Raw genomic sequence first — 112,463 nt, forward strand, 5'->3', positions numbered from 1 at the left:
TGCTCTCAATGGCCTGGCGCATCTTTTCGCTGCGCGTCTCGGCCCCGCAGATCATTTTGCGCAGGCGTATATGGTCGCGCAGGCCGGCGCGCTCCACTTCCTCGGCCAGCAGCAGGGCCATGGAGGCCGTGGCGCCAAAGCAGGTGGCGCCCATGTCCCTGAGCAGCTGCAAGTGCATTTCCAGGTTGCCCGGCCCCACGGGGATGGTCAGCATGCCAAACAGCTCGCTGCCCAGCTGAAAGCCCGCGCCGGCGGTCCACAGGCCGTAGCCTGTGGCCACCTGCATGCGGTCTTCCACCGTGAGCCCGGCCAGCTCGTAGCAACGGGCCATCTGAAGGCTGAACGTCTCGATGTCGGCACGGCTGTAAGCCAGAATCTTGCGCTTGCCCGTGGTGCCGCTGGAAGCGTGAATGCGCGTCACCTCTTTTTCCGGCACGCAGAGCAGCGGCAGAGGATAGCCCTCGCGCAGGTCTTCCACATCCACAGTGGGCAGCAGACGCAAATCGTCCAGGCCGCGGATATCCTCGGCCCGCGCGCCGCACGCGTCCAAGCGCGCCCGATACTGCGGCGAGTTGCGGGCCTGTCGCAGGGTATAGCGCAGACCGTCCAGCTGAATCTGCCTGATCTGCTCGTCCGTGAGCCGGGGGATAAAGCGATGGTCGCGACCGGACATGGGCTCTCCTTGATTTTCTTGCGTTGTCCGCCTTATGTCCCCTGCGGCAAAGCCCTGTCAATACGCTCTGCCGGTGGCGGAACCGCCCTGGCGTAGACGGCGCAGCCGATCCAGCCGTAATTTTTCTTCCTGTCTATGGGAATTTCAGCCACGCGGACATAAAGGCCGCTCTTTTCGACCGCATCATGCAATGCTTCTGTAAAAACAGCCGAATGCTCGTCATGGGTTTCGCCAATCACCAGGACATCAGGAGGATTCTCGCGCAATGCTCTCTCAAAACGCGACGGATCATAGCCCGTCAGAATGAACGTACGGCTCAGGTCGCTCATGGCCGGGCTGGAAGGGAGCGCCCCTGTCACGGGATAGAGAAAATACATGAAGCCGCTGACGCTCAGGCTTCCATTGGGCGGCAAAACCCTGCCGACAGCGCGCCCGGCCAGCAGGGTGTTGGATTCTGGAATATAGCTCTCCGGCCAGACGGGGGAAGGAAAGGCGCGCAACACGTCCAGCGTCATGCGCGCCTGCGCCGCCCCGGGCAAGGCCACAAGCATAACGCCCCAGGCCAGACACAAGGCGACGGCGCCGCCCCGTCGCAGACGGGGAGAAACGCGCAGAACCCCGCCCCAGGTGAGGGCGCACAAGCCCGCGCAGCCCGGCAGAGCAACCGCGAAGTGGTAAACGAATCCGATTTTGCTCAACGGCTCCAGCAAGGGCAGCAGCGCCAGCGTCAGCCAGAACCACCCCCGCCCGCGCGCGCCCCTGGCCGTTTGACGCCAGAACAATATTGCCGCGCCGACTGTCAGAAGCAGCAAAGGCCAGAATGCCCGCAACGCCTCCTGCCCGTTGCTGACGAATTTGTGCCAGGTGCGCCCGGCTTCCGGCCCAAAAATGGCTCCGGCCTGTATATAGGACTGAATCAGCTCGGTCACGCCGCCACGCAGCAAAACCGTCAGCGCTAGCAGCAGAAGCCCGCCGCACAGTCCGCCCGCGACATAACGCCAAAAAGCGCGGGGGCCGCGCCCCAACCAGACGGCCGCGGAGCCCGCCACGGCGAAAACGGCAAAAGGCTCGCGCAGCAAGACGCCTAGGGCGGTCAGCGCCCCCGCGACGAACCAGCGCGGGCTGCGCGGGTTCTGCTCCCGCGCCTGATCCAGCGCCAGAAACAGGGGAATGTACGCGGCAAAAATACTGTTCTTGAAGCCGGCCTGAATGACCGCCGGCGCATTCATGGCCGTGAGAAAGGCCAGCGCCAGCAGCATGCCCCCCACCGCGCTGCCGCTTTCGCGTTCCAGCAGGCGGCAGAACAGCCACCCGGCCCAGGCGGCCGCCAGCATATCCGCCAGACGCAGCCAGATAAGCGCATTCCCCGGCAGGGCGCACAACCAGGAAAGCAGCAGAGGGTACAGCATGAAACCCCCGGCGTCGGGCGCCCCCCGCCCCTGGGCCAGACTTTGATGGATGAACTGAGCCCAGTACGCGTAAAAACCTTCGTCCATGTATGGGAAGGAACCCAGAAAAAGCATTCTGGGGCAAATCGTGCTGGCGAACACCACCAGCAGCCTCCACCTCCACAGATGAAGCCGGCAGGCCTCTTGCCCGGCGCACAGGGCAGCTTGCCCCGTTGCGGAAAAGCGCGCGCTGTCGTGTGACATGGGAATCAGCGGCGCAATGCCGTGGACAGCGTTTCGACAACCTTTTCCTGTGCGGCGCGCGGCAAGCCATACCAGAGAGGAAGACGAATCAGGCGGACCGACAGGCTGTCGGTCCGGCTCATGGCGCCATGAGCGCGTCCGTAGCGCCGCCCGGCGGGCGCGGAATGCAACGGCACATAATGAAAGACCGCGTGGACGCCCTGTTTTTTGAGTTCATCCAGCACCGGCTGTCGGTCAATGCCCGGCGCAAGCAGAATATAGTACATATGGGCGTTGTGAAGACAATGGGCCGGAATTGACGGTCTGCGCAGGAGACCTTCTTTTTCCAGAGGTTCCAGCATGTCGTGGTACCGTCGCCAGCGCGCCATGCGGTTTTCGGTAATCTCGCCGGCCTCTTCCAGTTGCGCCCACAGAAAGGCGGCAATGAGTTCGCCCGGCAGGTAGGAGGAACCCGCCTCCTGCCAGGTGTATTTATCCACTTCTCCACGAAAGAAACGGCTGCGGTCAGTGCCTTTTTCACGAATGATCTCGGCGCGCTGCGCCATTTCAGGATCATTGACCAGCAGCGCGCCCCCCTCGCCGGAAATGACGTTTTTAGTTTCATGAAAGCTGTACGCGCCCAAATGGCCGATGCCGCCCAGCGCCCGCCCCTTGTAGGTGGACATGAAGCCCTGGGCCGCATCCTCCACAACCTTGAGGGCATGGCGTTGCGCGATGTCCATGATGGCGTCCATTTCGCATCCGACGCCCGCATAATGCACGGGCGCGATGGCGCGGGTGCGCGGAGTGACGGCGTCCTCAATAAGCCTTTCATCAATGTTCAGCGTATCCTCGCGGATGTCCACAAACACGGGCACGCCGCCGCGCAGCGCCACGGCATTGGCGGTGGAGACAAACGTATAGGACGGCATGATCACTTCATCGCCGGGCCGGATATCCAGCAACAGGGCCTGCATTTCCAGAGCCGCCGTGCAGGAATGGGTCAGCAGGGCCTTGCGGCAGCCGCTCAGTTTTTCCAGCCAGTGATGACAGCGCTTGGTGTACGGGCCGTCTCCGGCCAGTTTGCCGTTAAAATGGGCCTCGGCGATATAATAGAGTTCCTTGCCGGTCATGTGCGGCCAGTTGAAAGGAATATGCTCGGGCATGTGACGGCCTCCGGTTAAGACGATTGCCGGGCCGACGCGGGCCGGGTCGCAAACACGTAGAATTTGAGCGCCAGAAACAAAAAGACGGCGCAGACGAAGATGGCCGCGAGCTGCACAAGCTGGTGCGGATAGCCGAACCTGTCCACACAGACATAAAGCATGCCCAGATTGATGCCGTAACTGCAGGCGTGAGCCAGCAAAAACCGCCCCCCCGCGCCTGCCGCGCCGCCTTTATGATCAAACGTATACTTTTTGTTGCCCAAAAAAGAAACCAGCATGGCAAGCGGATAAGATACGCCTACCACCAGCTTGGGGTCCGCGCCCAGCCATGTGAAAAAAAGATAAACGCCGTATCCCACGGCATTCTGGGCAACGCCCACAATGCCGTAACGCATGAGCTGGCGCAGGGAGCGCCCGCCCGACAGGCGGCACGGCAATTTCGCCATGGAGAAGGACATCTTTGCCATCAGCGGACAGCCAGCTTTTTCAACGCCTGGCGATCCACCTTGCCATTGGCGTTTTTGGGCAGGGACTCCATAAGGTTCAGACGGCTCGGAATCATGTAGGAAGGCAGGATTTCCCCCAGGCGACGCAACAGGGTTTTGTCGTCTTCGCCCCCCTCATAGGCGACAAAGCCAAAAATTTTGCCGTAAGCGTCAGCCTGTCGAAGGTAGACGGCCGCAGCCTGACTTACACCCGGCAGACGCATGAGACCGCTCTCGATTTCTTCCAACTCGATGCGATAGCCCATATGCTTAATCTGATTATCCCTGCGGCCCTGAAAATAGAGCTTGCCGTCCACTTCACAGACAAGATCGCCCGTGCGATAGGCCCGCTTCATAAAGCGCCGGGGCTCGTTCAGGGTCAGAAACGCGGCAGATGTGCGCTCCGCGTCATTAAAATAGCCTGCCGACACATTGGGCCCCGCCAGCACAAGCTCGCCTTCCGTCCCTCTGTTGCCGTCCGCGCCTTCAATGAAATAATCGAAATTCTGATTCAGCCGTCCCAGGGGGGGCAGTCCTTTCAGATCCTCAAAGTCCGCGTCGCCCAGCCGGTATGCGCTGCAAATGCAGGTGCATTCAGTGGGCCCATAGACATTGACGATACACGCCTGCGGCGCGAAAAGATCATAGAGTTTTTTCAACTCCGCTTTGGGGTAGCCTTCGCCGCCAAAAGAAATAGAGCGCAAGGCGGGCAGAAAACGGGGCTGCATGGCTTTCATGGCCATGACATAGATGAGCAGCGAGGGCACGGAAAACCAGACCGTGCAGGCCATTTTCCCCACATGCGCCACAAGATCATAAGGTTTGGCCAGCAGTTCGCGAGGCACCGGGGCCAGGGATGCCCCGGAAAAGAGCGCTATGTAGAAATCAAAGACGGAATTGTCAAAATACATGGGGCTGAGATTGGCGAAAATATCCTTCTCGCACACTTCAAAACAGCGGGCTCCCCATTGGATGAAGTGCAAAATATTCTGATGCGTCACAGCCACGCCCTTGGGCACGCCTGTGGAACCGGAGGTAAACATAATATACGCCAGGGTGGAGCCGTCCACATCCCGGGTGCGGGTATGCAGTTCCTCCAACTGCCCGGCGTCGCATTCCGGCAATATCGCCTCGTCAAGGAAAAGACAGGGCACGCCGCACTCTTCGGCCAGACGACGCATGGCCTCTTCATAAAAGGCGTCATCATAGAAAAGCAGGCGCGGCTGGGCCGTGGCCATGATTTTTGCCGTGCGGGCTACCGGCGAAGCCGCGTCGATAATCACATACGGGACGCCAAGGCGCAGAGCCGCCAGCATCAGCGCATACGACAACGGATGCTTGTTATGGGCGATAGCTATGACATCGCCGCGCCCACAGCCCTTCCGCATCAGCACTGCCGCCAGACGGCGGGCAATGTCGGTCAGCCGGTCATAGGCATACTGACTGTCGACATAGCGCAGAGCGACGTTCTGTCCCCAGCGGGCCGCCGCTTCATCACAGAGAGTTCCAAGATTGTAGTGATGCATGGCTACCTGGCGATGGTAAAAAATTCATACGGCGCGGCGCAGTCCAGAAAACCCAAGCGCTCACGCAAGGCCATCGAACCGGCGTTATTGGTGAAACAGTCCCATAACGGCTCCACGCCATGAGCCAGGCAATCATCCACAAAGCGAACGGCAGCCATCATGGCAAATCCTTTACCGCGATATTCAGGCCGTGTAAAAATATCGACTTCCGCCCTGCCGTTTTCCAAGGCCGCGGCATAGCAAATCGCCGCAGCTTCACCGGCATGACAGATCACCTGTGCGCGGGCATGCGCTACGAAGGCTGCGGCGTTAGGCCAGAAACGCGACACCAGGCCAAATGCACTCTCCACGCGACTCACAGTTTCTGTTGTCACGGACAATACGACACAGTCCGCAGCACTCCTGGACAACAGGCGCGCGCGGGTCTCTGCATAGACTTCTGTGCGCAGGAAAAAACGCTGACGCTCGGCGCGAACTGCCTGCATTGGTTCACAGATATGAAAAGCCGGGAGTAGCGGCGTGTACAATCGCACTTTTGGGGCGGCAAACGCCTTGTCGATCAATAAATATTTTTGCAGCTCCGCCTCAAAACCAGGCGTCGATTCACCTAAAAGCTGGGCGAAACCAAAAGCGTGCTCCACATAGATTTGCCGAGGCGCTTCCACACTGTCAGCATATGCCGCGCCACATTGCGCGCCGGACAACACGGCGGCAATCAGAGGGAAAAAGGCGCTATTCGCGGCATACGCGGTATAGGCTCTGGCACGAGCTTCCAGAGAAAGAGCAAACATCAAAAGCTCAAACCTCCGTTCACATCCAGCACCGCGCCATTGATGAAATCATTTTCAGCCAGCGCGCATACAGCCAGCGCCACTTCCTGCGCTTCGCCCAAACGACGCAGCGGCGTGCTGCTCACAATGTGCTTAATATGCGCATCCTGCAGAGCCGCATAGGTCGACGGCGTGCCGATGAAGCCCGGAGCCACGGCATTGCAGCGGATGCCGAGACGCCCCAGCTCCTTGGACCAGGTGACGGTCATGGCATTGACGCCCGCCTTGGCGGCAGCGTAACTGGTCTGCCCCTCGTTGCCGCGCGCGCTGATGGAGCTGATGTTGACGACACAGCCGCGCGTGCGACGGCGCACCATCTGCTCCACCACAGCCGACGTGACGATAAAGACGGAATCCAGATTGATTTTCACATCTTCACGAAAGCTGTCATAGGAAAGCATCATCTGATCGGGCGACATGATATTTACAAAAGGCGCGCTCACGATGCGGCCCGCGCAATTGACCAGCAGATGAATGGCCCCGTATTCTTCCGCCACATCAGCCGCGACCCTGCGGGCCTGATCGGGATTGGCAACATCCAGCAGAGTGCGCCCGAAGCTTTCGGGCAATTCCGCCAACGCCTCCGGGTTACAGTCCGCTGCTACGACACGGGCTCCGCGCTCCGCCAGCATGTCGGCAATGGAGCGACCGAGGCCGCCGCAGCCGCCCGTGACCAAGGCCACGCTTCCGCTAATCTTCAAGATGCGCTCCTTTGTCACGCAGAACCTGCGCAATGGCCGCCACCGAAGTCATGGCCACGATATCCTGGATATCCAAGGTCAGCTCATAGGCGCGTTCCAGCGACATGACCAAATCCATCTGCTTGAGGGAGTCCCAGCTCTCCACATCGTCCTTGACGGTTTCAGGCGTGATTTCCGATTCGCGCACGCCAAAAACATCCGCCAGCAGGCTCTGCAATTCTTTATCCATTCTACACTCCGAAATATTGGGCATATTCCTCAGCCGTGCAGCGGAACGGCTCGCCAGAACGGGCCAGATGCACGGCATTGGGTTTGGTGCATTTGGAGATGAAGGCGGCTCCGCCCACGATATTGCGCTCGCCCACCTCCACCTTGTTGGCGATGGCGGCGTTGACGCCCACGAATGAACCGCGCCCCACCCTGGCCATGCCCGAAACCACAGCCCCGGCGGCCAACCAGCAGTGATCTTCCACCGCGGCATCATGAGCCACTACCACATTGCCCCAGATCAGGCAGTCCGCTCCCACGGTCGCCCCCGGCTCAATGAGCGCGCCGGGCATGATCAGGCTCCCCTCGCCCAGTGGATTCTTGGTAAGCACGTTGGCCCTGGGATGAACATACGTTTCCATGACGTACCCCAAGGCTTTAAGACGCTCAAACATGCCCTGGCGCACCGCATTTACCTGATCATAGCCTGCGGCCATGATGACACGGACTTCCGCCGGAGAAAAGCGCTCGACCACGCTTGATATCCCCACGCAAGGCACGGCGGTAAAGCTGCCGGATGCCGCGTAGGCGTCATCCACCACACAGCCGACAACAGCATATCGGATATCATCCTCAAGATACGCATAAATAATATGAGCGGTAACGGCATTCCCCGCCAGAATAATTTTTTGCATATATTGTTCTCACTGTATAAATTATAGCGATATCGCGCATTACGCATCTTCAAGTACGGCAATACCAAATCCTGTCTTGCCGTATCCATTGCCATTATAAAGCATATACCGTCTTTCTTTATAATCAAATACATATGGATAGCATATCATCTCACTATCCCAGCCGCTTTTCGAAACATCAAAAGAGCGCATTTTCTCATCCATACGCGTCCAATACACCCCGTCTGCGGATTCTGCATAGCCAATACGATAGGTGGCTATGCCGGGCTGAGCACGGTATGAATACCACATTTTATAGTCGCCAGGCCCATCTTTGAGAACACGCGGAGTTGAAATAGCGTACTCATCTCTGTTTTTAAATTCAATAACAGGCTCTTTTTTCCGATTCCAGTTGATACCATCCTGTGACTCCGCGTAACGAATATTATAAAAATGCTCCGGCTTTTGCTCACCTTCTCGCAACTTCCACTCAAGACAAGACAGATACCACGTTCTGAACAAACCATTCTCAAACATGACATCGTTAACAGCCACAAACTGGAAATCATTTTTATCTCTATCAATAACTGCGCCCTTAAAAGGTTTTGTAAAGGTCTTACCTCCATCATGGCTTTCAGCAAGGCCAATGGCACAAGTAAATGGAATTTTTACATGAATGTTCCAGCCACAGAAATAAAGCAATTTTCTCCCGTCGACATTGACGATACAACAAGGAGTCACTCCGTTATCGTCAAAAGCGCCGAGATTTTCTCCAAAATCTAAAATGGGCGTATGCTCTATCTGCTCAATAGCCAAGGATGACATGTTCAACTTCGCTCTGAAGATGCGCTCCCTGTTCGTTTCATCCCGTGAACCAAAATAAACTGCGTAGATATCGCCCTCAAGATGATCAAGCACGGGAATACGGGCATATCCACGCATGAGCGGCGATAGATTATCCGGAGCAAAAAGGCAACCTAATTTTTTCCATCGCATGATGGGTACCTCAATACTTGGCGTATAACGACATAGGGGCGGGCCTTAACCTCTTCAAAAATTTTAGAGAGATATATTCCTATAGTTCCAAGAGCCATCATAGTAAGCCCAAAAAACAGACTGGTGATGACAAAAAGACTGGTCCATCCTTCCACCGTAGTTCCCATTAGAATACGACGCGCCACAAGAAAAGTTAGTATAAAAAATGAAATAAGCATAGTAGCTCCGCCAAACCAGAAAAAGAAATAGAGAGGCTTAGCACTAAAACTTGTTATAGAATCAACACATTGGGCAAGTTTACGCCTAAACGTATATGTAGTAGTGGGCTTACTTTTTTTGACACAGAGCACTGGAACCTGAGAAAAACCAGTGAGAGCGATAAGCCCTCCCAAAAAAATAGTGCGCTCCTGATGTTTCAGCAGCGCGTCAGCAAATCGACGGGTCATCAGTTTTGCAATAATAGTATTTTTGGGAATAGTAGTATGAGACAATACATTGAAGAGACCATAAAACAATCCGCCGCTCCACCGCTCAAACCAGCCGCCTTTACGGCTTTTTTGAACACCGTACACAAGATCGACAGCCTGCTTTTCCATGGTACGCCAAAATGCATGCAAGAGCTCTGGTTCTTCCTCAAGGTCTACGTCAATGACAAATACCTTTTCTCCGAAGGTCTGGCCAACACCCGCCATGATGGCTTTATGATGACCAAAATTACGCGACAGATCCACCACCACCATATGCGGATCGCTCTTTGTCAGGGCAATGGCCACATCCACGGCATTATCCGGCGAACCGTCATTAACCATGACAATTTCATAATCCTCACCCACAAGCTGCCGCGCGACGGCGGACACCCTGCGATGAAACTCTTCCACATAAGGCGCGGAACAATACAAGGTGGTGACAATGGAAAGCTTCATTCCACATACCTCATATAACGCGAACTATTTTTACCGCAGTTAAAAAGGAGGTCAAGAATACTCACAAAATGCGTAAATTCCCCCCAGAGCTGGGGATACTCGGGATACCCTTCATAATCGAACCATGTCAGTTTAATGCCGCAGTCTGTAAAAATCTGTTCGTCAATATAATCCTTTGCAGCGGGACCGGAAACATATTCCGTACCGCCGGCCTGCCGGCAGAGATCGGCCAGGCGCTTGGTTTTACCGTCAGCAAGCGTATAATCCCAAGAGTTGCTGATTTTGGTATGAATGCTCAGATAACGGCATATGGCTTCCAGTAAAGTTCGGTTGAGTATGGAAATATGGCTATAGATTCTATCCATATAGAGGGGTTCCAGCCATTTTTGGATTTCCTTAAAATACGGTGCTCTGGCGTAGTGTTGCGCGAGACTTTTCCAATGTGTTGCGGCCCAAGAGAAACCATCAATTTCTGTATCCCGAATTTTTTGAAAATACTGTCCTTTTACTTTGACCGGAACCGTCAGCCAGACCGTGCCCTGCGGTGTTTTTATTTTGTTGCGGTTGCGCCAGTCGCGCCGGGTATACTGCATGTCATCATATAAAATAAATTCGTCCACAGCGGCTATCATGTCAAAATAGCCTTTCCATGGAATATAGTTTGACTGAAGAATGGCAACTTTTTTCATACACCCGGCTCCAAGCACCAAACAATTTATCCGCAGTGTAACGCAAAAAGCCTTCTAAATGCCAGAGCGGCGGCGGGCCTGACCCAAATCGAATCTTCCCTTTCGCACCGGCAGCGGCCCGCCCAGCTCCACGCCGCGCGGGCTGACCTCGGCCCTGTAAGGGTATATCTCCACCCCGCGGGCCATTGCCTCGTAAAACAGCTCGGCATAAAGCGGGTCAATAAATTCCGCCGGGGCGAAGCAGTGTCCGTCGGGGCGCTGCACCAGGTAGAACATGGCCGCGCGTTCGCCCGAACTAACAATATCCATGAGCTCGCGCAAGTGTTTTTGGCCGCGCTCGCTGGCCGCATCAGGGAAGCAGGCCGCGTCGTCCTCCACCATCGTCACGTTTTTGCATTCCACCCAGAGCGGCGGCAGGCCCGGCCCGGCAAGCAGACCATCCAGACGGCTTTGGCCGCGCCTGGCCTCGCGGGTCAGGCTGGCGTAACCCGCCGCGAAGTCCAGCCGTCCGGCTTTGAACGCCGCTTCCAGCATGCGGTTGGGCACGCTGGTGTTGACTCCCACCCAGAAGCCGCGTTCGCCCCCCGGCCCGGGACCTGCCGGGCCGCAGGGCACGGCGCATTCCCTCACCCAGACGCATTCCTGGGTATACTTGAGCTTTCGGGCCGGGTTCAGGGCCGGCGAGGCCAGCACCGGCGAACCGGGACGGGTCAGCCCCAGCATGCTGCCCGAATTGTTGCTGTGCACCCAGATGGATGCGCCGTTCAACAGCAGCTCCACACTGAAACGCTTGCGCCTTTGCACAAAAGCGCCGGTCACGCAGTCTGGCGGCAACGGCAGCAAGGGCTTTTCCGGTTCGGCCCGCGCAGCGTCTTCAGAGACTTCCCGCATTTACACCCCTCTGTGAACCTGCTAAAAACATCACAGGTTTTTACTTTTTCCAGCCGCGTCCGCACGCATAACGTGAAGGAGCCTTCCATGCAGATTTCCGACCGCTTGCGCAGCATCAAACCTTCTCTGACTCTCAGTGTCAACAGCCGGGCCCTTGAGCTCAAGGCCCAGGGCGTGGACGTGACCAGCCTGGCCGTGGGCGAGCCGGACTTTCCCACCCCACGGCATATCTGCGACGCGGCCAAGGCGGCCATTGACGCCAACTTCTGCCGTTATACCGCCGTGCCCGGCATTCCTGAACTGCGCAGGGCCGCGGGCGGCTATTTTCAGCGAAACTACGGCGTTTCCGTGCCTGTGGAGTCCATTGTCATCGGCGCTGGCGGCAAGCATTGTCTTTATAACTTTATGCAGGCCACCATCAACCCCGGCGACGAGGTGCTGATCCCCGCGCCCTACTGGCTGAGCTATCCCGACATGGTTGAGCTGGCGGGCGGCGTGCCCGTGACCGTGCATGCCGGGCCGGAACGCGGATTCAAGGTCTCCCCCCCCATGCTTGAGGAAAAGGCCACGGATAAAACCCGCCTGCTGATTCTCAATTCGCCCAGCAACCCTACCGGCGCGGTTTATTCGGATCGGGAGTTCACGGAAATCATGCGCTGGGCTCTGGCACGGAATATCTTTGTGCTGGCGGACGAAATTTACGATCAGTTGGTATTCCCGCCCGCGCGGATGACCAGCGCCATCACCTGGTTTGAGCGTTGCCCCGAGCTGGTGGCCGTGCTCAACGGCCTGTCAAAAAGCTACGCCATGACCGGCTGGCGCGTGGGTTTTCTGGCCGCGCACCCGGATCTGATCAAAAAAATATCCTCCATGCAGGGGCACAGCACCTCCAGCATTTGTTCCATATCCCAAAAGGCCGCCCTGGCCGCCCTGGAAGGCCCCGTGGATTGCGTGGCCGAAATGCGCGAGGCATTCATGCGACGCCGCGACCTGGCCCTGAAAATCATCGGCGGCTGGCCGTGGGCCGTCTGCCCCAAACCCGACGGGGCCTTTTATCTCTTTGTGGATGTGCATCAATGTTACGGCGATCAGGCGCGCAACTCCACAGAGCTGTGCACCTGCCTGCTGGACAAGGCCCATGTGGCGCTGGTGCCGGGCGCGGCCTTCGGCGACGACAACTGCATCCGCCTTTCTTACGCGGTGGCGGACGACGTGCTGGCCGACGCCCTGACCCGGGTGGGCGAAACTCTGAACCAACTGGCGACAAACGCCCGCCGTTGAGCAAAAAACAACAACTTGAAAAAATATCCCAAAAAATATTGACAGCATCCGCCCTTTCGGGCAGTATGCCTCTTGCCGTGGGGCTGTAGCTCAGTTGGGAGAGCGCTTGAATGGCATTCAAGAGGCCGTCAGTTCAATTCTGTCCAGCTCCACCACAATTTTTCAGGGGTTACGGTGTTTGCCGTAACCCCTTTCGTTTTGCAGACATGGGGCGAAGGGTTCAAGCCTTTCGTTACAGCTAGATGTGAAAATGCCAAAAAGGAACCTGAATTTTTAAGTTTCCTTTTTTTATTTTTAAATCACAAAGAGTAAAATATTTAATAATATAATTTTGACATAATTATTCATGATTTTGCTCTTGTCATACTATGTTTTATTGATGGTAATCAAGAAAAACATTAGTTTTTAAACTGATACAGTTCTCCTCAGACTGAGTTCTATACATGGAAAAGCAATGTCCAAAAATAAACTCTCATATTCCGCAATGGCAATTGTCCTGTTTCTGTCTATTTCCAGTCCGCAGGCGATAGCATCTGAAAAAGAGGAACTCGCCCCAGGCTATGATGAGTGCATGAAAAAGGTTGAATCATTCGCGGATGAAGTTGAATGCAATATCGCAGCCAAAAAGTATCAGGCCAAAAGACTGGAAGAAAATTATACGCGAGCACGCAAGCTATGTGATAAAGCCGAAAATCCTAAATTATGTAAAAGCGAATTGAAAAAGCTGGAATTAGCCTGGTTGGATTTTGAAAACCGGGTTTACTCATATTTATTCAATGGGGGCATCTTTGGCCCTTACCAGTATAAGGACTATAATTCTGACGATACCATTCCAAGAGAACAAAGAAACGCCGAACATTTTGAGGCTGTGGAAACGAAACGCCAGGCTGATAGAATGGATTTATTCTATAGACTTTATGAAAGATGGCAATAGCGTCAGTACGTCAATTTTTCTTCTCACGCCGTGAAAGACCGCAATGTGATAAATACTTTCAATAAATTACATAGGGCCATGACTAGCAGAGAGCCAGTAAAAAGGCTAAAAGATGGACATGGCAATCAGAAACAAGCATTCCCGCCGTTCGAAGATTTCAGAAACGGAAATTCGGCAAATCGCCAGGCTTTTTACCATTGCCACACGATATGCCGAAAATATTCTTCATTCCTGGCGGCAGTCCGTATCAGGCGCATGGCCATTTGGACTAAAATCAAATGATGACGCTCTCTAAAGCTTTTGGTCGTCAGTCCGAAAAGAGGATGAGAACCAGGAAAAAGCGCCGCCGGAGGGCGGCCGGAGGATGTCATGGATGACGTGCAGATGGGTGTGAGTGTGGCCGTGACCAAGGAAGCCATGGATTTCCAGGCCAGCATGAGCGCGAACCTCATCAACGGCTCGCTGGAAAAGGGCGCGGAAATGCAGCAGACCCTCGCCCGTAGCGCGGGACTCGCTGCCGAGGGCATTGGCGGCAAACTCGATGTGGTGGCCTGAGGGCATGCGCCCGGGGAAATGAAGAGGACAGGGCCGCGCAGGGAACTCCCCTGCGCGGCCCTGCGGATCAGGCGTTGAGTTCCGAGCGGAATTTGCGGGAAAGCCGATTCCACCATTTGTGCAGAGTTGGACGCGAAGCTCCACAACGCCGGCAAACAAGACCGGCGTCTCCAGATTCCTCATAAAATTTAATCCATTGAAGGCGTTGCCGAGCTTATTTTTCCATGGGGAAGAGTATCGATAGATTGAAATGACGGCTATGAATCACACACCCTTTGGCCGTTGGGACCTGGGCTGACAGTTCTGTCCGGCTCACCACATCTTTCAGGGGTTACGGCGAATTGCCGTAACCCCTTTTGTGTTGCGCGGCATGGGCGAAGGGTTCAATCCTTTCATCCGACCAGCTGCGCAAAACCAGCCCGCGATCCCTGAACCTGGACGCGCCCGCCCTGAAGGCGGTCGGCTTTCGTGTTGCGCGGTGAAGCAAGTATGCGTATAGTGCGCTGATATGGCGGGGTTGGAGCTTCGCCGCGCCGCTGAAAAATACTCCAAGGAGTACGGGATGAAACTTGCCATGCGATTGTCCTTGACGGTCTGCCTGCTGACGCTTGCCCTGGGCCTGGCCCAGAGCGTTTCGGCCGCGCCGAAAAGCTTTGTGCTGCTGCCCTTTACGGTGAACGCGCCGCAGAGCTACGCCTATTTGTCCAAAGCCGTGCCGGCCACCATGCAGGCCCGGCTCAACCGACCCGGCATGCTGGAGGGGCGCAGCGCGCAGGCCAGGGCGACCTCCGCCACGGAGGCCCGCAAGGCCATGAACGGCGCGGATTACGCTGTGTGGGGCACTGTGAGCGTTATGGGCAATGAATGCACCATTGAAGTTCACAGCGTGGACAAGGCCGGCAAAACCTGGAGCAAAACCGCCCAGGGGCCGTTGAGCGGCCTGACCGCCACAGTGCAGCAGTTGAGTTCCGCGCTGGGCGGCGAGGTTTTTGGCGTGACCGTGGCGGCGCGGCCCGCTTTCATGACGCCGGGCAAGGGGCAGCCGGTCAACCAGATGAACTCGGATATTCTGGTCAATGAGACGGGCCAGCAACAGGTTTACCTGAACCCGCAGTTTCGCTATCAGGGCGCCGGGGCGAGCGACGGTTCGCGCCTGCGCAGCCAGCGCCTCAAGGACAATATGGTGGACATGGCCGTGGGCGACTTCAATGGCGACGGCAAAAACGAAGTGGCCGTGCTCGGCGATCACAAGCTGACCATCTACGTCTGGCACACTGACGGAAAGCTCAGGGAATTGGGCTCCACCCTGATTTCACAGTCCAACCTCAATTTCTCCATGCGGGCCATTGACCTGAACCGCGACGGCGCTCAGGAACTGGTTGTGGCCACCTTTGAGGAAGACGAGAACCGCCCCTACTCCTACTTCTATTCCTTCAAGGGCAACAAGCTGAGCCAGTACGCCGAGCGCATTCCCTATTTCGCCAGCGTCATCAGAACGCCGCCCACCTTCACGCCCACGCTGGTGGGCCAGGGCTGGGATTCGCTCAAGCTCTTCTCCCCCGGCGTGCATGTGATGGTCAAAAGCGGCAACAGGTTTTCCCTGGGCTCCCGCCTGAGCCTGCCCACCGGCGCCACGGTGTTCAACGTGGCCTGGCTGCCCGCCGGCAAGGACAATCATGGCGCCCAGCTGGTCATGCTCACGGACGATGAACGCATCAAGGTTTTCCAGGGCAACGGCAATACCCTGATCCACACCACGATGGAGCGTTTTTCCGGTTCCGCCACGGGTATGGATCACTACAAGGGCATGCCGGGCCTGGGTGTCGACCGCAACTATCAGCTGCCCAGCAAGTATTACGCGCCCATGCGCATGATCTCGGCGGATCTGGGCCGCACCGGCGAATATGTGCTGCTGCTCAACAAGCCCATTTCCACCGCTTCGCAGCTTTTTGACCGCTACCGTTTTTTCCCCCAGGGCGAAATTCACGCCCTGTACTGGGACGGCGTGGGCCTGGGCCTGAAGTGGAAAACCCGGCGCATCCGCGGCTCCGTGGCTGAGATTGATCTGGCTGACGTGAACAATGACGGCATTCTGGATTTGGTGGTGGGCCTGAACACCTCGCCGGATCTGGGCATTGGCAGCCGCCAGAGCATGATCACCGCCTATCCGCTGGATGTGTCCCAGACTGACCCGAACATGCCCGCCGACCTCAGCGATTTTGAGGTGAACCCCAACTAGCGTCTGCTTGCAAAAGCGGACGCTACAAAACCCGCAAGGGTTTTGCGGCGGCGTGGCCGGGTTCATTCGCGAAAAACCATGTTTTTTCACGAATGAACCCGCAAAGATTCTTCGCGGAATTCCGCGCGGAATTTTTGCAATCAGGCCAGCCTTCCGCGCATGCGGCCCTGCGGGGCGCGCGTTGCGGCGACTTTCATCCGCCGTCCGCAGGGCGATGCGTGAAGGCGTTTCGGAATCGTATGACAATCCGGCCCTCCGCCCGGCGGGCGGAGGGCCTTTTTTCATCCACCATCAGCACAAAAGGAGAGCAAGGTGCGCATCCTTGTGATCGGTTCCGGCGGGCGTGAGCACGCCCTGGTCTGGAAATTGCGCCAGAGCCCGCGGGTCAGTGATATTTTCGTGGCGCCCGGCAACGGCGGCACATGCGGGGAAGGCGCGACCAACGTGCCGGTGGCCGTTGACGATCTGGACGCTCTTGTGGCCCTGGCCCGCCGGGAAAAGATTGACCTGGTGGTTCCCGGCCCCGAATTGCCGCTGACGCTGGGCATTGTGGACCGCATGCGCGAGGCCGGCATAGCCTGTTTCGGCCCGGACGCCTACGGCGCGCGCCTGGAGGGCAGCAAGGCCTTTGCCAAGGAAATCATGCGGCGGGCCGGCGTGCCCACGGCCCGTTGCGCTGTGTTCAGCGATGCGGCAATGGCCAGGCAATATGTGGCCGAGGTGGGCGCGCCCCTGGTAATCAAGGCTGACGGCCTGGCCGCCGGCAAGGGCGTGGTGGTTGCCGAAAGTTCGCGGGAAGCCCTTCAGGCCATAAGCGAAATCATGGACGACAGGGCCTTTGGCGCGGCGGGCGACCGCGTGGTGCTGGAGGAACGCCTGGTGGGGGAGGAGGCATCCTTCCTCTGCTTCTGCGACGGCGAACGGGCCGTGCCTCTGCCTTCGGCCCAGGATCACAAGGCCGCCTGGGACGGCGACAAGGGGCCCAATACCGGCGGCATGGGAGCCTACAGCCCCGCGCCGGTATTGTCCGACGAGCAACTGGAGCGCATGGCCGACCTGACCATACGACCCGTTCTCAGAGAGCTGGCCGGGGACGGCCACCCCTTTGTGGGCGTGCTCTATGCGGGCCTGATGCTCACCGCTGACGGCCCCAGGGTGCTGGAGTACAACGTCCGTTTCGGCGATCCGGAATGCCAGCCCCTGCTGGCCCGTCTGGAAGGCGATCTGGCGCAGGTCATGCTGGATTGCGTCAACGGCGGGCTGAACCCGGCCAGCTTCGGCCACAGCGCGCGTACCGCGCTGGGCGTGGTGCTCACGGCCAGGGGCTATCCGCGCGAGTACCCCAAGGGCCTGACCATCACGGGCATTGAAGCGGCGGAGGCTCTGCCCGGCGTCAAGGTTTTTCACAGCGGCACGACCATCAGGGAGCAAACGCTGGTTTCCAGCGGCGGGCGGGTGCTCTGCGTCACGGCTTTGGGCGACGACCTGCCCGCCGCCCAGAAGGCCGCGTATGCCGCTCTGGAAAAAATCAGCATGCCGGACGGCTTTTACCGCACGGATATCGGCGACAAGGGCATTCGCCGTCTGACAGGGCGGCCCGAAACGCCGGGCGCCGCCGGCAAGTAGGTTCCCGTTCGGGGAAAACAGCGAGGAAAGGGAGAAGTATGGCTCATGTCGTTATTTTGATGGGGTCCAAATCTGACGAGGAAAAGGTCAGCCCCTGTGTGGATGTTCTGAAAAGCTTGGGTATTGAGTATGTGTTTACCGTGAGTTCGGCCCATCGCACGCCGGAACGCACTGAAGCCCTGGTGCGCGACGAAGAGGCCAGGGGCGCGCGGGTTTTCATCTGCGCCGCCGGCATGGCCGCGCACCTGGCCGGGGCCGTGGCCGCGCGCACCAGCAGGCCGGTGATCGGCATTCCGGTGTCCGGCGGCGGGCTGGCCGGCATGGACGCGCTTTTCTCCACCGTGCAGATGCCCCCCGGCTTTCCGGTGGCCACGGTGGCTCTGGACAAGGCCGGGGCGCGTAATGCGGCATGGCTGGCCGCCCAGATTCTGGCTGTGGCCGATCCCGCTCTGCACAAAAAAATTGAGGCGGCCCGCGCCGGCATGCGCGCCGATGTGGAAAGGGCCGGGGAAGAAATCAGCAAAAAGTACGCCTGAACGCAAGACGCCGGCGTACATGAAAACCCGCGGAGAGCGCGCTCTCCGCGGGTGAGGCTGTCATGCGGGAGGGCTTCAGGCCGTGCCGTAGTGCGGGGGGCGGCGCGTTTCCGCCCCGGCGCTGACCCGAAAAATCTGAACAGTGTACTGCCCTTTGGCGCCGCACATGGGGCAGCCGTCCGTAACCAGCAGGCAGGAGGCGTCCAGCTCCAGAGGGTCTATGCCCGCCTGTTCCAGAATGCGGGTGGCCCGGCCCTGCTCCCACATGACGGGGGAACCGCAGCGGCCGCATTCCACATAGAGCAGTTCGGGGTCATAGCCCCTGGGGGCGAAAGCTCCGGCTTCGACAGGCGTGATGGTTGAATCTGTAGTGCGCATGCTTTTCTCCCGGCGGGCGGCGCGCGCGAGTGCGCGTGTGATCTGGCGCAATTTCCGCCTGCCCTTTTCAAAATAAGCACGCCGCGCCGCAAGGCAAGAGCGCGAAACCGGTCGCCGGGGCGGCTTGCGTTGCGTGGATGAGCCGACTACACTGGCTTCATGTCTGAAAATATGCGTCATATCCGTTTATTACCGCCTGAGTTGCGCAATCAGATCGCGGCCGGCGAAGTGGTGGAGCGCCCGGCCAGCGTGCTCAAGGAACTGGTGGAAAACAGCCTGGACGCCGATGCCCTTCGCGTGGACGTGCGCCTGGACAACGGCGGACAGAGCCTGATCCGCGTGCAGGACGACGGCTGCGGCATTGCCGCCGAAGAGCTGGAGCTTTCCGTTACACGCCATGCCACCAGCAAGATCGCCAGTCTGGAAGACCTGGAGCGCATCCGCTCTTACGGTTTCCGGGGCGAGGCCCTGCCCAGCATAGCCTCGGTCTCCCGCTTCCGCATGGTGTCGGCCTGCGGGGGCGCGGCCCAGGCTGTGCAAGTGGAGCACGGTCGCCTGTTGTCGTCAAGCCCGGCGGCGCTGCACAAGGGCACCATTGTGGAGGTGCGCGATCTTTTTTCCAATATACCCGCCCGCCTCAAATTTTTGAAGACCCCGGCCACGGAGTTCAAGCGCGCCCAGGACTGGCTGGCGCGCCTGGCCCTGGCCCGCGCCGATGTGGGCTTTGGCCTGCATTCCGGCGAGCGTGAGGCGCTGCGCTTTCTGCCGGGGCAGAGCCTGCTCGACCGCCTGGCCCTGCTCTGGCCCCGTCTGATTGTGGAGGCCCTGCGGCCTTTTGACGCCGAGCGCCACGGCATTCGCGCGCACGGGCTGGCGGCCCTGCCCACGGTGAGCCAGCCGCGCGGAGACCGCATCCTGCTTTTCGTCAACAGCCGCCCGGTGGCGGACAAGCGCCTGCTGGCCGCGGTGCGCGAAGCCTACAAGGGGCGTCTGACCAGCCGCGATTATCCGCAGGTGGTCCTTTTTGTGGATATGGATCCGAGCGAGGTGGACGTCAATGTGCATCCCGCCAAGTCTGAAGTGCGTTTCCGGGATGAATCCGCGGTTTTTTCCGCCTGTCTGCACGCCGTGCAAAGCGCGCTGACCACATCCTTCACATCCGCTCTGGCTGAGCCCGCCCCTGATGCCGACGCGTTCGCGGCGGAAGCGCCCTTGCCCGCCGGGCAGGCGGCGTCCCGGCCGCTGGGCTTCTGGGGGCGTCTGGACAATCCGCCGCTGCTGGCGCGCCCGAAAAGCCCGAATGTCGCGGAAGATTCGCCGGAAAGCTGGCGGGTAAGCGCGTCCTCCGGCCTGGGCGCGGCCCCGCGCGTGTTCGCCCCCGCCGGGGAGGACGCCGCGCCGTATGGGGCCTGCGCGCCGCGCCGCTTCCCGCCCGACATGGAAATGGAAGATGCCGCTTCACCGCCGGATGCGGACTGGCCCGCGCCGGAAGCGGCCACGCCCCATGCTGGGCCTGAAAGCGCGTTTGCGACGCGAGAGCGCGCGCCCCTGCGCGTCGGCGTTTTTGCGTATCTGGGGCAGGTGGCCAACACCTATCTGATTTTGCGCGACGACGAGGGCGCGCTGCTTCTGCTGGATCAGCACGCCGCGCACGAGCGGGTGCTGTATGCGCGCCTGCGCCGGGGCGGATTTGCGGGCACGGGCCAGTGCCTGGCGCTGCCTCTGGAGCTCGCGCTGCACCCGGCCGAGCTGGAGCGCTTTCAGGAATTGCGAGATCGTCTGGAACATCTGGGCTTCACGCTGGAGCGCGCGGGCAATGCGCTGCTGGCGCGGGCCATACCGCCCCTGCTTTCGCGCGCCGAGGCCCGCGACTTTCTGCGCGAGGCTCTGGCCGGGCGCAAGGACGATCTGGCGGGCATGTTCATTTCCATGTCCTGCAAGGGGGCCATCAAGGCCGGGCAACGCCTTACGGACGATGAGGCCGCCGGCCTGCTGCGCCAGTGGCTGGACGCGCCGGAGCGGGAATATTGTCCGCACGGCCGCCCCTGCGTCCTGCGTTGGGACGCGGCGGCACTGGAAAAGCTTTTCAAGCGCCGCCAGTGAGCCCGGCTGGCGCTCAATGCCCGGAATAGTCCAGCACATTGTTCAGCGGCGCCGCGCTGCGACGGATGCGGCCCCGCTCGAAAACATGGCGGACAAGCCGCCAGTTTTCCATATCCAGCACGTCCAGCTTGCCCTGATGCTCCGGCCGCAGATGCCGGCCCAGGGCTTCCAGCGTTTCATCCACGGGAAAATAGACGCCCTCAAAGGAAATGCGGAGCATATCCCCTTCACGGCAGAGCACGGGCTCGTCCGTGTCGTCGGGCATGGCCCCGGCGCAGGCGGCCTCAAGGTCGGCCTGAAAGGCGTCTGAAACAGGATAGACGTGACCATAAACCTTGAGCAGGGGCGCGCGGTTCATGGGGCGGCCTCTGCGGACGGGGCGCTTGCGCGAGAGTCGGCTCCCCCGGAGGCGGCGGGGCGTTTGCCGACGGGCGCGGCAAGAAAGGATCGCGGCAGGGTGGCGGGCGCGGGCCGCGCCGGGGCCGCCGCCTCCCCTGCGCGACAGTAGTTCTGCGCGCGGGCCACCGCCAGGCCCTCGCAGTCGCCCAGGCCGCAGGCTTCCGTGAAGTCCGCGCACATGCCCCGATAGTCGCGGCGCAGCATGCGCACCGCGCCTCGCGCCCGCAGCCTCCGGGCCAGCTCCGCGCCCTGGGGGGCCGGGCCGGCGCGGACGTTGAGCGCCGCGTCAAGGTCGCCCTCGGCCAGCGCCAGTTGTTGCAGCCGCCAATGCGCCAGAGCGCGGATGTAGCGTGCTCTGCTCAGGCCGGGGGAGAGCCGCAGGGCCTCGGTGCAGGATTCCACGCTTTGCTGGGGCAGGTCGCGCTGCAACTGGGCTTCGGCCAGAAGCAGACGAACCGTGGCGCTGCGCGGCGCGCGCGCGGCCGCCTGCTCCAGAGCGCCCAGGGCGGCGGCCTCGGTCAGCCAGCCTTCGGGGCTGAGATCAAGGGCGGCCTGGGCCCGCCAGAGCCCGTCCAGGCGCGCGCCCATCCGTTCCCACTCTCCGGCGCGCCAGAAAGTTTCTTCCTTGTCGGGGGGGGCGTCTGGCGTCGCCGGCGTCGCGTTGTCGGGCCCGACCGCGCCATCCTCCTCAAGACCGCCGGGCCAGTGGCGGCCCATGATGTTCAGCGCCTCTCCGGTTTCGCTGATAAGGGCGTGACGCAGGGACAGCAATTCGGGGTTGCGCAACGCCCGAAGTAGTTCCTCCCCGGCGCTGGGCCGGGGCGTCAGGCTGAGGGGCACATGCAGGCGGGCGTTGCCGGCCTGATTGTCCGTCGCGGCGGCGGGCGGCGGCGCGGCGGCGCGGTAAAGCTGCGCGGCCAGGGCCTGGCGCTGCGCCGGGAACACGCCCATGCGGATTTCACGCCGCTGGGGCAGGCCGGCGGCGGCGCGCCGCAGGGCCTTAAGCCAGGCCGTGGCGCGGGCGTGCGCCCAGGCCGTGTCGCGCGACACCGGCGGAACCACGCGGCGCGTCTCCACCTCGGTAATGGTCTTCAGCGCCAGCGTCGGCGCGGCCGGCGCGGACGCCGGCGCTTCCGCGACAGGCTCAGACCACGCGCGGGGCGGCGTCCAGAAGCACAGAAGCAGCGCGAGGCCCGCAATCCCGAAACGCGGGGCCGTCATGGCCGCCTATTTTTTACCCTGGATGGTCTGCACGATCTTCTGGGCCATGGGCTTCACAAGGTCCCGCAGAGTTTCCAGCATGAGATTGTCCGCGGCGGCGCCCGATGGCAGGCCGGTGCGGCTCTGGCTGGCGTTGAGCGATTCGTGCATCATGCGCCCCTGGCGGTTGGCCAGCGCATAACTGACCCGCAGGTGGGTGGATATGTCCGTGGCCGAGACCTCGCGCAGCCAGGCCTCCTCCACCTGGCCGGTAACCAGGTAGTCGGGGTTGCCGCTGCGCGCCTGATTCACATTGAGGGCAAAGGTGACCTGCATGCCGTTGCGGGCCAGCTCGTCGGCCAGCGCCCGGCTGATCCACTGGGAAACGTCGTCGCTGGTCACAAAGGCGCTCTTGTCGCGGCGCACGCCCAGAGCGGACTGATCCTGCCGCTTATCGACAAAAGTCACCACACTGATGCGCGGGGCGTTGGGCGCCGGCAGCACAGAGGCGTCCAGCGGCGGCGGAGGCAGCAGACGCACATTGTTGCTGGGGCCACAGGCCGAAAGCAGCAGGGTTGTCAGCAGAACGGCCAGCGGCGCGAAGATGACGTTATGGCGGGAATGTTTCATGGCGGCCTCGCGGGTTCAAAAAAGTTTCAAATTTTTTTTGGATATTTTTTAGATATATCCGGAAAACGCTCGTCTTGCAAGGCAATGCTCCCCATGCTACAGCCTTTGTCGGAGTGTCGCGCGCGGCGTTTTTGCCGGGCTTGCTGATTTGACGCGCCCCAAGGGCGCGGCGCAGGAGCGCTTATGATTGATCTCAAACTGGTGCAGAAACAGCCGGAAGTGCTGGCCAAAGCCCTGGCCGATCGGCATTCGGAACTGGATGTCAATGAATTTTTGAGTCTGGACGCCCGCCGTCGCGCCCTGCTCGCGGAAGTGGAGGCCCTCAAAAGCCGGCGCAACACCGCTTCCGGCCAGGTGGCGGCTCTGAAGCGCGAGGGCGGGGACGCCGCCCCCCTGCTGGCCGAGCTGGGCGGCCTTTCGGATCGCATCAAGGAGCTGGACGGGCAGACCGCGCAGGCCAGGGCTGATGTGGAGGCCTGGCTCATGCGCGTTCCCAACATTCCAGACGCCTCCGTGCCCGTGGGCCTGGACGAGACGGAAAACGTCGAGGTGGCCCGCTGGGGAACGCCGCGCGCCTTTGACTTTCCGGCGCGGGAGCATGGCGACCTGGGCACGGCTTTGGGCGGGCTGGATTTTGAACGCGCCGCGCGCCTGACGGGCAGCCGTTTTGTGGTTTCCCTGGGCTGGGCCGCGCGTCTGGAACGGGCGCTGGTCAACTTTTTTCTGGACCGGCACACAAGACATGGGGGCTATATCGAAGTCAGCCCGCCCTATATGGTCAACAGGGCCGCCATGACCGGCACGGGCCAGTTGCCCAAGTTTGAGGAAGACCTCTTCAGGCTGCGCGACTGGGAGTATTATCTGATTCCCACCGCCGAGGTGCCGCTGACCAATCTGCACGCGGGGGAGGTGCTGGACGAGGCCGACCTGCCGCGCGCCTACTGCGCGGCCACGCCCTGTTTTCGTTCCGAGGCGGGCAGCGCCGGCAAGGACACGCGCGGCATCATCCGCATGCACCAGTTCACCAAGGTCGAGATGGTTCGCTTTGCCCATCCAGATGACAGCTTCAACCAGCTGGAGCTGATGTGCGGCCATGCCCGGCAACTGCTGGAGCTGCTGGAGCTGCCCCACCGGGTCATCACGCTCTGCACCGGCGATATGGGCTTCGGCTCGGCCAAAACCTATGACGTGGAAGTGTGGCTGCCCGCGCAGAACACCTATCGCGAAATTTCCTCCTGCTCCAACTGCATTGATTTTCAGGCCCGGCGCGCGGACATCCGCTTCAGGCCCAGGGGAGGCAGGACGGCCTTTGTCCACACCCTGAACGGTTCCGGCCTGCCCACGGGCCGCACCATCGCCGCCATTCTGGAGAACGGCCAGCAGAAGGACGGCAGCGTGGTTCTGCCCAAAGCGCTGAGGCCCTACATGGACGGGGTGGAGGTGATTGAGCCGCGTTGAACGCCGTAACGGGCCTGGTGCCCGAGTGCAAAAATTCCGCGCGGAATTCCGCGAAGAACTTTTGAGGGATCGCAAATGAACCCGGCCAGGCCGCCGCTGAACCTTGCGGGTTTGGTGTCCACTTTTGCAAGCAGACACCAGGCCAAAGGCGCGAACCGGCTTGGCGGACGCGCCCGCCGCGGGCCCGCTCTTGCATTTTGACTTCGCAAAAAGCCAAAGCAACCTTGTGACATGAATACACGCACCGCGCCAAAAGCCCTGACAGTCTGGTCACTGAGTCTGGGATGCCCCAAAAACCGGGTGGACAGCGAACGCCTGCTCGGTTCTCTGGGTACGCCTGTCAAAAGCGTGACCCAGATGGGCCGGGCGCGTTTGGTTTTTATCAATACCTGCGGTTTTATCGCTCCGGCCGTGCGTGAATCCGTGCGGGCCGTGCTGGACGCCGCGCACCGTCTGGCCCGCTGCAAGAACAGGCCCCTGCTGGCCGTGGCCGGTTGCCTGGTGGGCCGCTACGGCGTACGGGAGCTGGCCCGCGAACTGCCAGAGGTGGACCTCTGGCTGCCCACGAAAGACCTGGCGAACTGGCCGGAGCTCTTGGCGCGCGCCCTGCGCCTGCCGGCCCCCCCGCCAAAGATCGCGGACGGCAGGGGCCGCCTGCTCTCCACCGGGCCGTCCTACGCCTGGCTTAAGATTGGCGAGGGCTGCCGCCACAAATGCGCCTTTTGCACCATCCCTTCCATACGCGGCGGGCTTCGCTCCGAAAGTGGCGAGGTTCTGCTGGCCGAGGCCCGCGCCCTGCTGGGACAAGGGGTGCGCGAACTGGCGCTGGTGGCCCAGGATGTCACCGCCTGGGGCGGCGAATCGGGTGGGGGAAAAGCCCTTCCCCACCTGCTGGAACAACTGATGGGGCTGGACGGCCTGACCTGGCTGCGCCTGCTCTATCTCTACCCCAGCGGCGTCACGCCGGAGCTTTTGCGTTTCATCAAAGAGACGGGCGCGCCCCTGCTGCCCTATCTTGACATTCCCTTGCAGCACGCCCACCCGGATGTGCTGGCCCGCATGGGGCGGCCTTTTGCCGGCGACCCCCGGCGCGTGCTGGATCGGGTGCGCGACATCCTGCCCGAAGCCGCCGTGCGCACCACATTCATTGTGGGATATCCCGGCGAAAGCGAAGCGCATTTTGACAGCCTTTGCCGCTTTGTGGAGGAAAGTCGCTTCCGGCATCTGGGGGTCTTCGCCTATCAGGCCGAGGAGGGCACCCCGGCCGCCGCGCTGCCTGATCAGCTGCCGGACGAAATCAAGGAACGCCGCCGCGCCACGCTTATGGAAATTCAGGCGGGCATCAGCGAAAGCCTGCTGGAAGCCGAGGTGGGCCGCCGCCTGCCTGTGCTGGTGGACGCGCCGCATTCGGAATGGCCGGGCCTGCACAGCGGGCGGGTCTGGTTTCAGGCGCCGGAGGTGGACGGCATGACCTATGTCAGCGGCCCCGGCGTGGTTCCCGGCGCGCTGGTGGAATGCGATATCGTGGAGAATACGGCCTACGATCTGACCGCGCTGGCCTGAAGTGCGGTCTTGTTCCGGTTGGTCTTTCGCATGTTCGGCCTGTGCCGCGGCATGACCGGGCGGCGCAGGCTTTCGCAAAACGCCGCGCATCCCCGGCGGCGGGCCGCATAAAAATATCCCCGGAGGGTCGCCCCTCCGGGGATATTTGGTCTGTGCGCGCGAAGCACGCCCTCAACCAGGATCAGCCAATGAGCTGCATGGCCATCTGCGGCATGCTGTTGGCCTGCGAAAGCATGGCCACGGCCGACTGGGTGAGGATCTGGTTGCGGACAAACTGCGTCATTTCCGTGGCCACGTCCACATCGGAAATGCGCGATTCAGCCGCCTGCAGGTTTTCGGCTTGTGTGGTAAGGTTGGAAATGGTGTTCTCCAGACGGTTTTGCAACGCGCCCAGATGCGCCCGAATCTTGTCCTTGGAAACCACGGCGTTGGTCAGACCCACCAAGGCCTTCTGCGCGGCTTCCTGCGTGGAAACCGTGTAGGCGGCGGAGGAGGAGTCGGCCTCATTGCCCACACCCAGGGCCGAGGCGGTGCTCGTGCCGATCTGGATGTAGTAATAGTCTTCCGCCGAGTCGTTGGCCGTGCCGAAGTGAACCTTCAGCTTGCCGGTGGCGGTCATGCCGCTGCCGTCGTGCGTGCTGCTTGACAGATTGCCGTCCAGCAGCTTGATGCCGTTGAAGTCCGTGGCGTTGGCGATACGGGTGATTTCCGACGCCATGGCCTGGTACTCGGACTCAATCATCAGACGCTGGGTGGAATCGTAAGTGCCGGTGGCCGCCTGTTCGGCCAGTTCCTTCATGCGGGTCAGCTTTTCGTCGATGACGCCCAGGGCGCCGTCGGCGGTCTGAATGAGGGAAATGGCGTCGTTGGCGTTACGCACGCCCTGTTGCAGAGCAGCGATGTCGGTGCGCATCAGTTCGCGGATGGCCAGGCCGGCGGCGTCGTCAGCCGCGGAATTGACGCGCAGGCCCGAAGACAGGCGCTGGGTTGAGGTCTGCAAGTTGCCGTAATGGCTGGTCAGGGTGTTGGCGACATTGGTGGCCATTTGGTTGTGATTGATATACATGACATTCCTCCATGAATGTGCTGTCTGCCCGGCGGTGCACTATGCGCGCCCGCTTCCTTGCGGACTGCCGCCGCACAATGCCTGCGTTCGCAGGGTTGATGCTGTTGTGTCCGATACGCCCGCCTGTTTTTTTCGGCAGATTGGCCAAAAACATCAGGGGGCGGCCCCTGCCTTTCCCCTGACTCGTGGCGTCAGAGGGGGCAAAAATTGCCTGAAAAACCTGCACCCAGCCTTAAGCATGATTCGTGCCAAAATCAGCGTCGGAAGTTCGGCGCGCCAGCGTGGGGCCGCACGCGATCAGGCGACTTTTCCACAGGCTATTGACATAATAACTATGGTGAATATTTCAATGATAGAACAATTTTCACAGGAGAATCCACCATGAGTAATATGCATTTTTCCCCTCGCCGCTGGTTTGCGCCTCGCGAGACTGCCCCCCGCCGGGGCGATATGCCGGCCACGCCCGCGCGCGACGAAATAGACAGCTTTTTCCAGAGCATGTTCAACGGCATGGTGACGCCGTGGGAAGCCATGAACGAATTTTTGCCCTTCTGGCGGCATCAGCGCGCCGAGGCCGACATTCTGCCAAGTCTGGATCTGACCAGCGATGAGAAGGCTTATGCCCTGAGCATTGAGCTGCCCGGCGTTGCGCCGGAAAACGTCAGCCTGGAAGTGCGCGACGCCGCCCTGATCATTGCCGGCGAAAAAAAGTGCGAGCGCGCGGACGACAAAAAAAGCTGTCATGTGCTGGAGCGTATCTACGGTTCCTTTCAGCGGGTGCTGGCCCTGCCGGATGATGCGGATGTGGACGCCATCACGGCGGCGCACAAAAACGGCGTGCTGACCGTCATTATTCCGCGCAAGGCCCCGGCCCGGCCCCAGGCCAAAACCATTGAGATAACCAGGGAATAAAGGCCCCGATCGGGGCGCGTGAAAGCGCGCCGGGGCTGCTGACAAAGGTCAGCAGCCCCGGAAATCAGGAGCAGGTCGCGGCTTCGCCGCGCCGCAAGCGACTGATTTTCGTGTCTTTCAATCCGCTCAAGCGGCCTGAGGGGCCGTAAACGCCGCAAAGCGTGCCTTGTCAATAGTCTGGCCGCGTGAAAGCGCGTCTTGTCTCAAAAATGCAGAAGCCCGGTTCGCTGTTACGAACCGGGCTTTTTTCGCATCGTTGCGGCCATGCGGCACTCCCCTGCCGCGCGGTCGATTAGGGGTTGGCTCCCTCCACCACGAAGTTTTTCCTAGCCGATGAGCTGCATGGCCATCTGCTGCATGCTGTTGGCCTGCGAAAGCATGGCCACGGCCGACTGGGTGAGAATCTGGTTACGGACGAACTGCGTCATTTCCGTGGCCACGTCCACGTCGGAAATGCGCGATTCAGCCGCCTGCAGATTTTCCGCCTGGGTGGTCAGGTTGGAAATGGTGTTTTCCAGACGGTTCTGCATCGCGCCCAGGTGCGCCCGAATCTTGTCCTTGGAAATCACGGCGTTGTTCAGACCCACCAGGGCCTTCTGCGCGGCCGCCTGCGTGGAAATGGAATAGGCGGCGGACGAGGAGTCGGCCTGGTTGCCCACCCCCAGGGCCGAGGCGGTGCTCGTGCCGATCTGGATGTAATAATAGTCTTCCGCCGAATCGTTGGCCGTGCCGAAATGCACCTTCAGCTTGCCGGTGGGGCTCATCCCACCGCCGTTGTGCGTGCTGGTCGACAGATTGCCGTCCAGCAGCTTGATGCCGTTGAAGTCCGTGGCGTTGGCGATACGGGTGATTTCCGACGCCATGGCCTGGTACTCGGACTCAATCATCAGACGCTGGGTGGAATCGTAGGTGCCGGTGGCCGCCTGTTCGGCCAGTTCCTTCATGCGGGTCAGCTTTTCGTCGATGACGCCCAGGGCGCCGTCGGCGGTCTGAATGAGGGAAATGGCGTCGTTGGCGTTGCGCACGCCCTGTTGCAGGGAGGCAATGTCGGTGCGCATCAGTTCGCGGATGGCCAGGCCGGCGGCGTCGTCAGCCGCGGAATTGACGCGCAGGCCCGAAGACAGGCGCTGGGTTGAGGTTTGCAGGTTGCCGTAATGGCTGGTCAGGGTGTTGGCCACGTTGGAGGCCATCGAATTGTGGTTGATATACATACATTCCTCCATGAATGCTGTATGTCCCGGGCGGGGCCCAATGCCGACGCGTCCATGCGTCCTTCCGCTCCTGTAATCCTATCGGCGTTCCGGCGCGATGCATTAGGGCCGGCAGGAAAATTTTTCCTGCCTTCAACATATTGCAATATATGAATTTTTTGAAAAAAAGAGACAAGGGAAGCGCTTTTCATACCTTTTGCGCGGCAAAATTTTCCCGCTGGCGCGCGACGCCCGGCGCAGAAAAAGCCCCGCCTGTATATGACAGACGGGGCTTCGACCCGGGGCCTTCATCCCTCCGCGGGCGCTGTCTGATGCAGCCCCGCCGCCAGCCGGGAAAACAGAACGCGAATCAGCAGTCCTTGCCCACCATGCGCAAAAGCCGCAGCAGCTGGTTGGTGAAACCGGCCTCGTTATCGTACCAGAGCAGCAGCTTGACCATGCTCTGATCCAGCACCTGGGTGGACAGGGCGTCCACCACGCCGCCGCAGGCGCTGCCCCTGTAGTCGATGGAAACCAGAGGCTCTTCGGAAAAGCCCATATGGCCGCCGAGCGCCCCCTGGCTGGCCGCCTTGAGCGCGGCGTTGACGGCCTCGGCGTCGCAGGGCTTTTCCACTTCACAGGTCAGGTCGACCAGCGAACAGTCAAAGGTGGGCACGCGTACGGACATGCCGTTGATTTTGCCCGCCAGCTCCGGCATGACCACCCCCACGGCCTTGGCCGCGCCCGTGCTGGACGGCACCATGGAGACGCCCGCGGAGCGACCGCGCCGCCAGTCCTTGTGCGAACCGTCCAGAATGCGCTGGCTCATGGTGTAGGAATGGATGGTGGTCATCAGGCCGTGACGGAAGCCGAAGTTCTCGTGTATGACCTTGACCGCCGGGGCCAGGCAGTTGGTGGTGCAGGAGGCGGCGGAGATGATGGCGTGCTTGGCCGGGTCGTAGACGCCATGGTTGACGCCCATGACGATCATGGCGTCCACGCCCTTGCCCGGCGCGGAGATGACCACTTTTTTTGCGCCGCAGTCCAGATGCCGGGAAAGGCCCTCGCGCTCCTTGATGGCGCCCGTGGTCTCCACGGCCAGGCTTACGCCCAGCCGCCCCCATTCCCACTCGCCCGCCTTGTGGCGGGTCACCGTGATATGGCGGCCGTTGACAATAATGCCGTCGTCATCGTGCCCCACCTCGCCGGGAAAAACGCCATAGGTGGAGTCGTATTTGAACAGATAGGCCAGGGCGGCGTTATCCGCGCGGGCGTTGACGGCCGCGATCTGGAGTTCCTGATCGTCGGCCAGCAGGCGCAGCAGGTAGCGTCCGATGCGGCCGAAGCCGTTCATTCCCAGTTTGACGGGCATGGTTGCACTCCTTGTGTGCGAAAAGGGTTATGCTTTGCCGGAAGATCCCATGACGTTGCGAATCTTGTGCGCCACCATGTTTTTGACGGCCTCGCGGGCCGGGGCCAGGTAGGAGCGCGGGTCAAACTGCTCCGGATGTTCGGTCAGGAACTGGCGGATGGAGGCGGTGAGCGCCAGGCGGATGTCCGTATCCACATTGATCTTGCACACGCCCATGCTCGCGGCCTTGCGCAGCATCTCTTCCGGCACGCCCCTGGCACCGCCCACCTGGCCGCCATACTGGTTGCACAGTGCCACAAATTCCTGAGGCACGCTGGAAGCGCCGTGCAGCACCAGCGGATAGTCGGGCAGCCGGGCGCTGATGGACTCCAGACGCATGAAGTCAAGTTTGGCCTCGCCCTTGAACTTGTAGGCCCCGTGGCTGGTGCCGATGGCCACGGCCAGAGAGTCGCAGCCCGTGCGGCGGACAAAGTCCACGGCCTCGCCCGGGTCGGTATAGACATGCTCGGCGGAGCTGACATGCTCTTCCACACCGGCCAGCTTGCCCAGTTCGGCCTCCACCCAGACGCCCCTGGGATGGGCATAATCCACCACCTGTTTGGTTAGGGCGATATTTTCCTCATAGGGCAGGTGCGAACCGTCGATCATCACCGAGGTGAAGCCGCCGTCAATGCAGTCTCTGCACATTTCAAAACTGGGACCGTGATCCAGGTGCACCACCACGGGCACGGACGGGTCGTCGGCCAGTGCGGCCTCCACCAGCTTCATGATGTAGGCCTGTCCCGCGTATTTGCGGGCCCCGGCGGACACCTGAAGAATCACCGGGGATTTCTCCTCCGAGGCGGCCCGCATGATGCCCTGGACAATTTCCATGTTGTTGACGTTGAACGCGCCCACGGCGTAGCGCCCGGCGTAGGCGGCGGCAAACATTTCCCTGGGGCCCATAAGAGGCATGGCTTCCTCCTTTTTTTGCTTGCGGTATGGCCGGAGAACGTCTCGCCGGCCGAAAAATGGTCGGAACTACCATATATCCCATATGGGGGAAAAGCGCAAAGGGGAAGGCCGGGGCAACAGACGCCGGGCCTTCAGGCCAGCCCCATGCCTTCCAGTTCTTTCAGGCCCGCCTGATCCGTGAACTCAAAGCGCAGCGGCGTCACGGTGATGTAGCCCCGGTTGAGCAGATCCTTGTCAGAACCGGCGTTGATGGTATGGGCCGGAATTTCGCCTTCCAGCCACCAGTAGGGCGCGCCGCGCGGGTCAAGGCGCTCCAGATAGACGTTTTTCCAGACGGCGCTGGTCTGCGGGCAGACCCGCAAACCCTTGGCCTGATCCAGCGCGCCCGCCGGATAGTTGAGATTGACGACCCGGCGCGGGCCCAGGCGCGTCCAGTCGATGCGCTCCGCCAGGGCCACGGCGTGCCGGGCCTGGGGCAGCAGGTCAGCGCAGCCCGCGCGGTCGTCATACGAGACGGCCAGACTGGGCAGCTCCTCATGGGCCGCTTCCGTGGCGGCGCCCACCGTGCCGGAGTAGAGAATGTCCGGCCCCACGTTGGGCCCGGCGTTAATGCCGGAGATGACCATGTCCGGCCTGCGCGGCAGCAGGCGGCCCAGGGCCAGCTTGACGCAGTCCGTGGGGGTGCCGTAAATGCCCGTGCCCGTGAAGCCGGGCTCTTCAAACTCCATGGCCCGCAACGGTTCAAAAACCGTGAGGGAGTGCCCCACGCCGGATTGCTGGCGCATGGGAGCCACCACGCGCACGCTGTGCCCGGCTTCCCGCAGGGCCGCGTACATGGCCCGAAGGCCCGCCGCGCGAATGCCGTCGTCATTGGTCAGCAGAACATCCATTTGACAACACCTCGCAAAGAAGGGAATCTGCGAAAAAAGCCATGCCTGAGCCGGAAAGCGCGTTTTGGGGCTCATGGCCTTCATGCTTCAGCCGCTGTCTGAGGCATGAAGACGGCTGAAGACATGCCGTCCCGCGCGGGCCGGGACGCGCGGAAACAACTCTCATTCGGCGCGCCGCCCCGAACCACGAGCAGCAGACGACTCGGGGCCAGTCGCGCGACAGCGGATACTATATGGAAAAAGGCAGCTACGTCAAAGATATCGGCCCCGCTTCCGAGGCGCGCGGGCTGTTTGTGGTCAGCCAGGCGGCCCAGGGCCAGTCGCGCAACGGGCCGTACTGGCGGCTGACCCTAGCCGACGCCAGCGGCAGCCTGGAGGCCAAGATATGGCATCCGCTCAGCGCGGAGTTCAGCGATATTCCCGTGGGTTCCGTGGTCTGGGCCGAGGGGCGCGCCGGGCTGTACCGGGATCAGATTCAGCTCACGGTGGAGCAGCTGCGCCAGCTCTCCGGGGAAGAGCGCGCGGCGGTGGACCAGGCCGCCCTGATGCCCGCCAGCCCCTTTTCCCTGGACGACATGCTGGACGAACTGCTGACCCTCTGCAAAGAGGAATTCCGCCACCCGCCCTGGCGCAAGCTGGCGCTCTCGGCGCTCAGCAATCAGGAATTGCGCGCCGCTTTCCGGGTCTGCCCGGCGGCCAAGGGCGTGCATCATGCCTATGTGGGCGGCCTGCTGGAGCATACCCTGAGCGTGTTCAGGCTCTGTCGCCGCATCGCGGACCAGTATCCCCAACTGGATCGCCAGACCCTGCTGGCCGGGGCCCTGTTTCATGATTTCGGAAAAATTCGCGAATTTTCCGGCGGTCTGGCCAATGATTACACGGATGAGGGCCGTCTGTTGGGGCATCTCGTGCTGGGCGTGGAAATGCTGAACCCGCATCTGGAGAAGTCCGGCCTGGACGAGGGCCTGCAACGCCACCTGAAGCACCTCATCCTGAGCCATCACGGCGAATTGCAGTTCGGCGCGGTGCGCCAGCCGCACACGGCCGAGGCCATGGCCCTGCACTATGCCGACAATCTGGACGCCAAAATGGCCCAGTGCCGGAGCCTGTTCGAGCAGTTGGGAGAGGAAGGGCAGGACTGGACCCCCTGGCAGGCCACCCTGGGGCGGCCGCTGTACCGGGCCGCGCGCACTCCGGAATCTCCCGCGTCTTCACGCGCGGGGGCTTCAGCCAGGGGCCGCAAAAACGCGGTGAGGGAAGAATGTTTATCTCTTTTGAAGGTATAGAAGGTTCGGGCAAGTCCACAGCCCAGCGTCTGCTGGCCGAACACCTGCAAAAGCTCGGGCATGACCCCCTGCTCACCCGTGAGCCGGGCGGTTGCGTTCTGGGCCGCAGCCTGCGGCCCATCCTGCTGGACGCCCGCACGCGCGGTCTTTCCGCCCGGGCTGAGCTGTATCTGTTTCTGGCGGACCGCGCCCAGCATGTGGCCGAGGTCATCCGCCCGGCGCTGGAGGCCGGGCAGACCGTGCTGTGCGACCGCTATGCGGACTCCACCCTGGCTTACCAGGGCTATGGGCGCGGGCTTGACCCGGAGCGTCTGCGCCATGTCAACGACATGGCCACCGGCGGCCTCATGCCCGATCTGACCCTGCTGCTGGATCTGCCCGTGCATTGCGGGCTGGAGCGGGCGGGCCTGCGCAACAGGCGGGAAGGCACCGTGCTTTCCGAGGGGCGCTTTGACGCAGAAAGTCTGGAGTTTCATGAGCGCGTGCGCGGTGGCTACCGGAGCATGGCCGCCGAGGAGCCTGAGCGCTTCGCCATCATTGACGCGGCCCAGCCGCCCGAAGACGTGATGCTGCAATGCCTTTCGGCGGTGGAGGCCTCGCTGCGGCGGCGGGGCAGAGGGCTGGACTGAAAAAGCTGACCGTTGGGAATCGTGAGGAGCACGGCATGAGCGAAATGTACACCATTCACGCGGAGGGAACGCGCCTGCGTTTTGAACCGCGCCAGGACGACGCGCTGGCGGATGCCGCGGCGCGGGGGGCGCGGCGCGACGGCTATGAGACCGTCAGCCGCATGGGCGATCCCGGCTTGCTGCATTGCGCGGTTTTTCGCCGGGCTGGCGGCGACGGCGGCCTTTTTGCCCTCCACGATCAGGACGGTCTTTTGTTTGCCGCCGTGGCTGAAAGCAACCTGGCCTATGCCCTGGCCCAGGGTTTTTTCGGCAGAATGGTTTCCGAGGCCCGTTATGGGGCCGACATTTTTGAAAATATGGATGATTGCGATGAGCGCTGAGCCTCTTGCGGCCGCCCGCCGTCTGGGGGTGGTCTTTTTTCCGGCTTTTGACTGGGCCATTTCAGCCACGCACCCGGAGCGTGAGGAACGCCTGCTCTACACCCGCGACCAGTTGCAGGAAGAAGGGCTTTTCGATATCCCCGGCATCAGCGAATACCGCCCCTCTTTCGCCAGCCGCGCCCAGCTGGCGCGCGCCCATTTCTGTCTGCCCTCGGTGGGCGCGGTGAGCACTGATTCCCATCTGGCCGCGGCCGGCGGGGCCATCACCGCCGCGCGTCTGGTGCTGGAGAAAAAAGAAGACAGGGCCTTCGCCCTGGTGCGCCCGCCCGGCCATCACGCCATGCGCGTGGTTCACGGCAATCGCGGCTTCTGCAACATCAATAATGAAGCCGTGATGGTGGAGTACATTCGCGATCACTACCCCCATCCCGACGGGCGGCCCCTGCGCATCGCCATTGTGGATACGGACGTGCACCACGGCGACGGCAGCCAGGACGTGTTCTGGAACGACCCGCACACCCTGTTCATCTCTCTGCATCAGGACGGCCGCACCCTCTATCCCGGCACGGGTTTTCCGCAGGAATGCGGCGGCCCTGCGGCTCTGGGCCGAACCATCAACATCCCTCTGCCGCCCGAGACGGCGGATGAGGGCTATCTGTACGCCATTGAACATGCCGTGCTGCCCATCCTGGCCGAGTTCAAGCCTGACCTGGTCATCAATTCCGCCGGGCAGGACAATCATTTTACCGACCCGCTGGCCAATATGCGTCTTTCGGCCCAGGGCTATGCGGCGCTCAACGCGGCCCTGAACCCGGACATCGCCGTGCTGGAAGGCGGCTATTCCATCCGGGGCGCGCTGCCTTACGTCAATCTGGCCATCTGCCTGGCCCTGGCCGGGCTGTCTGCCGAAGACATCAGCGAGCCGGGCCGCACCCCGGCCTCCACCCGCCAGCGGGCCGAAACGGGCCGCTACATCGCCGAACTCTGCGATCAGATGGTGAAACTCTACCGGCATCCCCCGGCGCAACCCGCGGAAGGCCGGGAAGAGGACGGCTGGTGGGCACGGCGCAAGCACATTTTTTACGATACGGACATGCTGCGCGAAAGCCAGTGCGAAGCCTGGCGCCTTTGCGGCGACTGTTCCGGCCTGGGGCGGATAGAAAGCAGCTCGGAACGGGTGGAGCGCTCTCTCTGCCTGCTGATTCCCCGCCATGCCTGCCCGCGCTGCCGGCAGGAGGGCGCGGCGCTGGCGGAGCGGGCCCGCAAAAGCGGTCGTTATGCGCATGTGCTGGCGCTGGACGGGGATTGCCCCGGCGATGACGCGGCTGACGCGTGACGGAGTGGCGCTTGCCAGCGCGAAAAATTCCCGCCTTTTTGGCTTGTTGTGGCGACAGCCCCACCCTTCGCTCCGCTTCGGGCGGCGAGCGGAGCAATCTCCCTTTTTACCGACAAGCAAAAGCCATAAAATGTATTTTTAATGAGCTTTGAGCCTAACAATCTCCATTCATTGCCTGATCAACCGGCACTCGGCGAAAGGGGGGCAAAGCCGCCAGCGCCGTAAAGCCGGTTCTGACGGAGCAGCACGACAAAGCGCGAACAGCCAGGGCACGAACGAGATGCGCCCGCCCTCCTCTGCCCCTGTCGCGTCAGGGAGGGGCGGTTCTTATCTGCGCCGGCGCATGCGGCGTTTGCCGCCGCGGCGGTATGAGCGCGATTCGCGGTCTGCCGGCGAGCCGCCGGCCGCTCTTACGAGGCCATGTCTTCAGCCTGCGCCTTGAGGGCCTCGGTCTGCGCCGCCGTGGACAGGGCGTCAAACAGCGGCGTCAGCTCGCCTTCCATGATCCGGTCCAGAGAATACAGGGTCAGGTTGATGCGGTGATCCGTGCAACGGCCCTGCGGGAAATTGTAGGTGCGGATGCGCTCCGAGCGGTCGCCCGAACCCACCTGCGCCTTGCGGTCGGCGGAAAGCTCCGCGTTCTGGCGCTCGCGCTCGGCGGCCAGAATGCGCGAGGCCAGCACTTTCATGGCGCGGGCCTTGTTTTTGTGCTGCGAGCGCTCGTCCTGGCAGGTTACAACGGTATTGGTGGGCAAATGGGTGATGCGCACGGCGGATTCCGTCTTGTTGACGTGCTGCCCGCCCGCGCCGGATGCGCGGTAAATATCAATGCGCAAGTCTTCGGGCCGTATCTCCACATCCACTTCCTCGGCTTCGGGCATCACGGCCACCGTGGCCGCCGACGTGTGGATGCGCCCCTGTGTTTCGGTGGCGGGCACGCGCTGCACGCGATGGGCGCCGGCCTCGAATTTGAGGCGGCTGTAAACCCGGTCGCCGGAAATCAGGCAGATGACTTCCTTGTAACCGCCCGATTCTGAAGGCGATTCGCTCATCAGCTCCACCTTCCAGCCCTGAAGCTCGGCATAGCGGGTATACATACGAAAGATATCCGCCGCGAACAGCGCCGCCTCCTCGCCGCCGGCGCCGGCCCGGATTTCAAGAATGGTATTCTTTTCGTCCAGCGGGTCCGTGGGCAGCAGGGCCACTTTGAGAGCCTGCTCGATGCGGGGCAGTTCCTCCTCGGCCCGACGAACCTCCTCATGCGCCATTTCGCGTATGCCGGGGTCTTCGTCGTGCAGCAGCTGCTTGTTATCCTCCAGCTCCCGCTGCAGCGCCCGGTACTTGCGGAACAGCTCCACAATTTCACGCAAATCGGCGTGCGCCTTGGTCAGTTTGCGGTAGTGCTCCTGATCATTGAACACGTCGGGCTGGGCCAGGGCCTCTTCCAGCTCCATATATTTTTTTTCAAGACCTTCCAGTTTGGCGAACATATGCGAACTCCGGCACGCAAGCGCGCAAAAGATGAAAAAAACGGAAACAGCCGCCACGGACGCCCCTCAGGCGGGGACGGCCCGGATGGCCCGGCCAACCGGGCAAGGCTCAACCCTCGGAATAGGGCACGGTGTGGATTCTCGCCCCGGCATCCGGGCCCAGAGCCTCGCGCAGCGCCACTATGGCCACGTCCAGCTGATTCTGATCCGGCTCACAGGTGGTCAGGCGTTGCAGGGCCAGCCCCGGCGCGCGCAGCAGCGTGGCCCAGAAACCGTCGGGCATGCGCGCCGCGTAGCGGATCAGCTCGTAGGCCAGGGCGCTGATGGGCGCCATAAGCAGAAACTTGAAGGACACGGTCAGGGCATGCTTGGCCGCCATGCTCTGCGGCGTGTGGATCATCAGCAGCAAGGGCACCAGCACCGCGTGCAAAATAATGGAAATGCAGATCACAAACAGCAAGAAAGTGGTGCCGCAACGGGGGTGCAGGCGGCTCATGCCCGCCGCGCGGGCCGCGCTGACCTCGCCGCCGGCTTCAAAGGCGTGAATGGTCTTGTGCTCGGCCCCGTGATACTGAAACACGCGCCGGATATCCGGCACATGGGATATGAGGCGAATGTAACCCATGAAAATGCAGCACTTGAAAAAGCCGTCCCAGATGTGAAAGGACAGCCCTTCCACATCGCCGCCCAGATGCAGCCAGAGCATGACCAGCGAAAGCAGGTGCGGGGCCACCACAAAAAGGGCGACGGCCATGAGCAGGGCCAGGCCCAGGCTCAGGGCCAGGCTCCAGCCGGACAGCTCTTCCTCCGCGCTCTGGGCCGCGGCCTCCACCGAACGGTTCAACGCCTGGATGCCGTTGACCAGGGTTTCCAGCAGAATGGGAAAACCGCGCACAAAAGGCTTTTTGAGCCAGGCGCGACGGGTCAGGGAAAACCAGGGCAAACGCTGGGCGCGGATGACGCCGTCCGGGCGGCGCACGGCCAGACCGTACACATCGCCGTTGCGCATCATCACGCCCTCCATGACGGCCTGACCACCCACAGAAGGGCAGTCGGCCGTCAGGCGGGGCAAAAGAGCCAGCAACCCTGGCGCGAGCCCCGGCGGCGGGGCCAGGCGCGGGCGACCGATCAGGCTGCGCTTACTTCTGTTCAAACTTGGCGTACTTTTTACGGAAGCGGTCAATGCGGCCGGCCGTATCCAGAAAGCGCTGCTTGCCGGTGAAAAAGGGGTGGCAGGAGGAGCAGACTTCCACATGAATCTGTTCGCCCTTGGTGGAGAGCACCTGCTCTTCATGGCCGCAGGCGCAGGTGATGGTAGCCTTGAACACTTTGGGATGGATGTCTTTTTTCATGACAAAACCTCGTCGCGGTCGGCCGGACCCGGTTTTCAGCGGCCCTGTCGCCGGTTTGACCGGCAGGGCCTGACCTTTACGGACGCCGCGCAATTTTTTTCCCGGCCTGAAAGGAATATCAGACAGGGACGGCCTATATAGCCGTCTTTGCCGGCTTTGGCAAGAGCGGCGGGCCGCGGCGACGGACGGCTTGGGGCGGCGGTTTTATTTATGCGATTCTTCGCGCCGCCACGCCTCCCGATGTTTTCATGCGTTTGCCCGGGGCCGGGGGCGGGCATTGACCCGTGAGACAGCTTGTCGTAATTTTGTCAATTCAATGTATTACCCTTGCATGGAGAGCGCTATGGCCCCCACCGGCAACCCGGACACGATGCAGATCGGCAGCGACGCCACGGCCCCTGAACCGGCCCGGCCCGGCGTTGATTTTATCCGCGCCCGCATTCAGGAGGATAACGCCTCCGGCCGTTTCGGCGGCCGGGTTCACACGCGTTTTCCGCCTGAGCCCAACGGCTACCTGCATCTCGGACACGCCAAGTCCATCTGTCTCAACTTTGGCGTGGCGCGTGAATTCGGCGGCATGTGCAATCTGCGTTTTGACGACACCAATCCCACCAAGGAAGAAAGCGAGTATGTGGAGTCCATCCGCGAGGATGTGCGCTGGCTGGGCGGCGACTGGCAGGAGCGGGAGTTTTACGCCTCCAATTATTTTGAGCGCCTGTACGACTATGCCGAGCAGCTGATCCGCATGGGCAAAGCCTATGTGGATGACCTCTCGGCCGACGAAATACGCGAATATCGCGGCACGCTCACCGAGCCCGGCCGCGAGAGCCCGTACCGCAACCGCGGTGTGGAGGAAAATCTGGATCTCTTTCGCCGCATGCGCGCCGGAGAGTTCCCGGACGGAACGCGCGTGCTGCGCGCCAGGATCGACATGGCCTCGCCCAATCTGGTCATGCGCGACCCCACGCTTTACCGCATCCGCCATGCCAGTCACCACCGCACGGGCACCGCCTGGTGCGTCTATCCCATGTATGACTTTACGCACTGCCTGTCCGACTCGCTGGAGGGCATCACGCATTCGCTCTGCACGCTGGAATTTGTGAACAATCGCGAGCTGTACGACTGGGTGCTGGACACTCTGGGCGTGTACCATCCGCAACAGATCGAATTTGCCCGCCTGAACCTGACCCATACCGTGCTTTCCAAGCGCAAGCTGATCCAGCTGGTCAGAGAGGGGCATGTCCGGGGATGGGACGACCCGCGTATGCCTACGCTCAGCGGCCTGCGCCGCCGGGGCGTTCCGGCGGCGGCCCTGCGCGAGTTCTGCGCCCGTATCGGCCTGGCCCGCGCCGACTCCATGGTGGATTACTCCATGCTGGAATTTTGCGTTCGCGAGCACCTCAACGCGCATGCCCCGCGCGCCATGGCCGTGCTGGACCCCATCAAGGTGGTTATCGAAAATTATCCGAAAGACCAGGTGGAGGAATTTGAAATGCCCTACCACCCGGAAGACCCCTCCTATGGCAGCCGCAAGGCGCCGTTCTCGCGCGAGCTGTATATTGAGCGTGACGACTTCCGCCTGGAGCCGCCCAAGAAGTTCCATCGCCTTTCGCCCGGCGCGGAAGTGCGCCTGCGCTACGCCTATTTCATCACCTGCCGCGAGGCCGTGCTGGATGAGAACGGCAATGTGCTGGAACTGCGCTGCGTATACGACCCCCAGAGCCGGGGCGGCCAGAGCCCGGACGGGCGCAGGGTCAAGGGCGCCATCCACTGGGTGTCGGCGGCGCACGCCCTCCCGGCGGAGGTACGCCTGTACGAGCATCTCTTTGCGGCGGAAAACCCCAATGCCGTACCCGAGGGCAAAACCTTTCTGGACAACCTCAACCCCCAGTCCCTGCGTGTGACGCGCGGCCTGCTGGAACCGGCCCTGGCCAACTGCGAAATCGGCCGAACCCTGCAATTTGAGCGCCTGGGCTATTTCTGCAAAGACAAGGACAGCTCGCCGGAGCTGGCCGTGTTCAATCGCACGGCCACGCTGCGGGATACCTGGGCCAAACTGGAGAAAAAGGGAGCGTAAAGCGCCCATCACGGATCACAGACTCTTGCCGACCGCCCGGAATCAGAATCACCCGTATAGCGGGTGGTTCTGATTCATCAGCCAAGATTAGGAAGATTGAATATCCATCTCAACCAACCAAGAACGGAACTTGCTCGCCTCCCTATTGTAGTTTCGTTGTCTCCACAGACGTTCAACACACGCATCTTATCACAGACTTGTTGTTTGGTGGGCAACTCTCCGTTGCTTTCTATCACATGATCAAAGAAAATGGCAAATATCTGATGCTCAACCATCAAGCTAACCAACTTTAATTGGCGCTCCTTATAGGTCATACGGCACAACAATTCACCAATTCTAGTTAGCTTGACTATTCTACTTCTTATTACTCGCTCAAAGATTCCAAGATAGATACCAGCACTTACATAGTAATCATATTGACGCTCTACGAACTCCATCAATTCCATAATTTGCTCTTTCGTCATCGGATTGTTTTCCATATTTTCTAACAACGATATGAGCCGATTCACGGAATCTGCCTGTATGAACGGAATATCGGTTTCTTCAATATTATCGCTCTTCGTAACAACGGTATTTCTCCGAACACCCATCAAATCTTCATGAGAAATATGTATGTCCTGTAATGAATAATTTTTTGTTTGTATTAATTCTATGGATGAATAGTCTTCAAGCGTATTAAATCTGTACTCAAACAAACGATATATCATATTGGAATAGACAGATAATATTAGCCGTATAGGCTTATTGACTTTCTCCTTCCACAATCTGTATGGATAATACAACTGCCTGACGTGAAAATCTTTGTGTAACACGTTCTTCGCTTCTAATATTACCACGTTATTACTATTCTCAAAGCCACCATCTATCTCGCATTGTGCGTTATTTACGCTAATTCTACGCTTTATGTTTCTATGAGTATCCACTTCAAAATTAAAGTATCCAGTACCCATACGACCATTAAAAGTTACTACTGTATTGGATGCTTCAAGGAAGTCATCTAAAATTCCAGACAGAACGAGAACATTAATTGCATTTGCCTCGGAAGTGATGTTGTTAACATCTATGGTTTCATATTCTCCAAGTTGAACTTGCGTCATTTGTTCAACTCGTTCTGTCAATTCAGGAATTTCCTGATACAGAATAAAGTCGCCAATAACGTAAGAACCTCTACTATCAGGAAGGATGTTCAGATTGTTCGTCTTTAAAGAAGATGGCAAACTTTCGGAACTATCCCACTTCGCCATTATCCTAGGTTCTTTGTATTCCTTAATTTGGGCGGCTGTGATGTGAAATATTCCATTTTGCTCAACCTCATGAACGATGTTGTACCGACTCAGTAATGCACACCAAGCCTGTTCAGCGTTCATTTCTCTGGAAGTTTCATCAAGCATATATCAAAACCTCATTGACATCTCCACGCTTTGCAGAGTTGCTATTGATAGCACGTTTCGCTTGAACAGTCTTAATCGTATACTCTTTGTAAAGTTCACGAATTTCAGTACAGTCAGAGTTGGATTGAGCAAACTTAATACCTTTCTCTCTCAGCTTGTCGCATTCCTTTTTCAACTCTTGCTGTTGCTTGTATCCGAAGCCATTCTCCGTATAACCTGTAAAGTTCGCAGAACTTGAAATCGGCATATAGGGCGGGTCAAGATAAACGAAACTTCCCCTTCTTGCTTTTTTCAATGCTTCTTTGTAATCTCCTTGAAGCAAAGTAATTTCATTGTCGTTGAAATACTTTGACATCGCCCTTATTACAGGAATATTCACTATATTAGGATTCTTATATCTTCCATACGGAGAATTAAAATAACCTGAAGAATTTACCCTATACAATCCATTGTAACAAGTCTTATTCAGGTAAATTATTCTTGAAGCTTTTTCAATCATAGACATTAATTTATATTTTTCTGTTCTATCCAGTTCTCTTATTTCATAGAAATATTCCTCAGAGTTATTAACATAATGAACTTGTAATGATTTAATAAGCTGTTCTGGATTATTCTTCACAACTTTATAAACATTCATTAATTCGGAATTGTAGTCATTTACAATAGCCTTCTTTGGCTGATGAGCGAACAAAACAGCACCACCACCAAGAAAAGGTTCTATATACGTTCCCTTGGATTGAATTAACGGGAGAATGTCATTTAAGAGCTGCCTCTTACCACCAACCCATTTCAAGATAGGTGAGAGAAGTATATTTTTAGCCATTTTGAGTCTCCTGAAGCCGATACCAAATACTTATTTCATACGTTATATTATTGGGATAATCAAGTAAAATTTTCTTTTATGATTGATTTTGTCAACTTTAGATTGATTGTCAACAAAACTTTCTTTAATTGTCTTATTGCTTCATAGTAGCGAAATCCCTTTGTGTGGTCTCTTTTCATACCACGCAAGGGGATTCTTAGTTTGAATATGTTACCCCTGATAGTTATAATTAACTTCAACATTGAACAATCCACCGACTAAAGCCGGTGGATTTACCTATGGCTTTAGCCAGTCGAAGGCGCATAGTGCCTAAGACAATAAACCATCCGCTATGCGGGTGCGCGACAGAAAGTTTTACAAAAAAAGCACCTTTCAGTTACGATAGAGGTGTTCAAGCCCATCGTAACCTTCAGAAAAGGTGCTTAATATGGGAGCCAAGACTCAAAGTTTAGCTCATACCCGTTGGCTGTGCAAATACCATATCGTATTTACACCCAAGTATCGAAGAAAAATTATTTTCACACAACTATGCGAAAATATTGGATATATTCTTAAAAATCTGTGCAAATACAAAGGCGTGGAAATTTTGGAAGGGCATATCATGCCAGATCATGTCCATATGCTGGTCAGTATCCCACCCAAAATCAGCGTATCAAGCTTTATGGGTTACCTGAAGGGGAAAAGTTCACTGATGATCTTCGATAAGCATACGAATTTGAAGTATAAGTTTGGCAACCGTAAGTTTTGGGTAGAAGGCTATTACGTCAGCACAGTAGGACTGAACGAAGCCACCATCCGAAAATACATTCAGCAACAGGAGCAACATGACATCATGTAAGACAAACTGACTACAAGGGAATATCAAGACCCCTTCAAGGGGTAGGCCAAAGCGGTAATGGCATTGGGCTTGAATGAAGTGAAAGCCAGCGTCTTTAGGTGTTGGCCGGTAACAAGCCCTTATAGGGCTAGAGCAAATCACCCGCTATGCGGGTGGTTCTGATTTGGCGACTAAAGTCGCGTTCCGGGTAAAGCCGGTATGGCCCCTGCTGAAGCAGGCTGAAGTCATTCCCCCCTCAATTCGGAAGGTTTCATCGGCATCTTCCTGTTGTGCAATGTATTGCTTGATCACCTCATCGGTCACATTGCCGCTGCTGCAACAGAAATAGCCGCGCGCCCACATATGGCGTCCCCAATACTGGCGGTGCAACAAGGGAAATTCGTTTATCAAGGCATGGGAGGTCCGACCTTTCAGTTGCCGCATCAGCCCGCTCACAGCAAGGTTTGGAGGAATTGAAACGAAAAGGTGGATATGGTCGGGAGCCATATGCCCTTTGAGCATTTCCACCTGATATTTCTCACAGATACCGCGTATCAGCGACCTGCCCCTCTGGGCGATGTCGCCTGACAAAATCTTTTTCCGGTACTTGGTTATCCAGACCAGGTGCAGGTGAATTGAAAAAACACTTTGGGAGCCTTTGCGATAATTACTCATGCCCACAGACTACAAAAGAAAGCTAAAGCCGCCACCTAAAGGTGGGGGGGTACCCCTCCCTGAGTAGGACAATAATTCACCCACGGCGGCGGGTTCGGTAATGGCCGCATGGTGGCCGTTGGCAGTGGGCGCGAGAGCGCCGCGCAAGTCGGCGGCAATGTCATGTTCCGCCCTGCCGGTGACGACTGCGTAACGGAAAATCCGTCCGGTATCGCGCAGTGCCTTGTGGACGATGGTCAGCGCGCCCCGTTCCTCCACTCGTCGGGCGGCAAGCAGTCTTTCGGCGTGATGGCATTGATAGGGCGCTTGCCGATGTGGGGAAAAGATTTTCTTCCAGAATACGGATGACCGCCCGTTTGTAGGCGTTCTTCCATTGTCTTGCATACTTGGCGTACCTTCCCGCGCCACATCCTCAAAGGAATTACGGGCCGCTTCCGCCGCCGCTTCTCTGGCCTGCCGCCGTGCTTCGCTGGGATCGGTATGTTCTCTCAGCAGTTTTTTTGGCGTCTTCCCTCTTTTCCCGCGCTTCGCGCAGGCTCACGGACGGATACGAACAAAGAGAAATGAGCTTCTGCCTGCCCGCAAAGCGGTACGCCAGCCGCCACGATTTTTGCCCGTAGGCGTGACATAGAGGAACAGGCCCCCACCGTCCGAATGCTTCTGTACCTTGCCGTTGGCCGCGACATGCCGCATGAATATGTCGGTCAGTTTCATCCATCCACCTCCAGTGCGGTTTTCCTTGGTACGGTTGGGCTGACTGTACCAGCATATTCCTGAAAAATCCTTTTGCCACAATGGATTACAGAAAATATGCCGGTAGCGGGAGGGATCACCCCCTCCCGATTTCCCAGGGCCGGGGGCGCACTGTCTGGCCTTGGGAAACGCCATCATTGACAGCCCCGATCTACCAAAAGACTACCAACGTGTCTGCCAACGGTTTTTCGGATTCAGAGGGATTCTGGTGGATGACATGAAATAAGCATGCCTAGTTAACATGATGAAATTACATGATAACTGGACACATTTGGATTCCCCAAAACTACTTGAATAACTTCAAAGCGAAACGCTCTAAAACGGCAGGCGCAACAGCCGCAGACTGTCAGGCTGGATATAGAGCAAACGATCGGCGCTCACGGCTTCAGGCCGGGTTGCAAAGCTGTCTTTGCGGATGTTCAGAATGGCTTCGGCCTCGTGGCTGCAATCAAAAAGATGCAGAATCTCGTCATCCACGCGGTCGGCGGTGGTCCAGTGCCGGTTTACCGGCGGCCCTTCCGGGGTCAGGCTGCGCATGAAGCAAAAAATGGCCGCCCGTCCGCCCGGCGGCGTGAGCCAATCCTGGCAGACGCGCCAGAACTCGTCGGGTGAAGGCCGCGCCTCCGTGCCGAAGGGCACGCGCACTTCCAGGGGGAGAGCGCGGCTCTGCGCCCGCAGCATGCCGTCCACCAGATTGAGATAATCGGTTTCCTGCTCCAGCACGGCCTTGAAGGCTTCAGGCGCGCCCGCCAAAGCCAGCAGCGTTTCGTTGAGGATGTCCCGCGCCTTGAGCACCCGTATGCCGTGGGTCAAGCGCAGGGCGTTGAGCACCGCGTAAATGGCGCAAAAAGTGTCCAGCTTGCCCTGAAAAAACGGTTTGACCATACGGCCCCTCCGCGTCCTGTTATGCCCGCAAGCCCCAGGCGGGTCAAGACAGCCGGGCGAGGCCGCGCAGAGCGCGCCTGGTTCGGGTTGCAGGCTGTTTCTGACCATTGCGGCATTGCGCAAACCGCACATCCCAAGCCGGAGACGCGCCAGGGTCGTTTAACAGTCTCGACTGTTTGTTTAACCGTAATTTTTCGCCAGATTTCCACGGCGGAGCGCCACTGGCGGCGGTCTGTCTTCAGCGGCGGGAAATGACGCGGCCCCCATTGTTGCGGGGCCGCTTGTTCATGACGGGGGGGATTCACGCCTTCAGCGCTCAGTCTGGGGCGCGGGCTGGGGCGCGGGCGCGGCGCTGTCCACGGCGCTGATATCCGCGCTCAATTCGCGGGCCAGCGCATCCGTGAAAGAGGCGGGCAGCTCGGATTGCAGCCGGACATCATGGCGCGCCAGCAACCCCAGACGCATCTGGCTGCTGGCCACGGCATTGCGCTTGGAAATATTTTTCAGATTCGTCCGGCTGGGGCGGCGAGAGCTGGGCACGCGCCGCTGCACCAGCAGCACGTCGGCCAGCAGGGCCGTGCCGCCAGCGCCGGAAAGAGCGGAGGGCGCGCCATAGCCGGCGTCCACCACGCTGCGCAGGTTTTCCGGGCTTGTCTGCCCCGCCGCGAGTACGGAAATCTGGACAATATGACCCGCCTGGCTGGGATTGTCCGTCACGGTAAAGCCCTTGCGCCCCAGCCAGGCCTCAGTCTGGGGGCGAAGGCGGGAGACGCGGCTGGTCATGTCCCGCACGCTCACATATGCCACGCTGGAAATATCCTCGTCGCTGGCCCGGTTCAGCGCGCCGGAGCGCAGTACCTCCACTTCCGCGATGCCGCCGTCGCCCTGGCGGATGCAGGCATTGAGAGAAAGCAGACCCGACGTCAAAAGCAGAAGACAAAACAATCGTGGTATGAGCAGCGGTATGGGCATGGGACTCCTCTGGCGGCATGCCTTGCGGCGTCGCCCGGCCCCGCGGGCGGGCGCGGACGCAAGGATGATCGGTTCAGGAAAAGTTGTCTCCCGGAGAGGCGCTTTGCCTTTTAATGCAAAAAACGGGCCTGCTTCAGCCCCGGCGGGAAAACCCGCTCCTGTTCATTGCGACGCCACCCGCCGCCGCACCCCAAATCGGCAGCGCGACGACAGGGCCCGCCCTTCGCTCCGCTTCGGGCGGCGAGCGGAAAAACCCCTTTTACCGGCACACAAAACCCATAACATGTTTTTTAATGAGGTCTGAGCCTGGTGTCTGCTTGCAAAAGTGGACACCACAAAACCCGCAAGGTTCTGCGGCGGCGTGGCCGGGTCCATTTGCGAAAAACCACGTTTTTTCGCCAACGATCCCGCAAAAGTTCTTCGCGGAATTCCGCGCGGAATTTTTGCAATCAGGCCCTAGGGCGCGAGAGCGTTGAGCACTTCCAGGCTGAGCTTGTCCTCCAGGGCGGGCAGGCAATCCTCGCGGCCCATGTCCGCCCCTTCGGCGCTGACGGCCACCTGGCGCATTTCGCTTTCAGCGGGCTCGCGCCCGTCGGAACGAATGCCCACCCCGGCCCTCAGGCCCCAGACCTTGCTTTTGCCCCGGCTGTCCAGCAGGGCCACGCCCAGGCCCAGCAACGCGCCGCCGCCCGCTCCCCAGCCCGCGCCGCCTCGGCCGTTGGCGTCCACGGCGCGGCCCAGCAGCATGCCCAGCATGGCCCCGGCGGCTGCGCCGCTCAGAGCCTTGCCCGCGCTGACCGGTTCGCTTTTGGAACCCAGAGGGTAAATATCCTCAATGCGCACGCGCACCAGAATGTCGGCGTCCCTGGCCGCTTCGGCCGGGGTGAGGCCGCGTTCGCTCTGGATATAGGCCGTGAGCATGGATTGCAAATCCGCATTCAGGTTGGGGTCGCCGCCGCTGACGGCCACATGCACGCTCTGGCCGGATCTGACGGGCACGCGCGGCAGGGGTTCAAGCGACGTCTGCGCCGGAGCGCCGCCCCCCGGGCCGCCCTGTTCCGGCGCGACACCCGCGGTCTGCCGCCCGGCGCACGCGGCCAGCAGGCCGCACAGCAGCAGACAGAGCGGCAAAAAATAGCCATATGACCGATGAGGCGCACGCATATGCACATCCCCTGGATCGTGCCGGGCAAAGACACCGAACCTGTTTCCATTGTTTCAGTAGCCCAGATGAAGACGCCTGTCCAGTCGGCGGGGCCGCGCCGGAAGCCCGGCCGGCCGCCGCACTTGACGCCGCCCGCGTTTGTCGTATCTTGCCCCTACCATAATGAATGCAATGAACCCGGAGCGCCGGCGGCCCCCGCGGCGGCGCACGGCATCCGGATGAGGACGGCGCATGGGCAAGCAGTTGATCATAGTGGAATCCCCGGCCAAGGTGAAAACCATCAAGAAATTTCTGGGCCCGCAGTACGCGGTGCAGGCCAGCGTGGGCCATGTGCGCGATCTGCCCTCCAGCTCTCTGGGCGTGGATGAGGCCAATGACTTTGCGCCCCATTACGAAGTGATTGAAAACAAGAAAAACGTGGTCAGCGAACTGCGCGCCGCCGCGGCCAAGGCCGATACGGTCTACCTGGCCCCCGACCCGGATCGCGAGGGCGAGGCCATCGCCTGGCATGTGGCCGAGCTGATCCGCGACAAGGCCAAAGATATCAAGCGCATTCAGTTCAATGAAATCACGGCCAAAGCCGTCAAGGATGCCCTGGCGCACCCGCGCGCGCTCAACAGCCATCTTTTTGACGCCCAGCAGGCCCGGCGCGTGCTGGATCGCCTGGTGGGCTACAAAATTTCGCCCCTGCTCTGGAAAACCATCAAGCGCGGCATTTCCGCCGGGCGCGTGCAATCCGTGGCCCTGCGTCTGATTGTGGAACGCGAGGCCGAGCGCGAAGCCTTCAGGCCTGAGGAGTACTGGCTGTTCAAGGCTCTGCTTGCCGCCGACGCGCCGCCGCCGTTCAAGGCGGAACTGGTCAAAGTCAACGCCAAGAAGGCCGTCATCGGCAACGCGGCGCAGGCGGACAGTCTGGAGGCCGCGCTCAGGGGCAAAGCCTTTGTGGTGGAAAGCGTGGAAGAAAAAGAACGCGAACGCGCGCCCCAGCCCCCCTTCATCACCTCCACCCTGCAACAGGCGGCCAACCAGCGCCTCTCCTACACGGCCAAGCGCACCATGAACATCGCCCAGCGCCTTTATGAAGGCGTGGAGCTGGGGGACAGGGGGCTCACGGCCCTGATCACCTACATGCGCACAGACTCCACACGCATTGCCGACGAGGCGCGCCAGGCGGCCAGAGATTTCATCATCCAGACCTTCGGCGAGAACCATCTGCCCAAAAAGACCCGCATTTACAAGGCCAGGGGCGGCGCCCAGGACGCCCACGAAGCCATCCGCCCGGTGGACGTGAACATCACGCCGGATATGGTCAAGCCGCACCTGCCGCCGGAGCAGTACAATCTCTACCGCCTGATCTGGTCGCGCTTTGTGGCCTCGCAGATGGCCGGGGCCCGCTTTCACGACACCACGGCCATGATCGCCTGCGCGCATACCCTCTGGCGGGCCAGGGGCGAGCGCCTGCTCTTTCCCGGCTTTCTGGCCGTGCTGCCGCGCGGCGCGGACGAGGCGGACGCCGCGCTGCCCCCGCTCACGGCGGGACAAAGCCTGACCCTGAACGGACTGGACAAAGAGCAGAAATTCACCCAGCCTCCGGCCCGCTACAGCGAAGCCAGTCTGGTGCGCGAGCTGGAAGAGCTGGGCATCGGCCGGCCCTCCACCTACGCGGCCATCATCTCCACCCTGCAAGACCGCGATTATGTGCAGCTGACCGAACGCCACTTTGTGCCCACAGACCTGGGGCGGGTGGTCTGCCGTCAGCTTGTGGAGCATTTTGCCAGGCTTATGGATGTGGGCTTCACCGCGCAGATGGAGGAAGGTCTGGACAGGGTGGCCGAGGGCGGCGAAAACTGGGTGGACCTGATGCGCGCCTTCGCGGCGGACTTCAATCCCACGCTGGAGGCCGCGGCCAGAAACATGCAGAGCCTCAAGGGCGGCCTGCCCGCGGATCTGCCCTGCCCGGAATGCGGCAAGCCCCTGTTGATCAAGTTCGGCAAGGCGGGCGCGTTTCTGGCCTGCTCCGGCTATCCGGAATGCCGCTACACCAGCAATTTCGCGCGCACCGGGGACGGCAGGGTGGAAGCCGTGGCCCAGGAAAAGCCGCGGTATGAAAAAGTGGGCCAATGCCCGCGCTGCGGCAAGGACCTGGTGATCAAAAAGTCGCGCACCGGCAGCCGTTTCATCGCCTGCACGGGATACCCGGCCTGCGACTACGCCGCGCCCTTTTCCACGGGCGTGCCCTGCCCTCGCTGCGGCAAGGGCGGCCTGGTGGAGAAAAGCAGCAGGCGCGGCAAGATTTTTTACTCCTGCGACCAGTATCCCCAGTGCGATTTCGCCCTCTGGGACAAGCCCGTGCCCGGCCCCTGCCCGCGCTGCGATTCTCCCTATCTGGTGGAAAAGAAAAGTCGGGACGGCGTCAGAATCATCTGTCCGGTCAAGGGCTGCGGCTATGTGAAGGAGGACGGCCATGCGTAAGGGCGGCCCAAAGAAAGGCGCTCCGGCCCCCGCGCCGGACTCGTTGCGGCTGGCCGCCCCGCCGGACGTTCCGCCCCCGGCGGGCGAGGACAGTCTGGAGGCCCGCCTGGCCGTTCTGCTGAAAGCGGGCATTCCCACAGTGCTGCTCACCGTCATCAGCCGTGAAGGCTCGACGCCGCGCCATGCCGGCGCCCGCGCCCTGCTCACCCCGGCCGGGCTGGAAGGCACGGTGGGAGGCGGCGCGCAGGAGGCCCGCGCCGTGGAGACCGCCCGCCAATGTCTGGCGGACGGCATTTCGGCCCGCGTCTCCTGCGACCTCACCGGCCTGACCGAAAGCGGCGACATGACCTGCGGCGGCGGCATGGACGTGCTCTGCGAGGCGCTCGCGCCGGAGCAGGCCGCTCTGTTCGCCCTGGCCGGCCAGGTGCTGCGCGAGGGCGGGCGGGGCGTCTGGACTGTGGATCTGAGCCGCGAAAATCAGCCCCAACGCTGTCTGCACCTGGCGGCCTTGCCGGAGGACGCGCCGGAGTATCCGCCGGAGAGCCGGGCGGCGGGCTTCGCCGCCGCGCGCGCTGATCTGGAGGCGGCCCTCCCCCTGCTGGAAAAGCTGAACAACAGGGCCGGCCTGCTCCGCCTCGAAGAGCGAAGCGTCTATCTGGAGCCACTGGAAACGCCGCCCGTGCTGCTGCTCTGCGGCGGCGGGCATGTGTCGCTGGAGGTGGCGACGCTGGCCCATGCCTGCGGCTTTGTGGTGGACGTGGTGGACGACCGCCCGGAGTTTTCCAGCCCCGAGCGCTTTCCCATGGCCCGGCGCTGCCTGACCCTGCCCGGTTTTGAAAACCTGGTGGCGGCCTGCGGCGTCGGGCGGCGGCATTATGTGGCCATTGCCACGCGCGGGCACAGCCTCGACCGTGAGGCTCTGGCCCAAGCGCTGACCAGCCATGCCTCCTACATCGGGATGATCGGCGGCAAGACCAAGCGGGAGCAGATCTACGCCTCTTTGCGCGCCCGGGGCGTGCCTGACACGGAGCTGGCGGCGGTGCGCTGCCCCATCGGCCTGCCCATCGGCGCGGAGACGCCGCGCCAGATCGCCGTGTCCGTGGTGGCCGAACTGCTGGCCGCGCGCGCCGGCGCCCTGCAACGCCTGCGCTTTGAGGATTGAGCCTTGAGCGCGGCCCGCGCTCTTGACATTTCCATCCGCGCAAGGCTAGGTCTGAAAAGGGATATCCTCGGCATGGAAGCTATCTTAGGGGCGTTGCTGATCGCCTTTCTGATTTTTCTGTATCTGGAGACCAAGCGCCGCGCGGCCCGCCTGCAAAATCTGATCGCTGTGGAAAAGGCCGGCATTGCCGATGCCTCGCGCATGACGGCCAGCATTGGCGTTTTCTCTCCAGATGTGCAAACCACGGTGATCATCGGCGCTTCAGAGGAATACGGGGCCTTTTATTACCGCATGCTGCGCCAGAGCAAGCTGATCAATCGCAGCAAAATCAATTTGGCCAACATCGCCAGGGTGGATCTGCTGCTCAACGACCGGCCGTATCCGTTTGACTGCGACTCCACACAGCCTACCACCTCATTGCGGGCCACCGACCTTTGCGGCAAGGTGCTTGCCCTTTTTTCGTCCGAAGAGCTTAAAACCATCCAGCGCGCGGCCATGCGCATCACCTTTCTCAGCGAAATCGGCAGCGAAAAAACGCTGGAAATCACTTCCCTGCGCACCGGCGACGAGCGACACCGTTTTCAGCGTGTCCAACTGCTGAAAAACTCCATCTGGTGGGTGGCTTTTCTGAACATGGCCAGCCGGCAGGCGCGGCATATGCGCGCCCGGCTGGAGGACGAAAGCGCCGCCACGAGCTGAGGCGCGCAAAACGCGCGACCGGGCATGCCGGAGTGCGCGCCGGCCTTGCGCCGTTTTTTTTACAGATGGGAACGCCGCGCGCCGAAAAAATTTTTCATTTATTATTCCGGCGGGTTACAAAAATTGGACACGGTATGACAACCACCTGAAATAGCAGGAAATTTCTCGCGGTAACTTTTCCGTCCTCTTCCGGCCCGTTTCTTGCCTTTTTCCTTGGGGTATGCTTTATAGGGGCCTGTTTGAACCCCCTCCCACGGGGGCCGCGCCCTGGTTCCGCGCGGGCGCAGTCCGTTCGCCGGCATGTCCGCCTTTCGGCGAAGGCCAGCCGACCGCAGGCTCGCCCGGCTGGCCTTCGGACGCGCCGCCGCATATTTCAAACTCAACAACGCGGGACGGAACCGCCGCGCCAACGCCACAACGGCATCGGCGTCGGTCGCTGTCCGCGCTGAGCGGACGCGCCTTCCCCGATCTGGGGCCGGGCCGGAAGGGTTTATTCAGCGCGCGCCAAGACGCCGCTTGCAACGGAGTACCGCATGACCATAAAATCGCTCATTTCTCTTTCTTTCGTTCTGGGCCTCTGCCTGGCCCTCGCCGGTTGCGGCGAGGACAAAAATGCCCCGCAGGGCATGCTGCCCCCGGTAAGCGCGTATGACGTAACCGTGGCCGATGTGCCCTGGCCCGCCGAATATCAGGCCCAGGCTTCGGGTTCGCGCGCTGTGGAAGTGCGCTCCAGAGTGGAGGCCATTATTGAAAAGCGCCTCTATGAAGAAGGCGATTTCGTGAAACAGGGGCAGCTTCTGTTCCAGCTGGAGCGCGACCAGTACGAGGCCAGGGTTCAGCAGGCCGAGGCGCAGTTCAACAATGCCGAACGCGAATGGCGGCGCATCCGCCCGCTGTATGAAAAGAACGCCGTCTCCCAGAAAGACCGCGACGCCGCCCGCGCCGCCTACGACAGCGCCAGGGCCGAATTGCGCCAGGCCAAAATCAATCTGGACTACTGCCAGGTGACCGCCCCTGTTTCCGGCTACAGCAGCAAGGAAAACTTCACCCCCGGCAACCTGGTGGGCAACAATTCGCTGCTGACCTATGTAAACCAGACCGACCCCATGTACATTGATTTTTCCATTGCCGCGCCCGAGCGCATGCGCCGCCAGCAGATGGCCGCCGCCGGGCGCTTGCAGTTCCCCGACAACGGGCGCTACAAGGCGCGGCTGCGCCTGCTGGACGGCGCCCTGTACAAGGGCGAAGGCGAGGTGACTTTCATCGACAGCCAGGTGCAGCCCAGCACGGGCGTCATCAAGGCCCGCGCGGTCTTTGACAATGCCGACGGCCACATCATGCCCGGCCAGTATGTGCGCCTGTACATGGAAGGCGACATACTCAAAAACGCCGTGCTTATTCCGCAAAAATGCGTTCTTCTGACCCAGAAAGGCTCGCTGGTCATGGGTCTGGACAAGGACAACAAGGTATACGCCATCCCCGTCACCCTCAGCGTGGCCGTGGGCGACCGCTATCTGGTGGATTCCGGCCTCAAGGGCGGCGAAAGGATCATCAGCGAGGGCCTGGTCAAGGCCCGGCCCGGAACCCAGGTGCGCGTGCAGGAACCTGCCGCCCAAAAGCAGCAGGCTCAGACGCCAGCCGCTCAAAAGTAGGTACATATGGCCGCTTCCGCTAAGCCCAATCTCTTTTTGCGCCGGCCGGTGCTCTCGGCCGTCATTTCCATCGTGATCACCCTGGTGGGCGCGCTGGCCATGAAGGCTCTGCCCATCGCCCAGTATCCCGACCTCGTGCCGCCCACGGTCAACGTGAGCGTGTCCTATCCCGGCGCTTCTGCCGAAACCATCTCCGCCACGGTGCTGGCCCCGCTGGAAGTGAACATCAACGGCGTGGAAAACATGCTCTACATGACATCCACAGCCTCGTCGGGTTCGGGCCAGGGCTCCATCAACGTTTACTTTTCTCTGGGCACCAATCCGGATATGGCCCTGGTCAACGTCAACAACAAGGTAAACCTGGCCCAGACCCTGCTGCCGGAAGAAGTGCGCCGCCAGGGCGTGACCGTGGTCAAGCGCTCGCCGGCCATGTTGCAGGTTTTCGCCTATTTTTCGCCGGATGAACGCTACGACGCGGTCTACATCCACAACTGGATGAAGGTCAACGTGGTGGACGAGCTCAAGCGCGTGCCCGGCGTGGGCGACTGCTCGGTGTTCGGCACGATGGATTACTCCATGCGCATCTGGCTCAAGCCGGACAAGCTGGCCAAGTACGGCCTGACGGTGAGCGAGGTGGCCCAGGCCATCCAGGATCAGAACTCGCAGTTCGCCCCCGGCAGCCTGGGGGACATGCCCTCCCCCCCGGACACCCAGCTGACCTGGAAGATAGACGCCCAGGGCCGCCTGGTTTCGCCGGAGGAATTTGGGGAAATCATCATCCGTACCGGCGAGGACAGCGCCATGCTGCGCCTCAAGGATGTGGCCCGCATTGAACTGGGCGGGCAGGATTACAGCGTCGACAGCAAATATAACGGCATGGTGGCCCGCATGGGCGCGGTGTATCTGCTGCCCGGCGCCAACGCCATCGCCACCGGCGACCTGGTGACGGCGCGCCTGAAGGAAATAGCCAAAACCCTGCCCGACGGCCTGGCGTACGAAGTGGTGGTGGATACCAACGACTTCGTTATGGAATCCATCAAGGAGGTGATCAACACCCTGGTGGAGGCCATGATTCTGGTGTTCATCGTGGTGTATGTCTTTCTTCAGAACTGGCGGGCCACCCTGATCCCCTGCATAGCCGTGCCGGTTTCCATTATCGGCACCTTCGCGGGCATGTATGCTCTGGGCTATTCCATCAACACCCTGACGCTCTTCGGCATGGTGCTGGCCATCGGCATTGTGGTGGACGACGCCATCGTGGTGCTGGAAAACGTGGAACGCATCATGAGCTCCGAGCATCTGCCGCCCAGAGAGGCCACCGCCAAGGCCATGAACGAGGTCACGGCCCCGGTCATCGCCATTGTGCTGGTGCTCTGCGCGGTGTTCATCCCCGTGTCGTTCATGGGCGGCCTGGCGGGGCAGATGTACAAGCAGTTCGCCATCACCATTTCGGTCTCCGTGGTCTTGTCGGGCATTGTGGCCCTGACGCTCACCCCGTCGCTCTGCGCCCTGCTGCTCAAGCCCCACGCGCACAGCTACACGCCGCCGCGCGCCTTTGTCTGGTTCAACTACGCCTTCGGGCGCATGACGCACCGCTATCTGCGCGCCGTGCGCTTTATCAAGGACTCCGGTCTGCGCGCCATGGCCCTGTTCGGTCTGATGGTGGTGGTCATCGTCTGGCTGCTCAAGGTGGTGCCCGGCGGCCTGGTGCCCAATGAAGACCAAGGCTACATCCTGGGCATGGCCATTCTGGACGACGGCGCCTCCCAGCACCGCACCAGCGCCGTGACCGACGTGATCAGCGACTTTGTGCTTCATGACTCCTCGGTGAAGGGTTTTTCGCCCATCAACGGGCTGGACATCACCTCCATGGCGGTAAAAAGCAATTACGGCACCTTCTTCGCCACGCTCAAACCGTGGGAGGAACGCAAGGAAGAACGCCAGTCCGCCGACGCGCTGACCCAGAAGGTCATGGCCGTGACCATGATGCAGCCCGAAGCCGTGGTCATGGGTTTCACGCCGCCGCCCATCAGCGGCATGAGCACCACTGGCGGTTTTGAGGGCTACATCCAGATGCGCGGCGACGGCACCATCTATGACCTGGAAAACCAGGCCAACGCGGTGGTGGCCGAGGCCACGTCCAGAAAAGCCGACGGCACGCCCAAGTATCCGGCCATCGGCAGCGTGCGCAACCTCTTCTCCACCGGCGCGCCGCAGTTGTACGCCAATCTGGATCGCGAACGCTGCAAAGACATGGGCGTGAACGTCAGCGACGTGTTCACGGCCATGGGCGCAACTTTCGGCACAACCTACATAAATGACTTCAACTACATGGGCCGCACCTTCCAGGTGCGCATGCAGTCCGAGGCCGCGGACCGCATGCTGACGGAATCGCTCAACGACGTTTTTGTGCGCAACAACAGGGGCGAGATGATTCCCCTCACCGCCGTCATGACTCTGGAGCGCCGCACCGCGCCCCAGGTCATGGAACGTTACAACGTCTTCCCGGCGGCGCACGTCATGGGCAACCCGGCCGAGGGCTATTCCTCCGGTCAGGCGCTGGAGGCAATGGAGCAGGCCGCCGCCGCGGTGCTGCCCAACGACTTCAGCCTGGGCTGGGTGGGTTCGGCCCTTCAGGAAAAGCTGGCCAGCGCCGACACGACCACCATATTCGTGCTGGCCCTGGTCATGGTCTTTCTGATTCTGGCCGCCCAGTACGAGTCATGGTCCCTGCCGCTGGCCGTGCTCACCGCCGTGCCCTTTGGCGTGTTCGGCGCGCTGGCGGCCACCTGGTTCCGTGATCTGTCCAACGACGTGTACTTTCAGGTGGCGCTGGTCACGCTGGTGGGTCTGGCCGCCAAAAACGCCATTCTGATCGTGGAATTCGCCGTGGACTCCTGGCGAGACGGCCGCAGCCTGGATGTGGCCGCCATGCACGCCTCGCGCCTGCGCTTCCGCCCCATCGTGATGACGTCCCTGGCTTTCATTCTGGGCTGCGTGCCTCTGGCCATCAGTTCCGGCGCGGGCGCCAACAGCCGCCACGCCATCGGCACGGCGGTCATCGGCGGCATGCTGGCGGCCACCTGCATCGCCACGCTCTTTGTGCCGTACTTCTTCAAGAGCATCATGCAGCTTTCGCTGAAATTGCAGGGCAAGAAAGACCCCAATGAAGGCAAAAGCCGCTATGACGACGACCCGGAGGACATATGAACGCCCCATCTGCAATCCGCAGGGCTTCGGCCCTGGCCGCGGCGCGCGCGCTGACGCTGGCGGCGGCGTTGGCCCTGCTGCTTTCCGCCTGTTCGCTGGCGCCGCGTTATGAGCGGCCCGAACAGGACATCCCCGATCAATGGCGCAGGGTGGATATGGGCTCCGCGCCGCTGAACACGGACTGGTGGACACGCTTCAATGATCCCGTGCTCACCGCTCTGATCGAGGATGCATTGAAAAACAATCAGGACCTGGCCGAATCTCTGGCCAGAATAGATTCCGCCGCCGCGCAGGTGGGCGTGGCCACGTCCGCCCTGTTCCCGCATGTCAACGCCGACGGCGGCGCGAGCTCGCAGAGTTCGTCCACCAGAGTCGCCAATTACAGCGCTCTGGCCGACCGCACCAATACCAACTATCAGGGAACGCTCAACGCCTCCTGGGAGCTGGATTTCTGGGGCAAGTACCGCAACAGGCGCACCATGCTCAGCGACGTGCTGATGAACAGCGTGGTCGGGCATGAGGCCCTGCGGCTTTCCGTGGCCGGGCAGACGGCTCAGGGCTATTTCGCCCTGCTGGCTCTGGACATGCAGCTGGATACGGCCCGGCGCACCCTGAAAAGCCGTGAGGATGCCTTTGGCATCTACACCAGCCGTTACAAGCAGGGCGACATAACCGAGCTTGACTGGCAGCGCGCCAGGGCCGAGGTGGAAACCGCCCGCGCGCAGGTGCATACCAGCACCGTGGCCGTGGATCAGGCCGAAGCGGCGCTGGCCGTGCTGCTGGGCCGTTCGCCGCGCGACATCATCAACAGCGCCATGCCGCGCGGCAAGGCCATCGGCATGCTGCCCTCGCCCCCGGTGCTGCCCGCCGGCCTGCCCTCGGAACTGCTGGAAAGACGCCCGGACGTGCGCGCCGCCGAATACCTGATCATGGCGTATAATGCCAATATCGGCGTGGCGCGCGCCCAGTTTTTCCCCTCCATCTCCCTGACGGGCATGCTGGGCACGCTCAGCGCGGCTGTGGGCAATCTTTTCATCCACCCGTCCGCGGCCTGGAGCTACGGCGCCAGCGGCACCCTGCCCATCCTGGACTTCGGCAACAACTGGTACAACCTGAAAGACGCCGAGGCGCAGAAGAAAGCCGCCACCGCCGTGTATCTGAAAACCGTGCAGACAGCCTTTCAGGACATTCGCACCTCGCTCACCGCCCAGCGCGAGGCCGACGCCATTGTGCGCAGCATGCAGATTCAGGTGGAAAGCCTGCGCCGCGCGGTGGACATCGCCCGCCTGCAATACGACAACGGCTATACCGACTACCTGACGGTGCTGGATGCCGAGCGCCAGCTCTTCTCCGCCGAGCTGCAACTGGCCTCGGCCCTGCGCGACCGCCTCAACGCGGTGGTCAGCGTGTGCATGGCGCTGGGCGGGGGCTGGGCTGATCCGGGCAAGAGCCCGAGCTTCCCGGTGGTCAATACCGAACGTCTGTTGCAGGAAGAAACCAGCGCGGGCAAAACAACGCCCGCCGCGCCGAACGGCAACCAGGCCCGGTCTTCATGAGGCCGTGGCCCGCGCAAGGCTGAAATCCGTCCACATAACGTCAAGGAACCGGGGCCGCGCAATGCGGCTCCGGTTCCTTGACGCTGGGCGTCATGCCGCGTGGCCTCTCGCGAGGCTTGCGCCTGGCGAAGAAATGACGCTTTTCATCAAGGCAAGGCAAAAGGCGGCAAAAACATTACGTCTTTTTGCGCCTGCCGCCGCAAGCGAATCGCGACCGCCCCGATGGAGGCGCGAAACGCTCTGGCTAGCGCGCCTTGCCGCGCGCGGGGCGGAAGGAAAGAGGGCAGTACGAGGATATCAGGCACATGGAAAGGATGATGCACAGCTGCAACGCCCCCGCCCACATGTTTTCAGGCAGAACGCAGGCGCGCACAAAGCGCAGCGCGCCGTCCAGCCCCAGGGGAACGAGCCGCGCGACAAGCTCGTCGCCCCACGGCCCCCAGAACATGGTTCCCCAAAAGCCCGCGCACAGGCTGATGAACCACTTGTAGCCGATCCAGGCGAATCTGAAAAAGCCGATGGACGTGCAGCAGGAGTAGAAAAGGCCCGTCAGCAGGCAGCCCGCCAGCCCCGGCATGACCACCCAGGTATCCACAAAATGCAGGCATACGGCCACCTGCGCGGCAAACGCCGGGTCGTCGGACGAAAGCCGCAGAAAGCTGAGCGCCTGCATGGAAAGCGCGCCGCCCGCCCAGGCTGTGGCCGCGAGCACATGCAGGGCCTTCATTCCCTTGATGATGATATTGTCGCGCGCGCTGAAGCCTTTGCCCAGCGTGCCGTAATGTCTGACTGTTTCGCTCAGCATGCGATGCGCCTCACAAGACGGAGGCCGCGGCCAGGCGGGCCTTCCGTCGGTTCAGAATATGCCGTTTGCCGTCGGGCCGCGCATCCGCCTGCGCGTCTGTCCGCCCGCTTCGCCATGGATGTTCGGCATCCGGCCGCAGGGCGTAATGACAGGATGATCCGCCTTCGTCAAGGGGTGGGGGCGCACTCCGGCTGCGACAGATAAATAAGCTCTTCCGTCATGGTCAGCAGTTCTTCCATGAGGCCGCCGCCGTGCATGGGGTGACCGAACAGGGCCTCGCGCTGATTATCCAGGCCGCGCCTGTCCACGGCGTCAGGCAATGTGGGGGAGAGCGTTTCGGCCAGGCGTCGGGCCAGCAGATAGCCTTCGGCCCCGGCCGCGAACAGGGCGGCCAGTTCCGCAAAGCGGGGGCGAATGCCGCGCCAGTACTCCAGCGCCCGCTCTGAAGGCGTCATGCCCACGGCGGTGCAAAGCGCCGCGTGCAGATTGTTGAAGGCCGCGCCAGGCAGGCCCGCGCGCCAGCCCCAGAGCCAGGGCGCGCGCCGGAAAAAAAGGTGGTGCTCCACCGCCATATCCAGCAGGGCGCGCGTGCGGCGCAGGGCGTCCAGCAAAGGCGCGGCGGATGTGTCGTCCGGCCAGGCCGGAACGGCTTTGTCCAGTTCCCAGCCCGGCGTATCTTCCCGCCGGGGTTCCAGACCGGCCAGGCGGCGCAGCAGATGGGACAGCCAGGCGTTGGCGTCCGGGCTTTGCGGGGTTTCCAGATGCGAATAGCTCAGCACATAGCGGCCCCGTCCATACGCGCCGCAGACCACCAGGGGCTGGTCGGTCAGAAAATCCGCCGACAGATTGACCCCGTACAGGGCCTGCCAGGTCTCGAAGACATGCGCCGGGATGCGCTGCAGGGGCATATCCGCCAGCCAGAAGTCCGCGTCCGGCGCGGCATAGGCCGCCAGAACGCGCACCTCTTCCGTCTCTTCCGCCGCGAAGCGCCCCGGCCACCAGACCGGCAGGGAAAGGAGCGCGCCCTCCCGCGCGCGGGCGCTTGGTGGCGGGGCCAGTTCGTCGCCAAAGCTGGCCCGCACCCGCACATGACCGGAAATCAGATGGTGCAGGCGCTGGGGATAGGCGGCGCGCGACCAGGGGCAGAGTTGCAGGCCCTCGCGCGGGTCGCGGTGGCTGAGGGCCAGGCCCGCGCCGCCGCAAAACCCCAGATAGGCCCCCCCCTGCTCCAGGTAGGCGCGTATGGCGGCGCGTCCCGCCTCGCCCAGCGCCAGCGCCTTGAGCCGGGCGTTGCCGCCGGGCGCCACCAGCAGCGGCGGCGCGGCGCGTCCGGCGGCCCCAGGGGGGCCAAGCTTGCCTAAAAGCGCGCCTTCGGCTATTTCTTGACCCTTAACCAGACGGCATGGCAGCCCCAGCGCGCGCAGCGCGCGCCAGGCCATCAGGCCCCAGATGTGGGACGCGTCCCAGAGTATATGGATTGGCTGCGCGGGCTGCATAGGCCCGCACTATCGCCGCCTTTTACGGAGAAAGCAAGATGGCGGATACCCTCCCCAAGGGCTATGAGCCCCATGACGTGGAAGCCCGGTGGCGCAAGCGCTGGGAAGAGGCAAAAACCTTCACGCCCGATCCGGATGCGCCCGGCGAGCCCTATTCCATCGTCATTCCGCCGCCCAACGTCACCGGGGCCCTGCATATAGGCCATGCGCTGAACCTCACGCTCATCGACGTGCTGTGCCGCCACGCCCGCCAGAAGGGCAAAAACGTGCTGTGGACGCCGGGCACGGATCATGCGGGCATCGCCACCCAGAACGTGGTGGAGCGCGCCCTGGCCAAAGAGGGCAAAACCCGCCGCGATCTGGGGCGCGAAGCCTTTGTGGAGCGGGTCTGGAAATGGCGCGAGGACTACGGCCACCGTATTCTGGATCAGATCCGCGCCCTGGGCGCTTCCGTGGACTGGACCCGCCTGCGCTTTACCATGGATGAGGGTCTTTCGGCCGCGGTGCGCAAGGTTTTCGTGCAATTGTACAATGAGGGCCTGATCTACAAGGGCGATTACATCATCAACTGGTGTTCGCGCTGCCATACCGCCCTGGCCGACGACGAGGTGGAGCACGAGCCGGGCAAGGGCCATCTCTGGCGCGTGCGCTACCACCTCACTGACGGTTCCGGCGCCATTGTCATTGCCACCACCCGGCCGGAGACCATCCCCGGCGACACGGCCATCTGCGTGCATCCTGAAGACGAGCGCTACGCCGGCCTGGTGGGCAAGACCGCGCGCGTGCCCGTGCTCGGCCGCGAGGTGCCGATCATCGCGGACAGCTATGTGGACAGGGAGTTCGGCACCGGCGCGCTGAAGGTGACGCCCTGCCATGATCACAACGACTGGATGCTGGGCAGAAAGCACCGTCTGGAATTTGTGCAGGTCATTGATGAAAACGGCGTGATGAAGGCCGAGGCCGGGCCGTATGCGGGCCTTTCCAAGCAGGAATGCAGGGAAAAAATCGTGGCCGACATCAAGGCCGCCGGCGATCTTGTGGGCGTGGCCGAGCTGGAACACGCCGTGGGGCGCTGCTACCGCTGCCATACGGTGGTGGAGCCGCACGTTTCCACCCAGTGGTTTGTGGCCGCCTCCAGGATGGCCCCCGCCGCGCGCGCCGCCGTGCCGGAGCTGACCAGAATCTTTCCCGAATCCTGGCTCAAAACCTATTATCACTGGCTGGACAACATCCGCGACTGGTGCATCAGCCGCCAGATCTGGTGGGGCCACCGCATCCCGGCCTGGACCTGCAAGGCCTGCGGCAGGCTGACCGTGGCCGAAAAGACGCCGGATGTCTGCCCCGCCTGCGGTTCGGGCCATCTGGAGCAGGACGAGGATGTGCTGGATACCTGGTTTTCCTCGTCGCTCTGGCCGTTCTCCACCATGGGCTGGCCGGAACAGAGCAAAGAGCTGGAGCGCTGGTATCCCACCGCGGTGCTGGTCACGGGCTTTGACATCATTTTCTTCTGGGTGGCCCGCATGATGATGATGGGGCAGCATTTCATGAAGCGCCCGCCTTTCCGCGACGTCTATCTGCATGCTCTGGTGCGCGACGCCACGGGCCGCAAGATGTCCAAATCCACGGGCAACGTCATTGACCCGCTGCTGATGATCGAAAAATACGGCTGTGACGCCCTGCGCTTCACGCTGACTTCATTTGCGGCCATGGGGCGGGATATCCGCCTGTCCGAAGAGCGCATCGAAGGCTACCGCCATTTTGTGAACAAGCTCTGGAACGCCGCGCGCTTTGCCCTGATGAACCTGCCGGAACGGGCCCCCGACCCCGTGAGCCTGGAGCATATAGAGGGCCTGCACCATCAGTGGATTCTGCACCGTCTGGAAACGGTCAAGCTGGAGATGGACCAGGCCCTCGCGGACTATCGCTTTAACGACGCGGCCCAGCTTGGGTACAAATTTCTCTGGAACGAGTTCTGCGACTGGTATCTGGAGCTGATCAAACCGGATATGGCTTCGGACGCGGCCCATGAGCCCGCGCGCAAGGCCGCGGCCCAGTATGTGCTCTGGCTGGCGCTGCGCGAACTGCTGGTGCTGCTGCACCCCATCATGCCTTTCGTCACCGCCGAGATATGGCGGGCCTTGCCCGCGCCCGCCGGGGGAGAACCCACCGATCTGGCCCTGGAGCCGTACCCGCCCTCGCGGCCCGCTTGCGCGCGCCCGGTCGAAGCCGGCCGCATGGAGCTGATTCAGGGCGTGATTGTGGCCGTGCGCACCATCAAGGCCGAGCTGGGCATCAGCCCCGGCCACAGGGTGGCTCTGCTGCTGCATCCCGTGGATGAGGCTCAGGCCGCTCTGCTGGAGGAAAACCGGACGCTGATAACCACGCTGGCCCGCCTGGAATCTCTGGAAACAGGGGCGGCGGTGCGCGCGCCCAAAGCGTCGGCCTCGGCCGTGGTTCAGGGCTGTCAGGTCATTGTGCCCCTGCGCGGGGCCGTGGACCTGGCCGGCGAGCTGGCCCGCCTGGACAAGGAGCTGGCCAGGCTGGAAAAAGATGTGGTGGGCGTGAACATGAAGCTGAGCAATGAAAGCTTTGTGAGCCGCGCCCCGGCCGAAGTGGTGGAGCGCGAGCGCCAGCGCGCCGGGCAGCTGCTGGACGCCAAGGGCAAATTGCTGGCCCTGCGGGCACGCTTTGCCGAGGCTCTGGAGGAAGATCCCGTATGAATCGTGGGACGACTTCCAGAAAAACGTCGTGAGTTCCCATCATGCGGCCCGGTTCGGATAGGGCCGGGCCGCGTCATCCATAGCGCGTCCACCGGAGGAGGCATGCCGCGTTTCGTATTCCGCGTTTCGTGTTCCGTGGCGATTTTCTGTCTCGCCCTGTGCCTGGGCGCGAGCCTTGCGCCAGCGCGGGCCGCCGGGCCTGGCGCGTCCGCTTCGACGGCGGGGGAAACTCCGGGCGGGCGCTCTCTGTGGCGTGCCGGGGGCAATGTGGCTGTGGAGAGCCAGGCGGGGACTCCGGCTTCGGAGTGGAACCGGGGGGCCGCCCATGCGCCGGACCCGGCTGATCCCGCTTCCGGTCTGGAAGAGCTCATTGCCCTGCCGCCCCTCGCCCCCTCCACGGTCGGCGACCGGGCCGAACCGGCGGTCGTGGTCGGAGAGATGCGCCCCTGGCTGGACAGCCGGGCCCTGCGTCAGAGCCTGGACGAGATCGGTCTGCTCAAGGCCGCGGGCTTTACCTATCAGCCTGAACTGGCCGTGCCCGACGACGTGTGCCCCCAGCCCGGCGATTGGGATCAGGCGGCGGCGCTCAGCGGCATGGTGGCCTCGGATCAGGCGTGCGCCCTCTTCTTCGGCAAGGCCGAGGACGCGGCGCGCGAAAACCGCCTCTTGCGCAGGCTGAGCCCCGCAACCGCCTTGCCCGCCCTGACGCGGAAAGAAAAAGATATTCTGACCCGGGAACCCACCGGCCCCGCCGGGCGTGAAATCATCGTGCGGCGCAGCGAGGCCCAGGTACGCGCCATGCTGCGCGCCGCCTCCCGAAGCGAGGCCGATTTGCGTTTGCTGGGCGCGCATTTGTACGGCCTTTTTCTGGAGCGTCTGTACACCGCGTCCGTCATGGTGCTGGCCGCCGCTGAAAGCGATACGCTGGAGCCGCTCCACCAGGCGCGCGCCGCCCTGGGCGCGAACCAGGGCAAGGTGGTGGAACTGCTGGCGCGGCGCGGCCTGCTCGGCGACGCGCGTTTTGCCGCGACCCGTCTGGAAATTGTGGACAGCCTGTCGCGGCTGCTGGCCGGCGGCCAGGGCCGCCCGACCCTGGCCCGGATAGAGGAGGCGCTGGGCATTGTGCGCGAGGAGCGGGCCTCGTTTCTGACGCCCTGTCGGGAAGCTTCGCGGCCTTGAGGCCGGCGGCGGGAAAGCGCGGCCCCGCTTTTCATGCGCCCCCCGCTGATCGTTGCTGCGCCCCTTGACAGCCAGCCCCGCCTGAGCTATGTGCAACCCCTTGAGGTTTTCCCTGTGTAACCGTTCCTTATGGAGGAATACATGCCCACGATCAATCAGCTCATCCGCATTGAGCGGAAGGCCGTGGTGAAACGCAAGAAAACCCCGGCGCTGCAGGCCTGCCCGCAGCGTCGCGGCGTGTGCACCCGCGTTTACACCACCACCCCGAAAAAGCCGAACTCGGCCTTGCGCAAGGTTGCCCGCGTGCGCCTGACCAACGGCATTGAAGTGACGGCCTACATCCCCGGCGAAGGCCACAACCTGCAAGAACACTCCGTGGTGATCATCCGCGGCGGCCGTGTGAAAGACCTTCCCGGCGTCCGTTACCACATCGTGCGCGGCACTCTGGACACCTCCGGCGTGGCGGATCGCCGCAAGAGCCGTTCCAAGTACGGCGCCAAGCGGCCCAAGTAGGCTTTATCCCGTTCATCTCTAACCATCCGTCGGCGTGCGCCATGCGCCGCGCCACGGCTGCCCGCCTCAGGCTGGGCGCCGGCGCGTCGCGGGGTTGGTGACGCCGCAAGACACGCATGAAGGAGAAACCCCATGCCCCGTAAAGGTTCTGTTCCCAAGAGGGAAGTGCTGCCCGATCCGCTCTACTCCAGCCGTCTGGTCACCAAGTTCGTGAACCGGCTGATGTATAACGGCAAAAAAGGCGCGGCTGAAAAGATTTTTTACAGTTCTCTGGAAACCTTGGCCGAAAAGACCGGCGAAGACCCCATGCGCGCCTTTGAAAAGGCTCTGGACAACGTCAAGCCGCATATGGAGGTCAAGGCCCGCCGCGTGGGCGGCGCCACCTATCAGGTGCCCATGGAAGTGCGCCCTGAGCGTCAGGTTTCCCTGTCCATCCGCTGGCTGATCAACTATTCCCGTTCGCGCGGCGAAAAAGGGATGACCGCCAAACTTTCCGCCGAACTGCTGGATGCCTACAACGGTCGCGGCGGTGCGGTGAAAAAGCGCGAAGACACCCACCGCATGGCCGACGCCAACAAGGCCTTCTCCCACTACCGCTGGTAAGGCCCCCACGATCAGAATCGCATGCCGCCGACGCCGCGCCCGCAAGGGCGCGGCGTCGGTCGGCTCCACCGCTTCCGCAGTATGGAGGAAATACCGTGTCCCGCACTGTTCCCGTAGACAAACAGCGCAATATCGGCATCATGGCCCATATTGACGCCGGCAAGACCACCACTACCGAGCGCATCCTTTTTTACACCGGCGTTTCCCACAAGATCGGCGAAACCCACGACGGCGAATCCACCATGGACTGGATGGAGCAGGAGCAGGAGCGCGGCATCACCATCACTTCCGCCGCCACCACCTGCTTCTGGAAAGACTGCCGCATCAACATCATCGACACCCCCGGCCATGTGGACTTCACCATTGAGGTGGAGCGTTCGCTGCGCGTGCTTGACGGCGCCGTCTGCGTGTTTGACGCCGTGGCCGGCGTGGAGCCGCAGTCCGAAACGGTCTGGCGGCAGGCCGACCGTTACCATGTGCCGCGCATCTGTTTCGTGAACAAGATGGACCGCATCGGCGCCAACTTTTTCCGTTGCGTGGGCATGATTCACGAACGTCTGGGCGCCAAGGCCGTGCCCCTGCAACTGCCCATCGGCGCCGAAGACAAGTTTGAAGGCGTGGTGGACCTGGTGCGCGGCAAGGCCATCCGTTTCGACAAGAGCACCAAGGGCGCCGAATTTGTCGTGGAAGACGTGCCCGCCGACATGCGCGAGCTTTTTGACGAAAAGCATCACGAACTGCTGGAAGCCGTGGCCGAAGAGGACGAAGCCCTGCTTGAAAAATATCTGGGCGGCGAAAGCCTCAGTGAAGAGGAAATCATCTCCTGCATTCGCAAGGCCACCATTGCCCGCAATATCGTGCCCGTGCTCTGCGGTTCCGCCTTCCGCAATATGGGCGTGCAGCCCCTGCTGGACGCCACGGTGGACTACCTGCCCTCGCCTGTGGACATTCCGCCCATGAGCGGCCATGTGCCCGGCAAGGAAGACGAAATCATCGAATGCCGCTGCGACGACAAGGAGCCCCTGGCCGGCCTGGTCTTCAAGCTCTTTTCCGACCCCTTCATCGGCCACCTTTCTTTCTTCCGCATCTATTCCGGCTGCCTGGAATCGGGCACCAGCGTGTACAACGCCAACACCGGCAAGAAGGAACGCATCGGCCGCATTCTCAAAATGCACGCCAACAAGCGCGAAGACATCAAGTGGGCCGGCGCGGGCGACATTGTGGCCCTGGTGGGCCTGAAAAACGCCTCCACCGGCGATACCCTCTGCGACGAAAAGCGCGAAGTGGTTCTGGAGTCCCTGAACATTCCCGAACCCGTCATTGAAGTGGCCATCGAGCCCAAAACCAAGGCCGACCGCGACGCTCTTTCCGCCGCCCTGAACAAGCTGGCCAAGGAAGACCCCTCTTTCCGCGTCAAGGGCGACGAGGAAACCAACCAGACCCTTATCGCCGGCATGGGCGAACTGCATCTGGAAATCATCGTGGACCGCCTGACTCGCGAATTCAACGTCAACGCCAATGTGGGCAAGCCCCAGGTGGCCTACCGCGAAACCATCTCCAAGCCTTCCAAGTCGGACATGAAGCATGCCAAACAGTCCGGCGGCCGCGGCCAGTACGGTCACTGCGTCATCGAGGTGGAACCGAACCCCGGCAAGGGCTATGAGTTCATCAATTCCATCACCGGCGGCGTGATTCCCAAAGAATATATTCCCGCCATCGACAAGGGCATTCAGGACGCCATGAAGTCCGGCGTGCTGGCGGGCTTCCCCTGCGTGGATCTCAAGGTCAATCTGGTGTTCGGCTCCTATCACGAGGTGGACTCCTCGGAGCAGGCCTTTTATGTGGCCGGTTCCATGGCCATCAAGGATGCCATGCACAAGGCCGGGCCGGTGCTGCTGGAACCCATCATGGACGTGGAAGTGGTTACGCCCGAAGAATATCTGGGCGACGTCATGGGCGATCTCAACGGGCGTCGCGGTCGCGTGCAGAGCATGGAGGCCCGCGCCGGCGGCGCGCAGAGCGTCCGCGCCCAGGTGCCCCTGGCTTCCATGTTCGGCTATGCCACGGACCTGCGTTCGCGCACCCAGGGTCGCGCCACCTTCACCATGCAGTTTGATCATTATGAGCGTGTGCCCGCGGCCCTGGCCGAGGAAATTCAGAAGGCCAAATCGTAAGCTGAGCTTTTTTGCCGCCGGCTGCGTCAGCCGGTGAACAAGAACCTGCATTTCGCGCTACAGTCACAACTCGCGGGAATTTTGCCATAGTGCGGAATTCCCGCGATTTACATGCAAAAGACCACAAACCTCCGCTCCAGTGAGGCGCATATGACCAATGATTTGCCCAAGGGCTTCAGGGCCGGGGCCGCGGCGGCCAACTTCAAGAAAGCGGGCCGCGACGACCTGGGCCTGATTGTTTCCGACAGGCCCTGCATGCTGGCCGGCATGTTTACCCAGAATCTGTTCAAGGCCGCGCCGGTGCTGGTCTGTCAGGAGATTCTCGGCACATGGGGCACGGCGCGCGCCGTGCTGGCCAACGCCGGTCAGGCCAACGCCTGCACCGGCGAGGAAGGGCTGAACAACTGCCGGGCCACCCAGAAGATGGTGGCCGAAGCCACGGGCCTTGAGGCTCGGGAAATTCTGCCCGTTTCCACCGGCGTGATCGGGGCGCACCTCAAGATGAACCTCTGGCGCGAGGCTGTGCCCGCCCTGGTTCAGAGTCTTGGCAGCCGCGACGCCGAGGGCTTTACCCGCGCCTTCATGACAACGGACGCCTTTCCCAAATTCGCCAGCCGCGAGGTCACGCTCTCTGGCGGCGTGGCGCGCCTGACGGTCATGGCCAAGGGGGCGGGCATGATCTGCCCCAATATGGCGACCATGCTCTGCGTGGCCCTCACGGACGCGGACGTGGAACGCGCGCCCTGGCAGGCCATGTTCGGCCGGGCCGTGAACAAGACCTTCAACCGGGTCAGCGTGGACGGCGACACCTCCACCAACGACACCATTCTGGGCCTGGCCAACGGCGCGTCCGGCGTGGCCGCCCGCGCTGAGGCGGATCTGGCCCCGCTGGAAGAAGCCCTGACGGCCATTCTGGCCACAGTGTCGCACATGCTGGTCATGGACGGCGAAGGCGCAAGCAAGGTCATCCATATCACTGTGCGCGGCGCGCGTGACGACAGGGACGCCGAGCTGGCGGCCCGCAGCGTGGGCCATTCCCAGTTGGTCAAGACGGCCATTTACGGCGGCGACGCCAATTGGGGGCGCATTGTCACGGCTGTGGGCTACAGCGGCGCGCGGTTCGACCCCGCCAGGGTGGGACTGCGCCTTTGCGGGGTGGAGCGCTTCCGTCTGGGCCGCCCGGTCAATGACGATCAGGAGGAAAGGCTGGCCGAGCTGCTCAAGGCCAGGGATGTGGAGGTGGAGATTGATCTGGGCGCCGGCCCCGGCGGTTACACCTTCCAGGCCTCGGATCTCGGGCATGAGTATGTGACGCTGAACTCGGACTACCGTTCATAGGGCAGCGCTTTGCGGAGCAGGGAAACCCGCTCCCCGGTATGGAGCGGGTTTTTTTGAGCCTGACGCCGCATTCGGCGGGAAAACGCGCGCCCGGCTGGACATCGCGGCACGCGCTACCCCGGCTGATTGCTAATAATAACTTTCTCCGATTTGACAGAAGCTTTTTTTTCGCGGTATAGTTTCGGCAATAGGAAAGGGCATTCCCCGTGTGGCGGATGGCGCGGACGCGTTTCAGGCCGTCAGGCGAGCCTCCGGGGTCAGGGTCGCGGGCGCGGCCCGTTCGGCGTTTTTCAGAAAGACCGGACAGCCCCGAACACAAACCAAGGAGCAATCATGAAGTATTTACGCTGGCTTTCCATAGGGGTGGCCCTGGCTCTTTGCCTGGCCCTTGTCGCCCCCATGAACGCCGATGCGGCTTCACAAAGCGCTTCCCAGGCCAAAAGCCGAAAATCCGGCATGGAAGCCAAATCCCACTCCGCCCAAAAAAGCAAAAAAGTCTCCGCGCGCAAAAACCGCGCCGTCAGCAGCAAAGACAGGCATTCGCACAAAAAGCAGGCCCGCAACACAAAAAGCAAAAAACAGCGCAAAGCCGCCGACCTCCGCCAGCAGGCGGACAGCCGCGAAATCTGGCTCAAACGGGCTCAGGGCAGTGAACTGCTGACGGGCAAAGCCTCCTGGTACGGACGCGACTTTCACGGCGGCGTCACGGCCAGCGGCGTCGATTATGATATGTATACCTTCACCGCGGCCCACCGCACCTTGCCGATGGGCACGGTGGTCAAAGTTACGGATCAGCACAACGGCAAAAGCGTCATGGTCTGCGTGACGGATCGCGGCCCCTATGTGCATGGCCGGATTATCGACCTCTCTTACGCCGCCGCCCAGCAGCTTGACCTGAGCAAACGCGGCGTGGGCAAGGTGAATCTGGAAGTGGTCAGCGACGAAAGCGGCACCCCGCTCAGGGCTGACCTGGCCTATTATGTGCGGTACAGCGCCGGCGCGGGGCATGAAAAAGTGGGGCCATTCCGCGCTTTCGCCGATGCCGCCGCCATGCACGAGGCCTTGCGTCAGGCCCATCCCGAGGCGGAAGTGGTGCTGGACAGCTCACGCTAGCCCCTAAGCGCAAAAGCAAGAGGCCAACCCGCAAGGATTGTGTGAAGTCCGCTTTTGCAGGCGGACTCTAGGGAAGTTTCTCATAATCCTCATTGCTGACGGGTTCATGCCATTCATTTTTGACGTTTTCGCCCGGAACCTCGACGGCGAGATGCGCGAACCAGCTGTCTTTGGCCGCGCCGTGCCAGTGTTTGACGCCGGCGGGAATATGCGCCACATCGCCGGGATGCAGCTCGCGGGCCGGTTTTCCCCATTCCTGATACCAGCCGCGCCCGGCGGTGCAGAGCAGTATCTGCCCGCCGCCCTTTGCGGCATGATGCGTATGCCAGTTGTTCCGGCAACCCGGTTCAAAGGTGACGTTGCCAATAAGCACGCCTTCCGTGGAAAGCATGTTCAGCCAGCTGTTGCCCACGAAATAGCGGGCATAGGCCGTATTCGCCCCGCCTCGCGGGAACACGTCCGCAAATTCCTTCATATTCTCCTCCACATTCGCGATATGTCGCCATAGTCTCACAAGGCCATGCCTCGCAAGCCATGCATGCTTTTTTTATGACGTCGGGCCGGTTTATGAAAGAGCCTGGCGCCCACTTGCAAAAGCAGACACTGGCTTGCCCCAAAATTGCCTGATCGTGCCAATGACTGTTCAAAAAACAAGAAATATAGTAGAAAAAAACCGCTATCGGGCGCGGAAAACGCGGTTCCTTTCTTTCGCGGCGGGAGGCATGACGCATGACTGGCGACCAGCAGAAAAAAATACGGGAAATCAATGCAAGATTGAAAGCAATAATGCTGCGGCATATGAAAAAACCGGGCATTCGCGCCTCCGCCATCAACGGGCTGACGCTGGTGCGCCGTGAATCGGCCGACAGTGCGGATCGCTGTTTTGAAAAGCCGCTGGCGTCGGTCATCATTCAGGGCGGCAAGCATTCCATCGTAGGCTCGCAGAAATACCATGTGCGGGCCAATCAGTGCCTTGTTTCCGGGGTGGACATGCCCAGCGCGTCCTTCATTATCGACCCCACGCCGGAAAAACCGTTTCTTTCCCTTTTCTTTTATCTGGACAGGCAGATTCTGGGCGATCTGATCATGGAAATGACGCCGGAGGAAAGACCTTCATTCATGGAAGGCCAGGGCGTATCCGTTGCCGACGCGGAGCCGGACTTTCTGGAAGCCGTGCTGCGGCTGGCGGAACTGCTGGACAAACCGGGGCAGATCGCCATCCGCGCGCCGATTGTCATGCGCGAACTGCACTATCTGCTTCTTATCGGCCCGCAGGGAGGCGTGCTGCAAGGCTTGTACACGCGCGGTTCACGCAACAACCAGATTGTTCAGGCCATTGCCCTCATGAAGCAAAATATCGCCACCCCCCTGCGCATGGATGCCCTGGCCAGGCGGGTCAGCATGTCAATATCAAGCCTGCACCGCCATTTCAAAAGCGTCACGGGCTTCAGCCCTTGCAGTATCACAAGCAGTTGCGGCTCTATGAGGCGCAACGCCTGATGCTCATGGAGAATGAACGCGCGGCCAGCGCGGCGCTGTCCGTGGGCTATGAGAGCGTGACGCAGTTCAACCGGGAGTACAAGCGCATGTTCGGCGAGCCTCCGCGCCGGGATATCAGCAGAAAAAGATGCAGCGCATAGCATGCAGGCGGTCGCGCCCCGGCGGGGAACCCGTCGGAAAGGCTTTCTGACGGGTCCAGGATGTCTGCGGTTCGCTTACCCGGTCAGCAGGCCAAGCCCGCGCAGCCAGGCGTCCACGCTTTTTTGCGCCCCGGCGGCTCTTGAACCACGCGTTTCAAAACCTTTGAGCAGCCGCGCGCGCGGGCAAAGCCGCCTGAGATCCTGCTCGCTGCGGCCGAAGCGGCTGCCTTCATGCGTACAGAACGGAATGATGGTTCTGTCGCCGACATCGTATTTTTCCAGCAGGGTGAAAAATGGCATGGGCATGGAGCCCCACCAGTTGGGAAAACCGATGAATATGACATCATATTTTTCCAGATTCGGAATTTCCGTGGCAATCCGCGGCCTGGCATTGTTTTTCTGTTCCCGCTGCGCCTGATCCACCACCGAATCATAGTCCTGGGGATAGGGGACGACGGTTTTGAGTTCAAGCATGTCTCCCCCAATGCTTCCGTGAATCTGTTCCGCCACCTTGCGCGTGTTTCCAGAGTGTGAAAAATAGAGAATCAGCATATTGCCCCCTTTGGCGTCGGCGCTCCACGCGGTCGTGACGTTCGCAAACGCAGCCGCGTGGGCGGCGAGGGTTCCCGCGACGGCATATTTCAGAAAATTCCGTCTGGAAAAATGGCGGGCTGACACTATGGGTTGTTTCATGGCGAATCTCCTTTATGCAAAAAGACGTTCACGCGTGTGGGATAAAATGCGAGACATTCAATGCGCCTCACGCGCATGGAAAATCCCCGCGCGTCCAGACCGATTGTTCATTTCGGCCATGTGACTGCGACGCGCGCAGCGCCCCATCAGGAATCCCGCAGGACGGCATTGACGCAGCCAAGAGCGTTCAACGTGCGCGGAAAGCCCATATACGGCAGCATCTGGGCCAGGGCGTCGACAAGATTCTGCTTGCTGTTGCCCACATTGGCGTTGCCCTGCACATGGGCCTTGACCTGCGCCTCGCAGCCGCCCAGCGCGCTGACAATGGAAAAGGTCAGAAGTTCACGGGTCTTCAGATCCAGACTTTCGCGCGTATAGAAATCGCCGAAACAGAATGCGGAGAGGTAATTCACCATGATGTCCTTCTGGCCATCGGGGGCGGCTGCGTGCATCTTGTCAATGGCATCCCCGAAAATGGCCTTCTGCGCGGCCAGACCATCCCGAAAGCGGCTTTCTTCCGTGACTGTGGCCTGGCTTTCCACAGGCAGGGCGATGCCCTTTTCGGCAAAGACTTCATTGACCAGGCGAAGCGCGCTTTCCGTTCTGGGGAATCCTGCGTACGGCGCGCACTGATACAAAGCCTCCTTGATTTCCACGGGGCTGAGCCCGACGCGCAAGGCCGCCTCCGTCTGGGCCTTCATGTCGTCGAGCGTCTGGCTCGCGGTAAGCGCGACCAGTGTGACGAGCATTCTCTGGTGATCGTTCAGCGTTCCGCGCTCGGCGATTTCGCCATAGAGAAGGCGTTCCTTCATGGCAACAAGGTCGGCGTCAGTCTTTGACAGCGAGGACTGCGAGTCGCCGAGAAACTTCTGTCTGTTCTTTTCCGTCAACTGAACCCTGTCCATAACTTTCGCTCCGTTGTTTCGTTCAGATTCCGCTGCGGGGATCGACGTCGCATTCGCTGTCAGTGAAAGGGTCATCAACGCCGCAAACAGAAAGGCTGTCAGGCGCGTTATCCGGGAATTTTTCATCAAAAACCTCCTGGGTGGGTAAACCGGGCATCCGACGCGTGGAATGTATGGCGGGAGCGAAGGGGAAAACACGGGGCAGACGCGCGACGCCCCACGCCCTGCCGACCATGAAAAACAGCCTGTCAGCGCGTTGCCGGAAGCGCGCCTCGCCCTTTCCCTGACGCGGCGACAGGGAGGAAAAAGCGCGGAATGTCCATGCGCACAGCAGGAAGAGCGCCCCGTAATCCAGCAGCAAGAAAAGCGCGCGCTCATTTTCATTCCACAGCATGAACGCGCCGTTCATGCTCAGGGGATGCATCAGCTCTCTGGACAGGAAAACCCATGCCCCATAACCGGCAAGCGCAATATACAGAAGCCATGACGCGCTCTCCCGCGGGGGCGGAAGCGGGAAGCGGCCCCGCCGCCCCGGCGTCGCGTCCAGACTTTTGCCGTACATTCCGCAATGCGCCGCCGCGAGCAGAAAACACCAGTGGGCGCAACATACATGGACGGCCCTGGCAAAGAGTTCCCCCCTGAATCCCGACAGGGAAAAAACTGTCCGCGAGATGGGAAGGGCGCTCGCCAATGTGCCCATGAAGGCCAGAAGCAGAAGCCCATTCAGCGCAAGCCGGGTCATGCGGGCAAGGTTGTAGCGCCCTCTTGCCAGCGTCTTGTACCAGGCGCGGTTCAGCCATGCGTGCAGCAAAAAGGCCACGGCCAGGGCCACGCCCAGCCCCTCGTGAACGGCGTTGCCCGTATGGCGGTCTGCCATGAGCAGAAGAAGCAGAATGCCCATGAGCATGTCTGTCACGGTTTTCAGCGTCATGCGCATCTGACTGTCCTTCAGGCAAAATCCATAACGTATTTTTTCATGAGGTCTGAGCCTCATGCCTTGTCCATGAGCATGCTCCGTTCAGGTACGGACGGTCTACTTATCAATCTGGCTTTCCGTGAACGGGTCAGCGCGATGCCCCATGAGCTTGATTTTGGCATAGGCGGACTCGAATTCACGCAGCTCCGCAGGCGACAGGCTGACGGATGCGGCTCCCAAAAAATCGTCAAGATGAGCCGGGTTTGTCGTACCGGGTATGGGAGCGACCCAGGGGGCCTGGGCCAGCAGCCAGGCAAGGGAGAACTGGGACATGGTGCAGTTTTTGCGCGCGGCCCATTCTCGAACCAGGTTTGGCAGAGGCATGTTGTGTTTCAGGGCTTCCGGCGTGAACTGCGGCAGGGTGGCAAGCCGCCCCGTGGTGAACCGGCTGTTTTCATTGATGGCCCCGGTAAGGAAGCCCCGCCCCAGAGGGCAGTACGGCACAAGGCCGATGCCGAGTTCCCGCAATGTGGGGAAAATCTTGCTTTCCGGCTCCCGCCACAGAAGGGAGTATTCGCTCTGAACGGCGCTCACCGGCTGCACGGCATGCGCCCTGCGAATGGAATTGGCGCTTGCCTCGGACAAACCGAAATGCAGCGCCTTCCCTTCCTGAATCAGCTCTTTCACCGTTCCGGCGACATCCTCCATCGGAACCCGCGGATCAACGCGGTGCTGATACAAAAGGTCGATATGATCGGTGCGCAGACGCTTCAGGGAGCCTTCCACCGCCCGGCGAATGTGGTCGGGTTTGCTGTTCAGGGCTGTGGGCTGTTTTTCCTCAACGCCAAAACCGAACTTGGTGGCGATTTTGACCTGATTGCGGACGGGGGCGAGAGCTTCCCCTACCCATTCCTCACTGGTATAGGGGCCGTACACCTCGGCGGTGTCGAAAAAGGTCACGCCGCTTTCAAAGGCCCGGCGAATCAGGGCGATCATGTCCTTTTTTTCATATGCGCCGCCGTAATATCCCACCATGGGCAGGCAGCCCAGGCCGATGGCGGAAACCTCCAGCGAGCCGAGCTTGCGATGTTCCATCTGTTTGTTCCGCCGTGGTTCCGAGGCAGCGGCCGTTGTGTTTGCATCGGCGGCATACGCCGCGCCGCTCAAGGAACGGGACAGAAGAGCGGCGGCTCCGAGAGCCAGCCCCCCGGCGAGAAACTGGCGGCGTCCCAATGTCATGGCATCTTTTCGGCTGTTCATGCTGCCTCCGTGAAATCAATGTATTCATGCAGTTTATATAGGCGGAAAGTCGTGAAAGAAAAATGACTGATTTTCCAAATTTGTTGCCTGATTTTCTCAGCGACGCCCTCCCCCTCCCGCGCGAATCCATGACAGGCCCGCATTGAAAACCATGCGGCGTCGGGCAGCCCCGCCCCGCAGCCCGCTGCTTTCATGGTTTGGCGCAGACGTCAGAAAAGGCCGCTCCCATGGCTGTTCCCTTTGGCCCAAAGGCTTTTCAAGCGCGGCGGATTACTGTATCAAGATGCCGTCCTCCTTCACCTCAAAAAATCGGGGCAGTCCTGAAAAACCCTTGTCAAAAAATATGTCAATTTTTAAGGACATATCAATGGGTTTCAGCGTGTTGCATAAATGTCGCCAAAGGTGATCAAGGAGCTGGCAAAAGGCATGGCGCTTTTGGCGCGCAGCGTACCCGGGCGCGTGAGCGGCAAAAAGCGCCGGGTGACGCCGCCATCGCCGGAAAGACCGGTTTTGACGGATAATCACGACAAATCACTGGCCGGCAAGTCAACGGAAAAGACGCGTCAGCCCCGACTCTGACGTGAGCGGGGCTCCGCCGCGGGCGGTCGCGTCATCTGGAGCAAAAAGGAGCGGACATGGCGAATATCCTGATTATCGGCGCGGGCGGCGTGGGCAGTGTGGCGACCCACAAATGCGCCCAGGCGGCCAAGGAAAGCGGCGTTTTTGAAGGCATCACCCTGGCCAGCCGCACGTTGCGCCGCTGCGAGGACGTGGCGCGCAGCGTCAGGGCCCGCATGGGCATGGACATCGGCACCGCCCAGGTGGACGCGGACAACGTGCCCGAACTCTGCGCCCTGATCCGGCGGGTCAGGCCGGATTTGGTCTGCAATCTCGCCCTGCCCTATCAGGACCTGCATATCATGGACGCCTGCCTGGAATGCGGCGTGCATTATATGGACACGGCCAATTATGAACCCCCGGACACGGCCAGGTTTGAGTACAAATGGCAATGGGCCTATGCCGACCGCTTTCGCGAGGCCGGGCTCACGGCGCTGCTGGGTTCGGGTTTTGACCCCGGCGTCACCAATGTCTTCGCGGCCTGGGCGCTGAAGCACGAGCTGGACGAAGTGCATGTGCTGGACATCATTGACTGCAACGCCGGCGACCACGGCCAGCCCTTTGCCACCAACTTCAACCCGGAAATCAACATTCGCGAGGTCACCGCGCCGGGCCGCTACTGGGAGCGCGGCGAATGGGTGGAAACCGACCCCCTCTCCTGGTCCATGAACTATGACTTCCCGGGCGGCATCGGCGGCAGAAAATGCTACCTCATGTACCATGAAGAGCTGGAATCCCTGGTGCGGAATCTCAAGGGCATCCGCCGGGCGCGCTTCTGGATGACCTTTTCGGAGAATTATCTCAACCACCTCAGGGTGCTCGGCAATGTGGGCATGACCCGCATCGACCCCGTGCTCTTTCAGGGGCGGGAGATTGTGCCCATTCAGTTTCTCGCGGCCCTGCTGCCCGACCCCTCCTCCCTGGGGCCGCTGACCAGGGGCAAGACCTGCATCGGCAACGTCATGCGCGGGGTCAAAGACGGTCGGGAAAAGACCGTCTATATCTACAATATCTGCGACCACGAAGCCTGCTATGCGGAAGTGGGCTCCCAGGCCATTTCCTACACCACGGGCGTGCCCGCCATGATCGGCGCAAAAATGATCGCGGAAGGCGCATGGCGCAGGCCCGGCGTCTGGAACATGGAGCAGTTTGACCCTGATCCTTTCATGGCGGCTCTCAACGTCTACGGGCTGCCCTGGCAGTGCGTGGAAGTGAAGTGACACAGGAAAAATCGCGCGTTTCGGGGCCTGACGCCCGGCTGCGGCTCCGGGTTTCAGGCCCCGTCCGCGCGAAATGCCGATGGGAGGAATGCTGATGGACTGTCTGGATTTTCTGTTCACAGAAGACAACCCCGTCCCCTCCCCCTGCTTTGTGCTGGACGAGCCGCGCCTGGCGGCCAATGCCGCCATTCTGGAGCAGGTGCAGCGCCGCACCGGCGCGCGTATTCTGCTGGCCCTCAAGGGCTATGCGGCCTGGGCCACCTTTCCGCTGCTGTCGCGCGCGGGCGCGGGGCCGCTCTGGGGCGTGTGCGCCAGTTCCGTGGATGAGGCGCGTCTGGGGCGGGAGGAGTTCGGCGGCGAGGTGCATGCCTTCGCCGCGGCCTGGAGCGAGTCCGAAATAAGCGAATTGCTGGAGCTGGCGGATCACATTGTTTTCAATTCCCCGGCCCAGTGGCGGCGCTTTCGCCCGCTCATCGAAGCCTGTAACCGCGAGCGCCGCGCGCACAGGCCCATTGCCTGCGGTTTACGCCTCAACCCTGAGCATTCCGAGGGCACGACGCCCATGTATGATCCCTGCGCGCCGGGTTCGCGCCTGGGCATCCGGCGGCGGCATTTTGACGCCGCCGCTCTGGAGGGCATTTCCGGCCTGCATTTTCATACCCTCTGTGAACAGGGGGCCGACGCTCTGGCCCGCACGCTGGACGCCGTGGGGGCCAAGTTTGGCCCCTGGCTGGCCGGCTGCGAGTGGCTCAATTTTGGCGGCGGGCATCATATCACCAGGCCGGGCTATGACCTGGACCTGCTCTGCGCCCGCCTGACCCGCTGGCGCGACCGCTATAAGGCCCGCATTTATCTGGAGCCGGGCGAGGCCGTGGCCCTCAATGCGGGCTGGCTCACGGCCACGGTGCTGGATGTGGTCATGGCCGACATGCCCGTGGCCGTGCTGGATGTCTCCGCCGCCTGCCACATGCCCGACGTGCTGGAAATGCCCTACAGGCCGGAGGTCTTTTACCGGCATGACTGCGCGACCGCGCGGGCCGGCAAGGCCGGCGAAGGGGCCTGGGCCTGCCGTCTGGCGGGCAAATCCTGCCTGGCCGGGGACGTGATTGGCGAATACGGCTTTGCCGCCCCCCTGCAAACGGGGCAACGCCTGGTTTTCGGCGACATGGCCATCTACAGCATGGTCAAAACCACCACCTTCAACGGCCTGCGCCTGCCCTCCATCGGCATCTGCGCGGCCGGGCCGGACGCTGCGGGCCGCGCCATGCGCTTCAGCCTGCTGCGCGAATTCGGCTATGAGGATTTCAAAAACAGACTGTCCTGAGCGCGGCGGCAGGCAGGGCCGCTTTTGTGGCGAGGCGGGCGGGCGCATCTCATTCGTGTTTTGGCGGCCCGTGATTTGTCGTGACGCTCCGTCAGAACCGGCCTTTCGACGCCGGCGCTTGTTCCTGCGCCAAGAAAACCCCGTGGAGCGGCGCGCCCCACGGGGTCATGTTCAGGCTGTTGGCGCCTACAGCGAATGCTTGCTGTTGGCGTCGCGCATCTTTTTCACCGAAGCGGCCAGCGCCTCGGTATTCAGCACCATTTCCATCATGCTGACCTGTTCTTCCCAGGCCGCGGGATCGGCCTCGCTTTTCATTTCTTCCTCAAACACGTGGTACACGCAGAGTCCCAACGGGACTCCCGCCAGCGGACCGGCAAAGGTGGGGTCGCCCAGCGTGACGGTTTCGGCATAGATTTCCGCCCCTTCAGGGTCGGAAGAGCCGAGCACCACCACCAGGTTGTCCGCCCCGACCTTCTCAGCGGCGTCCTTGACGCGCTGCTGATTTTCCAGGTCCATGGCGCCCGCGGCGGTTCAGACGAAACATTCCGTGGCCGAGAACAGCACCTCGGCCCCGGAGTTGGCGAAGACCGCCGCCATGGCCGGGCCGGGGACACCGTCCCGTTCGCCCAGCAGCAGCAGCTTCTTGCCGGTTAACTTACCCATGTCGCACTCCTTATGTTGTTTGACGCGCTCTCTCCACAGCCTACTGCAACAAATTCTGCGCCCCGGCCCTGATGGCGTCCAGGGTCACTTCGTCGCTGCTGATCCGCTGCACGTTTTCCCCGCCCTTGTAAAACAGGATGGTGGGCACGGCCATGACCCTGAGGGAGATGACCAGGCGGCGGTTTTCAGCCACGTTCAGTTTGCAGAACTTGATTTTGCCTTCGTATTCCCCGGCCAGTTTTTCCACTGACGGCATCAGCGCCAGGCAGGGGCCGCATTGCGGCCCCCAAAGGTCCACGATGACGGGCAGATCGCTCTTGAGCACTTCAGCCTCGAAATTTTCCTTGTCCACAACAATCATGATGCACCTCGCTGCTTGCCTGTTTTGCATTGCATGAAAAACACGTTTTACAGATAGCCCGCCGACCGGAGCAGGCCTTTGGCCTTTTCCAGACTGGACGACGCCAGTTTGACCACCGGTCCGGTGCAGCCCATGGCCCCTTCGGCATAAATGCCTTCTTTCCAGAGCACATGCACGGCGTTTTCCAGATCCAGCACGTCAATGCCGTGGATTTCCTCATCCGTGGGTTCCGCGGGCGGCATGGCCGGGGCGTCTCCCGCGTCGGCCTCGGCCCTGGGCAGCAGAGCTTCCAGCTCTTCATCCAGACCGGCGGCGCGGGCCGCCCTGAGTTCGGCCGCCACCCTGGCGGGCAGCCCGCCGCGCAGGGCCTGGGCCGTGTAGGCCAGAGCGTTGGCGATGACCGGCGCGCCCGAGGCCCGCGAGATGATGGACACCACCTTGCCCCAGCCCTCGCCTGTGGAGGGGCCGTAGCCCCAGCCCGCGGCCTCGTACCCGCCGCCCGTGCTGAAGGCCGCGAATACCTTGGCCAGCGCATTGCCGGTGAGGGTATCGCAAACGCAGACATCCACCGCGCCGGCCAGAATGTCGTTGCCGCGCAGCAGCGCGCCGCCGTCCTTGCGCACGCTCCGCCCGAAGCGCAGGGCATAGCCCTTTTCAGCCATGCGGCCGAGAGCGCGCATGACCTGGGGCGCGGCATCCAGATTAAGCACGCCCAGCGTCGGTTCGACAATGCCCACAGCCCTGGCCGTGGCCAGGCCGTAGATCGCGTTGCGCAGCATGGCGCAGGCCCGCTGCGGCGCGCTGATGCCCGTGGATGAAGCCAGAATCATGGGCTTGCCCCTGGCCGGGGTGCATATCCGCCCCATGGTGGTTACGCCCACCGGGAAGGGGTAATGCAGGGCCACCGCGCCTTCCAGGTCGCCGGAATTCAGCGCCTTTTCCATGGCCGCCGCGATGTCGGCCTCACAGTCCGGCGTTTCAATCCAGTCCATGCCTTCGGGCAGGGCGGCGGGCCGGGGGCCCAGACCCACCACCTGAAGGCGGCTGTCCTGCCGCATGGCCGTGACCGCGCCCAGCAGAAATTCTTCCACCGGCAGTTCACTGCCGGCGGCCATCAGCCCCACGCGGTTGCGCGGGCCGCCGCCGCGGGCCGTGGCCACCAGTTCCGCCAGGGCCGCGCCGATGAGGGCGCGTTTGCTTTCGTTGACTTCCGCCATGACAGACCTCAGTTTTTCTGAAGGTTGGCGGCCAGATCGGCAAGCGCGTCCAGCAGCAGTTCCCGCACTTCCTCCCTGGTCACGCCCGAAGCGTTTTCGCCCCCGCCCGTTCCGGCGGGCGCTTCCATGAGGAAGGACGCGCCGTCGGCCAGATTGGTCAGGCGGCCCAGAAAGAGGCTGCCCTTGCCGATGATCATGGCGCGCCTGATGTTCCCCGCCTTGATGGCGTCGCGGGCATGGCCCATGTAGGGCACCCCCGACGGGATGTGCCCCTGGGTATGCACGAAGCCGGGCAGGCCGTGCTCGGCCACGAATTGCGGAATCTCCTCGCGCTTGAGCTGGCCTTTCATGACCGAGAGGGCCGCGATCATCTTGAAGTTGGCCTCAGGCACATTGCCCGCCCCGGCGGGCAGGGTGATTTCAGCATTGTGCAGTTCCGGCGCGTACTTGTCCACATCGGTAAGCTTGAGACCCAGGCGGGTCAGCGGTTCATAGGTCAGGGCCGAGGTGATGGCCTGCGGGGCGGCCCCGGCGGCCACGCTGTGCTTGCCGACGGAGTCAAGGCGGATCACCGGTTCCGTGCCGTCGTCGGGCACGAGCAGCACGGCAAAACTGCCGATGCAGTTTTCCAGCGCCTTGAGGCCCTTTTTGACGTGGTCGCGCGAGTTCATGTACAGTTTGGGCAGCGAACCGCCGCCCAGCACGGCCACATTCCGCCGCACGCCCGAGGCCACCATGCCCGCCGCCGTGATGACCGCCGCCGCCGGGCCCGCGCAGAAACCGCGCACGTCAAAGCCGCTGGCGTTGCCGCAGCCCGCGATCTCGGCCACGGCTTTGGCCATGTTGCCGCCGCCGCGCTGCATGGTGTCGCCCACGGCCTCTTCCGAGCATTCCACCACAAAGTCAATGTCAGCCGGCGTCAAACCGCTGTTTTTGATCAGGTGAAGCAGGGCCAGCACGCCACTGGCCTTGCAGGCCAGATTTTCCAGCATGACGTGGGCCGCAAGGTTTTCGTCAGTGTCATGGGCGCGCCGGCAGCACGCCACCACCGCGCCGTCCAGATACAGGGGCAAAGCCCCGTGCTTTTCCACGGCTTCGGCTATTTCGGCGGCTTCGTGCCCAGCCTCCAGGCGGGCCATCTGGCTTTCGCCCATGACCGGATCCCGCGCCAGCTTTTCCCTGACGCGCGCGGCGAAACCCTTGTCCAGCCAGATCAGGTCAAAGACGTCGCAGATATCCATAAAACCGATGAACTCGTCCTCGGGCATGATTTCGCCGTATCTGCCGTAGCGTTCCGGCGCGCCGGGATTTTCCAGCCAAGGGGCGGGCGCGGCGGCCAGTTCGTCCACGCTCATGGCCCCGATATAGGTCTTGTTGGGGGCGTAGCCCGCCGCTTCCTCATAGCTCTGAACCTGACCGGGCAGGGCCTTCAGATAGTCGGAATCAGGCTTGGCGCGCCGCTCCTGTGCGGGCGTGCCGCCGTAACGCAGCGCCAGTTCCGGCGCGAAGTTCAGACAATAAGCCGTGCTTTTGATGCCCACAGTGGCCATAAGCATGCTCCTCATATGCGAAATTGTGCGTGCGGCACCGCGCCGCCTATTGGTTTTCCATAAGGTAAGCGTAAGCCGACATGGCGGCCCTGGCTCCGTCCCCGGCGGCCGTGACCACCTGGCGCAGGGCCGTGTCGCGCACGTCGCCCGCCGCGAAAATGCCCGGCGTGGAGGTTTTCATGTTTTCATCGGTGATGATCCAGCCGTTCTCGGTGGTTCGCGCCGCATCGCCGAGAAAGGCCGCGTTGGGCAGGGTGCCGATGAAGATGAACACGCCGTTGACGGGCACCACGCTTTTTTCGCCGCTCTTGACGTTTTTGAGCAGCATGCGCTCCACCAGGCCGTCGCCCTCGATGGCTTCCAGCACGCTGTCCCAGATGGGCACGATTTTGGGATTTTTCAGGGCGCGCTCCACCACCACCCTGTCGGCGCGAAACTGGTCGCGCCGGTGCACTATGTAGACTTTTTCCGCAAACTGGGTCAGATAGCAGGCCTCTTCCACGGCGGTGTTGCCGCCGCCGATGACCGCCACTTCCAGTTCTTCAAAAAAGGCCGCGTCGCAGACGGCGCAATAGGACACGCCCTTGCCCGTGAATTCCTTTTCGCCGGGGCAGCCCTGCTTGCGAAAATTGGCCCCGGTGGCGATAATCAGCGCCCTGGCCTCAATCTCGCCCTGATCCGTGACCACAATGGTTTTGCCCCCCTCTGGACGCAGTTTCGTCACGGTGGCGGCGCGGAATTCCGCCTTGAAGTGTTCGGCATGCGCCCGAAAGCTGTCGGCCAGCCCCGCGCCCGAAACATTGACGGCGCCGGGCCAGTTTTCGATTTCGCTGGTGATCAGAATCTGACCGCCGGCTTTGCCTTTTTCCAGCACGAGCACATCCAGGCCCGCGCGCTTGCCGTAGATGGCGGCGGTAAGCCCGGCCGGCCCCGCGCCGATGATGACCAGTTCACGCTGTTCCATTATGCTTCTCCCTTTCCTGATGTCTTCCGGTCGCATGCTGCAAGAAGCCCCTCGAACTCGTTGAGTCGCCTGACCACAATCTTGTTCAGCGCCCAAAGCGCGATGAGATTGGGGACGACCATCATGCCGTTGAACAGATCAGCCAGTTGCCAGACAAGCTCCACATGCAGAGACGCGCCGAGAACCACAAATATCACCACGACGGCGCGATAGACGCTGATGCCCTTGCCGTTGAAAAGGTAGCGCATGTTCTGCGCGCCAAAAAAATACCAGCCCACAATGGTTGAAAACGCGAAAAAGAAAAGGCAGACGGCCACAAAGCTTCCGCCGAAGCCGCCCATGTTTGCCGTGTAGGCGGCCTGTGTGAGGCGAATGCCCGTGGCGGCGCCCGGCCCGAGCGTGAGCGCGCCTGACACAAGAATGACCATGGCCGTGAAGGTAATGATCACAAAGGTGGTGAACACGCCAAAAATAGCCACAAGCCCCTGCTGGCAGGGATGTTCCACCCTGGCCACGGCGTGCGCGTGCGGGGTGGAGCCCATGCCCGCTTCGTTGGCGAACAGGCCGCGAGCCACGCCATAGCGCATGGCCTCGCGAATGGTCACGCCGATGGCGCCGCCGTAAACGGCCTGCGGATCAAAGGCTGACGTAAAAATGAGCGTAAAGGCCGGGATGATGGCGTCCGCATGGGTGACGAGCACATAGACGCCGCCGGCGACGTACAGTATGGCCATGGCCGGCACGAGCTTTTCGGTAACGCCGGCGATGCGGCCCATGCCGCCGATGAAGACAAGCGCCGCCAGCGCGCCCACAATGACGCCCACCACAAGCCTGTTGACGCCAAAGGCGCTGTTGAATGCCTCGGCTATGGTGTTGGACTGCACCATGTTGCCGATGAAGCCCAGGGCAATGATGATGGCGATGGAGAAGAACACGGCCAGGGGCTTTGCCCCGGGCCCCATGCCGCGCGTGATGTAGTAGGCCGGGCCGCCGACCGCATGTCCCTCGCTGTCGGCGCTTTTGAACGTCTGGGCCAGCACGGCTTCCGCAAAAATGGTGGCCATGCCGAAAAACGCCGCCAGCCAGAGCCAGAGGAGCGCGCCGGGCCCGCCCATGACCATGGCCGTGGCCGTGCCGGCCACATTGCCTGTGCCCACCTGGGCGGCAATGGCCGTCGCCAGCGCCTGGAAGGAACTCATGCCTGTCTTGTCGGCCCGCTTGCCGAAGAGTGTGGCCGCGCCCATGAGGTAACGCAGGGCAAGACCGAATTTGCGCACCTGCACAAAGCGCAGCCGCAGGGTGTAGAAAAGACCCGTGCCGCAGAGCAGGGGAATGAGAAAAAACGGGCCCCACAAGAAGCTGTTGAACTCAGTTATCCATTGCGTCAACATGCATGTTTCCCCCTCTCGAAGTCGCCGCTTTTTCCGGCCCCCGCGCGGGGGGCCGGAAAAAGACGAAATGAACAGGGCTGCTACTTGTCGAAGACCGTCTGCCCATCCACGGGGGTGGAGAGCGCCTTGAGCGCGCGCTCCACCAGTTCGCGGCGCAGGGCCTTTTCCGCTTCCGGCGAAAGTTCGGGATTGCCCAGCGGGTGGGGAATGGACACCGTGGGCACGATGCGGTTGGCCCCGATGCTCAGGGAAATGGGCACGATGGTGCACATGTGAACCACGGGCACGTCGGCGCTGTCCTCAATGGCCTTGGCGAGCGTTGCACCGCAACGCGTGCAGGTGCCTCAGGTGGAGGTGAGGATCACCGCCTGCACCTGGGCATCCTTGAGGCGCTTGCCTATCTCTATGCCAAAGCCCTTGGCCTTGGCCACGGCCGTGCCGTTGCCCACGGTGCTGTAAAAAACCGTGTGCAGGGAGCCGATGGCCCCTTCCTTTTCCAGCTCGCGCAGCACATCCACGGGCAGCACGCGATCCGGGTCCTGATTGGCGTAGGTCTGGTCATAGCCGCCGTGAGCGGTCTGGTATTCGCCCTGAAGCAGATCGGTAACGCCCGTGATGTCGTATTCGCCGAAGTTCTGCGCGCTGGAGGCCGCGATATGATCCGGATTGCCAAAGGGCACGATGCCGCCGGAGGTGACCAGGGCGATCTTGGCCGCGCGCATGTCGGCCACGGGCGGGCGCGGCGTCACGCGGTCAAAGACCGGCATGGCGTATTCCGTGACAAAGGGTTCGCCCCTGAGCTTCTTGATCAGCATGGACACGGCGCGTTCAGCGCCGGGCTGTTCATAGAACATGTTCTGGCGGATGCCCTTTTCAAGCAGACCTTCCTCGGCCGGAGCGCCCAGGGCTTCGCCCTTGAGCTGCTTGAGCAGCACCCTGGCCATGGCCGGCACGGCCTTGCCCATGCCGCGCGCGGAGTCGGCGGCCTCCACAATGGGAATTTCCCTGCGGAAAAGATCCACGCCGGGATTTTCGCGGTACAGGGCCGTGACCACCGGGATGTTCAGAGCCTTTTTAACCGCCGCGCACACCGAGGCGCAGGCCGTGCCGTACCGCCCGGCGTTGAAGGCCGGCCCCGCGACCAGGGCGTCGGCCCTGTACTTGCGCGCGGCCTCCACCACCTGGGCGGAAACGGCTTCCATATTGTTGGCGAAGTGGTTATCGCCGCAGATGAAGGTGGCCACAATTTCGGCCTCGTTGCCCAGAGCGGCCCTGAAAGCCATGCCGGGGCCCACCACGCCCTCGCGTGCCTCGGGGGCCACATCCGCCTTCTCTTCGCCGCCGATGCCGGCAAAAAACTGATTGATATAGTGAATGACGCGATATGCCATGATCCACTCCTTAAAAGAACGGCTTTTTACAGTGTGCGGCCGCCGATGCGGTTGAAGCCCAGTTCGCTGGTGGCGCCCATGATGGCCTGCAGTTCCACTTCCATGCTGCCGTCCTCGCGCAGAGAGCCGAAGAAGCCGCCCGCGATGACGTCGGCCGCGGCCGGTTCGCCGATGACCTTTTGCATGGGCGGCAGCACGATGATTTCATTGGCGTTGCCCGCGGTAACGCAGGCGTCGCCCTCAGGGCAGGAGTCGGCCAGGGACTGGCTGGAACCGTCGCGCCCGGCGTATTCGTCGGTGATCAGAACGGTCTTGATGCCCGCGCGCTCGGCCTTCCAGCAGTTCATGATCAGGTCCGCGTCTGGATTACCGAAGCCCTCTTCGGAGATCACCAGGCCGTCCACGCCCAGCATCTGCGCCAGTTTCACCGCATAGGAGGAGCTGCGCTTCTTGTCCGCCAGGGTCACATTTTCATTGGTGATGATCACGCCCACAAAATTGACGTCCTTGCCGTGATGGGCGTAAAGGCTTTTGATGACCGGATTGTTCACATGCGTGTAGGTGCTGTTCTTGTCACAGGCCGAGACGCAGTTGCCGGAAATGATGGCCCCGTCCATGACTTCCGTGGGGCTGATCATGGTGGGCAGAATTTTTTTGGCGTCCACGCCGTACACCCAGGTGTCGTGCAGCAGCCCCTGAGACTGAAGCATGTACAGATAGGCCACCCTGGGCAGACCGGGGAAGGCGTTCATGGCCTCGGCCAGGGGCGGAAAGGCGTAGCTTTCCACCGTGTCGGCCTTGTCCGCCTTGCAGCAGGCGGCCAGATAGTGGGCGGCCCTGAAGCCGGCCCGGCGGTAAACCGCCTCCAGCTCATGCAGTTCAACGCCTTCCACGGGCTCGAACGCCAGAACCACGTTGCAGGTTTTGGAAAAGGGCGTGTATTCCGCGCCGGGGCCGCTCATGTCCACAATGCCTTCCTGCGGGGCCACCAGGCGGCCCGTGGTCAGCACCGCCGCGCCTTCCAGCACCAGGGTTTTGCCCTGACCCACGGTTTCCACATCGCCGATCCAGCCGGGAAAGACCTCGCCCGGCCCTTCCAGCTTGCAGCGCGGCTCCACGGCGTCCTTGCAGGGCAGAATGCGCACGCTGTCGCCGGGGTGCGCCAGCTCGACCTCCACCTTCCTGAGAGCCGGGTCTTCCAGCAGCAGGGCGACCAGCTCCTCCTTGTTGACGGTGAGCGCATGATCCCGCGCGCCGGTGCGCGGGCCCCATTCCAGCTTGCGGATGGCAATCTTATGCAGTTCCAGATTCACAGCAGACTCCTTGGGTCAGACGTCCTCGGGCTTGTTGCCCGGAAAATCCTGGGGACAGAGCAACGGGAGGCCTTTGTGACCGAGCGCCTCCCGCGGTTCCGGGCCGACCGGCCCGACGGGGAGGGAGTCAGTGCAGGCTTTCCAGCGTGGCTTTCAACAATTCGCGGTCCAGCAGCGCGCAGTCGCGGCGCATGGCGTCGGGCAGGTCGCCGGGCAGGCTCCGCCGGATTTTGGATGCGGGGCACTGGTAGAGTTGCAGGGCTTCTTCCAGAAAATGCAGGGATTCACTGTCCGTCGCCCCAGAGGCGACCGGCGGCAGCAACAGAAGGGAGCGGTAAGGCTGCTGATGCGGACGGAAATTGCCGTACAGCGGATGGTTGGCCAGACGCCAGCCCCGGTGCACGCGATCCCGCGCCGCCGTCAGCGCGTCGCGCGCGCCGCCGTCCAGCACGAGAACTTCCACACCCGCCGGCACGCGGGAAAGGAACGTGGGGTTGTTGGTAACAAGAATCGCGCGACCAGCCACAGCAGAACTCCAGAGTTTGCGTTGGCTCTGTCGCGCGAATGCGTTTCAGAGGTGCATCCGGTTGCAATCCTGATACCTGAGAGTTTCAGCCCTTGCGGCCTTGCCCCTTCGGCGACTCCGTGACGAAGCCGGCCCGCCGGTTTCGCCCGAATGCTCTCTTGCAACCTTCGCTCGCAATTTCTCAATTTCATATCGGGAAAAAAATGTCAAGTTGCCGGGACGGGAAAAAAGTGCATTATTTTCGCAAAAATAAGTCATATTTGCCCGCCCAGGCCCAAAAGACGCACCAAACTCCTCCGCCGCCGGGCCGTCCGTTTTTTGAAAGCGACCGCGCTTCACTTTTTGGGCAAGGGCGGTTATGATGCGCGCCTGTTGGCGTGGACGCCGCGCCGCTTCTTCCATCAAGGAGACACAAAGCCATGAGCGAGACTTTGACTGTTGCCGTTGTGGGCGCCACGGGCGCCGTGGGCCGTGAAATGCTCAAGACGCTGCACGAGCGCAAGTTCCCGGCCGCAAAGGTGCGGGCCTTTGCCTCGGCCCGGTCGGCGGGCGGCAAGGTTCCCTTCGGCGATGGGGAACTCACGGTGGAAGAACTGAAGGAAGACGTCTTCGCCGGCATTGATCTGGCCATTTTCTCAGCCGGGGGCGGGGTCTCCTCCACATTCGCGCCGCACGCGGCCCACGCCGGTTGCGTGGTGGTGGACAATTCCGCGGCCTGGCGCATGGACGAACGCTGCCCCCTGGTGGTGCCCGAGGTCAACCCCCAGGCTCTGGAGGCCCATCAGGGCATTATCGCCAACCCCAACTGTTCCACCATCCAGATGCTGGTGGTTCTGAAGCCCCTGCACGACGCGGCCAAAATCAGGCGCGTGGTGGTTTCCACCTATCAGGCCGTATCCGGCACGGGGCAAAAGGGCATTGAAGAGCTGGAACGCCAGGTGCGCGACCTCTTCAACGCCCGCGACCCGGAAAACAGGGTCTACCCCTACCGCATCGCCTTCAACGTGCTGCCGCACATCGACATCTTCCTGGACAACGACTACACCAAGGAAGAAATGAAGATGGTCAACGAAACCGTGAAGATACTTGATGATCCTTCGGTCAGGGTTACGGCCACCTGCGCGCGCGTGCCGGTCTTTTTCTGCCATGCCGAATCCGTGAACATTGAAACCGAAAAGAAAATCACGGCCAAGGAAGCCCGGATCATGCTTTCCCAAGCGCCTGGCGTGAAGGTTTTCGACAACCCGCGCGAACTCATGTACCCCATGCCCGCCTACTGCATCGGCGACGACCCCACCTTTGTGGGGCGCATCCGCGAGGACGAGAGCATTGACAACGGCCTGAATCTCTGGATCGTGGCCGACAACGTGCGCAAGGGCGCGGCGCTCAACGCGGTGCAGATCGCCGAGGAGCTGCTGCGGCGCGATCTGCTTCGCGTGCCGGACAAGACCGTCTTCATGAGCTGAGTCCAAGCGGAAGAGGTGCGCCATGCAGGCCGTGGATTCCGACGCCTATCTGAAAGCGCTTTTGTCCGCTCCCCGACCGGGGGCGGACAAATTTCTGGCCTTTTACGATCACCGGGTGGGGCGCATCGGCACAGACCCGCGCCTTTTGCTGCTGCCGCTCGACGACCACCTCTGCCATCGCGGCGACGGCCTGTTTGAAAGCATCTGCTGCCGCGAGCGAAAAATTTTCGCCCTGGACGCGCACCTGGCGCGCATGCGCGACGGCGCGCGGGCCTTGAACATTACGCCGCCCTGCGCCTGGGAGGAGCTGCGCCGGCGCATTCTGGACGTGGCCCGCGCCTCCGGGCGGGATCACGGCGATCTGCGCGTCTTTCTCAGCCGGGGGCCGGGCGGGTTCGGCATTTCCCCCATGGAGTGCCCGCAGGCCGGTCTGTACATTGTGGCCCTGGCCGCGAAGCCGCCCCGGGAGGATGTGTACCGCCAGGGGCTTACGGCCTTCAGCAGCGCCATCCCTCCCAAGCAGGAATATCTGGCCCGCATCAAGAGCACCAATTATCTGCCCAATGTCTTCATGGCCGCGGAAGCCCGCCAGAAAGGCATGGACGTGGCCGTGAGCTTTGACGAAAACGGTTTTATGGGCGAGGCGGCCATCGCCAATCTGGGCATTGTGGATGCGGAAGGCCGCCTGCGCAGCCCGGAGATCCGGCGCATACTGCCCGGCACCACCCTGCTGGCGGCTCTGGATCTGGCCGGGGAACGCATGCCCGTGCTTCAGGGCCCCATCCACAAAGAGGATATCGCCACGGCCCGCGAAATGCTGCTGTTTACCAGCGCCACGCTCTGCGTGGCGGTCACCCGTTTTGACGGCAGGCCCGTGGGACAGGGGGCATGCAGGGGCAAGCCCGGCCCCACGGCCCTCTGGCTCAAGGATGCCCTGCTTGCCCGCATGCTGGCCCAGGGCACGCCCTACTGATGCGCATTCTGCTGCTTTCCCTTCAGAACGAGACAGAAGACGCCGGGCACAGCGGCTCCACGCGCGCGCGGATGTGGCGGCTGGAAGAAGAACAAACCCTGGCCCTGGTTCGAACCATGCGCGACGGCGGTCGCCTGGCCCCGTTGCTGGTCTGCCTCAAGGGCTCCCGCCTGCACGAGCGCGCCCGCGCCCTGAATTTGCCCCTGCTGGCCGTGAGCGGCGCGGGGCCGGGCAACCCCCTGACATTGCTGCGCCTCTGGAACTGGCAGCGGAAGCGCAAGAAATTGCTGATCCAGACCGTGGGCGAAGAGGCCCTGGCCCTGGGCCGCCGGGTGCTGCGCATGCGTCCGGCTGGCGGCGGCCTGCTGGCCCATGCCTTCTTTTTGCGCCCGCCCGCGCCTGAGCTGTGCAACGGCAGGGACATGACGGCGGCGCGGCACATTCTTTGCGGTTCGGAACATGTGCGCGGCCGTATTCTGGCCGCCTGGGCGCGGGCCCCGCAAAAGTCCGCCGCGCCGGAGAACAGGAGCGCGCTTCTGCCGTTGCCGCCGGGCATCTGCCTGGACGGCTTTGACCCGGCCCCGCCCCCGTTTCAGGCAGACGCGGGCAGACATTTTGTTTTCGGCATGGGGGAAAGCCTTGCGCCGCGTTCCGGCGCGCTGCTGGTGGCGCGGGCCATGTCCGCCATCTGGCAGCGTGACGACCTGCCCCCCTGGGAAGTGCGCATGACGGGCGGCGGCCCGCGCTTCCGCGAGGTGCTGGATGAAGCCGCCAGCCTGGGGGTGGAATCGCGCCTCTGCCTGCTTGGCGAACAGCCGGAAGCCGACGTGCTTGCCCACTGCCATGCCTGGCTCGCGCCCGGCTCCTCGCCGGAGGAAGGGCCGGCAACCCTCTGGGCGGGCTTCGCCGCGGGCCTGCCGGTGGTTTGCAGTCAAAGCGCTCTGCATCTGGAGCGTCTGCGCGGGCATGATGGCGCGGTTCTGCCTGTGGCGGAGAACGATCCCCAGGCCCTGGCCAAAGCCATGATTGATGTCATGCGGGATGCAGAGCTGCGGCGCGCTCTGGGCCGACGCGGCGCGGCCCTGGTTCGGGACGCGGGCTTGCAGGCCATGGCCGAACGGGCCTGCCGCCTCTTTGAAACCTGGCTTCAGGAGGCGGAGAACGCGGGCGGCGAATCCGCCCCGGCGGAACAGAAGCAGAGGGCCTCGTAACCCCCAGCCTTTTGGAAAGCTCTATGAAATGCAAAATCTGCAAGGCCGAGGCGGTGGTGGCCCTGAAAAGCCATAATGCCGCCTTCTGCCCGGACTGCTACAAGGATTTTTTTGCCCGCCAGGTGGCGCGCGGCATTGAAGGGCAGAAGCTTTTCAGCCGCGACGAGCGCATTCTGGTGGCCCTCTCCGGCGGCAAGGACTCTCTGGCCCTGATGCTGGAGCTGTCCCGCCAGGGTTACGACGTCACCGGCCTGCACATTGATCTGGGCATTCCAGGTTCCTCGTCAGCCGCGCGCGGCGTGGTGGAGCGCTTCTGCGCCCGGCACGGGCTCAGGCTGCTGATCAGGGACATGACCGCGGAGGGTCTGCCCATCCCGGCGGTCAGGGAGCGCCTGCGCCGGCCCATCTGCTCGGCCTGCGGCAAGATCAAGCGCCATTTCTTCAACAAGGCGGCTCTGGATGAGGGTTTTGACGCTCTGGCCACGGGGCACAATCTTGACGATGAGGTGGCCCGCCTGTTTAGCAACACTTTGCGCTGGGACACGGCCTATCTTTCGGATCAGGGGCCGCTGCTGCCCGGCGGGAGCGGTTTTGCCCGCAAGGTCAAACCGCTCTGGCGGCTCACGGAATTTGAAACCGCCAACTACGCCTTTTTGATGGGCATTGAAAACCATTACGCGCCCTGCCCTTACAGCCCCGGCGCCAGCTTCACCGTGCTCAAGGGCCTGCTGCAACGTCTGGAAGCGGCCATGCCGGGCCGCAAGCTGGATTTTTACCAGGGCTTTCTGGCGCGCGGGCGACCCGTCTTTGCCCGGCGCGAGATCCAAGAGGGGCTGGCGCTGGCCCCCTGCCCGCAATGCGGTTATCCCACATCATCGGGCGGCCTTTGCGGGGTCTGCCGCATCCGCGAGGCTGTGCGCGCGGCCTGCCCAAAGGCATGAAAGGAACAGGCCCGCGAACGCCATGGGACGCGCCCGCCCCGGGCCGTGGCATGCCCGGTTTACGGACGCCCTGAAAGACTGTAAAAAAAGCATATGCTTTTTCTGCACGCGCTGGGGGGGATATTCGGCCTGCTGCTGGTGGTGGCGGTAGGGTACATTCTGGCCTGGAGGGGCTGGTTTTCCACGGAATTCCAGATGCTCCTGCCCAGGCTGGTCACCTATGTGGCCCTGCCGCCTTTTCTGATGAGCACGCTTTTGCAGTCCTTTGAGCGCGACAATCTGCTGCACATGCTTTATGGCGCGCTGCTGCCCTTCACATCCCAGATACTTACCTTCAGTCTGGCCTGGGTGGTGGGCAAGGCCGTGCGTGTGCGGCGCGGGCGTCTTGGCCTGTTCTGCGTCTGCGTCTCCAACTCCAACACCATATTTGTGGGCATTCCCGTCAACCTGGCCCTGTTCGGCGAAGAATCCCTGCCCTATGTGCTGCTTTACTATTTCGCCAGCACCATTTTTTTCTGGACTGTGGGCAATTACGCCATCAGCAGCGACGGCAGCAGGGATGGGGAGGGGCGGGAACGCACCCGGCTGCGCGACAACATCCGGCACATCTTTTCGCCGCCCATGCTGGGCTTTCTGACCGGCCTGAGCCTCGTCATGCTCAAGGTGGAACTGCCGCGCTTTCTGCTGGACGCGGCCAAATATCTGGGCAACCTGACCACGCCTCTGGCCCTGCTGTTCATCGGCATCACCCTGCAAAACATGGATCTGCGCCATCTCAAGATCAACCGCGATCTGGCGCTGGCCCTTCTAGGCCGACTGGTGCTCAGCCCGCTGGTGGTGATGCTGCTGACGCCGCTTTTTCCCATTCCAGAACTCATGGGCAAGGTGTTCATCATGCAGGCCTCGCTGCCGGTGCTGATGCAGGCGGCCATCCTCAGCGCCTATTACCGCACAGACCCGCAATTCGGCGCGCTGATGGTGTCGCTGTCCACCCTTCTGTCGGCCATCACCATTCCCGTCTGCATGTGCCTGCTGTAAGGCCCGCCCGCCGCAAAGCGCATTGCGAAGCGCGCGGGACGGAGGCCCAAATTCCTCAGGCGCATGAAAGGGTCGCCGCCGGGGGCTGACGCTCCACCGGCGCGGCCTGTCAAAGTGCGCTTTCTGGCGTATCCGCGATGCCGCGGCAGCTACAGGTTGGCCGCGTACCAGTCTCCGGCCAGGCGCAGGCCCTGGCGCACGTCATGGCCCGGCGCATAGCCCAGCAGCTTTTCGGCCCTGCTGATGTCCGCCAGAGAGTGACGCACGTCGCCCGCGCGAAAATCGCGGTGCACGGCCTCGGCCGTGGCCGCGGCGGGCAGATGGCGGCTCACTTCCTCGCGGATCAGCACAAAGAGTTCATTGAGCGTGGTGCGCTGGCCGAAGGCCACATTGTATATTTTGTCGCGGGCCTCGTCGCGGGCGTAGCTGGCCAGCAGATTGGCCTGCACCACATTGTCGATGTAGCAGAAGTCGCGGCTGGTTTCACCATCGCCGTTGACGTAGACGGTTTCCCCCTTGATCAGGCTGGCGAACCACTGCGGAATCACCGCCGCATACGCGCCGTAGGGGTCTTGCCGCTGGCCGAAGACGTTGAAATAGCGCAGGCCGATGCTGGCAAAGCCGTAGCAGCGGGCGAAAACATCGGCGTAAAGCTCGTCCACATACTTGGTCACCGCATAGGGCGAGAGCGGGCGGCCGATTTTGTCCTCCACCTTGGGCAGTTCCGGGGAGTCGCCGTAGGTGGAGGAGGAGGCGGCGTACACAAAGCTTTCAACTTTGGCGTCGCGCGCGGCCACCAGCATGTTCAGAAAGCCGTCGATATTGCAGCTGTTGGAGAGCAGGGGGTCGTCAATGGAGCGCGGCACCGAGCCCAGCGCCGCCTCGTGCAGCACGTGCCTCGCGCCGGCGCAGGCCCTGCGGCAGGTGTCCGGATCGCGGATGTCGCCCTCAATAAAGGTAAAACGCTTCCAGGCTTCCGGCCCCACCAGGTCGCGAACCATGTCCAGATTTTTCTGATAGCCGGTAAGAAAATTATCCAGGCCGACCACGGTCTGGCCCATTTTCAGCAGGTGCTCCAGCAGGTTGGAGCCGATAAAACCGGCCACGCCGGTCACCAGCCAGCGGGACGGGGCGGAAGCCATGCTTTCGCGCAAGGCGGCGTAAGCGCTCATGAGCATATCCTGTTTTCAGTTTGAATGTTGAAGAATGCGCGGCCCTGAAGGCCGCCCCCCTTGTATCGCGCGCGGCGCGGCCTGTAAAGACGTGGCGTTGCGGCCCTCTTTTCAGCGCCGCGCGCAGGTGCTATAGGCAGGGCCATGCCGTGTTCGCCGGGCGCAATGGGCCGCGGGCACGGCGAAAGGGAGAAAACAAGGCATGAAAATCATCGTCCTGGGCAACCAGGCCAGGGCACTGCGCAATTTCTGGAGCGTGCTGATCCGCCGGATGCGGCAGGGCGGCCATGAGGTTCTCTGCTGCGCGCCGCCCGGCGACCCCGAAGCCGACGCGGCCCTGAAGGCCCTGGGGGCGGCAACGCTCCACTACCGGCTGAACCGCAAGGGCCTCAACCCCCTGCATGACGCGCGCACTTTCGCGCAACTGCGGCGGATATTCATCGAGGCAAAGCCTGACCTGCTTTTCGCCTCCACCATCAAGCCGGTCATTTACGGCTGCATGGCCGCCCGGCGCGCGCGCGTGCCGCACATCTACGCCACCATCACCGGCCTGGGCTACGCCTTTGAGGCCGACAGCCCGCTCAAGAAATGCGTCAACCGTCTGAGCGTTCTGCTCTATCGCATGGCCCTCAAAAACGCGGAGGGCGTCTTTTTTCAGAATCAGGACGATATTCGCGTTTTCCGCGAGTCGGGCATTCTGAATCCCGACGCGCGCGTGCTCACGGCGCGCGGCACGGGCGTGGACATTGCGCGCTTCGCCCCCGCGCCCCTGCCCGCGCTGCCGCCAGACGGCCCCGTGACCTTTCTGCTGGTGGGCCGCCTGCTGGAAGCCAAGGGCCTGCCTGAATACGCCGAAGCCGCGCGCCTGCTCAGGGGCCGTTACCCCCAGGCCCGCTTTCAGCTTCTGGGGCCGCCGGAACAGGGCCCGGGCAGTGTGGGCCTTGACCGCGTCAAAACCTGGGAGCATGAAAACGGCATCGAATACCTGGGCGAAACCAGAGACGTGCGGCCCCATGTGGCCGCGGCCCATGTGCTGGTGCTGCCCTCCTGGCGGGAGGGCACTCCCACTTCCATCATGGAGGGCATGAGCATGGGCCGCCCGGCGGTGGTCACGGATGTGCCCGGCTGCCGGGAGGTGGTGCGCGACGGCGTCAACGGGCGCATGGTTCCGTTGCGCGACCCGAAGGCGCTGGCCAGGGCCATGGAGAGCTTCATTCTCGCGCCGGAAGATATCGCCCGCATGGGCGCGGCCGGGCGTGATCTGGCCGTCAGGGAATTTGACGCCGAAAAAGTGGCGAACCGCATTCTTGAGGATATGCGTGTGCCCGCCGGAGCATAAAGGGAAATGCAATGATCAGTACATACCGCATGGCGCTTTTGCAGGCTCTGGACATCTTCTGCCTGCTGCTGGCGCTGACCGTCACCGGCGTGACCACCATCGCGCCCGATTTGAGCGTGTTTCACGACTATACCGGCGCTTCGCTGTTCACGGTCTTTTTTTACATGCTCTTTTTCTACATTCTGGATGCCTACAGCGTGGGGCAGGAAGACTTCAGGGAAACAGCGGGCCGGGTGCTGGTGGCCTGCGTGCTGGGCATCATTTCCTCGGCCACGGCTTCCTATTCCTTTGACCATTGGCGTTTCGACCGCGAAACCCTGCTGATGCTCTTTGTCCTTTCCCTGGCCTTCAGCCTGGGCTGGCGCTGGCTTTATTACCGCAATGCCGACAAGCTGACCCACCCCCTGCGCATCCTGCTGGTGGGCGTGGACCGCGCGGGCAAGGTGCGCCAGTTGCTGGCCGAGGGCCTGCCGCAGGCCAAAATCATCGGCTATGTGGGCGAAAGGGATCAGGGCCCGGACGCCGGCCCCTGCCTGGGCCCGCCCTTCAATGCCCTGAGCGCGGCCCGCGAAAACAGGGCCACCATGATTCTGCTGCTGCCTGACGCGCCCATTGATGACGACATTGCCCGCGACCTGCTGGAAGCCAAGCTGCGCGGCAGCATGGTGGTGGACATCCGCAGTTTTTACGAGCATGTGGTGCAGCGTCTGCCCCTCTCGCAGATCAACGACGAGTGGCTGTTGCAAACCGAGGGCTTTTCGCTGAACACGCGCGGTTCGCTGCGGCGGCTGAAGCGGGCCCTGGACGTGCTCATATCTCTGGTGCTGCTGGTTCCGGCCACGCCGATCATGCTGCTGACCGCCCTGATCGTGCGCCTGGAATCGCCGGGGCCGGTAATTTATCGTCAGGATCGCGTGGGCCTGTACGAAAAGGAATTTACGGTCTACAAATTCCGCTCCATGCGCGCGGACGCGGAAAAGAACGGCGCGGTCTGGGCCAGCGCTCACGACAGTCGGGTGACGCGCTTCGGCAGGTTCATCCGCAAGGTGCGCATCGACGAACTGCCCCAGATATGGAACATCCTCAAGGGCGACATGAGCTTCATCGGCCCCCGGCCCGAACGCATGGCCTTTGTGACGCGCCTCAAGCGGGACATCCCCTATTACAGCCTGCGCCATACGGTCAAACCGGGCCTCACGGGCTGGGCCCAGGTCCGCTACCCCTACGGCGCGTCAGAGGATGACGCCCGCCGCAAGCTGGAGTATGACCTCTACTACATCAAAAACATGTCCATTCTGCTGGACATTCACATTATCTTCAAAACCATCGGCGTGGTGCTCTTTCCCAAGGGGGCGCGGTAGCTTCAGGCGGGCCCCGCCCAATTTTCTTGCCTGCCGTTTTACAGCCGGATACGGCGCGGGCCCGTGGCGAAAAACGCGCACGCCCGGGCATGCCCGGCTTTTTTCATGGCCGCCGTCCGCCGCCCCTGCCCTGATCTTTCGCAAGCCCGGCCATGTCCAGTGCGCGAAAAACAGCGGCCGCCTCTTCCCTGTCCGGCGTCAGGGACAGAATTTTGCCCGCAAAAAAGAGAATATAGCGTTGAAAGGCGGGTTCCGCCCCGAAAGTTTCGCTGTAGCCGCGCCAGAGCCTGTCCAGCCAGCGCAGCAGGGCGGGCGCGCCGTGGCGGGCGCAATGCGCTTTCAGCGGGGCATAGATCAGGCCCGCGTGCAGGGCGGCCTCAGCTGATCCGGCCTCTGCCCCGCCTCTTTGGGGGAAGGACAGGCCCAGGAGGGGAAAAACATGCCCCAGCAGGGCCCGCACATGCCATTGCGGCGCAAAGGGGCGGCGAAAATAGCGGTAGCGCAGCAGCACTTCCGGCAGATTGGCGGCGCGCCGCCGCGCCCCCAGCAGCATATCCGCCCAGAAGGCGAAATCTTCGGCCCGCTCCAGGGCCAGGTCAAAGCGCAGGCCGTGGGCGCGCAGAACCTCCAGCCGCAGCATGCTGCACCCGTTGACCACGGCCGCGCCAAAAACCGTGGCCGCCCGAACCTCTTCCGGCGTGGCGGGAAAGCGCTCCAGCGCCTCGGACTGGTGAAAGTATTGCAGCCAGCCGCCGCACACATCCACATCAGGATGGGCCTCCAGAAAAGCCGCCTGCTTTTCCAGACGCCGGGGCATGGCGATGTCGTCGGCGTCCATCCAGGCCAGATACGCGCCGCGCGCCTCTTCCAGAGCCGCATTGCGCGCCGCCGCCCTGCCCTGGTTGCTTCCCAGCCGGATCAGGCGGATGCGCCTGTCCGCATAGGTTTCAACGCGGCGGGCCGTGTCGTCGGTGGAGCCGTCGTCCACCACCAGCAGTTCAAAATCCCGGCAGGTCTGCCCCAGAATGGAATCCACCGCCTCGCTGATATACGGGGCGGCATTGTGCGCGGGCATGGCGACGGTGATTCTGGGCATGGGGCGGCTCCCGGCGCGGCGTTCAGCGCCGCGCCCGCGCGTACAGGGCGGCAACGGCCTTGCGGTCCGTGCCGTACAGCGTTTCGGCCCCCTCAAGCATGGCCGGGCGCAGCATGCCGGGCGAGGCCCGGTCGATCAGCGCCGTCAGGCGGGCAAAAACATTGGCATGCCGCAAACACCAGGCGCGGCAGCGGGCCAGCGCCTCCCGCCGCTCTTCCCAGAGGTTGTCGCGCAGACAGCGCGCAATGCGCTCCATATTGCCCGCCTCGTCCTCCGGGTCAAGCGCCAGAAAACCGTCCGCCGCGCCCCCTGTGGCCTCGCAGACCGCGGCCAGATTGGGCGCGCCCAGATACAGGGGCAAGGCCCAGCCAATCCAGGCGTCGGACAGCTTTTCCGTCCAGAAGTTGTCGAGATAATTGTTTTCCAGCACAAGATGGTATTTGTACGGGGCTATGGCTTCAGCCTTGTCGGCCACGGGCCGGAATCCCCGCCCGAAAACATCCAGCTCATCCCCCAGCAATTCCTTCAGTCGCCGCACAAAACGGATGCGGCGGCGCTGCGCCTCTGTGGCCGTCTTGTCAGAGCAGATGACCGAAAGCTTTTTGCTCTTGCGCGGCACAGGCAGATTTTCGATGTCGCCGAGGCGGGTGAGCGTGGGGGAAACAGGGGCCCCGCCGCCCGTGACGACCCCGTACTGCCAGTTCAGACAGGGATTTTCCAGACGCAGCGCGCGGGCGTCCACGCCGCGGAAAGGATAAGGGGAAATGACCGTGCCGAACTGCTCCAGATAAGAGCGCGGATAGCGCTTGATTTCCGGCGGCTCGGTGACAAAGAGCACGCGCCGTTCACGCGGCGCGCGGGTGCGCGCGCCGGGCGGCGGCTCGTCGAAAACCGCCAGCCAGCGGGCGCGGCAGTCCTTGTCTTCCAGAACAAAGCGCGTCCCTTCCCCCGGCCCCATGCCGCCGCAACCGTCGCTGGTCTGGCGCAGCCAGGGCCAGGCCGCGTGTATCGTGCAGAAAAAGCAATGCATGCGCTCACTTCTTATCTCAGGAACGGCCGGTCGGCAAATGCGGCGCAGAAGGCTTCGGGCGGCGCGGCGCGCCCGCAGGCCATGAAACGAGCCCGCGTCATGCCCCGACTCGTTGACTGAGCGCGGGAAATAAATCGCCCCTCTTCACGTCTGGCGGGCGCTCTTGCTTCGCAAGCCCACGGGCAACGCCCTGAATCAGCGCTTCCTATACCCTTTGCCCCTGCCAGCGCCCGGATGCGCGCAGCAACCCGTCCCGCCGCAAGAGGCAGCAGGCGCAGCCGGGCAGGCTGTCAGCCAGGGCCAGGGCCTCGCGCGGGGGCATGACCGACAGCGCCGTGGCCAGCGCGTCGGCCATGAGCCCGTCGGGCGCCGTCACGGTCACGCTGGCCAGGGCCGGGCTTTGACCGGTGGCGGGGCTGACCAGATGGGTATGCCTTTGCGCGGCGTCATAAAATATTTCATAGCCGCCGGACGTGGCGATGGCCCCGCCCGTGGTCAGCGCCAGCGCCTGGGGATAGCGGCCCCGCTTCCGCGGGTCTTCCACGGCCACGCGCCAGGGCGCGCCCGGCGCCTTGCGGCCGCGCGCCACCATGTCGCCCCCGGCGTTAACCAGATGATTCGGGCAGCCGGCGGCAATCAGCTCGCGCGACATGCACTCGGCAATGTGCCCCTTGGCAATGCCGTCCAGAGTCAGGGCCATGCCGGAACGCGCGAAGCGCAGGCGGCCGCCGCCGACCTCCAGATGTTCCGCCCCCACCAGCTCCAGGGCCTCGCGCAATTCGTTCCCGGCCAGATGCGGGCTTTCACCCGCATTACGGCGCTCTTCCAAAAGACGCAGCAGGGGCAGCACGGTCACGTCAAAGGCACCGCCGGTCAGGCGGCTAATGCGCCGGGCGGCTTCCAGCATGGCCGTCAGCTCCGGCGGAACGTCCGCCAGATGCCCGCCCGCATTCAGCATGCCCACCGGCGAAGCCGCATCAAAACGGGTAAATATGTCCGCCAGGGCGCGGCCACGGGCAAAGGCGCGCTCCAGAGCGGCTTCGGCCCTCTCCGCGTCAGAGCCGGCCACGCTGACAGTCACCACGACGCCCATGAACAGGCGCGTCTGCTGCCGCACTGCCGGCCTTGCGGCCGCCCTGGCGAGGGGCGGCAGAACAGGCGTCAGAAGGGGGGAAGCGCCCAGAAAGCCGCCGCACAGCAAGGCGGCGCGCAGGAAATGACGACGGCTGTGATTCAACGGCATGCTGTCTCCTCTCAGGCTTGGGATTGGGGACGGGAGGGCTCCCGCCCGGCGGGCGCGGGCGGCGTCGCCGCCTCCTGCGCGGGCGCGTCGGGCCGGGGCGCGGCGCCTTTTCGGGTGGAACGCAAAATATGCCGGGGGCAGCCGCTCACGCAGACTTCTTCGCAAGAGGGGCCATAAGAGAGACACAGAAGCTGGTCAATGACAATACGGTTATCCTCCAGGCGCACGGCCTTGGCCGGGCAGGTCTTGACGCACTTGCCGCATTTGATGCAGCCCACGTCGCAAACATCCATGACCGCGCGCAGCTTGTCTCTGGTGTTGCAGCAGACCGCCACGCGGCCGCGCTGCGGCGTCAGCTCCAGTATGCCGCGCGGGCAGGCGGCCACACATGCGCCGCAGCCCGTGCATTTGCCGCGATCCACGCGCGCCAGGCCGTCGCGCACCTCCATGGCCCCGAAGGGGCAGGCCTGCACGCAGTCGCCAAAGCCCAGGCAGGAATACACGCAGACATCCGTACCCCCGCGCATCAGAGCCGCCGCCGCGCAGGAGGGCATGCCCTGATACTGATAGCGCGGCGCCACCTTGCCGGCCAGTTTGTCGCAGCGCCGCAAGGCGTAGAGGGGTTCGGCCTCGGCCACGGTCTTGCCGGTGAGCTCGCCCACGGCAATGCTGGTGGCGGCGCCCCCGGCGCAACATCTGTTGGCCGGAACCGAGGGATCATTGACCACCGCCGTGGCGTAGCCCTCGCAGCCCGCAAAACCGCATCCGCCGCAGTTGGCCCCCGGCAGGGCCTCCACCACGGCTTCCACCCTGGGATCCTCCTTGACATAAAAGACGCGCGAGGCCACGGCCAGGATGATTGAGGCCGTGAGCCCCAGGGCGAACAGGGTCAGAATGGAGACAAAGACCATAACGGCAACCTCGGCTGACGTGACAATGATGCGATGCGCCTCTTGCCAGCGGATATGACTTTTTTTCACTTCGCAATGCCGTCCGCGCGACGCCTGACGCCGCCGGAACGCGAAGCGCCCCCTCTCACTGGCCCATGCCCTTGAAGCCCATGAAGGCCAGCGACATCAGCCCCGCCATGACCAGGGCAATGGGCGTGCCCGCCATGGACTTGGGCAGGCGGCAGGTGTCCAGCCGCTCGCGGATGCCGGCCATGAGCAGCAGGGCCAGGGTGAAGCCCAGGCCGTAGGCCACGCCCCAGGCTATGGATTCCAGCAGGCCGAAGCCCTCGCGCTGCACCAGGATGGCCACGCCCATAACCGCGCAGTTGGTGGTGATCAGCGGCAAAAAGATGCCCAGAGCCGCGTATAGCGGCGGCACGGCCTTTTTCAGAAACATTTCGACGAACTGCACCAGGGCGGCGATGACCACAATGAAGACAATGGTCTGCAAGTAGCCGAGATTATAGGGGTCCAGCACATAGCGCTGCATCAGCCAGGTGCAGCAGGTGGACACGATGATGACAAAAATCACGGCCCCGCCCATGCCCAGGGCCACGCTTTTTTCCTTGGAACAGCCCAGATAGGGGCAGTTGCCCAGGTACTGCGCCAACACAATATTGTTGACGAAAATGGCGGAGATAAAGATCGCGAAAATTTCCATGCGCCCCTCCTTTCACACGCCCGTGGGGCTAAGCCTCGCGGTTCATATGGCAGGTCTGGCATGCGCCGCAGCCCTGGGTCAGGGGTTGAAGGTCGCGGCCCTTGCGCCGCGCCTGCCAGACGTTGATCAGATTCATGCCCGCCAGAATCAGCCCCAGACAGATGAAGGCCCCCGGCGCCTGCACCATGATGCGCAACGGCTCAAAGCCCTCCCACATGACGGCATGGCCGAACCATGTGCCGTTGCCCCAGATTTCACGCAGCGAGCCCAGAAAGGTCAGGGACAGCGTGAAGCCCAGGCCCATGCCCAGGCCGTCGGCCACCGAGGCGGCCACGCCGTTTTTGGCGGCAAAAGCCTCGGCCCGGCCCAGAATGATGCAGTTGACCACAATGAGCGGCACAAAAATGCCCAGTCGCTGATACAGCGGATAGGCGTAGGCCTGCATGAGCAGCTCCACGGCCACCACCAGCGAGGCCGCGATGACGATGAAACAGGCGATGCGCACTTTTTTGGGAATAATGCCGCGTACCATGGAAATCAGCATATTGGAGAGCGTCAGCACGAAAATGACCGCCAGGCCCATGCCCAGACCGTTGTCCGCCGAGTTGGTCACGGCCAGGGTGGGGCAAAGCCCCAGTACCAGACGGAAAGGCGGCAGCTCTTTCCAGAGCCCCTTGGTGAATTCCCGCATGACAGTCATGCCTGCCTCCTTGCAACAGAATCAGCGCGCCGCGCCGCGCTCTCGCCCGGCCCGGGAGAGCGTTTGGCGCTTCGCGGGCCGCGGCCCCTATTCAGACCAGGCCCTGAGAATTTCCGGCTTGATCCGGCTGTAGACCTGAGCCGCCTTGTTCACGGCCTCCACCACGCCGCCGGAGGAAATACTGGCTCCGGAAACGGCGTCAATGCCGCCGCCCTGCGCCGTGAGCGCCACAGGAGCGCGCGCGCCGCTGAACTGGCTGGCAAAGGCCGGTTCCGTCACGCGCATGCCCAGGCCCGGCGTTTCCTTGAGCGTGGTGACGCCAATGCCTTCCAGGCTGTCGTTATCCACATTAAAGCCCACCATAACCCCAATGTCGCCGCCGTAGCCCTTGCCCCGCTCTTCCAGCGCCACGCCCGCCAGCCTGCCGTCGCGCAGGGCCGGAAAAACCGTGACCGCGCCATGTTCCAGCGCAAAGCTGCGGCGATCCGCGATGGGCGAATTCCGCGCATGGGCAAAAACCCGCGCCAGCGCCGGGCCCTGCACATATGTGAGCACCTGTTCCTCAATGCGCGGGGCCGTGACCATTTTGAGATACGACAGAACAAAACCCGACAGACCGCAAAGCGCCGACAGCACCACCACCATTCGCAACATGCCGATCATGACTAGCGCGCTCCAAAAGGCTTGGGACGGATCAGGTCCAGAAGGGGGGTCAGCAGATTGAGCAGCAGAATGGCGAAGGGGGCGCCGTCCGCATAGACCCCGTATTTACGGATGACAAAGGTCAGCGCGCCGCCCAGCAGCCCGTAAATGAACATGGGCAGCGGCCGGGACGGGGCGTTGGCCGCTTCCGTGGCCAGAAAGAAGCCGCCCAGCATCACCGAACCCGTACAGAGATGAAAAAAGGGCGAGGCGTTCAGGGCCGGGTTCAGCATGTGGCACAGGGCCGCCGGGCCGGCCACGCCCAAAAAAAAGCCCAGCGCAATCTGCCAGCGGATGACGCCAAAGGCCGCCAGCAAAGAGCCCCCCAGAAAAAGCGCCCCCACCTGGCCCGCGCCCAGCCCGCCGATTTGCCTGCCCAGCAGCAAATCCGTGAAGGGCACGGCGTCAGCCGCGGCCACGCCGAAATACTTGAGCCGGCTCAGGGGGTCGATATAATCCGTGGCCAGTTGCATGGCGTTGGCGTCCATGAGCAGGGGAAAGGAGACAAAAAGCACGGCCCAGCCCACCAGAGGGGTATTCACCGGGTTGGCCCCCAGCCCGCCGAAGGCCATCTTGCCCAGGCTCATGGCGATGCCCGCCCCCAGCATGACCAGCCACCAGGGCGCGGCCGCGGGCAGCAGAAACGAGAGCAGCAGGCCGGAATTGACCGCCGTGAAATCATCCACCGAGAGTTCGCGCCCCATGACTTTCTGGCAGAGAGCCTCGACAAGCACGGTGGTGACCACGCACAGGGCCATAACCCGCGCGGCGGGCAGGCCCCAGTTCCAGACTGCCATGCCGACCGCCGGCATAAGGCCGGCCAGCATGTGCAGGCTGACCTGACGGATGGTGCGCCCGCAGTGCCAGTAGGGCGGGGCGCTCATGGCCAGAAGCACGGACGAGGCGGTCGCGGACATCATGCGCCTCCCTGTTCGGCGGCGGCCGCGTCGGCCTGCGCCAGTTTATGCTTGGACAGTCGAATGTATTGCAGCACGGGCCGCCGGGCGATGCATACATAACCGCACAGGCCGCACTCAAGACAGCATTCGATATGCTCGGCGCGGTTGCGCTCGTGCAGGGCAAATTCGGCATTGCGGCTGAGAAAGCTGGGGCTCAGACGGGCCGGACAGATCAGCGCGCAGGCCCCGCAGTTGATGCAGGGACTGTGCCCCTGCATGGGCGGAATGGAACCCGCCTCCACCACAAAGACGCCGGTGGAGCCCTTGGTCACGCTGCGATCCAGCCTGTCGAGGCTTTCACCGCGCAAGGGGCCGCCGCGCACCAGGGTATCGCCGTCTTTCAGCTCAATATTGGCAAAGTGCAGCAGCTCGCCGATGGTGCTGCCCTCTTTGACGATGTAATTTCCCGAGTGCTCAAAACTGCCGATGGTCAGCACTGTTTCGATAAGCGGCAGGCCGGTGCGCGCCACCCGGCCCAGGCTCCAGACATTGTGCAGCCCGACGACGCCCACGCCCTCAGGATGTTCCTTGCCCGTGACGGCCTTGACCACCAGCGCGTTGACGCTGGCCGGGTACTGGGAGGGCACGTGAACCACCTCCATGTCATGGTGGTGCAGGCGCATTTCCTTGGGCACGGCCAGCAGAATCCTTTCGGCCGGGGAGAGACGGCGCAGAACTTGCAGACCGGCCTTGAGATTGTCCAGATGGGTGAGCAGCATGGGCTCGGCCCAGGTCACGCCGGGGTCAGGGTTCAGGCCGTTGATGATGAGCGTCTTGCAGTCCTGCCCCAGAGAGCGGGTGTTCAGCCCCAGCCCCTTGAGAATCCTGCCCAGTTCCGCCCCGCGCTCGGGCAGAGCCAGCAGGTTCACTTTGTTCTTTTCCACAATTTCCGCGGCCTGACGCTGCTCTTCATTGGGCTCCACGGCTTCCACAAAAATGCTGCGCTCGTTGATTTCGGCAATGCGGCCGAAGATGGGCGAAAAGGCGTCGCCCTTGAACGGTGAGGGATGCGACGCCAGACGCATGCGCGGGTAAACCAGGGTTTTTTTCGTCACCCCTTCCGCCAGTTTGAAACCCTCGCGGTTCAGGCGCACCAGCCGCGGCTCCGGCCCGGTGCTGAAACGCTGCGTCACCCCGTACAGCAGATGAAAACGGGGGTCGTTCAACATCTGAAATACTTCTTTCATCCCCGCCTCACTTGCTGGTATGGCACTGCGCGCACTGTTCCCTGGCGTAGGGGCCCTTCTTCAGCTTTTCATGGCAGCCCATGCACAGTTTGTGGTAGGCGTCCATGCGGCCGGGAATAAGCTTTTCCGCGGGCAGGCCATGACAGACGGCGCAATTGGTGAATATGGGATTGAGCCTGACCAGGCCCTCGCCGGGCAGGATGTCGCGCACGGTCGTCTGGCTGTGGCAACGGGCGCAGCCCCTGGCCCCGGCCGCGAACATTTCCTCGTGGCAGGTCACGCAACGGGCGTGCGCGGCGTCAGCCAGACCGGGCGGCGCGCCTTCTTCGACCTTCTTGCCCGTGGGCGCGCCGGAGTCGTGGCAGTCCGCGCAATTTTGCGGCTCAGGCTCAACCCCGGCATCTTTGTGGTGGCATTCGCGGCAGTCCACCCCCAGTTCTTCCTGATGCCTCGCATGCCCCCACTTGCGAGCCGCAAGCTCATGGTGATGGCAGGTGGCGCAGGCGGCGTTATCGTTAAAGGCCGCCACATGCGTCTTTTTGAAGGCCGCGTCAAAGAGCGCGCCGTGGCAGGATGCGCAGCGCTGCACATGCCCGCGCCTGACAGGACTTTCATGGTGGCATTGCTCACAGGGTATCTTTTGGCTGAGGGCGTGCCGCGCATGCTGAAAGACCACCGGGCCGCCGGCGTTGTCCAGCAGGACACGCCGGGGCGCGTCCTCGCGCGGCGCGGGCAGCATGTACCCCGCCGCTGCCGCCACCGCCAGAACGACCGTCAACAACGTTATGGGAAAGTAACGCTTTTGCAAGGCCGCACCCCTTCTTCAATGACTCCGTTTTTTCGCGGAATCGCTTTCTGCCGCTTTTCGCCGGCTGGCCGTCATGGGAACGTCGCTCACGCCGCGTGTGCCATAGTTGTCTGATTGCGGCGGCGACCATACGTCGATAGAGCTATTACGACGCCATAACAGCATCAATATGAAACGGCGCTCTTTCTGATGCCATAGCAAAATTTTTCCCTTTTGTGAAGGCATGTTGCAAAAAATCATGCTGTCATATTTTTCACGAACACGGCTTTATACATAAAAGTCCGCGCCGCTCGCCGCCTCACAGACTGTTTATATGCACAATGAATTGCAAAAAAAGATGCGGCGGCCATGACACGGCCCGCCGCTTTATGGAAAAACGCGCTCCTGTCCGCCCGACTTCCGGGGGGCGGCGGCCCCGCCGGCGCTTCACCCCGCGTTTCGCCTGAAGCCGTTCCGGTGCCCAGACATGCGCGGGGCCTCCTTTCCCACCGGAAAAGAGGCCCCGCCGGAGACTCATGCCTTTTTCAAAGCGATTCGCCCTGCGAAGTCAACCCGTGACGAGCCGCGCCGCCGAAAACGGCAACATGCCGTCACCCCCTACAGAACAAAACGCGGATCCTTTCTGACCTCCTCGCGCACAATCCTGAACAGCGTGGGGCTGAGCAGCAGAATGCCGATGATGTTGGGGAAGGCCATCAGGGCGTTGCCGATGTCCGCCAGCAGCCAGACCAGATCCAGGGCCAGAACGGCGCCCAGGGCCACCACGCAGACATAGATGATGCGGAAGGGCTTCTGGGCCTTGTCGCCGAAAAGATAGATGACGCAACGTTCGCCGTAGACGCACCAGCCCAGGGAGGTGGTAAAGGCGAAGAGCGTGAGGCAGAAGGTCACGCCGTATTCGCCGAAGCCGGGCAGATTGTGCTGGAAGGCCGAGGCGGTGAGCAGGCCGCCGCTCATGCCGGAGCTCCAGAGGGGCTGGCCGGCGGGATCCAGGGAAACAAGAATCACAAAGCCGGTCATGCTGCACACGATGATGGTGTCAATGAAAACGTCCAGCATGCCGATGGAAGCCTGCACCAGCGGCGATTCGGCGGTGGAGGCGGCGTGGGCCATGGGCGCGGAGCCGAGGCCCGCTTCATTGGAAAAAACGCCGCGGGCCATGCCCATGCGAATGGCCATCATCACCGAAGCGCCGGCAAAGCCGCCCTGCGCCGCCGTGGGCGTGAACGCGTCGGAAACCACCCACCAGAAGACGGCGGGCACCCGGTCGATATGCATGCAGATGATGATCAGGCACATGATGACATACAGCGCGGCCATGAAGGGCACCAGCTTGCCGGCCACGGCGCCCACGCGCCTGACGCCGCCCACCAGCACGATGCCCGCCAGGAACAGCAGGCCCAGGGCCGTAACCCAGCCCGGCACGCTGCACGCCTTGGTCAGATTCACGCTGATGGCGTTGGCCTGAACCATGGCCCCGATGCCGAAGCAGGCTATCATGCCGAACAGGGCGAAGGCCGTGGCCAGCCATGTCCAGTTTTTGCCCAGGCCGTTCTTGATGAAGTACATGGCCCCGCCCACCCAGTTGCCGGCGGGAGTTTTTTCACGAAAATGCACGGAAAGCAGCACTTCGGAAAATTTGGTCATCATGCCCACCAGGGCGGTCATCCACATCCAGAACAGCGCGCCCGGTCCGCCCAGGGCGATGGCCGTGGCCACGCCCACGATGTTGCCGGTGCCTATGTCCGCCGCCAGAGCGGTCATCAGGGCATTCCAGGGAGATACCTCGCCATGCTCGGACTGGTGCTTGCGCCCCTGCCACAAACAGCGGTAGGCCCGGCTCCAGTTACGGAAGGAGAAAAAACGCAGCCCGATGGTCAGGTACAGGCCCGTGCCCACCAGCATGACCAGCATGATCGGGCCCCATACCACGTTGCTGACCGCTTGCAGAAAATCATACACCGCTTGCATTGGCATCTCCGCTTGTTCAAAATTGCAGCGCCGATCCGGGAACCGGCGGCGTTCCCGCCGGGAACGCCCGCATCATGAATGTGTGGACTCTTTTGTCAGGCTACACTGTAAAAAAGAAATATGGCAAGCCGTTTTTGGAGCATGCGCAAGCGGCGGCTGTTGCCGCGGGCATTGTGAAAAACGCGCCAGCCGTGGATAAAGGCGTGAGCCTGAAAAACGGTTCCCGGGCTCATCCGGCGCGGGCGTCCGTTCTCGCGGCGGAAAGCCCGTGTCCTGTTCAAAGACAAGCGGCTCTACCGCTCCACGGCGAAAATATTGCGATATGTTACGTTTTGATCCTGACTTTTGACTTCCAGGATGATCTGGGCGTTGACCAGGCTCAGATGCTCGGGCAGCCGGGCCACCATGACCGCGCGCTTGAAGCGGCTGATGCGAAAATCGCCCACATCGTCCGGGTCAAAGGCAAGCTGGCGCTTCCGACCGTCGGCCGTTACCAGAACGGCCTGCACCGTGCCTGACGCCAGTTTCTGGTGGTCGGTGTTGCGCAGATCCAGGGCGATGCGCAGTTTGCCGCCGCGCAGCGCGCGGGCCTGCACATTGCCCACCTTCACATAGCCCGTATCAATGGCCGGAAACTCCTCATGGCCGGGGCCCTCGCCCATAGGCGTCGCGCCTTCGGGGGCCGAAGCCGCGGCGGCCGCATCGCCGGCGGCGGGAGGGAGGGCGGCCTGTTCGGCGCTGGCCAGCTTGCGGAGCACCAGTTCCCGCCCCTGAACCGCATCCTCGCGGAGCAGTTCTTCCAGATTTTCCAGGCGCTCGGCTGTGGCCTGGGCCGTCTGATAGTCGCTTTCAAAACGCAGCACGTTTTCGCGCAAGGTCGCGTTTTCACGCCGGAGCTGCCATGTCTGCCAGCCGAGCAGGGCGCAGATCAGAGGCAGACAGGCGAAAAAGGCCACGAGCAGAAAAAAGCGCCCGCGACGTACACGAAAACTGCGTCGCGGGCCGTTATCCCGCATGAGAATAATGCAGAGGCGCTCCTGATATCTCAAGGCATGGCCCCCCGCGCGCTGTCGCCTCCCCCCGCGGGCTGCGCCGCCTGAGCCGCCCAGTCCTCACGCTGAATGCGCCAGTTTTTGCCGTCGAAACGCAGCAGAAGCGTCTTGACGCCCCGGTCGCTGTGGCCCGCGCTGTCCGCATAGACCTGATTCATGTCCGCGCGGATGCCGCGCTTGTCCATAACCAGGCGAAGACCGGAAAGCTGCACCAGCGTGGGTCTGGTCCGCGCCCAGAGGCTTTCCTTCTGGCGGCGTATGTTTCTGGCCCCCCAGCGGCCCTGCTGCACGGCGTCGGCGGCGTAAAAAGCCATGTACTCGTCCAGGCGGCCCCCTTCCCAGGCTCTGCGCCAGGCTTCCAGCTCCGCGCTCACGGCGTTGCTGACCTCCTCCAGATAGTGGGCGGCCAAGCCCAGCTCGGCGGGTCTGAATTCCGCCCCCACAACGCGGAAGTCGCCATTCTCGTCTCTGCGCCACCAGAGGGCGCGCACGCCCTGTTCCGCGCCGTCGGGCATGACCACGAGCTGTTCGCAACGGCTCACAGCCAGCGGACCCTGAATTTCCAGAGAAGGCGCGCGGCTGATCAGCGTCAGCCAGGGGGCGCGGAAATGCCGCTCCAGTTCGCGTTGCGCGCTGTTATAGGAGGGGCCGCGCGGCACGCCGGGCAGGCGATTGTATTTCTCTCTGTCGCACAGGGCGGCGACATCCGCCAGGGAACGCGCGGCAAAGGCGCTGTTCCAGCCTTGCACGGCCTGTTCCAGGGCGGCGCGCGTTTCTGGCGTCAGGGACAGGCCTTCAGGCCGCGCCGCACTCCGCCCGGGAGCTTCCGGGGCCTCCGGCGCGGCGGACGGCGCGAGGGGGGGCGCGGCCATGGCGGGCGGCGTCTCTGGAAGCGGCGACGGGCTTTCCTCACGGTCAGCGTCCATGGTCGGCCCGCTGCCCCAGTTGATTTCCGCCGGCGGCGGCGCGGGCGTCCTGCGGGGCACCAGGGGGTCGCTGATGGCCAGCAGCTTTTCGGCCTGGGCCACAGCCGCCGGCACAGCGGGAATGGCGGAGGCCGCCTTTTCGCCCGGCGCTTCGGGCATGTCCAGACGCGGCGGCAGGGGCGCTTCGGTCGAAACATTCGTGGCTGTGGGCAAAGCGGCCGCCACCAGACGCCCTTTCTGAAAATCGACGCGCATGCCCACATCGCGCGGCGTCCATTCCATGCCCACAATGCGGAATTTCTTGTCCCTGCCGCGCTGCCAGTA

The 112,463-nt window shown here is 62.2% G+C and carries 105 protein-coding genes, 1 tRNA gene and 1 riboswitch (2 of these 107 cut by a window edge); of the genes, 43 read left to right on the forward strand and 63 right to left on the reverse strand.

The window, feature by feature from the left end; all coding sequences use genetic code 11:
- The 13 genes in view from ACQRA4_RS00235 to sfsA are tightly spaced (at most 54 nt apart) and all read right to left on the reverse strand, a layout consistent with a single transcriptional unit that may run on beyond the window.
- Positions 1–673, reverse strand: the 5' portion of a protein-coding gene (locus ACQRA4_RS00235; RefSeq protein ID WP_427821067.1) for a phenylacetate--CoA ligase family protein. Its footprint begins 617 nt before the window's first position; the window shows 673 of its 1,290 coding nt (coding positions 1–673); its start codon is at positions 671–673; the stop codon falls past the left edge of the window.
- A 32-nt stretch (positions 674–705) separates the two neighbouring features.
- Complete coding sequence (locus ACQRA4_RS00240) at positions 706–2,325, reverse strand: hypothetical protein (RefSeq protein ID WP_427821068.1); 1,620 nt, start codon at positions 2,323–2,325, stop codon at positions 706–708.
- 5 nt (positions 2,326–2,330) lie between these two features.
- Positions 2,331–3,470: a dTDP-4-amino-4,6-dideoxygalactose transaminase gene (gene rffA / locus ACQRA4_RS00245; protein WP_427821069.1), complete on the reverse strand. Its 1,140-nt coding sequence runs from the start codon at positions 3,468–3,470 to the stop codon at positions 2,331–2,333.
- Positions 3,471–3,484: 14 nt separating this feature from the next.
- Complete coding sequence (locus ACQRA4_RS00250; protein ID WP_427821070.1) at positions 3,485–3,916, reverse strand: GtrA family protein; 432 nt, start codon at positions 3,914–3,916, stop codon at positions 3,485–3,487.
- A 20-nt stretch (positions 3,917–3,936) separates the two neighbouring features.
- Positions 3,937–5,481, reverse strand: a complete 1,545-nt coding sequence (locus ACQRA4_RS00255) for an AMP-binding protein (RefSeq protein WP_427821071.1) — start codon at positions 5,479–5,481, stop codon at positions 3,937–3,939.
- A 2-nt stretch (positions 5,482–5,483) separates the two neighbouring features.
- Positions 5,484–6,272 carry a GNAT family N-acetyltransferase gene (locus tag ACQRA4_RS00260; RefSeq protein WP_427821072.1) on the reverse strand — a complete coding sequence of 263 codons (789 nt, stop codon included), beginning with the start codon at positions 6,270–6,272 and terminating at the stop codon, positions 5,484–5,486.
- Positions 6,272–7,012 (reverse strand): SDR family oxidoreductase, encoded by a 741-nt coding sequence (locus tag ACQRA4_RS00265; protein ID WP_427821073.1) that lies wholly within the window; start codon positions 7,010–7,012, stop codon positions 6,272–6,274. The genes ACQRA4_RS00260 and ACQRA4_RS00265 overlap by 1 nt, the downstream gene beginning before the upstream one ends.
- Entirely contained in the window at positions 7,002–7,241 is a 240-nt protein-coding gene (locus ACQRA4_RS00270) for an acyl carrier protein (RefSeq protein WP_427821074.1), read from the reverse strand. The genes ACQRA4_RS00265 and ACQRA4_RS00270 overlap by 11 nt, the downstream gene beginning before the upstream one ends.
- Before the next feature lies 1 nt (position 7,242).
- Positions 7,243–7,914: an acetyltransferase gene (locus ACQRA4_RS00275; RefSeq protein WP_427821075.1), complete on the reverse strand. Its 672-nt coding sequence runs from the start codon at positions 7,912–7,914 to the stop codon at positions 7,243–7,245.
- A gap of 39 nt (positions 7,915–7,953) precedes the next feature.
- Positions 7,954–8,889 carry a hypothetical protein gene (locus ACQRA4_RS00280; RefSeq protein ID WP_427821076.1) on the reverse strand — a complete coding sequence of 312 codons (936 nt, stop codon included), beginning with the start codon at positions 8,887–8,889 and terminating at the stop codon, positions 7,954–7,956.
- The gene (locus ACQRA4_RS00285) at positions 8,871–9,812 is read right to left on the reverse strand and encodes a glycosyltransferase family 2 protein (RefSeq protein WP_427821077.1); all 942 of its coding nucleotides are present in this window, start codon (positions 9,810–9,812) and stop codon (positions 8,871–8,873) included. Before ACQRA4_RS00285 ends, ACQRA4_RS00280 begins: the two co-directional genes overlap by 19 nt.
- Complete coding sequence (locus tag ACQRA4_RS00290; RefSeq protein ID WP_427821078.1) at positions 9,809–10,501, reverse strand: WbqC family protein; 693 nt, start codon at positions 10,499–10,501, stop codon at positions 9,809–9,811. Before ACQRA4_RS00290 ends, ACQRA4_RS00285 begins: the two co-directional genes overlap by 4 nt.
- Before the next feature lie 54 nt (positions 10,502–10,555).
- Positions 10,556–11,392: a DNA/RNA nuclease SfsA gene (gene sfsA / locus ACQRA4_RS00295; protein WP_427821079.1), complete on the reverse strand. Its 837-nt coding sequence runs from the start codon at positions 11,390–11,392 to the stop codon at positions 10,556–10,558.
- Positions 11,393–11,479: 87 nt separating this feature from the next.
- Here sfsA and ACQRA4_RS00300 point away from each other — a divergent pair, with 87 nt between their 5' ends.
- The 7 genes from ACQRA4_RS00300 to purE all read left to right on the forward strand — a co-directional run bounded on the left by ACQRA4_RS00300 (position 11,480) and on the right by purE (position 18,563).
- A complete protein-coding gene (locus tag ACQRA4_RS00300) occupies positions 11,480–12,673 on the forward strand; it encodes a pyridoxal phosphate-dependent aminotransferase (RefSeq protein WP_427821080.1) in 1,194 nt (397 codons plus the stop codon).
- A gap of 79 nt (positions 12,674–12,752) precedes the next feature.
- A tRNA-Ala gene (locus ACQRA4_RS00305) sits at positions 12,753–12,828 on the forward strand.
- Between the two features lie 299 nt (positions 12,829–13,127).
- Entirely contained in the window at positions 13,128–13,607 is a 480-nt protein-coding gene (locus tag ACQRA4_RS00310; RefSeq protein ID WP_427821081.1) for a hypothetical protein, read from the forward strand.
- A gap of 369 nt (positions 13,608–13,976) precedes the next feature.
- Entirely contained in the window at positions 13,977–14,162 is a 186-nt protein-coding gene (locus ACQRA4_RS00315) for a hypothetical protein (protein ID WP_427821082.1), read from the forward strand.
- Between the two features lie 562 nt (positions 14,163–14,724).
- Positions 14,725–16,401, forward strand: a complete 1,677-nt coding sequence (locus ACQRA4_RS00320; protein ID WP_427821083.1) for an FG-GAP-like repeat-containing protein — start codon at positions 14,725–14,727, stop codon at positions 16,399–16,401.
- A gap of 312 nt (positions 16,402–16,713) precedes the next feature.
- Complete coding sequence (purD, locus tag ACQRA4_RS00325) at positions 16,714–18,027, forward strand: phosphoribosylamine--glycine ligase (RefSeq protein ID WP_427821084.1); 1,314 nt, start codon at positions 16,714–16,716, stop codon at positions 18,025–18,027.
- A gap of 38 nt (positions 18,028–18,065) precedes the next feature.
- Positions 18,066–18,563 (forward strand): 5-(carboxyamino)imidazole ribonucleotide mutase, encoded by a 498-nt coding sequence (purE, locus tag ACQRA4_RS00330; RefSeq protein WP_427821085.1) that lies wholly within the window; start codon positions 18,066–18,068, stop codon positions 18,561–18,563.
- A gap of 75 nt (positions 18,564–18,638) precedes the next feature.
- Here the strand turns inward: purE and ACQRA4_RS00335 are convergent, their stop codons facing one another.
- A complete protein-coding gene (locus ACQRA4_RS00335; protein WP_427821086.1) occupies positions 18,639–18,941 on the reverse strand; it encodes a hypothetical protein in 303 nt (100 codons plus the stop codon).
- Between the two features lie 159 nt (positions 18,942–19,100).
- Between ACQRA4_RS00335 and mutL the strand changes: the two genes are divergently transcribed.
- Positions 19,101–21,044 (forward strand): DNA mismatch repair endonuclease MutL, encoded by a 1,944-nt coding sequence (gene mutL / locus ACQRA4_RS00340; protein ID WP_427821087.1) that lies wholly within the window; start codon positions 19,101–19,103, stop codon positions 21,042–21,044.
- Between the two features lie 13 nt (positions 21,045–21,057).
- On the opposite strand, the gene ACQRA4_RS00345 is transcribed toward mutL, so the two are convergent.
- From ACQRA4_RS00345 to ACQRA4_RS00355, 3 genes are read right to left on the reverse strand one after another with little or no spacing between them, the layout of a single operon-like run.
- A complete protein-coding gene (locus ACQRA4_RS00345; RefSeq protein ID WP_427821088.1) occupies positions 21,058–21,402 on the reverse strand; it encodes a hypothetical protein in 345 nt (114 codons plus the stop codon).
- Positions 21,399–22,664, reverse strand: coding sequence for a tetratricopeptide repeat protein (locus tag ACQRA4_RS00350; RefSeq protein ID WP_427821089.1), 1,266 nt, complete (start codon positions 22,662–22,664; stop codon positions 21,399–21,401). Before ACQRA4_RS00350 ends, ACQRA4_RS00345 begins: the two co-directional genes overlap by 4 nt.
- Positions 22,665–22,670: 6 nt before the next feature.
- On the reverse strand, positions 22,671–23,273 hold the full coding sequence (locus ACQRA4_RS00355; RefSeq protein ID WP_427821090.1) for a hypothetical protein: 603 nt from the start codon (positions 23,271–23,273) through the stop codon (positions 22,671–22,673).
- 183 nt (positions 23,274–23,456) lie between these two features.
- On the opposite strand from ACQRA4_RS00355, the gene serS reads away from it, so the two are divergent.
- Both serS and rimO read left to right on the forward strand, forming a co-directional pair.
- Positions 23,457–24,731, forward strand: coding sequence for a serine--tRNA ligase (gene serS / locus ACQRA4_RS00360; protein ID WP_427821091.1), 1,275 nt, complete (start codon positions 23,457–23,459; stop codon positions 24,729–24,731).
- 231 nt (positions 24,732–24,962) lie between these two features.
- Entirely contained in the window at positions 24,963–26,294 is a 1,332-nt protein-coding gene (rimO, locus tag ACQRA4_RS00365; RefSeq protein WP_427821092.1) for a 30S ribosomal protein S12 methylthiotransferase RimO, read from the forward strand.
- A gap of 181 nt (positions 26,295–26,475) precedes the next feature.
- On the opposite strand, the gene ACQRA4_RS00370 is transcribed toward rimO, so the two are convergent.
- The gene (locus ACQRA4_RS00370; RefSeq protein WP_427821093.1) at positions 26,476–27,360 is read right to left on the reverse strand and encodes a flagellin; all 885 of its coding nucleotides are present in this window, start codon (positions 27,358–27,360) and stop codon (positions 26,476–26,478) included.
- A gap of 381 nt (positions 27,361–27,741) precedes the next feature.
- Here ACQRA4_RS00370 and ACQRA4_RS00375 point away from each other — a divergent pair, with 381 nt between their 5' ends.
- A complete protein-coding gene (locus tag ACQRA4_RS00375) occupies positions 27,742–28,272 on the forward strand; it encodes an Hsp20/alpha crystallin family protein (RefSeq protein WP_427821094.1) in 531 nt (176 codons plus the stop codon).
- A 326-nt stretch (positions 28,273–28,598) separates the two neighbouring features.
- Here the strand turns inward: ACQRA4_RS00375 and ACQRA4_RS00380 are convergent, their stop codons facing one another.
- From ACQRA4_RS00380 to surE, 4 genes are all read right to left on the reverse strand, one after another.
- Positions 28,599–29,483 carry a flagellin gene (locus ACQRA4_RS00380; RefSeq protein ID WP_427821095.1) on the reverse strand — a complete coding sequence of 295 codons (885 nt, stop codon included), beginning with the start codon at positions 29,481–29,483 and terminating at the stop codon, positions 28,599–28,601.
- 349 nt (positions 29,484–29,832) lie between these two features.
- Entirely contained in the window at positions 29,833–30,834 is a 1,002-nt protein-coding gene (gap, locus tag ACQRA4_RS00385) for a type I glyceraldehyde-3-phosphate dehydrogenase (RefSeq protein ID WP_427821096.1), read from the reverse strand.
- A 27-nt stretch (positions 30,835–30,861) separates the two neighbouring features.
- Positions 30,862–31,788: a class II fructose-1,6-bisphosphate aldolase gene (fba, locus tag ACQRA4_RS00390; protein WP_427821097.1), complete on the reverse strand. Its 927-nt coding sequence runs from the start codon at positions 31,786–31,788 to the stop codon at positions 30,862–30,864.
- A 131-nt stretch (positions 31,789–31,919) separates the two neighbouring features.
- Positions 31,920–32,678 (reverse strand): 5'/3'-nucleotidase SurE, encoded by a 759-nt coding sequence (surE, locus tag ACQRA4_RS00395; protein WP_427821098.1) that lies wholly within the window; start codon positions 32,676–32,678, stop codon positions 31,920–31,922.
- Positions 32,679–32,911: 233 nt separating this feature from the next.
- On the opposite strand from surE, the gene ACQRA4_RS00400 reads away from it, so the two are divergent.
- From ACQRA4_RS00400 to ACQRA4_RS00415, 4 genes are read left to right on the forward strand one after another with little or no spacing between them, the layout of a single operon-like run.
- Entirely contained in the window at positions 32,912–33,964 is a 1,053-nt protein-coding gene (locus ACQRA4_RS00400; protein ID WP_427821099.1) for a 3'-5' exoribonuclease YhaM family protein, read from the forward strand.
- Positions 33,940–34,593: a dTMP kinase gene (gene tmk / locus ACQRA4_RS00405; protein ID WP_427821100.1), complete on the forward strand. Its 654-nt coding sequence runs from the start codon at positions 33,940–33,942 to the stop codon at positions 34,591–34,593. The genes ACQRA4_RS00400 and tmk overlap by 25 nt, the downstream gene beginning before the upstream one ends.
- 35 nt (positions 34,594–34,628) lie before the next feature.
- Entirely contained in the window at positions 34,629–34,973 is a 345-nt protein-coding gene (locus ACQRA4_RS00410) for a hypothetical protein (RefSeq protein ID WP_427821101.1), read from the forward strand.
- Positions 34,963–36,309 carry a histone deacetylase family protein gene (locus ACQRA4_RS00415; protein ID WP_427821102.1) on the forward strand — a complete coding sequence of 449 codons (1,347 nt, stop codon included), beginning with the start codon at positions 34,963–34,965 and terminating at the stop codon, positions 36,307–36,309. Before ACQRA4_RS00410 ends, ACQRA4_RS00415 begins: the two co-directional genes overlap by 11 nt.
- Before the next feature lie 410 nt (positions 36,310–36,719).
- On the opposite strand, the gene prfA is transcribed toward ACQRA4_RS00415, so the two are convergent.
- The 3 genes from prfA to rpmE form a co-directional block, all read right to left on the reverse strand.
- On the reverse strand, positions 36,720–37,799 hold the full coding sequence (gene prfA, locus ACQRA4_RS00420; RefSeq protein WP_427821103.1) for a peptide chain release factor 1: 1,080 nt from the start codon (positions 37,797–37,799) through the stop codon (positions 36,720–36,722).
- Between the two features lie 109 nt (positions 37,800–37,908).
- The gene (locus ACQRA4_RS00425; protein WP_427821307.1) at positions 37,909–38,823 is read right to left on the reverse strand and encodes a DUF1385 domain-containing protein; all 915 of its coding nucleotides are present in this window, start codon (positions 38,821–38,823) and stop codon (positions 37,909–37,911) included.
- Between the two features lie 115 nt (positions 38,824–38,938).
- Positions 38,939–39,151 carry a 50S ribosomal protein L31 gene (gene rpmE / locus ACQRA4_RS00430; protein ID WP_427821104.1) on the reverse strand — a complete coding sequence of 71 codons (213 nt, stop codon included), beginning with the start codon at positions 39,149–39,151 and terminating at the stop codon, positions 38,939–38,941.
- A 370-nt stretch (positions 39,152–39,521) separates the two neighbouring features.
- Here rpmE and ACQRA4_RS00435 point away from each other — a divergent pair, with 370 nt between their 5' ends.
- Positions 39,522–41,228: a glutamine--tRNA ligase/YqeY domain fusion protein gene (locus tag ACQRA4_RS00435; RefSeq protein ID WP_427821308.1), complete on the forward strand. Its 1,707-nt coding sequence runs from the start codon at positions 39,522–39,524 to the stop codon at positions 41,226–41,228.
- A gap of 77 nt (positions 41,229–41,305) precedes the next feature.
- Here ACQRA4_RS00435 and ACQRA4_RS00440 read toward each other — a convergent pair whose 3' ends face one another.
- The gene (locus ACQRA4_RS00440) at positions 41,306–42,619 is read right to left on the reverse strand and encodes a type II restriction enzyme (protein WP_427821105.1); all 1,314 of its coding nucleotides are present in this window, start codon (positions 42,617–42,619) and stop codon (positions 41,306–41,308) included.
- Positions 42,612–43,442 carry a DNA adenine methylase gene (locus ACQRA4_RS00445; RefSeq protein WP_427821106.1) on the reverse strand — a complete coding sequence of 277 codons (831 nt, stop codon included), beginning with the start codon at positions 43,440–43,442 and terminating at the stop codon, positions 42,612–42,614. The genes ACQRA4_RS00440 and ACQRA4_RS00445 overlap by 8 nt, the downstream gene beginning before the upstream one ends.
- Positions 43,443–43,869: 427 nt before the next feature.
- Between ACQRA4_RS00445 and tnpA (ACQRA4_RS00450) the strand changes: the two genes are divergently transcribed.
- Positions 43,870–44,280 (forward strand): IS200/IS605 family transposase, encoded by a 411-nt coding sequence (tnpA, locus tag ACQRA4_RS00450; RefSeq protein WP_427821107.1) that lies wholly within the window; start codon positions 43,870–43,872, stop codon positions 44,278–44,280.
- A gap of 144 nt (positions 44,281–44,424) precedes the next feature.
- Here tnpA (ACQRA4_RS00450) and tnpA (ACQRA4_RS00455) read toward each other — a convergent pair whose 3' ends face one another.
- From tnpA (ACQRA4_RS00455) to ACQRA4_RS00485, 7 genes are all read right to left on the reverse strand, one after another.
- Entirely contained in the window at positions 44,425–44,934 is a 510-nt protein-coding gene (gene tnpA / locus ACQRA4_RS00455) for an IS200/IS605 family transposase (protein ID WP_427821108.1), read from the reverse strand.
- Positions 44,935–44,943: 9 nt separating this feature from the next.
- Complete coding sequence (locus ACQRA4_RS00460) at positions 44,944–45,318, reverse strand: phage integrase central domain-containing protein (RefSeq protein ID WP_427821109.1); 375 nt, start codon at positions 45,316–45,318, stop codon at positions 44,944–44,946.
- 37 nt (positions 45,319–45,355) lie between these two features.
- On the reverse strand, positions 45,356–45,532 hold the full coding sequence (locus ACQRA4_RS00465) for an Arm DNA-binding domain-containing protein (RefSeq protein WP_427821309.1): 177 nt from the start codon (positions 45,530–45,532) through the stop codon (positions 45,356–45,358).
- A complete protein-coding gene (locus tag ACQRA4_RS00470) occupies positions 45,472–45,648 on the reverse strand; it encodes a hypothetical protein (protein WP_427821316.1) in 177 nt (58 codons plus the stop codon). The genes ACQRA4_RS00465 and ACQRA4_RS00470 overlap by 61 nt, the downstream gene beginning before the upstream one ends.
- 354 nt (positions 45,649–46,002) lie before the next feature.
- A complete protein-coding gene (locus ACQRA4_RS00475; RefSeq protein WP_427821110.1) occupies positions 46,003–46,572 on the reverse strand; it encodes a hypothetical protein in 570 nt (189 codons plus the stop codon).
- Between the two features lie 309 nt (positions 46,573–46,881).
- Entirely contained in the window at positions 46,882–47,544 is a 663-nt protein-coding gene (gene traT, locus ACQRA4_RS00480) for a complement resistance protein TraT (protein WP_427821111.1), read from the reverse strand.
- Between the two features lie 456 nt (positions 47,545–48,000).
- The gene (locus tag ACQRA4_RS00485; RefSeq protein WP_427821112.1) at positions 48,001–48,708 is read right to left on the reverse strand and encodes a hypothetical protein; all 708 of its coding nucleotides are present in this window, start codon (positions 48,706–48,708) and stop codon (positions 48,001–48,003) included.
- 232 nt (positions 48,709–48,940) lie between these two features.
- Here ACQRA4_RS00485 and topA point away from each other — a divergent pair, with 232 nt between their 5' ends.
- The 6 genes from topA to ACQRA4_RS00515 all read left to right on the forward strand — a co-directional run bounded on the left by topA (position 48,941) and on the right by ACQRA4_RS00515 (position 59,460).
- Positions 48,941–51,181 (forward strand): type I DNA topoisomerase, encoded by a 2,241-nt coding sequence (gene topA / locus ACQRA4_RS00490; RefSeq protein ID WP_427821113.1) that lies wholly within the window; start codon positions 48,941–48,943, stop codon positions 51,179–51,181.
- Entirely contained in the window at positions 51,174–52,343 is a 1,170-nt protein-coding gene (locus ACQRA4_RS00495; RefSeq protein WP_427821114.1) for an XdhC family protein, read from the forward strand. The genes topA and ACQRA4_RS00495 overlap by 8 nt, the downstream gene beginning before the upstream one ends.
- Positions 52,344–52,415: 72 nt before the next feature.
- The gene (locus tag ACQRA4_RS00500; protein ID WP_427821115.1) at positions 52,416–53,042 is read left to right on the forward strand and encodes a thioredoxin; all 627 of its coding nucleotides are present in this window, start codon (positions 52,416–52,418) and stop codon (positions 53,040–53,042) included.
- A 533-nt stretch (positions 53,043–53,575) separates the two neighbouring features.
- Entirely contained in the window at positions 53,576–54,694 is a 1,119-nt protein-coding gene (locus tag ACQRA4_RS00505; RefSeq protein ID WP_427821116.1) for an efflux RND transporter periplasmic adaptor subunit, read from the forward strand.
- A gap of 6 nt (positions 54,695–54,700) precedes the next feature.
- Positions 54,701–57,904, forward strand: a complete 3,204-nt coding sequence (locus ACQRA4_RS00510; protein WP_427821117.1) for an efflux RND transporter permease subunit — start codon at positions 54,701–54,703, stop codon at positions 57,902–57,904.
- Positions 57,901–59,460, forward strand: coding sequence for an efflux transporter outer membrane subunit (locus tag ACQRA4_RS00515; RefSeq protein ID WP_427821118.1), 1,560 nt, complete (start codon positions 57,901–57,903; stop codon positions 59,458–59,460). The genes ACQRA4_RS00510 and ACQRA4_RS00515 overlap by 4 nt, the downstream gene beginning before the upstream one ends.
- A gap of 244 nt (positions 59,461–59,704) precedes the next feature.
- On the opposite strand, the gene ACQRA4_RS00520 is transcribed toward ACQRA4_RS00515, so the two are convergent.
- Both ACQRA4_RS00520 and ACQRA4_RS00525 read right to left on the reverse strand, forming a co-directional pair.
- Positions 59,705–60,265, reverse strand: a complete 561-nt coding sequence (locus ACQRA4_RS00520; RefSeq protein WP_427821119.1) for a hypothetical protein — start codon at positions 60,263–60,265, stop codon at positions 59,705–59,707.
- A 167-nt stretch (positions 60,266–60,432) separates the two neighbouring features.
- Positions 60,433–61,761 (reverse strand): BPL-N domain-containing protein, encoded by a 1,329-nt coding sequence (locus ACQRA4_RS00525; protein WP_427821120.1) that lies wholly within the window; start codon positions 61,759–61,761, stop codon positions 60,433–60,435.
- Between the two features lie 38 nt (positions 61,762–61,799).
- Between ACQRA4_RS00525 and ACQRA4_RS00530 the strand changes: the two genes are divergently transcribed.
- The 7 genes from ACQRA4_RS00530 to ACQRA4_RS00560 all read left to right on the forward strand — a co-directional run bounded on the left by ACQRA4_RS00530 (position 61,800) and on the right by ACQRA4_RS00560 (position 71,401).
- On the forward strand, positions 61,800–64,481 hold the full coding sequence (locus tag ACQRA4_RS00530) for a valine--tRNA ligase (RefSeq protein ID WP_427821121.1): 2,682 nt from the start codon (positions 61,800–61,802) through the stop codon (positions 64,479–64,481).
- Positions 64,482–64,583: 102 nt separating this feature from the next.
- Positions 64,584–65,660: a hypothetical protein gene (locus ACQRA4_RS00535; RefSeq protein WP_427821122.1), complete on the forward strand. Its 1,077-nt coding sequence runs from the start codon at positions 64,584–64,586 to the stop codon at positions 65,658–65,660.
- A 141-nt stretch (positions 65,661–65,801) separates the two neighbouring features.
- A complete protein-coding gene (rpsL, locus tag ACQRA4_RS00540; RefSeq protein ID WP_008683436.1) occupies positions 65,802–66,173 on the forward strand; it encodes a 30S ribosomal protein S12 in 372 nt (123 codons plus the stop codon).
- Between the two features lie 132 nt (positions 66,174–66,305).
- Positions 66,306–66,776 carry a 30S ribosomal protein S7 gene (gene rpsG, locus ACQRA4_RS00545; RefSeq protein WP_427821123.1) on the forward strand — a complete coding sequence of 157 codons (471 nt, stop codon included), beginning with the start codon at positions 66,306–66,308 and terminating at the stop codon, positions 66,774–66,776.
- Between the two features lie 95 nt (positions 66,777–66,871).
- The gene (gene fusA / locus ACQRA4_RS00550; protein WP_427821124.1) at positions 66,872–68,950 is read left to right on the forward strand and encodes an elongation factor G; all 2,079 of its coding nucleotides are present in this window, start codon (positions 66,872–66,874) and stop codon (positions 68,948–68,950) included.
- Positions 68,951–69,100: 150 nt separating this feature from the next.
- The gene (gene argJ, locus ACQRA4_RS00555) at positions 69,101–70,288 is read left to right on the forward strand and encodes a bifunctional glutamate N-acetyltransferase/amino-acid acetyltransferase ArgJ (protein ID WP_427821125.1); all 1,188 of its coding nucleotides are present in this window, start codon (positions 69,101–69,103) and stop codon (positions 70,286–70,288) included.
- A 333-nt stretch (positions 70,289–70,621) separates the two neighbouring features.
- Positions 70,622–71,401: a septal ring lytic transglycosylase RlpA family protein gene (locus ACQRA4_RS00560; protein WP_427821126.1), complete on the forward strand. Its 780-nt coding sequence runs from the start codon at positions 70,622–70,624 to the stop codon at positions 71,399–71,401.
- 67 nt (positions 71,402–71,468) lie between these two features.
- On the opposite strand, the gene ACQRA4_RS00565 is transcribed toward ACQRA4_RS00560, so the two are convergent.
- Positions 71,469–71,876 (reverse strand): cupin domain-containing protein, encoded by a 408-nt coding sequence (locus ACQRA4_RS00565; protein ID WP_427821127.1) that lies wholly within the window; start codon positions 71,874–71,876, stop codon positions 71,469–71,471.
- A 323-nt stretch (positions 71,877–72,199) separates the two neighbouring features.
- Here ACQRA4_RS00565 and ACQRA4_RS00570 point away from each other — a divergent pair, with 323 nt between their 5' ends.
- Both ACQRA4_RS00570 and ACQRA4_RS00575 read left to right on the forward strand, forming a co-directional pair.
- On the forward strand, positions 72,200–72,901 hold the full coding sequence (locus ACQRA4_RS00570) for an AraC family transcriptional regulator N-terminal domain-containing protein (protein WP_427821128.1): 702 nt from the start codon (positions 72,200–72,202) through the stop codon (positions 72,899–72,901).
- Complete coding sequence (locus tag ACQRA4_RS00575) at positions 72,874–73,041, forward strand: helix-turn-helix domain-containing protein (protein ID WP_427821310.1); 168 nt, start codon at positions 72,874–72,876, stop codon at positions 73,039–73,041. Before ACQRA4_RS00570 ends, ACQRA4_RS00575 begins: the two co-directional genes overlap by 28 nt.
- A 75-nt stretch (positions 73,042–73,116) precedes the next feature.
- On the opposite strand, the gene ACQRA4_RS00580 is transcribed toward ACQRA4_RS00575, so the two are convergent.
- Positions 73,117–73,734, reverse strand: a complete 618-nt coding sequence (locus ACQRA4_RS00580) for a flavodoxin (protein WP_427821129.1) — start codon at positions 73,732–73,734, stop codon at positions 73,117–73,119.
- 146 nt (positions 73,735–73,880) lie between these two features.
- Positions 73,881–74,639, reverse strand: coding sequence for a carboxymuconolactone decarboxylase family protein (locus ACQRA4_RS00585; RefSeq protein WP_427821130.1), 759 nt, complete (start codon positions 74,637–74,639; stop codon positions 73,881–73,883).
- A 13-nt stretch (positions 74,640–74,652) separates the two neighbouring features.
- On the opposite strand from ACQRA4_RS00585, the gene ACQRA4_RS00590 reads away from it, so the two are divergent.
- The gene (locus ACQRA4_RS00590) at positions 74,653–74,787 is read left to right on the forward strand and encodes a ribonuclease P protein component (RefSeq protein ID WP_427821131.1); all 135 of its coding nucleotides are present in this window, start codon (positions 74,653–74,655) and stop codon (positions 74,785–74,787) included.
- Between the two features lie 885 nt (positions 74,788–75,672).
- On the opposite strand, the gene ACQRA4_RS00595 is transcribed toward ACQRA4_RS00590, so the two are convergent.
- A complete protein-coding gene (locus tag ACQRA4_RS00595; protein WP_427821132.1) occupies positions 75,673–76,815 on the reverse strand; it encodes an aldo/keto reductase in 1,143 nt (380 codons plus the stop codon).
- 227 nt (positions 76,816–77,042) lie between these two features.
- Here ACQRA4_RS00595 and ACQRA4_RS00600 point away from each other — a divergent pair, with 227 nt between their 5' ends.
- The 3 genes from ACQRA4_RS00600 to nspC all read left to right on the forward strand — a co-directional run bounded on the left by ACQRA4_RS00600 (position 77,043) and on the right by nspC (position 79,977).
- A complete protein-coding gene (locus ACQRA4_RS00600) occupies positions 77,043–77,336 on the forward strand; it encodes a hypothetical protein (RefSeq protein ID WP_427821133.1) in 294 nt (97 codons plus the stop codon).
- A 114-nt stretch (positions 77,337–77,450) separates the two neighbouring features.
- Entirely contained in the window at positions 77,451–78,653 is a 1,203-nt protein-coding gene (locus ACQRA4_RS00605; RefSeq protein ID WP_427821134.1) for a saccharopine dehydrogenase C-terminal domain-containing protein, read from the forward strand.
- 94 nt (positions 78,654–78,747) lie between these two features.
- Positions 78,748–79,977, forward strand: a complete 1,230-nt coding sequence (gene nspC, locus ACQRA4_RS00610) for a carboxynorspermidine decarboxylase (protein WP_427821135.1) — start codon at positions 78,748–78,750, stop codon at positions 79,975–79,977.
- Between the two features lie 186 nt (positions 79,978–80,163).
- On the opposite strand, the gene grdA is transcribed toward nspC, so the two are convergent.
- The 9 genes from grdA to ACQRA4_RS00655 form a co-directional block, all read right to left on the reverse strand.
- Positions 80,164–80,640 carry a glycine/sarcosine/betaine reductase complex selenoprotein A gene (gene grdA / locus ACQRA4_RS00615; RefSeq protein ID WP_427821136.1) on the reverse strand — a complete coding sequence of 159 codons (477 nt, stop codon included), beginning with the start codon at positions 80,638–80,640 and terminating at the stop codon, positions 80,164–80,166.
- A 40-nt stretch (positions 80,641–80,680) separates the two neighbouring features.
- Positions 80,681–81,001, reverse strand: coding sequence for a thioredoxin family protein (locus ACQRA4_RS00620; RefSeq protein WP_427821137.1), 321 nt, complete (start codon positions 80,999–81,001; stop codon positions 80,681–80,683).
- Between the two features lie 47 nt (positions 81,002–81,048).
- Positions 81,049–82,218, reverse strand: coding sequence for a glycine/sarcosine/betaine reductase complex component C subunit alpha (gene grdD, locus ACQRA4_RS00625; protein WP_427821138.1), 1,170 nt, complete (start codon positions 82,216–82,218; stop codon positions 81,049–81,051).
- 8 nt (positions 82,219–82,226) lie between these two features.
- Positions 82,227–83,768 (reverse strand): glycine/sarcosine/betaine reductase complex component C subunit beta, encoded by a 1,542-nt coding sequence (grdC, locus tag ACQRA4_RS00630; RefSeq protein ID WP_427821139.1) that lies wholly within the window; start codon positions 83,766–83,768, stop codon positions 82,227–82,229.
- A 46-nt stretch (positions 83,769–83,814) separates the two neighbouring features.
- On the reverse strand, positions 83,815–84,732 hold the full coding sequence (trxB, locus tag ACQRA4_RS00635; protein WP_427821140.1) for a thioredoxin-disulfide reductase: 918 nt from the start codon (positions 84,730–84,732) through the stop codon (positions 83,815–83,817).
- Entirely contained in the window at positions 84,732–86,123 is a 1,392-nt protein-coding gene (locus tag ACQRA4_RS00640) for an alanine/glycine:cation symporter family protein (RefSeq protein ID WP_427821141.1), read from the reverse strand. Before ACQRA4_RS00640 ends, trxB begins: the two co-directional genes overlap by 1 nt.
- Before the next feature lie 80 nt (positions 86,124–86,203).
- Entirely contained in the window at positions 86,204–87,514 is a 1,311-nt protein-coding gene (gene grdB / locus ACQRA4_RS00645) for a glycine reductase complex selenoprotein B (RefSeq protein ID WP_427821142.1), read from the reverse strand.
- 26 nt (positions 87,515–87,540) lie between these two features.
- The gene (locus tag ACQRA4_RS00650; protein WP_427821143.1) at positions 87,541–88,827 is read right to left on the reverse strand and encodes a glycine/sarcosine/betaine reductase component B subunit; all 1,287 of its coding nucleotides are present in this window, start codon (positions 88,825–88,827) and stop codon (positions 87,541–87,543) included.
- Between the two features lie 127 nt (positions 88,828–88,954).
- The gene (locus tag ACQRA4_RS00655; protein WP_427821144.1) at positions 88,955–89,353 is read right to left on the reverse strand and encodes a GrdX family protein; all 399 of its coding nucleotides are present in this window, start codon (positions 89,351–89,353) and stop codon (positions 88,955–88,957) included.
- Between the two features lie 54 nt (positions 89,354–89,407).
- Positions 89,408–89,524, reverse strand: a riboswitch (glycine riboswitch).
- Between the two features lie 248 nt (positions 89,525–89,772).
- Between ACQRA4_RS00655 and ACQRA4_RS00660 the strand changes: the two genes are divergently transcribed.
- The 5 genes from ACQRA4_RS00660 (at position 89,773) to ACQRA4_RS00680 (ending at position 94,982) form a co-directional block, all read left to right on the forward strand.
- Positions 89,773–90,819, forward strand: coding sequence for an aspartate-semialdehyde dehydrogenase (locus ACQRA4_RS00660; protein WP_427821145.1), 1,047 nt, complete (start codon positions 89,773–89,775; stop codon positions 90,817–90,819).
- A 22-nt stretch (positions 90,820–90,841) separates the two neighbouring features.
- Complete coding sequence (locus tag ACQRA4_RS00665) at positions 90,842–91,792, forward strand: aminotransferase class IV (protein ID WP_427821146.1); 951 nt, start codon at positions 90,842–90,844, stop codon at positions 91,790–91,792.
- Entirely contained in the window at positions 91,792–93,003 is a 1,212-nt protein-coding gene (locus ACQRA4_RS00670) for a glycosyltransferase family 4 protein (protein ID WP_427821147.1), read from the forward strand. Before ACQRA4_RS00665 ends, ACQRA4_RS00670 begins: the two co-directional genes overlap by 1 nt.
- Before the next feature lie 23 nt (positions 93,004–93,026).
- The gene (locus ACQRA4_RS00675) at positions 93,027–93,944 is read left to right on the forward strand and encodes an ATP-binding protein (protein ID WP_427821148.1); all 918 of its coding nucleotides are present in this window, start codon (positions 93,027–93,029) and stop codon (positions 93,942–93,944) included.
- A 93-nt stretch (positions 93,945–94,037) separates the two neighbouring features.
- Positions 94,038–94,982 (forward strand): AEC family transporter, encoded by a 945-nt coding sequence (locus ACQRA4_RS00680; protein WP_427821149.1) that lies wholly within the window; start codon positions 94,038–94,040, stop codon positions 94,980–94,982.
- A 149-nt stretch (positions 94,983–95,131) separates the two neighbouring features.
- On the opposite strand, the gene ACQRA4_RS00685 is transcribed toward ACQRA4_RS00680, so the two are convergent.
- Positions 95,132–96,154 carry an NAD-dependent epimerase/dehydratase family protein gene (locus ACQRA4_RS00685; RefSeq protein ID WP_427821150.1) on the reverse strand — a complete coding sequence of 341 codons (1,023 nt, stop codon included), beginning with the start codon at positions 96,152–96,154 and terminating at the stop codon, positions 95,132–95,134.
- 202 nt (positions 96,155–96,356) lie between these two features.
- Between ACQRA4_RS00685 and ACQRA4_RS00690 the strand changes: the two genes are divergently transcribed.
- Positions 96,357–97,493 (forward strand): glycosyltransferase family 4 protein, encoded by a 1,137-nt coding sequence (locus ACQRA4_RS00690; protein WP_427821151.1) that lies wholly within the window; start codon positions 96,357–96,359, stop codon positions 97,491–97,493.
- A gap of 11 nt (positions 97,494–97,504) precedes the next feature.
- Positions 97,505–98,854 carry a sugar transferase gene (locus ACQRA4_RS00695; RefSeq protein ID WP_427821152.1) on the forward strand — a complete coding sequence of 450 codons (1,350 nt, stop codon included), beginning with the start codon at positions 97,505–97,507 and terminating at the stop codon, positions 98,852–98,854.
- Positions 98,855–98,957: 103 nt separating this feature from the next.
- Here the strand turns inward: ACQRA4_RS00695 and ACQRA4_RS00700 are convergent, their stop codons facing one another.
- From ACQRA4_RS00700 to ACQRA4_RS00760, 13 genes are all read right to left on the reverse strand, one after another.
- Positions 98,958–99,950, reverse strand: a complete 993-nt coding sequence (locus tag ACQRA4_RS00700; RefSeq protein WP_427821153.1) for a glycosyltransferase family 2 protein — start codon at positions 99,948–99,950, stop codon at positions 98,958–98,960.
- 22 nt (positions 99,951–99,972) lie between these two features.
- Positions 99,973–100,980, reverse strand: coding sequence for a glycosyltransferase family 10 domain-containing protein (locus tag ACQRA4_RS00705; RefSeq protein ID WP_427821154.1), 1,008 nt, complete (start codon positions 100,978–100,980; stop codon positions 99,973–99,975).
- A gap of 205 nt (positions 100,981–101,185) precedes the next feature.
- Complete coding sequence (locus ACQRA4_RS00710; RefSeq protein ID WP_427821155.1) at positions 101,186–102,223, reverse strand: FAD:protein FMN transferase; 1,038 nt, start codon at positions 102,221–102,223, stop codon at positions 101,186–101,188.
- A gap of 11 nt (positions 102,224–102,234) precedes the next feature.
- Complete coding sequence (gene rnfB / locus ACQRA4_RS00715) at positions 102,235–103,134, reverse strand: RnfABCDGE type electron transport complex subunit B (protein WP_427821311.1); 900 nt, start codon at positions 103,132–103,134, stop codon at positions 102,235–102,237.
- A 124-nt stretch (positions 103,135–103,258) separates the two neighbouring features.
- A complete protein-coding gene (locus ACQRA4_RS00720) occupies positions 103,259–103,834 on the reverse strand; it encodes an electron transport complex protein RnfA (protein WP_427821156.1) in 576 nt (191 codons plus the stop codon).
- A 28-nt stretch (positions 103,835–103,862) separates the two neighbouring features.
- Positions 103,863–104,534: an electron transport complex subunit RsxE gene (rsxE, locus tag ACQRA4_RS00725; protein ID WP_427821157.1), complete on the reverse strand. Its 672-nt coding sequence runs from the start codon at positions 104,532–104,534 to the stop codon at positions 103,863–103,865.
- Between the two features lie 87 nt (positions 104,535–104,621).
- Positions 104,622–105,197: an RnfABCDGE type electron transport complex subunit G gene (rnfG, locus tag ACQRA4_RS00730; RefSeq protein ID WP_427821158.1), complete on the reverse strand. Its 576-nt coding sequence runs from the start codon at positions 105,195–105,197 to the stop codon at positions 104,622–104,624.
- Between the two features lie 2 nt (positions 105,198–105,199).
- Positions 105,200–106,156, reverse strand: coding sequence for an RnfABCDGE type electron transport complex subunit D (locus tag ACQRA4_RS00735; protein ID WP_427821159.1), 957 nt, complete (start codon positions 106,154–106,156; stop codon positions 105,200–105,202).
- The gene (locus ACQRA4_RS00740; protein WP_427821160.1) at positions 106,153–107,382 is read right to left on the reverse strand and encodes an electron transporter RnfC; all 1,230 of its coding nucleotides are present in this window, start codon (positions 107,380–107,382) and stop codon (positions 106,153–106,155) included. Before ACQRA4_RS00740 ends, ACQRA4_RS00735 begins: the two co-directional genes overlap by 4 nt.
- A gap of 7 nt (positions 107,383–107,389) precedes the next feature.
- Positions 107,390–108,190, reverse strand: coding sequence for a cytochrome c3 family protein (locus ACQRA4_RS00745; protein ID WP_427821161.1), 801 nt, complete (start codon positions 108,188–108,190; stop codon positions 107,390–107,392).
- A gap of 597 nt (positions 108,191–108,787) precedes the next feature.
- Positions 108,788–110,161, reverse strand: a complete 1,374-nt coding sequence (locus ACQRA4_RS00750; protein WP_427821162.1) for an alanine/glycine:cation symporter family protein — start codon at positions 110,159–110,161, stop codon at positions 108,788–108,790.
- 293 nt (positions 110,162–110,454) lie between these two features.
- Positions 110,455–111,210, reverse strand: coding sequence for a hypothetical protein (locus ACQRA4_RS00755; RefSeq protein ID WP_427821163.1), 756 nt, complete (start codon positions 111,208–111,210; stop codon positions 110,455–110,457).
- Positions 111,207–112,463 carry the 3' portion of a L,D-transpeptidase Cds6 family protein gene (locus tag ACQRA4_RS00760; RefSeq protein WP_427821164.1) on the reverse strand. It continues 924 nt past the right edge of the window, so the window shows 1,257 of its 2,181 coding nt (coding positions 925–2,181); its start codon lies beyond the right edge, outside the window; its stop codon occupies positions 111,207–111,209. The genes ACQRA4_RS00755 and ACQRA4_RS00760 overlap by 4 nt, the downstream gene beginning before the upstream one ends.

This window comes from Desulfovibrio sp. SGI.169 (genome assembly GCF_050313595.1).
Taxonomy (GTDB): domain Bacteria; phylum Desulfobacterota; class Desulfovibrionia; order Desulfovibrionales; family Desulfovibrionaceae; genus Desulfovibrio.

Excerpts from the sequence above, each read along its gene's own strand:
- ACQRA4_RS00415 (WP_427821102.1), top strand. The coding sequence starts at position 34,963 with ATGAGCGCTGAGCCTCTTGCGGCCGCCCGCCGTCTGGGGGTGGTCTTT.
- ACQRA4_RS00315 (WP_427821082.1), top strand. The coding sequence starts at position 13,977 with ATGGATGACGTGCAGATGGGTGTGAGTGTGGCCGTGACCAAGGAAGCC.
- rpsG (WP_427821123.1), top strand. The coding sequence starts at position 66,306 with ATGCCCCGTAAAGGTTCTGTTCCCAAGAGGGAAGTGCTGCCCGATCCG.
- tnpA (WP_427821107.1), top strand. The coding sequence starts at position 43,870 with ATGGGAGCCAAGACTCAAAGTTTAGCTCATACCCGTTGGCTGTGCAAA.
- ACQRA4_RS00735 (WP_427821159.1), bottom strand. The coding sequence starts at position 106,156 with ATGATGTCCGCGACCGCCTCGTCCGTGCTTCTGGCCATGAGCGCCCCG.
- ACQRA4_RS00710 (WP_427821155.1), bottom strand. The coding sequence starts at position 102,223 with ATGCCGTTGAATCACAGCCGTCGTCATTTCCTGCGCGCCGCCTTGCTG.
- ACQRA4_RS00520 (WP_427821119.1), bottom strand. The coding sequence starts at position 60,265 with ATGCTGAGCGAAACAGTCAGACATTACGGCACGCTGGGCAAAGGCTTC.
- ACQRA4_RS00535 (WP_427821122.1), top strand. The coding sequence starts at position 64,584 with ATGCCGCGTTTCGTATTCCGCGTTTCGTGTTCCGTGGCGATTTTCTGT.
- ACQRA4_RS00240 (WP_427821068.1), bottom strand. The coding sequence starts at position 2,325 with ATGTCACACGACAGCGCGCGCTTTTCCGCAACGGGGCAAGCTGCCCTG.
- ACQRA4_RS00445 (WP_427821106.1), bottom strand. The coding sequence starts at position 43,442 with ATGGCTAAAAATATACTTCTCTCACCTATCTTGAAATGGGTTGGTGGT.
- ACQRA4_RS00310 (WP_427821081.1), top strand. The coding sequence starts at position 13,128 with ATGTCCAAAAATAAACTCTCATATTCCGCAATGGCAATTGTCCTGTTT.
- prfA (WP_427821103.1), bottom strand. The coding sequence starts at position 37,799 with ATGTTCGCCAAACTGGAAGGTCTTGAAAAAAAATATATGGAGCTGGAA.
- ACQRA4_RS00680 (WP_427821149.1), top strand. The coding sequence starts at position 94,038 with ATGCTTTTTCTGCACGCGCTGGGGGGGATATTCGGCCTGCTGCTGGTG.
- rimO (WP_427821092.1), top strand. The coding sequence starts at position 24,963 with ATGAATACACGCACCGCGCCAAAAGCCCTGACAGTCTGGTCACTGAGT.
- serS (WP_427821091.1), top strand. The coding sequence starts at position 23,457 with ATGATTGATCTCAAACTGGTGCAGAAACAGCCGGAAGTGCTGGCCAAA.
- ACQRA4_RS00740 (WP_427821160.1), bottom strand. The coding sequence starts at position 107,382 with ATGAAAGAAGTATTTCAGATGTTGAACGACCCCCGTTTTCATCTGCTG.
- ACQRA4_RS00280 (WP_427821076.1), bottom strand. The coding sequence starts at position 8,889 with ATGCGATGGAAAAAATTAGGTTGCCTTTTTGCTCCGGATAATCTATCG.
- ACQRA4_RS00560 (WP_427821126.1), top strand. The coding sequence starts at position 70,622 with ATGAAGTATTTACGCTGGCTTTCCATAGGGGTGGCCCTGGCTCTTTGC.
- ACQRA4_RS00690 (WP_427821151.1), top strand. The coding sequence starts at position 96,357 with ATGAAAATCATCGTCCTGGGCAACCAGGCCAGGGCACTGCGCAATTTC.
- ACQRA4_RS00260 (WP_427821072.1), bottom strand. The coding sequence starts at position 6,272 with ATGTTTGCTCTTTCTCTGGAAGCTCGTGCCAGAGCCTATACCGCGTAT.
- ACQRA4_RS00250 (WP_427821070.1), bottom strand. The coding sequence starts at position 3,916 with ATGGCGAAATTGCCGTGCCGCCTGTCGGGCGGGCGCTCCCTGCGCCAG.
- fba (WP_427821097.1), bottom strand. The coding sequence starts at position 31,788 with ATGCCTCTTATGGGCCCCAGGGAAATGTTTGCCGCCGCCTACGCCGGG.
- ACQRA4_RS00470 (WP_427821316.1), bottom strand. The coding sequence starts at position 45,648 with ATGAAACTGACCGACATATTCATGCGGCATGTCGCGGCCAACGGCAAG.
- tmk (WP_427821100.1), top strand. The coding sequence starts at position 33,940 with ATGTTTATCTCTTTTGAAGGTATAGAAGGTTCGGGCAAGTCCACAGCC.
- rnfG (WP_427821158.1), bottom strand. The coding sequence starts at position 105,197 with ATGATCGGCATGTTGCGAATGGTGGTGGTGCTGTCGGCGCTTTGCGGT.
- nspC (WP_427821135.1), top strand. The coding sequence starts at position 78,748 with ATGGACTGTCTGGATTTTCTGTTCACAGAAGACAACCCCGTCCCCTCC.
- ACQRA4_RS00425 (WP_427821307.1), bottom strand. The coding sequence starts at position 38,823 with ATGGAGGGCGTGATGATGCGCAACGGCGATGTGTACGGTCTGGCCGTG.
- sfsA (WP_427821079.1), bottom strand. The coding sequence starts at position 11,392 with ATGCGGGAAGTCTCTGAAGACGCTGCGCGGGCCGAACCGGAAAAGCCC.
- ACQRA4_RS00595 (WP_427821132.1), bottom strand. The coding sequence starts at position 76,815 with ATGAACAGCCGAAAAGATGCCATGACATTGGGACGCCGCCAGTTTCTC.
- ACQRA4_RS00720 (WP_427821156.1), bottom strand. The coding sequence starts at position 103,834 with ATGGAAATTTTCGCGATCTTTATCTCCGCCATTTTCGTCAACAATATT.
- rsxE (WP_427821157.1), bottom strand. The coding sequence starts at position 104,534 with ATGACTGTCATGCGGGAATTCACCAAGGGGCTCTGGAAAGAGCTGCCG.
- ACQRA4_RS00345 (WP_427821088.1), bottom strand. The coding sequence starts at position 21,402 with ATGAACCGCGCGCCCCTGCTCAAGGTTTATGGTCACGTCTATCCTGTT.
- ACQRA4_RS00285 (WP_427821077.1), bottom strand. The coding sequence starts at position 9,812 with ATGAAGCTTTCCATTGTCACCACCTTGTATTGTTCCGCGCCTTATGTG.
- ACQRA4_RS00375 (WP_427821094.1), top strand. The coding sequence starts at position 27,742 with ATGAGTAATATGCATTTTTCCCCTCGCCGCTGGTTTGCGCCTCGCGAG.
- surE (WP_427821098.1), bottom strand. The coding sequence starts at position 32,678 with ATGGATGTTCTGCTGACCAATGACGACGGCATTCGCGCGGCGGGCCTT.
- grdC (WP_427821139.1), bottom strand. The coding sequence starts at position 83,768 with ATGGCCACTGTGGGCATCAAAAGCACGGCTTATTGTCTGAACTTCGCG.
- ACQRA4_RS00335 (WP_427821086.1), bottom strand. The coding sequence starts at position 18,941 with ATGCGCACTACAGATTCAACCATCACGCCTGTCGAAGCCGGAGCTTTC.
- ACQRA4_RS00750 (WP_427821162.1), bottom strand. The coding sequence starts at position 110,161 with ATGCAAGCGGTGTATGATTTTCTGCAAGCGGTCAGCAACGTGGTATGG.
- ACQRA4_RS00515 (WP_427821118.1), top strand. The coding sequence starts at position 57,901 with ATGAACGCCCCATCTGCAATCCGCAGGGCTTCGGCCCTGGCCGCGGCG.
- ACQRA4_RS00660 (WP_427821145.1), top strand. The coding sequence starts at position 89,773 with ATGAGCGAGACTTTGACTGTTGCCGTTGTGGGCGCCACGGGCGCCGTG.
- ACQRA4_RS00505 (WP_427821116.1), top strand. The coding sequence starts at position 53,576 with ATGACCATAAAATCGCTCATTTCTCTTTCTTTCGTTCTGGGCCTCTGC.
- ACQRA4_RS00510 (WP_427821117.1), top strand. The coding sequence starts at position 54,701 with ATGGCCGCTTCCGCTAAGCCCAATCTCTTTTTGCGCCGGCCGGTGCTC.
- rpmE (WP_427821104.1), bottom strand. The coding sequence starts at position 39,151 with ATGAAAAAAGACATCCATCCCAAAGTGTTCAAGGCTACCATCACCTGC.
- ACQRA4_RS00275 (WP_427821075.1), bottom strand. The coding sequence starts at position 7,914 with ATGCAAAAAATTATTCTGGCGGGGAATGCCGTTACCGCTCATATTATT.
- rpsL (WP_008683436.1), top strand. The coding sequence starts at position 65,802 with ATGCCCACGATCAATCAGCTCATCCGCATTGAGCGGAAGGCCGTGGTG.
- ACQRA4_RS00320 (WP_427821083.1), top strand. The coding sequence starts at position 14,725 with ATGAAACTTGCCATGCGATTGTCCTTGACGGTCTGCCTGCTGACGCTT.
- ACQRA4_RS00620 (WP_427821137.1), bottom strand. The coding sequence starts at position 81,001 with ATGATTGTTGTGGACAAGGAAAATTTCGAGGCTGAAGTGCTCAAGAGC.
- ACQRA4_RS00370 (WP_427821093.1), bottom strand. The coding sequence starts at position 27,360 with ATGTATATCAATCACAACCAAATGGCCACCAATGTCGCCAACACCCTG.
- trxB (WP_427821140.1), bottom strand. The coding sequence starts at position 84,732 with ATGGAACAGCGTGAACTGGTCATCATCGGCGCGGGGCCGGCCGGGCTT.
- ACQRA4_RS00485 (WP_427821112.1), bottom strand. The coding sequence starts at position 48,708 with ATGCGTGCGCCTCATCGGTCATATGGCTATTTTTTGCCGCTCTGTCTG.
- traT (WP_427821111.1), bottom strand. The coding sequence starts at position 47,544 with ATGCCCATACCGCTGCTCATACCACGATTGTTTTGTCTTCTGCTTTTG.
- ACQRA4_RS00495 (WP_427821114.1), top strand. The coding sequence starts at position 51,174 with ATGCGTAAGGGCGGCCCAAAGAAAGGCGCTCCGGCCCCCGCGCCGGAC.
- ACQRA4_RS00585 (WP_427821130.1), bottom strand. The coding sequence starts at position 74,639 with ATGGACAGGGTTCAGTTGACGGAAAAGAACAGACAGAAGTTTCTCGGC.
- ACQRA4_RS00400 (WP_427821099.1), top strand. The coding sequence starts at position 32,912 with ATGGAAAAAGGCAGCTACGTCAAAGATATCGGCCCCGCTTCCGAGGCG.
- ACQRA4_RS00600 (WP_427821133.1), top strand. The coding sequence starts at position 77,043 with ATGGCTGTTCCCTTTGGCCCAAAGGCTTTTCAAGCGCGGCGGATTACT.
- ACQRA4_RS00410 (WP_427821101.1), top strand. The coding sequence starts at position 34,629 with ATGAGCGAAATGTACACCATTCACGCGGAGGGAACGCGCCTGCGTTTT.
- ACQRA4_RS00525 (WP_427821120.1), bottom strand. The coding sequence starts at position 61,761 with ATGCAGCCCGCGCAGCCAATCCATATACTCTGGGACGCGTCCCACATC.
- ACQRA4_RS00565 (WP_427821127.1), bottom strand. The coding sequence starts at position 71,876 with ATGAAGGAATTTGCGGACGTGTTCCCGCGAGGCGGGGCGAATACGGCC.
- ACQRA4_RS00355 (WP_427821090.1), bottom strand. The coding sequence starts at position 23,273 with ATGAAACATTCCCGCCATAACGTCATCTTCGCGCCGCTGGCCGTTCTG.
- grdD (WP_427821138.1), bottom strand. The coding sequence starts at position 82,218 with ATGGCGGAAGTCAACGAAAGCAAACGCGCCCTCATCGGCGCGGCCCTG.
- ACQRA4_RS00475 (WP_427821110.1), bottom strand. The coding sequence starts at position 46,572 with ATGGTCAAACCGTTTTTTCAGGGCAAGCTGGACACTTTTTGCGCCATT.
- ACQRA4_RS00500 (WP_427821115.1), top strand. The coding sequence starts at position 52,416 with ATGGAAGCTATCTTAGGGGCGTTGCTGATCGCCTTTCTGATTTTTCTG.
- ACQRA4_RS00440 (WP_427821105.1), bottom strand. The coding sequence starts at position 42,619 with ATGCTTGATGAAACTTCCAGAGAAATGAACGCTGAACAGGCTTGGTGT.
- ACQRA4_RS00705 (WP_427821154.1), bottom strand. The coding sequence starts at position 100,980 with ATGCATTGCTTTTTCTGCACGATACACGCGGCCTGGCCCTGGCTGCGC.
- ACQRA4_RS00530 (WP_427821121.1), top strand. The coding sequence starts at position 61,800 with ATGGCGGATACCCTCCCCAAGGGCTATGAGCCCCATGACGTGGAAGCC.
- ACQRA4_RS00695 (WP_427821152.1), top strand. The coding sequence starts at position 97,505 with ATGATCAGTACATACCGCATGGCGCTTTTGCAGGCTCTGGACATCTTC.
- ACQRA4_RS00300 (WP_427821080.1), top strand. The coding sequence starts at position 11,480 with ATGCAGATTTCCGACCGCTTGCGCAGCATCAAACCTTCTCTGACTCTC.
- ACQRA4_RS00670 (WP_427821147.1), top strand. The coding sequence starts at position 91,792 with ATGCGCATTCTGCTGCTTTCCCTTCAGAACGAGACAGAAGACGCCGGG.
- ACQRA4_RS00570 (WP_427821128.1), top strand. The coding sequence starts at position 72,200 with ATGAAAAAACCGGGCATTCGCGCCTCCGCCATCAACGGGCTGACGCTG.
- ACQRA4_RS00290 (WP_427821078.1), bottom strand. The coding sequence starts at position 10,501 with ATGAAAAAAGTTGCCATTCTTCAGTCAAACTATATTCCATGGAAAGGC.
- ACQRA4_RS00605 (WP_427821134.1), top strand. The coding sequence starts at position 77,451 with ATGGCGAATATCCTGATTATCGGCGCGGGCGGCGTGGGCAGTGTGGCG.
- ACQRA4_RS00270 (WP_427821074.1), bottom strand. The coding sequence starts at position 7,241 with ATGGATAAAGAATTGCAGAGCCTGCTGGCGGATGTTTTTGGCGTGCGC.
- ACQRA4_RS00350 (WP_427821089.1), bottom strand. The coding sequence starts at position 22,664 with ATGACGGCCCCGCGTTTCGGGATTGCGGGCCTCGCGCTGCTTCTGTGC.
- ACQRA4_RS00435 (WP_427821308.1), top strand. The coding sequence starts at position 39,522 with ATGCAGATCGGCAGCGACGCCACGGCCCCTGAACCGGCCCGGCCCGGC.
- ACQRA4_RS00460 (WP_427821109.1), bottom strand. The coding sequence starts at position 45,318 with ATGCAAGACAATGGAAGAACGCCTACAAACGGGCGGTCATCCGTATTC.
- gap (WP_427821096.1), bottom strand. The coding sequence starts at position 30,834 with ATGCCCGTCAAACTGGGAATGAACGGCTTCGGCCGCATCGGACGCTAC.
- topA (WP_427821113.1), top strand. The coding sequence starts at position 48,941 with ATGGGCAAGCAGTTGATCATAGTGGAATCCCCGGCCAAGGTGAAAACC.
- purE (WP_427821085.1), top strand. The coding sequence starts at position 18,066 with ATGGCTCATGTCGTTATTTTGATGGGGTCCAAATCTGACGAGGAAAAG.
- ACQRA4_RS00640 (WP_427821141.1), bottom strand. The coding sequence starts at position 86,123 with ATGTTGACGCAATGGATAACTGAGTTCAACAGCTTCTTGTGGGGCCCG.
- tnpA (WP_427821108.1), bottom strand. The coding sequence starts at position 44,934 with ATGAGTAATTATCGCAAAGGCTCCCAAAGTGTTTTTTCAATTCACCTG.
- ACQRA4_RS00665 (WP_427821146.1), top strand. The coding sequence starts at position 90,842 with ATGCAGGCCGTGGATTCCGACGCCTATCTGAAAGCGCTTTTGTCCGCT.
- rffA (WP_427821069.1), bottom strand. The coding sequence starts at position 3,470 with ATGCCCGAGCATATTCCTTTCAACTGGCCGCACATGACCGGCAAGGAA.
- ACQRA4_RS00380 (WP_427821095.1), bottom strand. The coding sequence starts at position 29,483 with ATGTATATCAACCACAATTCGATGGCCTCCAACGTGGCCAACACCCTG.
- mutL (WP_427821087.1), top strand. The coding sequence starts at position 19,101 with ATGTCTGAAAATATGCGTCATATCCGTTTATTACCGCCTGAGTTGCGC.
- ACQRA4_RS00685 (WP_427821150.1), bottom strand. The coding sequence starts at position 96,154 with ATGAGCGCTTACGCCGCCTTGCGCGAAAGCATGGCTTCCGCCCCGTCC.
- ACQRA4_RS00675 (WP_427821148.1), top strand. The coding sequence starts at position 93,027 with ATGAAATGCAAAATCTGCAAGGCCGAGGCGGTGGTGGCCCTGAAAAGC.
- ACQRA4_RS00580 (WP_427821129.1), bottom strand. The coding sequence starts at position 73,734 with ATGAAACAACCCATAGTGTCAGCCCGCCATTTTTCCAGACGGAATTTT.
- ACQRA4_RS00255 (WP_427821071.1), bottom strand. The coding sequence starts at position 5,481 with ATGCATCACTACAATCTTGGAACTCTCTGTGATGAAGCGGCGGCCCGC.
- argJ (WP_427821125.1), top strand. The coding sequence starts at position 69,101 with ATGACCAATGATTTGCCCAAGGGCTTCAGGGCCGGGGCCGCGGCGGCC.
- ACQRA4_RS00700 (WP_427821153.1), bottom strand. The coding sequence starts at position 99,950 with ATGCCCAGAATCACCGTCGCCATGCCCGCGCACAATGCCGCCCCGTAT.
- rnfB (WP_427821311.1), bottom strand. The coding sequence starts at position 103,134 with ATGGTCTTTGTCTCCATTCTGACCCTGTTCGCCCTGGGGCTCACGGCC.